We start from the raw sequence: 111,911 nt of genomic DNA, 5'->3' as shown, positions 1-111,911 counted from the left end.
GCCAGGCCGAGGCGCTGCTCGATTTCCTGCGCCACCACGAATCCGACTACCTCTACCTCGTGGGCGACATCATCGACTTCTGGGCGATGAGCCGCTCCATACACTGGACGCCGTCGCAGAACACCGTCGTGCAGAAGATCCTGCGTCGCGCGCGCAAGGGCACCCAGGTCGTCTTCATCCCGGGCAATCACGACGAAGCGCTGCGTGAATACACCGGCACCGTGTTCGGCGACATCGAACTGCAGCGCGAGTACATCCATCAGGCTGCCGACGGTCGCCGATACTGGTTGGTGCATGGCGACGACTTCGACCAGGTCACGCGCCACCATCGCTGGGTCGCCCTGCTCGGCGACGTCGCCTACAACCTGCTGGTCAGCATCAACTCGCGGCTGTCCTGGCTGCGCCGCACGCTGGGCATCGCCGGCTACTGGTCGCTGGCCGGCTACGCCAAGCGCAAGGTGAAGAGCGCGGTCAGCTTCATCTACGACTTCGAGGATTCGGTCATGCACGAGGCGCGCACGCGCGGCGTCGATGGCGTGATCTGCGGTCACATTCACGCGGTGTCGCTGCGCGAGGTGCAGGGCCTCACCTACATGAACTGCGGCGACTGGGTCGACAGCTGTACCGCCATCGTCGAACACGCCGACGGCCGCTTCGCCATCGTCGACTGGGGGCAGGAACTGCGCGTCGCGGGACCGCGCACGGCGCTGGCGGTGGAGGAAGAGACGGCCGAGGCCTGAGCGTGTCAGAGGGTCGGTAGCCGTTGCTGCCTGCTCGGCCTTTGACTCAACGCCGCGCCCTGCCGACCGCCGCAGTCGGGGTCACAAGACCCCTCCCACAGAAACCCCGCTCCAGCCGCGGATCGGGCACGCCCTGTGGGAGCGGCCCAAGCCGCGACGTGGCCGCAACCGGCCGCAGGCTTCGATCAGCCGTCGAGTGCAGCCGCCGGTCCGAAGAACTCGTAATGGGTCTGTGCAGCCGGCACGCCCAGTTCCGACAGCTGCTTCTTCACCCGCGCCATGAAAGGCTTGGGGCCGAGGAAGTAGGCGTCCAGCGCCGACGGTTGCGGCAGCCAGCGTTCGAGATGCAGGCGCTCGATGAAGCCTTCGGCATGCGCCTGGTCGCCCTCGCGCGGCTCGCTGTAGACATAGAAGCGCTTCAGCTTCGGGTGCCGCTGCGCCAGTGCTTCGACGTGATCGCGGAAGGCATGCGCGCCACCGTGACGCGCGCAGTGGATGAAGTGCACCTCTCGCCCTTCGGCCAGCGCCGCTTCCATCATCGGCAGCGCTGGCGTGATGCCGACGCCGGCGGTGATCAGCGCCACCGGACGGTCGGATGCACGCAACGTGAAATCGCCGGCCGGCGGAAACAGATCGAGCACGTCGCCCACGTTCACCGCGTCGTGCAGATGACCGGACACCCGGCCGCCCGCCTCGCGCTTGACGCTGATGCGGTAGTCGCGACCGTTGGCGGCGGCCGACAGCGAGTAGTTGCGGCGCATTTCCTGGCCGTCGATGCTCACCCGCAGGCCGATGTATTCGCCCGGCGCGTGGCGCAGCACTGGCTGGCCGTCCACCGGTTCGAGATGGAAAGAGGTGATTTCCTCGCTCTCGCGCACCTTGCGCGCGACACGGAAAGCGCGCGCACCGCGCCAGCCGCCGTCGGCCTGCGCGTGGTCGGCATAGACCGACTCCTCGGCGCCGATCAGCAGATCGGCCAGCTGACCGTAGGCCGCGGCCCAGGCTTCGATCACCGCGTCGGTCGCGATCTCGGCGCCCAGTACCTCACGTATGGCGCGCAGCAGGCAGCCGCCGACGATGGGGTAATGCTCGGGCAGCACCTGCAGCGACACGTGCTTCTGCACGATCTGACCGACCAGCGGGCCGAGCGCTTCCAGACGGTCGATGTTCTTCGCGTACATCAGCACGCCATTGGCGAGCGCGCGCGGCTGGTCGCCGCTGGCCTGATGCGCCTGATTGAACAGCGGGCGCACCTCCGGATGTTCGCTCAGCATGATGCGGTAGAAGTGCGTGGTCAGCGCTTCGCCGCCGCTTTCCAGCAGCGGCACGGTGGCCTTGATGACGGCTCGGTGTTCCGGGCTCAGCATGGTTTTCTCCTGACAGTGAATGAAACGCCGGCGCGAAAGTCCCGTAACGCGCGGGCACGCCTTCACTATCAAGTGCCGTGCCATGGAACGGTCTCATTCGGATCAGTCACTTGCAGCACCATCGAGTTGAAACGACTACACTGCATTCGAGTCACTTCGACAACACCGCGTCACAATGACCACACACCCGCTGCTGTCCGCACTGATTCCGCTGGTCGACGACCTGTCGCGCGACCTGCCGGCGCAGGAGCGCTATCGACGACTTCTGCAGGCGCTGCGCGAACTGCTGCCCTGCGACGCCACCGCGCTGCTGCGGCTGGATGGCGACCGTCTGGTACCGCTGGCGATAGACGGCCTCAGCCCGGACACGCTGGGTCGTCACTTCCTGATCGCCGAGCACCCGCGCCTGGCGGCGCTGCTCGAACGCAGCGAGCCGACCCGCTTCGCCGCCGACTGTCCGCTGCCCGACCCCTATGACGGACTGATACCGGGCCACGGCGCACATCTGGAAGTACACGACTGCCTGGGCTGCCCGCTCTATCTGGACGAACAGCCCTGGGGCGTGCTGACGCTCGACGCCCTCGACCCGGCCCGCTTCGCCGGCGCCGACCTCGAAATGCTGGCCGGCTTCGCCAGCCTGGCCGCGGCCACCGTCAAGGCCGCGCAGCGCATCGACACGCTGGCGCGCCGGGCCGAGAACGAGGAGCTGCGCGCCGAGGCCTACCGCGAGGCGGCCGGCGCCAGCCCGGCGGGCAGCGGCGACATGGTCGGCCACAGTGCGGCGCACCGGCGTCTGCTGAAGGAGATCGAACTGGTCGGCGGCAGCGAACTCACCGTGCTCATCCACGGCGAAACCGGCGTCGGCAAGGAACTGGTCGCGCGGGCACTGCACGCCGCATCGACGCGCGCCACGCGGCCGCTGGTCAGCCTGAACTGCGCCGCGCTGCCGGACAACCTGGTCGAAAGCGAACTGTTCGGCCATGTGCGCGGCGCCTTTTCCGGCGCGCTGACCGAGCGCCGCGGCAAGTTCGCGCTGGCCGACGGCGGCACGCTGTTCCTCGACGAGATCGGCGAACTGCCGCTGGCGGCTCAGGCCAAGCTGCTGCGCGTGCTGCAGGGCGGCCAGTTGCAGCGCATCGGTGCCGAGCAGGAAGTCCATGTAGACGTGCGCGTGATCGCCGCCACCAACCGCGATCTGGCCGAGGAAGTGCGCGCCGGCCGCTTCCGCGCGGACCTCTACCACCGCCTCGGCGTCTATCCGCTGCACGTGCCGCCGCTGCGCGAACGCGGCCGCGACGTGCTGCTGCTGGCCGGCCGCTTCCTCGAGCAGAACCGTGCGCGCCTCGGTCTGCGCGGCCTGCGCCTCGCCCCGGACGCACAAGCCGCCCTGCTCGCTCACGACTGGCCGGGCAATGTGCGCGAACTGGAACACCTGATCAGCCGCGCCGCGCTGAAGGCGCTGGCCGGCACCCACGAGCGCCCGCGCATCGTCACGCTGGACGCCGCCCACCTCGAACTGTCGCCGCCGGCACCGCCCGAGACACCGGCGCCGGTCAATGATCCGGCGGGCCCGGTCGGCGACCTGCGCAGCGCGGTCGACCGCCTGCAGCGCGAAGCGATCGCCGCCGCGCTGGAGCGCACCGGTCACAACTGGGCCGCCGCCGCGCGCGAACTGGGGCTGGACCGCGCCAACCTGCAGCGGCTGGCGAAACGGCTCGGCCTGCGCTGACGCGCCGCATCTTGACCCGTGCATCAAAAGAAACGAATATTCCCTGTGTGCAACACGCACACCGTCGGCGGGACGACCCGCGCGGCGTTTCATGCGACGGGGACGGCCCCGATATCCGGAGTTGAGCTCATGTCGTGGACCATCCTCGTGATCGCCGGCCTGTTCGAATGCGCCTGGGCGATCGGCCTCAAATACACTGACGGTTTCAGCCGTTTCTGGCCTTCGGCCTTCACCGTGGTGACGATGATCATCAGCGTCGTGCTGCTCGGCATCGCCATGCGCAACCTGCCGGTCGGCACCGCCTACGCCGTCTGGACCGGCATCGGCGCGGTCGGCACCGTCATCCTCGGCATCGTGCTGTTCAGCGAGCCGGCCAACGCGGCGCGACTGGTCTGTGTCGGCCTCATCGTCGCCGGCATTCTCGGCCTCAAGCTCACGTCCGCCTGATCGCGCGGGCCGGCGCGGCAGCCGCGCACTTGTGCCGGCTGCCCGCTATCGGCGAAAATCGCGGGCTTTCGCTTTTGCTGCGCACACTTGCGTGCGCGGTCCACCTTTCGAGCCCATCATGACCGACCACGCCGCACTGCCTGCCGACGACGACAACCACATCATCGCGGAGCGGCGCGAGAAACTGCGCCAGTGGCGTGAAGCCGGCGGCGCCTACCCGAACGACTTCCAGCGCACGCACTACGCCGGCGAAATCACCGCGCAGCACGCAACGGCCACCGCCGAAGCGCTGGAAGCGCATCCGGAGCGCGTGCAGCTGGCCGGCCGCGTCATGCTCAAGCGCGTGATGGGCAAGGCCAGCTTCGCCACCATCCAGGACATGTCGGGCCGCATCCAGCTCTACGTGACCAACGACGGCGTCGGCGAAGAGGTGCATGGCGCCTTCAAGCACTGGGACCTGGGCGACATCGTCGGCTGTTCCGGCACGCTGTTCCGCACCCGGACCGGCGAGCTGACCGTGAAGTGCGACGCCATCCGCCTGCTGTCCAAGGCGCTGCGCCCGCTGCCGGAAAAGTTCCACGGCCTGTCGGACCAGGAAGCGAAGTACCGCTACCGCTACCTCGACCTCATCACCAACGACGACTCGCGCGCCACCTTCGTCGCGCGCAGCCGCATGATGAGCGCCATCCGCGCCGAAATGACGCGCCAGGGCTTCCTCGAGGTCGAAACGCCGATGATGCACCCCATCCCCGGCGGCGCTGCGGCCAAGCCCTTCAAGACCCACCACAATGCGCTCGACATGGAACTGTTCCTGCGCATCGCGCCCGAGCTCTACCTGAAGCGACTGGTGGTTGGCGGTTTCGAGAAGGTGTTCGAGGTGAACCGCAACTTCCGCAACGAAGGCATCAGCCCGCGCCACAATCCCGAATTCACGATGATGGAGTTCTATCAGGCCTACGCCGACTACCGGCAGCTGATGGACTACACCGAATACCTGCTGCGCCACTGCGCCGAACAGGCGCTGGGCACGACGAAATTCATGTACCAGGGCCGTGAGCTGGACCTAGGTCAGCCCTTCCACCGGCTGACCATCGTCGAGGCCATTCGCAAGTACAACCCGCAGTACAGCGAAGAGCAGCTGGCCGACGAGGCCTTCGTGAAGCAGGCCATCGTGACCCACGGCGAAAAGGTGAAGCCGGGCGGCCTCGGCTCGCTGCAGCTGCAGCTGTTCGAAGCCTGCGCCGAGGCCCAGCTGTGGGAACCGACCTTCATCATCGATTACCCGGCCGAGGTGAGTCCGCTGGCGCGCCGTTCGGACACGCAGCCGGACATCACCGAGCGCTTCGAGCTGTTCATCGTCGGCCGCGAGATCGCGAATGGTTTCTCGGAGCTGAACGACCCGGAAGACCAGGCCGCCCGCTTCCTGGAACAGGCCAAGGCCAAGGACGCCGGCGACGAGGAAGCGATGTATTTCGACGCCGACTACATCCGCGCGCTCGAACACGGCCTGCCGCCGACCGGCGGCTGCGGCATCGGCATCGACCGCCTGGTCATGCTGCTGACCGATTCGGCCAACATCCGCGACGTCATCCTGTTCCCGCAGATGCGTCGCGAGTAAGCGCCCCGGCCCCGACGCGGCCCCGATGAACGCCGATCGAACCGATGCCCGCGGTGCCGGTCCAGATCGGCGTTCCGCGTTACAGTACCCGCGCACGCACTGATTGCCCCATGTCCCGCCCGCTCCTGCCTCTCGTTCCCGCGCCGCTCGAATTCGCCGACGACGGCACGCCGCGCTCGGCGGCCTACGGCGACGTCTATCACTCGTCGGACGGCGCACTGGCGCAGGCGCAGCACGTGTTCCTCGCCGGCAATGGCCTGCCCGGACGCTGGGCGGGTCGCGAACGCTTCGTCGTGCTGGAGACCGGCTTCGGCCTCGGCCTGAATTTCCTCGCCACCTGGCGTGCCTGGCGCGACAGCCCGGACCGCTGTACGCGACTGCACTTCGTGTCGGTCGAGAAGCACCCCTTCGCGCAGTACGACCTGGCCATCGCCTATCAGCGCCTGCTGCCGCCGGACATGGCCGACATGGCGCAGAAGCTGGTCGAGCGCTGGCCGCTGGCGGTGCGCGGACTGCATCGCATCGAGTTCGACGGCGGCCGCGTCATCCTGACGCTGGGCCTGGGCGACGCCGACGCGCTGCTGCCGCAACTGACGCTGCGCGCCAACGCGATCTTTCTCGACGGTTTCTCGCCGGCGAAGAATCCCGAACTGTGGTCGCCTCATATATGTAAACAGCTGTCGCGCCTCGCCGCTGCAGACGCCACGCTGGCCACCTGGAGTGTCGCCTCGGGCGTGCGCGACGCGCTGGCAGGCGCAGGTTTCGTCACGGAAAAGCAGGCCGGCTTCGGGCCGAAGCGCCACATGCTGACCGGCCACCTGCACCCGGGCGCGCAGGCCGCAGCACTGCGCCACCGGCCGGAGCCGCCAGCGCCGAAGCGGGTGGCGGTGATCGGCGCGGGCCTTGCCGGCTGCGCGGTCGCCGAGCGACTGGCCGCGCGTGACGTCGAAGTGGTGCTGATCGAGCGCCACGCAGCCCCCGCGCAGGAAGCGTCGGGCAATGCGGCGGGCGTGCTGCGACCGATGATCGCCCGCGACGACAGCGTGATCGCCCGCTTTTCCCGTGCCGCCTTCCTGCACGCGTCGGCCCACATGCGGCGGCTGGCCGGCGAAGGTCGGCCGCTGAAGTGGGGACCGACCGGCGTCATGCAGATCGCCCACGACGCGGAACACGAGCGCCTGCAGCGCGAGGTGTGCGAAACCGGCGCGCTGCCCCAGGCGCTGGTGCGCTACCTGTCGGACTGGGAGATGACGCGGCGCATCGGCTATCCGGTCGCCCTCGGCGGCTGGTGGTTCCCGCGCGGCGCCTGGGTGAATCCGGCTAGCTTGTGCGAAGCCAATCTGGAGCGCGCCGGCTCGGCCGTGAGCCGTCTGATGTCCACCGAAGCACTTTCCCTGACGAGGCGTGACGAGCGCTGGTCAGTCGCCACTGTGGCCGATACGCTGATCGAGGCCGACGCCGTGGTGCTGGCCAACGCGGCGGACGCCTGTGCGCTGCTGCCGCATCCACTGCCACTGACCCGCGTGCGCGGCCAGGTGACGCGGCTGCCGCGCAGCCTGCTGCCCAATCTGCATGTGACCGTGTGTCGCGAGGGCTACATCTGCCCGACACCGGACGGCGACCTCAATCTGGGTGCCAGTTTCGACATCGGTGACCGCGACACGTCGGTGCGCGAGGACAGTCACGCCAGCAATCTGGCCCGCCTCGAACGCCTGCTGCCGGAGGCCTGCACGCCGCCGCAGCCTGCAACACTGCCTGGCCGCACCTCGTTTCGGACTGCAACACCCGACCGTCTGCCGCTGATCGGTGAAACGGGCGGCCTGCAATTGCTGACAGGCCTCGGAGCACGTGGCCTGGTGTGGAACGCGCTCGGCGCCGAACTGCTCGCAGCAAGGCTTTGCGGCGATCCCTTGCCGCTCGAACGGGATCTGGCTCTGGCGCTGAGTCCGGCGCGCTTCTCGCCGGACAATTGACTGAAATCAACCCTTGCGGGAAAAATTTCACGGAACTGTGAAGCTTTCCGGATGGAAGCCGTTAATGGCTCATGCCTCCGGAATTGCGTGACCGTTCGTCTTGCTTGCATGAAGCCCGACAGTCCTTTCCCGGAGGGATCACGCCACCTGGAGAGTCGCCGTGAAAATAAATCTGCCCGTTACGCAGAAAGAAGTCTTCCTTGAGCCCGGGAAACCCATCGTCACCAAGACGGACCTGAAGGGCGCCATCACCTACGCCAACGAGTCCTTCGTCAATATCAGCGGCTTCAGCCGCGAGGAACTGGTTGGCCACAACCACAACGTCGTCCGCCACCCGGACATGCCGCCCGAAGCCTTCGAAGACCTGTGGCTCACCATCAAGGCCGGTCAGCCGTGGCGCGGCCTGGTCAAGAACCGCTCGAAGAACGGCGACCATTACTGGGTCGAAGCCTTCGTCACGCCGATCACGGTCGACGGCCGTACGGTGGGCTACCAGTCGGTGCGCAACGCGCCCAAGCGCGAAGAAGTCGCCGCCGCCGAAACGCTCTACCGCGCCGTGCGCGACAAGACCGCGAAATTCCCCCGCACGCCGATCAGCAAACCCAGGCTCGGCCTGGCCGGCCGCGTCTGGCTCGGTGCCGGCGTGACGTCGGCGCTGGCGCTGGCCGGCGGCGCAGTCGGCGGGGGGTGGGGCCTGGGCCTGTCCGGCGTCGCCGCCGCTGTGGCACTGGGTACCGCCGCCTGGCAGAACAGCACGGTCGCCGGCCGCCTGGACAGCCTGCACCGCACCATGCTGGAACTGGACGAAGGCAAGCTGGCCAAGCAGATCGAGGCGCCGCCGGGGCCGCTGCGCCCGCTGTTCGTCGCGATGGAAGTGATGCGCATCCACCTGCGCGCGATGTTCGCCGACGTACTGGTGAACGCGCGCGAAGTCGACGACCGTTCGAAGGAACTGAACGACGCGATGCGCGCACTGATCAAGGCAACCGGCGCACAGGGCGAGAATGTGATGCAGGTGGCCGCCGCGATGGAAGAAATGAGCGTGTCGATCAATGAGGTGTCGAGCAACACCGACCGCGGCCTGGAAGCAGTCAAGCGCACCGAGCACAGCGCGCAGGACGCGATGAAGACGATGGAAGCGGGCATCGCCAGCAGCCATCGCGTGGTCGGCGTCGTGACGCAGTCGCAGGAGCGGATCGCCGAGGTGAACGCGTCGGTCGAGAAGATCCGCGAGGTATCGCAGGTGATCAACGACATCGCCGAACAGACCAATCTGCTGGCGCTGAACGCGGCCATCGAAGCGGCACGCGCCGGTGAACAGGGTCGCGGCTTCGCCGTCGTGGCCGACGAGGTGCGCAAGCTGGCCGAGCGCACCCGCACCAGCACCAAGGATATCGGCTCGGCGGTGACCGACATCATCCAGTTGGCCGGCTCGGCGGTGGATACGATGAGCGCGACGGCAGGCGAGGTGGCCCGGTCGACGAGCGAAATCGAGGCCAGCAGTGCCGGCCTGCAGGGCATCTGGGATGCCAGCCGCGAAGCCGCCAACTACTCCGAGGAAATCACCCAGATGCTGCGCCAGCAGTCGCTTGCCTCGCACGAGGTGGCGTGCAGCATGGAGCGCATTTCGAGCACGGTTGAACAGACCAACTCGAGCGTGCAATCGGTCGGCGAGGCCGCCACCCGCCTGCATTCGACGTCGAGCGAACTGCGCGAACTGGTGAAACACCTGGAACAGGCGCTGCACTGATAAGGACCGCCGCCGCGCCGATCAGGCCCGGCGGCTTCCGCAATCGCGCGCACTTCCGATCCGCTTCCCCCTTGGCGACAGCGCCCGCCCACAGCGGAGCTGTCGCCTTTTCACGTCGACCGCACGCCCCTGTCAGGCGCGCACTGCATGGGTTGCGCCGGTCAGCCCCTTCAGCACGTCGGCCACGCCACGCGTGTGCCCGGCCACGCCGGCGGTTTCGCTGCTGTAGGTATCGATGGTTTCGAGCACCTGGGTCAGGCCTGAAACACCGGTCGACTGCGCTTCGATCATCTGCGCCACGCGCACGATCTCCGCCGCCAGCGCGGAAATGTCCTTGCCGATCACGCCTGCGCTGTTGCGCGACTTCTCGGCCAGCATGCGCACCTCGTCGGCCACCACGGCGAAACCGCGACCGGCTTCGCCGGCACGCGCCGCCTCGATCGCCGCGTTCAGCGCCAGCAGGTTCGTCTGGTCGGCGATCTGCTGGATCATTTCGACCACGCGCTGGATACGGTCGCTGGCGTGCGACAGATCGCGCGCACTGCTGCCCACTTCGTTCGCCTGGCCAGCCAGCGTATCGACGGTACGCACCGCGGTCTGGATCACATTCTGCTGGTCGCTCAAGCGCGTCGTCAGCTCACCCACCGAGCCATAGAGATCGTTGGCACAGGCTTCGAGCTGGCTCGCGGTCGCCTCGCGCGTGCGCTGGGCGTCAAGCATGATTTCGCCAAGGTGGTTCAGGTCGCGCACCACCGGCACCATGCTCGGATCGACGTTGCCCGGATCGAGCCGGCTGCCGAAGTTGCCGGCGCGGTAGTCGCTGATCTGCTGCACCATCACGCGCGACATGCCCGCCAGCTTGGCGTTCTGCCGGCGCAGGAAGAAGGCCTTGAACTCGCCGTAATGGGCGACGAAGTTGTCGACATACTCGTCGCGGAACACCTCGCCCTGCTGCAGCCGGAAGAAGAACACGGCGGTCAGTGTCTGGTTCAGGTTCAGGCCGAGGATCTCACCGAAGGTCGAGAAACCCGCGACGTCGATGCCGCTGAACACGCGGTCCAGCCCGCTCAGTTCCGCGCCGTTGTAGAGCCGGCGCAGCACGCAGTCATTGAACATGCCAGCCAGCGGCTGGCCCGGCTTGTTCGACATGAAGGCACGGAAGTCGCGTTCGGTGGTGGCGGCGAACGGCGTGCGTCGCACCAACACCAATTCCTCGCCCGGCGCCACGTCGCAGTAGAAGTCGACGCGATCATGGTCGAAGTCGAGCGTCGCGACCGAGCGCACGAACAGTTCGCCGTTGACGCGGATGGCGAAGGAGTGACTGTCGAGCTTGGCCGACAGCTGGCTGCGCTCGCAGCCGAAAGTCCTGCACAACGCGTCGATCAGGGACACCGCGCGGCCGTCCTCGTCGATCACCAGATTCACCTGGCGACGTTCGACCGAGGCGCTGAAGATCTGGAAGCGGGTCTGCGTGGCTTCGAAGTTCTGGCTCTTGAACACGCCGAAACGCACTTGCGGCGCCATCTTCAGGAAGGTCACCAGCACGTGGTTGTTGAGCCTGCGGTTGCCGTCGTGCAGCCACGTATCCTTGAAGTCGAGCTTGCCGCCGGCCGACCCGCCGACGAACAGACAGGGAAAGCGGCCGGCTTCGTACAGCGCTTCCATGAAGAAGGATTCCGAATTCGACAGGCCGTCGAACAGCACATAGGCAAAGGTGTCACGGTGATCGATGTCCATCGCCACCTGCGCACCCTGGATGCTGCGCACCAGACGCTCGATGCGCTCGCGGTAGTCCATCACGCGACCGTTCTGCCGCAGGTCCTCGCTGGCCAGCGGTATCGCCACCACCTGCGCCTGGCCGATCACGCTGCGGTCGAACAGTTGCAGCACGACGCGGTCGCGTCCGTCCGACGCGGCACAGTACAGCGATGAACCGGCGGCGCTGCACAGTTCGCCGGCGGTGGTGCTCAGGGTCAGCGCAACACCCGGAAAGCGGGCCTTGATGGCCTGTGCGACGCGGTCGATGTCGACGTCCGGTGCAACATATCCGCTGACGAACGAGGGCGTGCTGCGTACTGCGGCGAGGCGCGATTCCAGCTCGCCCAGTCGCGTCTGCAGCGTTTCGATGCCTGCGCGCCCGTTCTGCGACTGGCGTCCGAATAGTTTCATCTCTCTCTCCCTGAGTTCCCGACCGGCAACGCGGTGGCGCGTCGATCAGCGTTAACCAACGGGAGCGGCCCACTCGACTTTATGGCTGAGAAACGAAAATTTTCCTGACGTGTTCAATCTCTGGACACTTTTTCTTCAATGAACACATAGGTTTAACGAAGCCGGACATGGTGCGGGGCAACACGACGGCCGCCGCCGGCATTTCAGTCGACCAGACCCAGAACCCGGTCGGCCAGCGCGTTGGCGCTGTCGAAGGCATTCTCGATGCGCTCGCCCAGACAGCCGTCGGACGCATAGCCAAGCTTGCTGTCGGCGTCCCACAGACAGGGAAGGCCGAGTGGCCGGATCACACGGGCGTAGCGCCAGCGATGGGCGCAGCGATGAAGCGGCACCGCGGTACACCCCGTGGCCGCAGCGAAAGCCTCGAACAGCAGGGTTTCGATCTCCTCCGCTGAGCGCTCGAGATTGTCCTGCGACCACTGCGCGTCGGCGTGTACCACCCAGCACTCCTGCGCGGCGTCTCGCTGCGGCTTGCTGCTGTCACGCGCCGCCCAGTTCAGCGTGCCGCCAGCGTCGAAGCGCAGGCAGTCGTCAGCCTCGATGCGCTCGGCAAACGACAGCATCAGCGTCCAGCACGGCGCGTAGCGGATGTCCTGCATGGCGTCGATGAAGGGCTTGATGTCCATTCCGGCGCAGCGCTCGAACAGTCCTGCCGCCTGCGGCGCCGGCAAGGTCACCAGTACCGCATCGAAACAGTCGGCCAGCATGCCGGCCTCGCCGGCGAGCCACCAGCCGAGGCGGTCCGCCCCCATGCCGGTGATGGCGATCTGCGAACGGATCTCGGCGCCCCACAGCAGGCGCGGCGCCAGCGCATTCATGCCGGGCACGCCCACCCAGCGCGGATCGCCGTCGATCGTGGCTGAGGACCACTGCGCGATGACGCCTGCGCGCTGCCAGTCGGCGAGGCGCGCCTGCAGCGCCTCGCCGCGCACCGACATGAACTGCGCGCCGTGATCGAAGCGCAGTCGACCGGCCGCGCGCGTGGCCATGCGCCCACCGGCTGCACGGCCCTTGTCGAACACCTGGACCGAGCGCCCGGCGTCGACCAGCCGCCGCGCGAGCGTGCATCCCGCCATGCCCGCTCCGATTACCGCAATGTTGTGCATTGTTGCTGTTCCTCTATTTATCAGTGCATCACCTGCGTGTGCGGAGCGGATCATGCAAGGTCTGTGCTAGGGTCTGCTCTCACTTGATTCGCACGCCACGATCCGGAAGCGCGTGCGCGAATGGCCAAGCGCCGCGCACCACGACAGCAACACCGATGCCCCGCCAACTGCTCGAGCACTACCCGCAAACCGGACCGCGTTACGACGAACTGCTGTCCGCCCCGTGGACACTGCGCCCGCACTGGCGCGTGCTGTTCGACACTCTGGTGCGCGCCCGCCCGGAACAGATGCAGGAAAGGCTGGCGTCGGTGCGCCGGCAGATCCGCGAGAACGGCGTCACCTACAACGTCTATGCCGATCCGCGCGGCGTCGAGCGCCCATGGGAGCTGGACGTACTGCCGCTGGTCATCCCGCCCGACGAGTGGACGCAGATCTCTGCCGCAATCGCACAGCGTGCGAAGCTGCTCAACCTGATCCTGCAGGACGTGTACGGGCCGCAGCAGATGCTGGCCGAAGGCCTGCTGCCGCCCGCGCTGGTCTATGGTCATGCAGGTTTCCTCAGACCCTGTCACGGGCTGAAGGTGCCGGGCGACATCCACCTCCACCTGTACGCGGCCGATCTCGCGCGTTCGCCCGACGGCCGCTGGTGGGTGCTCGCCGACCGCACGCAGGCGCCGTCCGGCGCCGGCTACTCGCTGGAAAACCGGTTGGTCATCTCGCGTGTGTTTTCCGAACAGTTCCGCGACCTGCACGTCGAGCACCTGGCCAGCTTCTTCGCCACGCTGCGCGACACGCTGGCGCAGCACGCGCCGGAGGGGGACGGCCCACCGCTGACCGTGCTGCTGACGCCTGGCCCCTACAACGAAACCTATTTCGAGCACGCCTATCTGGCGCGCTACCTCGGCTTTCCGCTGGTCGAGGGTTCGGATCTGCTGGTGCGCGACGGCAAGGTGTGGCTCAAGCATCTGTCCGGTCTGCGCCGCGTCCACGCCGTGCTGCGCCGCCTCGACGACGACTTCTGCGACCCGCTCGAACTGCGTGCCGATTCCGCGCTCGGCGTGCCCGGTCTGGTCGACGCGGCGCGACGCGGCAATGTGCTGATCGCCAACGCGCTTGGCTCCAACCTGCTGGAGACCGGCGCCCTGCTCGGCTTCCTGCCGCGGCTGTGCGAACGTCTGCTCGGCGAGCCGCTGGCCATGCCTTCGCTCGCCACTTGGTGGTGCGGCGAAGAGGCGGCGCTGGAAGACGCCATCGCCCGCCTCGACACGCTGGTGATCAAGCCGGCCTTCCCGCAGCTGCGCATCGATTCGGTGTTCGGCGCCGACCTCGACCGCAAGTCGCGCGCCGCGCTGATCGCGAAGATGCGCGCGCGTCCGCACCACTACGTCGCCCAGGAACTGGTGCAGCTGTCGCAGGCGCCGGTGTGGGACACTCAGCACCCGCGCCGGTTGGCGGCGCGCGCGGTCGGCCTGCGCGTGTTCGCCTGTGCTTCGCCCGAAGGCTATGCAGTGATGCCGGGCGGACTCGCCCGTGTGGCGTCCGACCGCGACGCGCGGGTGATCGCGATGCAGCGCGGCGGTTCGAGCAAGGACACCTGGGTGCTGACGCACGGCACCGTCAACACCTTCAGCCTGCTGCGCCGTTCGGTGTCACCCGCCGAACTGGTGCGTGCCGGCAGCAATCTGTCCAGCCGCGTCGTGGAGAACCTGTTCTGGTTCGGCCGCTACTGCGAACGCTGTGACAACGGCGCGCGACTGCTGCGCGCAACCATCGGCCAGCACATCGAGCTGGACGACATTCGCGACCACGCGCTGACCGCGCTGTGCCAGCACAATGGCCTGCTGCCCGCCGAGCCGGGTGACGACATCGGCGCTGCGCTGCGCGCCGCCGCGCTCGACCCGGCGGCACCCGGGTCGCTGGCCGGCGGTCTGCACCAGCTGTCGACCGTTGCGTTCAACCTGCGCGAGCGGATGTCGCTCGACAACTGGCGGGTAATCAGCCGGCTGACCGACGAGCTGAGCGCCGCCCAGCCGAGCGAGCCGGGCGAGGTGCTGGAGCGGCTGGACCGCTGCGTGCAGGCGATGATGACGCTGTCCGGATTCGCGCTCGACGGCATGACGCGCGACCAGGGCTGGCGCTTCCTGTCGATGGGCCGCCGCATCGAGCGACTGCAGTTCATGTGTGGCGTGCTGCGCCACGCGCTGGCGGCGGCCGGCGACGCGCCGGACTGGCTGCTCGAACTGGCGGACAGCACCATCACCTACCGCTCGCGCTACATGACGCGGCCGCAATGGCTGCCGGTGCTGGACCTGCTGGTGTGCGACGAGACGAATCCGCGCTCGATCGCCTACCAGGCGCTCGGCCTGACCGACTATCTGGCGCGGCTCGCCGCCCAGTTCGGCGCGCTGGAGCCGGCCGCACTGTCCGACGCGGTGGCTGAATTGCTGTCGCTGCGGCCCGAGGCCGACCTGCACACCGGCTCGACCCGGCTCGACACCCTGCTCGAACGGCTGGGCAGCGCCGCCTACGCACTGTCGGAACAGCTCGGGCTGCGCTTCTTCAGTCACTCGGACGGCGTGTGGACGGGTACCGAGGAGCGCCGATGACGCAGGTCCGCTATCACGTGCTGCACGAAACGCATTACCGCTACGCCTGGCCGGTGTCGATGTCGCGCCAGCTTCTGCATCTGACGCCACGCGAGACGCCGCGCCAGACGACGCTCGCGCACCGGGTCGACATCACGCCGGTGCCGGCCGAGCGCGAGCGCCGGACGGACTACTTCGGCAATCGGGTCGAACACATTTCGGTCGGCGCCGCGCATGAGGAACTGGCGGTGCTGGCCACCTCGACGGTCGACGTGAAACGCATCGGCGACGCGCCGAGGCCGCAGTCGCCCGCCTGGGAACACGTGCGCGACCGCCTTCACCAGGTCGGGCCGGCGCCGCTGCTCGAACCCTGTCAGTACCTGTACGCCAGCCCGCACATCGAACCGCTGGCCGCACTGGCGCGTTACGCCCGACTCGACTTCCACCGCGACCGGCCGCTGTTCGAAGCCACCTGTGCGCTGATGCGGCGCATCCATCGCGATTTCGAATTCGACCCCGAAGCCACCACCGTGAGCACGCCGCTGGAAACACTGCTCAAGCAGCGACGCGGCGTCTGTCAGGATTTCGCCCACTTCATGATCGGTTGCCTGCGCTCGCTCGGTCTGCCGGCACGCTACGTCAGCGGCTATCTGCTGACACAGCCGCCGCCCGGCCAGCCGCGCCTGATCGGCGCCGACGCCTCGCACGCATGGGTGTCGGTGTTCTGTCCGGGTGCGGGTTGGCTCGATTTCGACCCGACCAACTGCGTGCAGCCCGATGACCAGCACATCACCGTCGCCTGGGGGCGCGACTTCAGCGACGTCACGCCGATGCGCGGCGTCATCCTCGGCGGCGGCGAGCACGTGGTCGAAGTGCGCGTCACCGTGATGCCGGAGGGCGATGCCCGACCGGCACGCACCTGCGCCGAGGCGACGCAGCCCCTTGAACCGGAATGAAAATCCGTCCATAATCCGCGTTTTTCCTCCGCGGGTACCGTCTGCACAGCCGTCAGGCTCAGCCGACCCGGGGTTCGATGATCCGCACGAGGCCGCCCGCCTTCGAGCGCTTGAGAAAGAAACCAGCATGAAAGAAGGCATTCACCCCAGCTACGAAGTCGTCGCAGTGACCTGCTCCTGCGGCAACAACTTCGAAACCCGTTCGACGATGGGCAAGCCGCTGCACATCGAAGTGTGTGCCTCGTGCCACCCGTTCTATACCGGCAAGCAGAAGATCGTCGACACCGCCGGTCGCGTCGAGCGCTTCCGTCAAAAGTACGCAAACGTGCCGCGCAGCTGATTCCAGCCCAGCGCCGCAGCAGAAAGGCAGCCTTTGGCTGCCTTTTTTGTTTCTGCACTTGCCGGATCAACCGTCGCCCGCCCCACGCGCTGCGGAGTCCCCATAAAATCCGGGCCACTGTTCACTGATCGTCGTCGATGTCACTTCCTTCGCAGTCCTACCTGGTCCGCCGTCCGCTGATCGGCGACCCACCCGAAACCGGATTCGTGATCGCGCTGTGCCTGGTCTATCTGCTGACCGGTCTGTTCGGCCGCGATCCATGGAAGGGCGATGACGCGCTGAACATCGGCGTGGCACTGGGCTTCGCCCGCGAGGGCGGATGGCTGATCCCGCAACTCGCCGGCCAGCTGTGGCTGGACAGCCCGCCGCTGTTTCACTGGCTGGCTTCGCTGACAGGTCAGGCGGCGGGATGGGTTGGCATCAGTTTCGCCGATGGCGCGCGCCTCGCCAGCGCTTTCTTTCTCGCACTGTGGCTGCTCGGCAGCGCCGGCGCCGCGCGCGAACTGTACGGCGCACCGGCGGCGCGCATCGCCCCGCTGATCGGCATCGCCAGCATCGGCGCCGTCACCCACCTGCATGACGCGCAATCGTCGACCACGCTGTTGGCCGCACTCGGGCTGGGCATGTGGTCGCTCGCGCTGATTGCGCGACGACCGCTCCAGGGCGCGCTCGTACTGATCGTCGCGCTGGCCATCTCCGGCCTCGGCACCGGCCTGTGGCTGACCGCCGTGCTGCTGCTGACCGCCGCCGCCATGCCGCTGCTGCCGGTGTGGCGCACGGTGGCGACCTCGGCACTGCGCATGAGCGCACTGCCGCTGGCGATGGCGGTCGGCACAGTGCTCGCGGCGAGCTGGCTGATCGCTCTGCAGCTGGAACGCCCCGAGCTGGCCGCCCGCGTCTGGGCCGACGACCTGCAGCGACTGCTGCCGGATGTCGAACACCTTGCTGGCGGCGCCGGCAGCTGGGTCAAGGTGCTCGCCTGGTACGCCTGGCCGGCGCTACCGGTCGCCGGCTGGGCCCTGTGGCAGCGCCGCGAACAGTGGCGCTCGCCGGTGCTGACGCTGCCGCTGATCGTGCTCGTGCTGCTGTTCATGCAACTCGCCGGTGAAGGTGCAGCCCGCAACCAGCGGGCACTTCCCTTGCTGGCACCGCTGGTCGTGCTGGGCAGCGCCGGCCTGCCCCGACTGCGCCGGGGAGCCGCGAACGCACTCGACTGGTTCGGTGTCATGACCTTTTCACTGCTGGGCCTCATCATATGGCTCGGCTGGATCGCCATGACGACAGGCTGGCCGGAAAGGCTGGCGCGCACCTTCGCTCGGCTGGAACCGGGCTTCGAGATGTCGATATCCTTGCTGGCACTGACACCAGCCGTCATCATGAGTGCCGCATGGATATGGCTGCTGTGGCGTTCGCCACGAACACCGACACGCGGGGCCGTCAGCTGGGGCTGCGGCATGGTATTGATATGGTTTCTCGTCAGCAGCCTGTGGCTGCCGTGGATAGATTACGGTCGCAGCTATCGCGACGTAGCGCGGATGATCGGCGAACACCTGCCGGCGCAGCATGGCTGCGTTGCCTTCACCGGCCTGCAGGACAGCCAGCGCGCGGCGTTCTACTACTTCCTCGATCTGAAACCGTTGAACATCGCGGGCCGATCGGGGCAGCAATGCGACCTGCTGCTGGCCTATCACGGCCGGGGCGGCAAGCCGCCGTCGCTGGACGGAAGCTGGACTCTGAAGTGGGAAGGCCGCCGGCCCGGCGACCGGCACGAGCGCTTCCTGCTGTACGCAAGACACTGAAACGAAGGGTGACACGAGGCGCCGGATGACATGAACCTGTTGATGCAGACCTCCGCCTGGCCCGCACTGCGATCAAAAGCGATCCAGCTGTCGCGCGTGCACCTGCGCAACTTCTTCGAGCAGGACCCCGACCGTTTCGCGCGCTTCTCGCTGCGTTACGACGGCTGGCTGCTCGACTACTCGAAGCAGCGCGTCGACGGCGAAACGATGGCGATGCTGATGGATCTGGTCAGTGCGCTCGACCTGCCGCGCGGCATCCGCGCATTGGCGGCCGGCGACCAGATCAATTTCACCGAGCGCCGCGCCGCACTGCACATGGCGCTGCGCGCCCGCGACGGCGCCCACGCCGACGTCGTACGTGATTGCCGCGCTTCGCTCGAACACTGGGTGCGGCTGATCCGGAACCGCGAACTGCTCGGCGCAACCGGCCAGACCATTACCCATATCATCAACCTGGGCATCGGCGGATCCGACCTCGGGCCGCGCCTGGCGATGGAGGCGCTGGAGCCGCAGATCAACGGTCCGGTAGTCAAGTTCGTCGCCAATCTCGATCCGGCCGCCCTCGACCTCGCACTGCGCGACTGCAAACCGGCGCACACCGCCTTCGTCATTTCGTCGAAAAGCTTCACCACGCAGGAAACGCTGGCCAACGCGCAGGTCGCGATGAAATGGCTGGCCGACGGTCTGGGCACGGCCGGCGTCGGCCAGCACCTGTTCGCCGTCACCAACCGCCCGGCGGCTGCCCAGGAACTGGGCGTGCCGGCCCAGCGCTGCCTCTTCCTGCCGGAATGGGTCGGCGGGCGCTATTCCGTCTGGTCCTCGATCTCGCTGCCGCTGGCCTGCGCCATCGGTATGCAGGCCTTCGGCGAAATGCTCGACGGCGCACGCGACATGGACGAGCACTTCACGCGCGCGCCGATGAACGCGAACCTGCCGGTGCTGTTCGGCCTGATCGACTTCTGGAACGCCAGCGGCATGGGTCTGGAAACGCTCGCGGTGCTGCCTTACAGCCACCTGCTGCGCAGTCTGCCGTCCTACCTGCAGCAGCTCGAAATGGAGAGCAATGGCAAGCGCTGCACCTCGACCGGCGAACTGAGCCGGGCGCCCACCTCACCGGTGGTGTGGGGCGGCTCCGGCATCGTCGGCCAGCACGCCTACCACCAGCAGCTCTACCAGGGCACGCGGATGATGCCGATGCATTTCATCGTGCCGCGCGTGGCGCGCGACGAGCGCAGCCGCATGGTGCAACTCAATGCGCTGGCGCAGAGCGCCGCGCTGATGCGCGGCAAGACGCGCGACGAGGCGATGGACGAACTGAAACGCAGCGGTCTGTCCGAGCAGGAGGCCACCCGGCTCGCGCCGCACGTCGCCTGCCCCGGCAACCAGCCGAGCACCACGCTGCTGATGCCGGAGCTGACGCCACGCACGCTGGGCCAGCTGATCGCGCTGTACGAGCACAAGGTGTTCGTGCAGGGCTGGCTGCTCGGCATCAACAGCTTCGATCAGTACGGTGTCGAGTACGGAAAGCAGATGGCGCGCGCGCTGGCGTCGGGCCGACTGCCGCCGGATGCCGACGCGTCGACCCGCGGCCTGTTCGAGGCGCTCGATCACCCGGACGCATGAGCGCAGCGCTGGGGCCGGCGATCAATCATGCCGCCGGTCAGCTGTGGGCCCTCCTGCGGCAGAACGAACGGGCCGTTGCCGCCTTTCGCCGCTGCACCGCGGTCGATCCAGCGCATGTATCCGCCTGGCGCATGATCGGTTTCCTCTGCCAGCAGGATGAGCGACGGTACGACGAGGCCCTGCTCGCCTTCGAACGGTCGGTGGAACTCGCACCGGACGACGCCATCAGCCGCTACAACTTCGGCTTCCTGCTGCATCGCCGCGGCGAACGCGAACAGGCGCTGGCGCAGATGACCATCGCAGTGCGCCTGCACCCCGCGCTCGATCAGGCCTGGTATGGCTGCGGACTGCTGCTGAGCGAACTGGGCAGACCGCAGGAGGCGCTGGTCGCGTTGAGACGGGCGGTCGAACTGCAACCCTTCAACGGCAGCGCGAGCTACGCGCTGTGCCAGGCCTGCCGGGCCGTCGGCGACGAAGAAGGCCTGATCACCGAATATCGCCGCATCGGCCAGTACGACCCACGCACCGCCCGCAGACTGGGGAAGGAAATGGGTTTGCCCGACTGAGGCGTCGGTTCAGGGCGCCAGTCGTACACGCGTCCAGTCGGCTCCCTGGCGGCGATAGAGCAGACGGTCGTGCAGGCGGTCGCTGCGCCCCTGCCAGAATTCGATCGCATCCGGATGCAGCCGATAGCCACCCCAGTTTTCCGGGCGCGGCGGCGTCGAGCCGAAGCGCTCTTCGAATTCGCGCACACGCCTGACCAGCGATTCGCGACTGGGGATTTCCCGGCTCTGCGGCGATGCCCATGCTCCCAGCCGGTTGCCCACCGGGCGCAGCGAGTAGTAGGCATCGGATTCTTCCGCACTGACCTTGCTCACCGTGCCCTCGATCCGGATCTGCCGCTCCAGCGCGGCCCAGAACAGCAGCAGGCTTGCGTGCGGGTTGGTCTCGAGCTCGGCGCCCTTGCGGCTGTCGTAATTGGTGAAGAACACGAAGCCGTCCTCGCCATAGCCGCGCAGCAGCACGATGCGCGCGCTCGGGCGCCCGTCGGCGCCGACCGTGGCCAGCGTCATCGCGTTCGGGTCGCGCTCGACCACACGGCCCGCTTCGGCGAACCAGAAACGGAACTGGTCGAGCGGGTTGTCGGCCGCTTCAGTCTCGTCGAGCGAACCGCTGGTGTAGTCGATGCGGTGATGTATCGGGTCCATGGTGTCTCCTTTCCTCATTCCGGCGCGGGCGCGCGTTCGATTCCGGCGATGCGGGTGCCGGCCTGGAGCTTGCGCGCGGCAAACCAGCCGATATTGGTTTCCAGCGCATAGCGCGCCGGACGCTCGGCGCAATGCGATGTTTCGGTCTGCGGCTGCATGTCCGCAATGTTGATGATGTGGCCCTTGTCATCGATGAAGGCCACGCTGAGCGGAATCAAGGTGTTGCGCATCCACATGCAGTGCTTGGCGGCCCGGGTGAACACGAAGAGCATGCCGGCATCGGACGGCATCTCGGTCCGGTGCATCAGGCCGGTCATGCGCGCGGCGTTGGTGTGCGCGACTTCGGCCTTGATGCGATACATGCCCACACCGAGTTCGAGCGTGGGCATGTCGGCGCAGGCACTCAGTGCGCTCAGCGCGAGCAGGCTGCAGAGTAGCGATTTCTTCATGACAGGCAGAACATCCCGATGGTGAATGATGAATGATGCGCGCCAACGACCTCTTGATCGATGTCAGTCTGCAGCAGATGCCCTGAACGGGCCTCATGTGCGCGCGTGTCTCCCGGCGAGAAGCCCGGCCTCGGCGTCCCGCCATTGACCGGGCTGCAGCGAACCGAGCTGCCACGGACCGATGGCGACGCGTATCAGGCGCAGGGTCGGGTGACCGATGGCTGCCGTCATCCGTCGCACCTGGCGGTTGCGCCCCTCGCTGATGGCGATCTCCAACCAGCAGGTCGGCACCGACAGCCGATGGCGCACCGGCGGATTGCGTGGCCACAGATCGTCCGGCTCGGCGATGCGCTCGACCGAGCAGGGCCGGGTCGGTCCGTCCTTCAACTGTAGCCCGCCGCGCATCCGTTCCAGTGCAGCCTCGTCCGGCTCGCGCTCGACCTGCACCCGGTAATGCTTGACCAGCTTGTGCTTCGGATCGGTGATGCGGTGCTGCAGCGCGCCGTCGTCGGTCAGCAGCAGCAGGCCTTCGCTGTCGGTGTCGAGGCGGCCCGCCGGATAGACTCCGGGCATGTCGACGTGATCAGCCAGCGTCGGATGGATGCCATCCGGCGAAAACTGGCAGATCACGCCATAGGGTTTGTTCAGCAGGATCAGACGGCTCACGCACTGGCCACCGGCTGCCCCTGCAGGTGGCCGAAGCGGCGCGCGAAACGCAGTTCCTCCGGGTAGGGGAAGAAGTCCTGGATGTGGCCTTCGCGGATGCGCTGCTGCGTTTCCTGCCAGAATTTCACGTCCAGCAGATCGCGGTGATACTTCAGGAAGGCTGCACGCACCTTGGGCGTGGACAGCAGGAAGGTCGCGAATTCCTCGGGGAAGATGTCGTTGCGCTGCACCGAGTACCACACCTCGCCGGACATTTCGTACTCCGGGCTGGGCGCCGGCGGTATGCGACGGAAGTTGCAGTCGGTTAGGAACTCGATCTCGTCGTAGTCGTAAAACACGACGCGACCGTAGCGGGTGACGCCGAAGTTCTTCCACAGCAGATCGCCGGGGAAGATGTTGGCGACCGCCAGTTCGCGGATCGCGTTGCCGTACTCGTACACCGCGTGGTCGATCTGCTCCTCGTTCGCCGTTTCCAGAAAGATGTTGAGCGGAATCATCCGTCGTTCGATGTAGCAGTGGCGGATAACCAGCGTGTCGCCATCGCGCTCTATCATCGACGGGGCCAGCTGGTCCAGCTGGTCCAGCAGTTCGGGCGAGAAGCGGTGGGCCGGCAGCGCGATGTCCGAGTACTCGATGGTGTCGGCCATGCGGCCGACACGGTCCACCTGCTTCACCATCAGGAACTTCTTCTTCACCGTCGCCCGGTCAGTGTCCTTCGAACTGCCGAACTTGTCCTTGATGATCTTGAATACATACGGATAGGACGGAAGCATGAACACCAGCATGACCAGACCGCGGATGCCCGGCGCCTCGACGAAGTTGTCGTTCGAGTGACGCAGATGGTTGATCAGGTCGCGGAAGAACATCGTCTTCCCCTGCTTGCCCAGCCCGAGCATCGTGTAGAGCTCCGAGCGCGGCTTCTTCGGCATCAGTGTGCGCAGGAAATGCACGTTCGCCGAAGGCACCTGCATGTCGGCCATGAAGTAGGCGCGCGACAGCGAGAACATCACGCTGACGCGCCAGGGCTCCAGCAGGATGGTGTCGAGGAAGAGCCCGCCTTTGCGGTCATGCAGCACGGTGACCATGAACGGATACTCGAGGTGACCGTTGATCGCCTTGCCGATCACGTAGGCGGCCTTGTTACGGTAGTAGGCGGAATTCAGTACCTGGATCTGCAGATTGGCCTCGCGCGCCGGCCAGTCGCCGCCAACGTGCTCGAGTGCCGCGCGCATGATGTAGTCGACGTCGCGGTCCAGGTCGGTGAAATGACGCTGCCAGTCGAAGTCGATGAAGATCTGCTTCACCGCGGCGCGCAGACCGGTCTGGTTCGGGTAGTAGCTGCGCCAGGTCGGCGGAGAGCTCTCGATCAGTTCGGTCGAGATGGCCGGACGCACGAAGATGAAGTCGTTGTGAAAGTATTTGCGATGCAGGATCTTCGTCGTGACCGAATTGAAGAAGGTTTCGGCCAGCTCCGGTTGCCGGTGGTTCACCAGCAGGCCGATGTAGAGCAGCTTCACCTGCTGCCAGGTGTTGTCGTCCAGCGAGTCGGCGTGGAACTCGTTGTGGAGCCGGTCCACACACTCGCGCACACGGTCGTCGTAATACTGAATGCGCTCGCGGATGCAGCGCTGCTGCCCCGGCCAGTCCGCCTGTTCGAACCGTTGTTTGGCCGTACCGCTGACGGCACGGAACAGCGTGTAGTGCTTGTCGAAGCCGTCAATCAGCGCCTGTGCGATGGCCAGCGCAACCTGATTCTGCCCGGCAGGAAGATTCATGGCAAGTCCGCTCGTATCGTCAAGCGCGGGATTCTAATGGGCGCGCGCACGCCGCGGTGCGGAACACGCGGCCGACAGGAATGTCGCATCATTTCTTGATTGGGGGATAATCGCGGGAGCCCGCCGGCGGCAACACCGTCACAGGGCCAATAACCAGACAACACACCAAGGAGCTGGATGGCATGAGTACCACTCACATCAAGATTCCCGCCGAGGGGACAAAAATCGTTGCCGGCCAGCCGATGCCGGACAATCCCATCATTCCGTTCATCGAAGGTGATGGCATCGGCGTGGACATCACGCCGGTGATGAAGGACGTCGTCGATGCCGCCGTGGCCAAGGCCTACGGTGGCAAGCGCAAGATCACCTGGATGGAGGTCTACGCCGGTGAGAAGGCCACCCGCATGTACGGCCCGGACGTCTGGCTTCCGGAAGACACGCTGGCCGCGCTGAAGGAATACGTCGTTTCGATCAAGGGTCCGATGACGACGCCGGTCGGCGGCGGCATCCGTTCGCTGAACGTGGCGCTGCGCCAGGAACTTGACCTCTACGTCTGCCTGCGCCCGGTGCGCTACTTCAAGGGCGTGCCCAGCCCGGTCAAGCAGCCGGACCTGATCGACATGGTCATCTTCCGCGAGAACACCGAAGACATCTACGCCGGCATCGAATGGCAGGCGGAATCGGACAATGCGCGCAAGGTGATCAAGTTCCTGCGCGACGAAATGGGCGTCAAGAAGATCCGCTTCCCGGAGACCTCCGCCATCGGCATCAAGCCGGTGTCGCGCGAAGGCTCGGAGCGCCTGATTCGCAAGGCCCTGCAGTACGCCGTCGACAATGACCGCAAGTCGGTCACGCTGGTGCACAAGGGCAACATCATGAAGTTCACCGAAGGCGGCTTCCGCGACTTCGGCTACGCGCTCGCGCAGAACGAGTTCGGCGCCGAGCCGATCGACGGCGGACCGTGGTGCAAGTTCAAGAACCCGAACACCGGCCGCGACATCATCGTCAAGGACGCCATCGCCGACGCTTTCCTGCAGCAGATCCTGCTGCGACCGGCCGACTACGACGTGATCGCGACGCTGAACCTGAACGGCGACTACATCTCCGACGCGCTGGCGGCGCAGGTCGGTGGCATCGGCATCGCCCCGGGCGCCAACATTTCGGACGCCTATGCAGTGTTCGAAGCCACCCACGGCACGGCACCGAAGTACGCCGGCCTGGACAAGGTGAATCCGGGATCGCTCATCCTGTCGGCCGAAATGATGCTGCGTCACATGGGCTGGCTGGAAGCGGCCGACCTCATCATCGCGTCGATGGAACGCGCCATCGGCGACAAGCAGGTCACCTACGACTTTGCCCGCCTGATGGACGGTGCGAACGAAGTGTCGTGCTCGGAATTCGGGCGCGCCATGATCGCCCGCATGTAACGGTGACAGCGGGCGTCGCAGGACGCCCAGCTGCAGAAAAAAAAAACCCGGCTTGCGCCGGGTTTTTTTTTCCGAATCCTCAGGACCGGATCAAGCAGCCTGGATGTTCGCGGCCTGCTTGCCCTTGGGTCCCTGGGTCACGTCGAACGTCACCTTCTGGCCTTCCTTCAGGGTCTTGAAACCACCCATCTGGATCGCCGAGAAATGAGCGAACAGATCTTCGCTGCCATCATCCGGCGTGATGAAGCCGTAACCCTTGGAATCGTTGAACCACTTAACAGTACCAGTTGCCATTGATCTTATCCTCTCAACCTCTCAAATGAGCCGAAGCTCCCGTACATGTTTGTACTTCAAGTTCTGATGTTCTGACCCCGGGAACTACCGACCGCGCCGGAACTCGACAACGGTCTAGGACTGCGACCACTCGAGAGCTTGAACCAAACACAGAACGGCTTTTAGCCCAGATGAAGCAGGCGGTCAACACGTTTCCATGCTGCACCACGGCAGACTTTTGCGACGATTTTCCGGCCATCTTGGACAGCGTTCATCGAAGCGTCGAAAGCTGTCGGCGCACGCTTGCCGGAACGCGTTGTCCAAAGACGTGAACAGGCGGTGCGCGATGTCGCGAAACAGCGGAAAAGCGACACAGCTTCTCGTGTTGCACACCCGATGTTTGTGATTAGAATGGGACCATGGTTACACGCAGGCAGGACGATTCACTCCTCGAGCTTGAAAAGACACGGGTCAAGCCCCCACCTCTGTTCAAGGTCATGGTGCTGAATGACGATTACACCCCGATGGACTTCGTGGTTGGAGTCCTTCAGAAGTTTTTCGGCATGAACCGGGAACAGGCCACGCGCGTCATGCTCAAGGTACATACGGAGGGGGCCGGCGTATGCGGCATCTACCCCAAGGACGTTGCAGCATCGAAAGTGGAACAGGTGTGTACCTTTGCGCGCCAGCATCAGCATCCGCTGGCGTGCGTGATGGAGGAAAATTGAAATGATCGCGCAGGAGTTGGAAGTCAGCCTTCACATGGCCTTTGTCGAAGCGAGACAGAAGCGCCATGAATTCATCACGGTCGAGCACCTGCTGCTCGCCCTGCTCGACAATCCTTCGGCAGCGGAAGTGCTCCGTGCCTGCGCAGTGAACATCGATGAGCTGCGCAAGGAACTGTCGGCCTTCATCAACGAGCACACGCCGGTCGTCGATGGCAGCGAAGAGATCGACACCCAGCCGACACTCGGCTTCCAGCGCGTGATCCAGCGCGCCATCCTGCACGTGCAGTCCTCGGGCAAGAAGGAAGTGACCGGTGCCAACGTGCTGGTCGCCATCTTCGGCGAGAAGGATTCGCACGCCGTGTATTTCCTGCAACGTCAGGGCGTGACCCGCCTCGACATCGTGAACTTCATTTCGCACGGCATCACCAAGGCGGCCCAGCCGGCCGCTGCGGCGAAGCCCGAGTCGGAACAGGGCGAGCAGGAACAGGAAGGCGGCCAGGCGGGCGGCGCGCTCGACAGCTTCACGCAGAACCTGAACGCACAGGCGCTGATGGGCAAGATCGATCCGCTGATCGGTCGCGACCACGAACTCGAGCGCGTGATCCAGACGCTGTGCCGTCGGCGCAAGAACAATCCACTGCTGGTGGGCGAAGCCGGCGTCGGCAAGACCGCCATTGCCGAAGGGCTCGCACGCCGCATCATCGAAGGCCGCGTGCCGGACATCCTGGCCGACGCGACCATCTACGCGCTGGACATGGGCGCCCTGCTCGCCGGCACCAAGTACCGCGGCGATTTCGAACAGCGTCTGAAGTCGGTGCTGAAGCAGTTGCTCGACAACCCGAACGCGATCCTGTTCATCGACGAAATCCACACGCTGATCGGTGCGGGCGCCGCCTCGGGCGGAACGCTCGACGCGTCCAACCTGCTGAAGCCGGCGCTGTCGTCGGGCCAGCTGAAGTGCATCGGCGCGACCACCTACACCGAATATCGCGGTGTGTTTGAGAAGGACCACGCCCTGTCACGCCGCTTCCAGAAGATCGACGTGACCGAGCCCAGCGTCGAGGAGACCGTGTCCATCCTCAAGGGGCTGAAGTCGCGTTTCGAACAGCATCACGGCGTCAAGTACTCGTCGACAGCGTTGTCGTCAGCGGCCGAACTGTCGGCGCGCTACATCAACGACCGTCACCTGCCGGACAAGGCGATCGACGTGATCGACGAAGCCGGGGCTGCGCAACGCGTACTGCCAAAATCGAAGCAGAAGAAGGTGATCGGCAAGACCGAGATCGAGGAAATCGTTGCCAAGATCGCACGCGTGCCGTCGCAGCATGTGTCGAACGACGACCGCTCGGCGCTGCGCAACCTCGACCGCGACCTGAAGAACATGGTGTTCGGTCAGGACAACGCGATCGATGCGCTGGCCACCGCCATCAAGATGTCGCGCTCCGGCCTGGGCAATCCGAACAAGCCGATCGGCTCCTTCCTGTTCAGCGGCCCGACCGGCGTCGGCAAGACCGAAGTCGCTCGCCAGCTTGCCTACTGCATGGGCATCGAACTGATCCGCTTCGACATGTCCGAGTACATGGAGCGTCACGCGGTCAGTCGGTTGATCGGCGCACCTCCGGGCTATGTCGGCTTCGACCAGGGCGGCCTGCTGACCGAGGCAGTGACCAAGAAGCCGCACTCTGTGCTGCTGCTCGACGAAATCGAGAAAGCTCACCCGGACATCTTCAACATCCTGCTGCAGGTGATGGACCACGGCACGCTGACCGACAACAATGGTCGTCAGGCCGATTTCCGTAACGTGGTCATCATCATGACGACCAACGCCGGCCAGGAGACGCTGCAGAAATCCGTCATCGGCTTCACGACGGAACGCCAGCCGGGCGACGAGATGGCCGACATCAAGCGCCTGTTCACGCCGGAGTTCCGCAACCGCCTGGACGCCATCATTTCGTTCAAGCCGCTGGACCGCGAGATCATCCTGCGCGTGGTCGACAAGTTCCTGATGCAGCTGGAAGGTCAGTTGCAGGAGAAGAAGGTCGACGTGCAGTTCTCGGAAGAGCTGCGCAGCTGGCTGGCCGAAGCGGGCTTCGATCCGTTGATGGGCGCGCGTCCGATGGCACGCCTGATCCAGGACACCATCCGCTCCGCGCTGGCAGACGAACTGCTGTTCGGTCGCCTGACCAGCGGCGGTAAGGTGACCATCGACCTCGACGACGACAAGAAGGTGAAACTGGTGTTCGACGAGGAAGAACTCGCGACGCCCGCCTGATAGGCGCACACACCTGCAACCGAGGCGGCCATAATGGCCGCCTCTTTTTTTGCCTGTCACGCCTCCCGAACAGAAAGGACGACTCATGGACATCCACACCGCCGACCTGTGCGACCAATTCGAAAGCGAACTGCGCATCTGCGCACCGATGTTCCGCAGCTACGGCGGCCATGCCGCCTTCGGTGGCCAGATCACGACACTGAAGCTGTTCGAGGACAACGGTCTGGTTCGCAAGGCGCTGGAAGCGCCGGGCAACGGCCGCGTGCTGGTGGTCGATGGGGGCGGTTCGATGCGCCGCGCGCTGGTCGGCGACCAGATCGCCGCCCTGGCGGTGAAGAACGGCTGGGCCGGCATCGTCGTCTACGGCTGCATCCGCGACTCGGCGGCGATCGGCGAGATGGATATCGGTGTCTGCGCGCTCGGCACTCATCCGCTGAAGACGGTCAAGCGCAATGAAGGTCAGGCCGACCTCACCGTGAGCTTCGGCGGCATCGACTTCGTACCCGGCCAGTACCTTTATGCCGACGCCGATGGCGTCATCGTCTGCCCGCGGCCGCTGATCTGAGTGTGCGTTCGGCCGGCACTCGCGACCCGGTGTCGGCGGCGCCTTTCGCAGCGCACAAGTTTCTGCAGATTTTTCTGCACTTTTTCACACATGCAACAGAGCAGACAAGACAAGTCTTTGTTTTATTTAAAAACACGACTTCTTATGTCTTATACAAGACCTCTTGTTGCTTTGCCAAAGCCTCTTTATACTTGAGCCCGTCACGATAGCCGCCCGGTTCCATTCATCGGTCGGCTTCCCGGGCGCCCGGTCTGCTTGCTGCCAACCGCTGCGACAGGCCCTCGCGGGTTTCGTGGATCGGCCCGCATCGGTTCATCGGCCGAAGGATGCCCGGACCGCACGGTCCGGCATGGGTGTCAGCACCGTTTCAGGAAGCATTTCAAAGTCAGGGCTTACGGGTGGCGCAGGCTGCCTGTTCGGGTTGTTTTTTTCTTCGAGGACATGCAATGAGCACGAAAGAACAGGAAATCGCCAAGATTCAGAAGGATTGGGACGAGAACCCCCGCTGGAAGGGCATCAAGCGCGGTTACACCGCCGAGGATGTCTATCGCCTGCGCGGCTCCTTCCCGGTCGAGTACACGCTGGCCCGCCGCGGTGCGGAAAAGCTGTGGGATCTGGTCAACAACGAGCCGTTCATCAACTGCCTGGGCGCGCTGACCGGTGGTCAGGCCATGCAGCAGGTGAAGGCCGGCGTCAAGGCGATCTACCTGTCGGGCTGGCAAGTCGCTGCCGACAACAACTCGTACGAAGCGATGTACCCGGACCAGTCGCTGTACCCGGTTGACTCGGTGCCGACCGTGGTGAGCCGCATCAACAACAGCTTCAAGCGCGCTGACGAAATCCAGCACGCCAAGGGCGTGTACGCTGGCGACAAGGGCTACATCGACTACTTCGCCCCGATCGTGGCGGACGCCGAAGCGGGTTTCGGCGGCGTGCTGAACGCCCACGAACTGATGAAGGCGATGATCCGCGCTGGCGCTGCCGGCGTGCACTTCGAAGACCAGCTGGCCTCCGTGAAGAAGTGCGGTCACATGGGTGGCAAGGTGCTCGTGCCGACCCAGGAAGCCGTGCAGAAGCTGATCGCCGCCCGTCTGGCTGCCGACGTCTACGGCGTCCCGACCCTGATCCTGGCCCGCACCGACGCGGAAGCCGCCGATCTGCTGACCAGCGACTGCGATCCGATCGACAAGCCCTTCGTCACCGGTGAGCGCACCGCCGAAGGCTTCTACAAGACCAAGAAGGGTCTGGAACAAGCCATCTCGCGCGGTCTGGCCTATGCCCCGTACGCCGACCTGATCTGGTGCGAGACCGGCACGCCTGACCTGGCTTTCGCCAAGGCTTTCGCCGACGCGATCCACGCCAAGTTCCCGGGCAAGATGCTGGCCTACAACTGCTCGCCGTCGTTCAACTGGAAGAAGAACCTCGACGACGCGACCATCGCCAAGTTCCAGCGCGAGCTGGGCGCGATGGGCTACAAGTACCAGTTCATCACCCTCGCCGGCATCCACAACATGTGGTACCACATGTTCGATCTGGCCCAGGACTACGTGGCCCGCGGCATGTCCGCCTACGTGGAAAAGGTTCAGGAGCCGGAATTCGCTGCTCGCGACCGCGGCTACACCTTCGTGTCGCACCAGCAGGAAGTCGGCACCGGCTACTTCGACGACGTGACCACCACCATCCAGGGTGGCACTTCGTCGGTGACCGCGCTGACCGGTTCGACCGAAGAAGAGCAGTTCCACTGAGATGGACCGGACCCGCGACAGCGGGTCTGCTGAAGTGAAAAAGCCGCCCGGCTCTCGCCGGGCGGCTTTTTTGTGTCCTCTTCTTTAATCCTCGACCGGCTGCGGCAGATCGGGAATGAACGTGCCGCCGGATTCCCAGTAAGCCAGATCGCCGTAGGTGATCTTCAGCAGATCGACGAAGAGCCGCACCCGCAAGGGCAGATGGCGACGCTGCGGAAACAGCGCGTAGATGCCCATGGGCGGCGCTGCGAAATCGCCAAGCACTTCGACCAGCGCCCCGTTCGCCAGGTCCTCGCGCACTTCCCAGTACGAGCGCCAGGCCAGGCCCAACCCGCTCAGTGCCCAGTCGCGCAGCACCGCACCATCATTGCATTCGACCAGATGGGTGATGCGCAGCGTGATCGGCTCGCCGTGCGCCATGAAACTCCAGCCACGCGCCTGCGAGCGGTTCGGCCCGAGGCCGAGGCAGCGATGCTGCAGGAGGTCATACGGGTGCCCGGGTTTGCCGAAACGCGCGAGGTAATCCGGGCTGGCGACGACGACGCGTCGGGTCTCGCCCAATTTGATACTGATCATGCTGGAATCGGGCAGGCTGCCGATACGCACCGCACAGTCCACGTTTTCGTTCACCAGATCGACCATGCGGTCGGTCAGATCGAGCGAAATCTTGACCTCGGGATTCAGCGCCATGAAGCGCTTCACCAGCGGCGCGACGTGGCGCCGGCCGAAGCCAGCCGGCGCGCTGACGCGTAACAGACCCGTGGCCCTCGCACCGCCGGCGGTCACTGCCGCATCCGCACTCGCCAGCTCGTTGAGGATGCGCTGGCAATCCTCCAGATAGGCACTGCCTTCGTGCGTCAGCGTGAGCTTGCGCGTAGTGCGCAGCATCAATTTGACGCCCAGCCTCTCTTCCAGCGCATCCATGCGCCGCCCGATGACGGCCGGCTGCACGCCTTCGAGCTTCGCAACCGCCGAAAGACTGCCATGCGCTGCAACCGAAACGAAGGACTCTATCTCCTTGAAGCGATCCATTTTGTACTAAAAGTAAAAGATAAATGTACTTAAGGAAAGCTTAACGGATGCATAAGGAAAGTCTAGTATTTGTGCAGATGCAGCAATTCATGCCGGGCACAACCTGGTCTGATGCATCGGACGTTAGACCCCGGTCCTCCCGTCCGCACCGTGCGCAACCCGCCCGCTGCGGCACACCCGCCCGACGACGGCACCACCGCCGCCGATCGGGTGTGAGGGACGGCCAACCTGTCCGGAGCACGGAGCAAGAACGCTCACGTCATACCGGCTCTCGAACCGTTATCGGAGCGCACGCACATGACTATCGCTGAATCTGCAGACAAGCTGAACCGGGCCATGGATCTGCCCGCCGGTGTGAGCATCGCCGCTCCGGTCAGCGCCGAATACCAGACCATCCTGACCTTCGAAGCGCTGTCGCTGCTTGCCCAGCTGCACCGCCAGTTCGAACCGCGTCGCCGCGAACTGCTCGCCGCACGCGTGACCCGCGCTGCGGAGATCGACGCCGGCAAGCCGGTCGATTTCCTGGCTGATACGCTGCACGTGCGCGAAGGCGACTGGAAGATCGCGCCGCTGCCGAAGGCATTGGAATGCCGCCGCATCGAAATCACCGGCCCGACCGAGCGCAAGATGATCATCAATGCGCTGAACGCCGGTGCAGACAGCTACATGAGCGACTTCGAGGATTCGAATTCGCCGACCTGGGACAACCAGGTGCAAGGCCAGATCAACCTGCGTGACGCGGTGCGCGGCACGATCAGCGTCGAGTACAAGGGCAAGACCTACAAGCTGAACGACAAGGTTGCCGTGCTGCAGGTGCGCCCGCGCGGCTGGCACCTCGACGAAAAGCACGTGACCGTCGACGGTCAGCGCGTGTCCGGTGGTCTGTTCGACTTCTGGCTGTACTTCTATCACAACGCCAAGGAACTGCTCGCCCGCGGCGCCGGCCCCTACTTCTATCTGCCCAAGCTGCAGAGCCACCGCGAAGCCCGCCTGTGGAACGACGTGTTCGTCGCCGCCCAGGAGATGCTCGGCATCCCGCGCGGCACGATCAAGGCGACCGTGCTGGTGGAAACGCTGCACGCCGCTTTCGAGATGGAAGAAATCCTGTACGAACTGCGCGATCACAGCGCGGGCCTGAACGCAGGTCGCTGGGATTACATCTTCTCCTGCATCAAGGTGTTCCGTAACGATCGCGATTTCTGCCTGGCGGACCGCAGCAAGATCACGATGACCGTGCCCTTCATGCGCGCCTACGCACTGTCGCTGATCAAGACCTGCCACAAGCGCGGCGCACCGGCGATCGGCGGCATGAGCGCGCTGATTCCGAACAAGAACGACCCGGACGCCAACGAGAAGGCGATGGCCGGTATCCGTTCGGACAAGCGCCGCGACGCCAATGACGGCTACGACGGCGGCTGGGTCGCTCACCCGGGCCTGGTGCAGGCAGCGATGGAAGAGTTCGTGTCGGTACTCGGCGACAAGCCGAACCAGATCGAGAAGCAACTCGACGTGAACTATGGCGCCGCCGATCTGCTCGACTTCCGTCCGGAAGGCCCGATCAGCGAAACCGGTCTGCGCACCAACATCAACGTCGGCATCCAGTATCTGGGTGCATGGATGGACGGCAACGGCTGCGTGCCCATCCACGGTCTGATGGAAGATGCAGCGACCGCCGAGATCAGCCGTGCCCAGGTGTGGTCGTGGATCCGCAGCCCGAAGGGCATCCTCGACGATGGCCGCAAGGTGACCGCCGACATGGTGCGCGGCCTGATCCCGCAGGAACTGGACAAGATCCGCGCCCTGCTCGGCGATGCCTATACCGAAACCTACGCCAGTGCCGCCAAGCTGTTCGGCGACATGTGCGTAGCCACCGAACTGGAAGACTTCCTGACGCTGCCGGCTTACGAACGCATGGAGTAAGCCTACCCCTTGCAGCATCACGGACGGCGCCCCAAAAGGGCGCCGTTTTTCGTTGTGGAAGACCGTCGTCGCATCGCCTCGTCCGTCGCGGCCGACACGACGGACGAAAAAAAGCCCGCTCTGCGGCGGGCTCTCATCGGGCAGGACGATCGGCGATCGTCCGGACCGGGATTACTCCATCGGGGTGACCTTGCCCGGGGCGATCTTGCCGTCCGAGCGCCCCTTCAGGTAGGCGTACAGGCTGTCGATCTTCTCGCCCTTCAGGAAGGGGTGCGGAGGCATGCCGCGGTCTGCGTGAGTGCCATCGACGACGATGCCGACGAACTCTTCCTTCGTGTATTTCTTCAGACCTTCGATCAGCGAAGGACCAACCATGCCTTCCTGGTTCGCGCCATGGCAACGCTCACAGGCGGCCGAACGCCACGTCTTCCAGCCCATCAGGGTCTTGGCGTCCACCTTGTTGCCCTCGGCAACCTTGTACGGTGCTTCCTGCGCCATCGCGGTCGAAGCCAGCGCGGCCAGCACGACGGTTGCCAGATGTTTGCGAATCACAATCAGCTCTCCTCAATTGATTGGTGGGTGTTGCAGTGGAAAAAAACGATCTTCCGGTCAAAAGGATTACATGACCTGCGTTGGACCGGGAATAAGTGTCGGCTTATGGCTGGCGCTTTCCTGAACTCGTAAGCTTACCGCGGCACTTCCATTAAAAAAAGGGTTGGCGCCCCTGAACTTGTCAGCGTCCGCCCGTCGATCCGAAACCGCCGTCGCCTCGTTGCGATGCAGCAAAATCAAGCACTTCGCGCAAAGCCACTTGTACAACGGGCACTACGACGAGTTGAGCGATTCGCTCCAGTGGTTGGAGGACAAATTCGCTCGTGCCACGGTTCCACAGCGATACAAAAATTTGCCCCTGGTAGTCGGAGTCGATCAGCCCGACCAGATTGCCCAGCACGATGCCGTGCTTGTGGCCGAGACCGGAGCGCGGCAGCACCATCGCGGCCAGACCGGGATCTTCCAGATGAATTGCGATACCGCTGGGCACCAGCAGCGTCTCGCCCGGACGCAACACGGTGGGCGTGTCTATGCAGGCGCGCAGGTCCAGACCAGCCGAACCGGGGGTTGCATAGGACGGCGGCAATTCGCGCAGTCGCTCGTCGAGAATCTTGTAGTCGAGAGTGGACATCTTCAGTCTTTCAGCAATCGGGAAATGTGTTCGAGGATGGCGCGCGCAATGACCGGCTTGGGTGCTCGTGCAAGCGGATGGCGACCGTCGGCGTCGTAGAGCACGACCGCGTTGTCCTCGCCACCCAGGCCGTCGGCCACCAGATTGCCGACGACCAGCGGCAGCTTCTTGGCCGTCCGCTTGCCTTGTGCATAGGTGTCGAGGTCATGGCTTTCGGCCGCGAAGCCAACGCAGAACGGCGCATCGGCGCGCGCTGCCACATCAGCCAGGATGTCCGGATTGCGCACCATGTCGATCGACAGCGTGTCGGCGCTTTTCTTGATCTTGCGCTCGCTGGGCGCCGCCGGCCGGTAGTCCGCCACCGCGGCAACCGAAATGAAGACATCGCAGGCGGCGTAGCGAGACAGCACTGCCTCGTGCATGGACCGCGCACTGCTCACATCGACACGCTCGACACCGAAGGGCTTCGCCAAGCCGGTCGGTCCGGTGATCAGCGTCACCTCAGCGCCGGCTCTCGCCGCTGCGCACGCCAGCGCGTAGCCCATGCGCCCCGAGCTCAGGTTGGTGACAACGCGCACCGGATCGATGGCCTCGGCCGTCGGTCCGGCCGTGATCAGCACGCGCCTGCCGGCCATCGTCTTCGGCGTGAAATGCGCAAGCACCGCCTCCAGCAGTTCGGCCGGCTCGACCATGCGGCCGAGGCCGACCTCACCGCAGGCCTGCTCGCCCGCCGCCGGCCCGACGACCATGGCGCCATCGCCACGCAGCGTATTCATATTGCGGACGGTCGCCGGGTGCTCCCACATCTGCCGGTTCATCGCGGGTGCGACCATCAGCGCGCACGCTGCGTCACGCGCCAGGCACAGCGTGCTGAGCAGGTCGTCCGCACGCCCCTGCACGAGCTTCGCCATGCAATCGGCCGTGGCGGGTGCGATCAGCAGCAACTGCGCGTCACGGGTGAGATCGATGTGCGCCATGCCATTGGGCATGCGCGCGTCCCACAGGTCCGACCACACGGGCTCGCCGGTGATCGCCTGGAAGGTAGCCGCGCCAATGAAGTGACTCGCCGCCTCCGTCATCACGACCCGCACGCGCGCGCCTTCCTTGATCAGCAAGCGCGCCAGTTCGGCCGACTTGTAGGCTGCTACGCCGCCGGTGACGGCCAGCACGATGGTGCGCCCGGACAGTTCCGCCTTTGCGTTCATGACAATGTAGTATCCTGCGCCGAGTCGACGACGGATTGTAACGCGATGGCGATCAAGGACTGGAGCGCGGAACAGCGGCCGCGCGAGCGACTGCTGCTGCAGGGCGCCGAGGCGCTGTCGTCGGCCGAACTGCTGGCCATCTTCCTGCGCGTCGGCGTCAGCGGGAAATCGGCGGTCGATCTTGCGCGTGACCTGCTGGCGCATTTCGACGACAGCGTGACCTGCATGGCCAACGCCAGCATCGGCGAACTGTGCCGGGTCAAGGGGATGGGGACAGCCAAGGCGGTACAGCTGAAGGCCTCCTTCGAACTGGCACGGCGCGCACTGGGCGAGCAATTGAAGGAGCGCGACGCACTGACCTCACCTCAGGCGGTGCGCGACTGGCTCAAGCTGCGACTGAGCGGACTGGCGCACGAGGTGTTCATGGTGCTGCTGCTCGATGCGCAGAACCGGCTGCTGCAGGCGGTCGAACTGTTCCGCGGCACGCTGACGCAGACCAGCGTCTATCCGCGCGAAGTCGTAAAACTGGCACTGGCGCACAATGCGGCGGCCGTCATCCTCGCCCACAACCATCCGTCCGGCGTTGCGGAGCCGTCCCGCGCGGACGACTTCCTGACGCAGTCGCTGAAGCAGTCCCTGGCGCTGGTCGACGTGCGCGTACTCGACCATGTCATCATCGGCAGCGGCGCGACCTGCTCGTTTGCCGAGCGCGGAATTCTTTGAAGAACTTGAACAAAACCGGATCCGTACTCTATAATCGCGAGCTTTTCCGATTCTGGAGCTCGAAACATGTCCCGCGTTTGCCAAGTTACCGGGAAGTCGCCGATGGTGGGTAACAACGTTTCCCACGCCAACAATAAAACCAAGCGCCGCTTCCTGCCCAATCTCCAGCAACGCCGTTTCTGGCTGGAGTCCGAAGGCCGTTTTGTCAGCCTGCGCGTCAGCACCAAGGGCCTGCGCACGATCGACAAGAAGGGCATCGAAACCGTGCTCGCCGAAATTCGCGCACGCGGCGAAAAGATCTGAGATTTCCGGCCACGCCGGAACAATGCAATCCGGCTCAGCCGGCATAGACAGGAAGGAAAGACGTCATGGCCAAGGGCGGACGCGACAAGATCAAGCTGGAATCCACTGCCGGCACCGGTCATTTCTACACGACCACGAAGAACAAGCGCACCAAGCCTGAGAAGATGGAGATCATGAAGTTCGATCCCAAGGCTCGCAAGCACGTGATGTACAAGGAAACCAAGCTCAAGTAAGGCTTCCTCGCCGCCTGGCGTAATAACCGGGCCGCAATAAAAAACCCGCCGATGGCGGGTTTTTTATTGCCCGCTCGGAACGCAGGCAGCTTACGGAGCGCCGTCTGGCGCTCCGACTTCCGGATCAGCGGACGACCGTCTGCGCCTCACCCTCACCGCAGCGCTCGATGCGGCCGATGCGATAGACGGTCTCGCCGGCCGCGCTCAGCGACTGCGTCGCACGATCGGCATCGGCGGCCGAGACGATCACCACCATGCCGATGCCGCAATTGAACACGCGGTACATTTCCTGCGCCGCCACGTTTCCGGCCTCGCGCAGCCAGGCGAACAGCGGCGGCAGCGTCCACGACGACGCGTCGATGTGCGCCGACAGCCCCGTCGGCAGCACGCGCGGCACGTTGTCGAGCAGGCCGCCGCCGGTAATGTGGGCCATGCCCTTCACCAGCCCGGGCGCTTCCTTCATCAGTGCCAGCAGCGGCTTCACGTAGATGCGGGTCGGTTCGAGCACGGTTTCGCGCAGCGTGCGGCCATGGAAATCGGCATTCAGGTCTGGCGCGTCGCGTTCGAGGATCTTGCGCAGCAGCGAGTAGCCGTTCGAATGCGCGCCGCTGGAGGCCAGTCCGAGCACCACGTCGCCCTCGGCGATGGTTTCGCCGCTGATGAGCTGACTCTTCTCGGCAATACCGACCGCAAAGCCGGCCAGATCGTATTCGCCGGCCGGGTACATGCCGGGCATTTCGGCCGTTTCGCCGCCTATCAACGCACAGCCCGCCAGTTCGCAGCCGCGGGCGATGCCGCCGACCACGCGTGCCGCCGTATCGACGTCGAGCTTGCCGCAGGCGAAGTAGTCAAGGAAGAACACCGGTTCGGCGCCCTGTACCAGAATGTCATTGACGCTCATCGCCACCAGATCCTGGCCTACCGTGTCGTGACCGTCGAGCTGGAAAGCGAGTTTCAGCTTGGTGCCCACACCGTCGGTGCCGGACACCAGCACCGGCTCGCGGTAGTTCTTCGACACCTCGAACAGCGCGCCGAACCCGCCGATGCCGCCGATCACCTCCGGGCGCATCGTGCGCTTGGCCAGCGGCTTGATGCGCTCCACCAGCGCATCGCCGGCATCGATATCCACACCGGCAGCGGCGTAACTGAGGGGAGCGCGGGAATCCTTGGATGAAGTCATGACGTATGAGGCGCCGGGCGCCGGGAAAACAGGATGAATGAACGGGAGTGCAGCGGAATCTTGCTAAACTGCGGGGCGTTTTTGCACCGCATTCGCGCATTCCGCCCCAAGGGTGCGCATTCTACCCCGGCCCGCACCCCGCCATGACCCCTCCCGGCATCAACCGCAAACAAACCCTGCTGTGGGCAGGCGTCGGCGCGGCCATCGTCGGGCTGCTGTGGCTGCTCGGGCCGACGCTGTCGCCCTTCATGCTCGGCCTGGTGCTGGCCTACATCTTCGAACCGCTGGTCGAGCGCCTGTCCCGCAGGCGGGTGCCGCGCACGCTGGCCGTCGTACTGGTCATCCTGCTGGTGATCAGTCTGGTGGTTGGCCTCATCCTCATTCTCGTACCGGTCATCCAGCAGGAGGTGCGCACGCTGATCGAACGCCTGCCCGCCTACCTGACCGCAGCGCACGAAAAGCTGGTGCCCTGGCTGCAGCAGCATTTCGGCATCACGCTGCAGCTCGACGTGGATAGCCTGAAGCGCTTCATCGCGAAGAACTGGAGCAGCGCGCAGGACTACCTGATGGTGGCGCTGGAATACGTCAGCAGCCAGGGCGCGGTCATCGTCGGCGTCGTTGCCAACGTGCTGCTGACGCCGGTCGTCATGTTCTACCTGATGCGCGACTGGCGCGACCTGCGCCATCGCGTGGCCAAGCTGGTGCCGCGCCCGTGGCTGAACCGGACGCTGTCGCTGGTCGACGAGATCGACGCGGTGCTGGCCGAATTCCTGCGCGGACAACTTTCGGTGATGGCGGCACTGGCGCTGTTCTACAGCGTCGGGCTGTGGATAGCCGGCGTCGATTACGCGTTGCCGCTGGGCCTGCTGTCCGGCCTGCTCGGCTTCATTCCCTATGTCGGTTTCTCGACCGGCTTGCTGCTGTCGCTGCTGGTGGCCTCCCTTCAGTTCCAGGGCTGGCCGCCGGTGATCGGCGTGGCCATCGTCTACAGCCTGGGCCAGTTGCTGGAAAGCTTCCTGCTCACGCCCTGGCTGGTGGGCGAACGCATCGGCCTGCACCCGCTGGCGGTCATTTTCGCGCTGATGGCTTTCGGCCAGCTGTTCGGTTTCGTCGGCGTACTGATCGCGCTGCCCGCTTCGGCTGCCTTGCTGGTCGGCCTGCGTGAAGTAAGGCGGCACTATCTGGCCAGTCATTTCTACCAGGGCGACGCGCCCAAGATCATCGAATGATGCGTCAGCTCCTGCTCGACATTCGCCCGATCGCCGCCCCCAGCCTCAGCAATTTCGTGGCTGGCGCCAATCGCGACCTGCTCGCCCACCTGCGCACCATGACCGGCGACGAGCCCGGTGCGTCGGTCTATCTGTGGGGCGACAGCGGCAGCGGTCGCACCCACCTCTTGCGCGCACTGGCCGCCGAATCTAAGGCGCGCGGGCTTTACCTCGAAGTCGACCAGATCAACTTCACGCTGCCGGACACGCTGATCGGCGCGCTCGAAGCGACGCACGCGAAACTCTGGCTGTTCGACGACATCCATCTGCTGGAGCCGGAGGCACAGGGCGCACTGTTCCGCGCGATCAATCTGGCCCAGGCACGCGGCATCACGGTCGTCGCCGCCGGCAACGGCGCGCCGCGCACGCTGCCGCTGCGCGAGGATCTGCGCACCCGCATCGGCCAGATGTTGCCCTTCTGCATCCAGCCGCTGCACGACGACGAGCGCATCGAGCTGCTGCAGGCACACGCGGCCGCGCGCGGCATGAAGGTCGAACAGGAGGTGTTCGATTACCTGCTGCGCCACGGCCGACGCGACATCCGCTCGCTGCTCGGCATACTCGACCTGCTCGACGAACATTCGCTGACCCGCCAGCGCCCGGTGACGCTGCCGCTGCTGCGCGAGGTCATGCAGACCAGACTGATCTGATACGGACACTGCCATGGAACTGGTACTTTTCGACCTCGACAACACCCTGCTCGCTGGCGACTCGGACTTCGAGTGGGCGCAATTCCTGATCTCGAAAGGCGTGCTCGACCGCGAGCTGTACGAAGCGCGCAACGCGACCTTCTACGCGCAGTACAAGGCCGGCACCCTCGACATCCACGAATTCCTTGACTTCCAGCTGGCGCCGCTATCGCGCCACAAGCGTGCCGAGCTGGACGCATGGCATGCCGAATTCATGGTGCAGCAGATCCGCCCGCGCCTCACCGACGGTGCGCGTGGCCTGGTGAACGGTCACCTGGAAAGCGGCGCGCTGTGCGCCATCGTCACCGCCACCAACAGCTTCATCACCGGCCCGATCGCGCGCGAGCTCGACGTACCGCATCTGGTCGCAACCATCCCCGCACAGCAGGACGGCGAGTTCACCGGCAAGCCGCGCGGAACGCCGGCCTTCCGCGAGGGCAAGATCGAACGCGTCGAACGCTGGCTGGAAGAACTGGGGCTGTATTTCGGCAGCTTCCGCCGCACCACCTTCTACAGCGACTCGCTGAACGATCTGCCGCTGCTCACCCGGGTGACCAATCCGGTGGCGGTCGATCCGGACCCGACGCTGGACGCGCACGCGCGTGCACACGGCTGGCAGATCATGCATCTGCACACCGGCACCGCCGTGCCGGACGAGGTCTGAGCGCGCACATGGAGCGCAATACGCGTCAGCGCACCGCGATACTCGGCGCCATCGAAGCGGCCGGCCGGCCCCTGTCGCCGGCCGAACTGCACGCGCTGGCACGCAGCGAAGCGCCGGCGCTCGGGCTCGCGACCGTGTATCGCAACATCAAGCTGCTGCTCGAAGAAGGCCGCATCCGCGAAGTGAGCCTGCCGGGCGAGGCACCGCGCTACGAGGTGGCCCACCTCGGTCACCACCATCACTTCAAGTGCCTGCAGTGCGACCGCGTGTTCGACATCGCCGAATGCCAGACCGACTGGAACGCACTGGCGCCCGCCGGTTTTTCGGTCGAGGCGCACGACGTGACACTGTTCGGCCGCTGCAGCGCGTGCAGCGGAAAAGGAGACGCGGACGGAGCGCCCTCAGCCGGGCACACGCATCCGCACGACCACGATCACACGCACTGACGGCGACGGCCGAGCGCGCCCACCAGACCGACGCCGGCGATCAGCATCGCCCACGTTGCCGGTTCCGGCACCGGCGCCATCAGCGCGCCGACCGCGCCTTCAAAAGTCGCTTCATCGAGCCCGTTGTTGAAGGCGATGTAGAACGGCGACGACGCCAGCACGCCGTTCGCTTCGAGCTGCAGCGTGATCAGGTAGGCACCGGCCAGCGCGCGGTCCGCGCCGCCGATCGAGAAATCCAGGTGCGAGTGGATGTCGCCGGCACCGGACACTTGGGCGATCGCGCCGGCAGGATCGGTGACCGCGCCGTAGCCGAATGAAGTGATCGTGCCCAGCACGTCCTCGATCGACACGAAGACCGAAGGACCGCTGCTCGTCCACATCGAACCGTTCCACGACTGCAGCACGCCAAGGCCGCGGTAACCGACGACCAGCCCGACATCGAGCGCGCCCTCTTCCGCGACGAAGCCCGGGTCGTCGGTCTTGAACAGGCCACCGCTGAAGTCTCGGAAATCCGCTTCGAACAGGCGGTAACCATTGGCGGCAATCTGCGCCAGCCCCTCGGGATCGACCACCAGCGCGCCCGCCGCCATGCCGACCTCGATATCGCCCGCGTGATCGGCCGCCTGCGCCGCCACGAAGAGCTGTGTTGAAAGAAATGCGGTCATGCCGAGCGCACGCAGTAAAGAACCGGGTCCGGAATATTTCATCGCTTGCTCCTTGGTGAGGACGGAAAGGAAGTGAACATCGGCGTTAACGATAACGCTATATTATTAGCAATAGCAATCACCGTCCGCCCTGCCGCTGCATGTCGTCTCGATTCGTCCGTCCCCACCCCGGGGCGATCCGGCGCCCTGGTATCGCCGGAAGCCTGTCTCTCCTCCTGCTCACCGCCTGCTGCCGCAGCGCGATCGCGCAGGATGTCGCCGACGCCATCGAACTACCCGCCATCCGCGTCGAGGACAGCCGACCGCCCGACGCAGCGAACGAAGCGGGCGCATCCAGACTGCGCGGCGAAGCGCTGCGCGACCGCAAGGGCGCGACGCTGGGCGAAACGGTGGGCGACGAAGCGGGCGTGCACAACGCCTCCTTCGGCACCGGCGTCGGCCTGCCGGTCATCCGCGGCCTCAGCGGTGCGCGGGTGAAAGTACTGAGCAATGGCGGCGGCACGCACGACGCCACCACTTTCAGCCCCGATCACGCATCGACTGCCGATACGGCGGTGGCGGATTCGGTGCGCATCCTGCGCGGCCCGGCCACCATCCGCTACGGCGGCGGCGCCATCGGCGGCGTGGTCGACGTGGCCGACGAACGCATTCCGACACGCCTGCCGCAGAAGGCACTCAGCGGCGCGGTCGACCTCGGCTACAACACCAACGCGTCGGAACGGATCAGTTCACTGCGGCTCGACGGCGGCCGCGGCCCGTTCGCGCTGCACGCCTCGGCCAGCAGCCGCGATCGCGGTGACGCCCGCATCGCCGGCTGCGCCGTCGACGACGACGCCGTGCAGCAACAGTTCGGCCTGATCAACACGCGCAACAGCTGCGGGCGCCTGTACAACAGCGATGCACGCGCCGCCGCCGGCACGCTGGGCGGCAGCCTGTTCATCGGCAACGCGCTGCTGGGCGCCGCCGTGAACAACGCGTCGAACGACTACGGCATTCCGCCCGCCCCCGGCCACTCGCATGGCGGCGACGACCGGGTGCGCATCGTGATGGACAACCGCCGCGTCGACACCCGCGCCGAATGGCTGGGCGAAGGCTGGCTGCAGTCGCTGCGCTATACCGGGGCGCACGTCGATTACCGGCACGACGAAGTCGATCAGGGCGCCGTCGCCACCACCTTCCGCAACAAGGCGATCGAACAGCGGATCGAACTGGAGCACACCTTCGGCGAACACCTCGGTGGCACGGTCGGTGTGCACCACACACGGCGCGACTTCTCGGCGCTCGGCGTCGAAGCTTTCATTCCGCAGACCTCGATGCGCAGTTCCGCCCTCTACGCAACGCAGCATGTCGACATCTCCAGCCTGCGCTTCGAACTGGGCTGGCGCGGCGAAATGACGCGCATGGAAGCCGGCGATCGCGAACTTGCCGGCGGATTCGCGGTGAGCTTTCCGCGGCGCCGTATCAACGCACAAAGTACCTCTGCGTCGCTGCGCTGGCAGGCGGCCGATGCGCTGAGTTTCACGGTCAGCGCCGCCCACGCGGAGCGCGCACCGGAAATCCACGAGCTCTATTCGCTGGGCGCCCATCTGGCGACCCGCACCTACGACCTGGGCGACCCCGGCCTGAATAAGGAAGGCGCGCGCTCGATCGATCTGTCGGCGCTGTACGAGGACGCACGACTGCGCGCTGCGGTCAGCGTGTACGCCAACGACGTCAGCAACTACATCTTCCAGCGCAGCGAAGCCTTCTTCTACGACACCGCCGAAGAGCAGTTCCGCTTCGCCTGCGTCCGCCTGGAGGAATGTCTGCAGGTGGTTCAGTACGCGCAAAGCCGCGCCAAGCTACGGGGTTTCGAGGCGGAACTGGCATTGAAATGGGCGACCAGCCGTTTCGGCGACGTCGAGTGGTCGGTCTTCGCCGACGCCGTGCGCGCCCGGCTGCCGGTCCTCGACGAAGACGTGCCGCGCATGCCGCCGCTGCGCCTCGGCACACAGCTGGCGGCACGCAAGGGGGCGTGGTCCGGGCGGGTGCGCATCACGCGACACGCGGCGCAGGACAGGCCGGGCGCCAACGAAACCGCCAGCGACGGCTACACCCTGGTTGGCGCCAACCTGAACCACGTGCGTCCGCTCGATGGCGGCCGCACGCTGACGCTGTACCTGAAGGCCCGTAATCTGCTCAATGCCGAAGCGCGCAACCCGGTGTCCTTCCTGCGCAGCTTCTCGCCGGAGCCTGGGCGCAGCGTCGAAGCCGGCCTCAGCCTCAGCTTCTGACCCGACGCGCCAGCGAAATCGTCAGCACGAGACCGGCCATCATCAATGCCCAGCTCGATGGCTCCGGCACCGGCAGGCTGACGCGCGACATGAAGGCGGTTTCGTACTGTTCGGCACTGAGGCCGTAGTTGAACACCACATGGAAGGGATCGGAGTCGACATAGCGTCCGCGCCCCCCTATCGACGTCGCGTCGGTCAGCTGCAGCGTCACCATGTAGGCGCTGGACGGTGCCGCGCCTTCGATGAACCAGTCCAGGTGCGCATGGAAGCCGCCGTTGGCGTTCGCGTCGTCTATCGTCGCCGCGACCGGGCCTTCGATGCCGGCGCCGGTAAACAACGTTCCCTGCGAATAGAACTCGAAATTCGCCGCTGCACCGGGCGGTGCCAGGCGCGGATTGATCAGCGACTGGATGTAGGCATTGGCCACCGCCGGCGGCACCGCGCCGTACAGGCGGATGCCGACGCCGTCATCGGCGGCCGACCATGTGCCGCTGGCGGCATCCCACTGCAACAGCGTGCCGACCGCCTTGAAACCGATGAAATCTCGGGCACCGCTGGCGCCGGACAGGCTGCCCGGGAAAGCCTGGAAACCCGGATCGTCGGTGCTTTTCGGCCCGCCCTCGAAGTCGCCGAAGTCGCCCGGGAACACCATGTATCCGGTGTGGACGTCGATCGGCAACTGCTCGAACGGCAGGTCGCCGTAGGCACCGACCGTGATCCTGCTGCCGGCCGCCGGCCCCTGGTCGAGCCCGATGGCGACGTCGAAGTGGAGGGCGTGTGCCGCGCCGACGTGGAAGGACAGCAATGCTGCAGCAAGGTGCATGAAGCGGATGGGCGCGCGCATGAGAGGTCTCCGGATGATGGCCTCTAATGATAATGCAATCTCCTTTACAAAAAAGACTACACCCCGTATCTTTTGATATTCGATTATCAACAAAGGAGAGCATCTTGAAAGTCCGCGCCCTGCTCGTCATTGCCGGCCTCATGTCCGGCTTCGCACACGCCAGCGAGCCGCTGCGCGCCGATGAAGGCATCGGCTTCTACATCGGGATCGACAGCCTGGCGACGATTGCCAGCGGCACCTATGCCGGCCTGGCCAATCCGAACTACGGCCGCCTCACCTATCTGATGGAGCACGGCAACCACTTCCACGGCATCGGCGCCTACAGCTATACCGGCAGCGCCGCAGCGCCGGTCATCAACGGCAGCAACGCGAACAACCGCATTCCGGAACTGTCGGCACGCATTTCACCGCTGCCCGGCACGCTCGCGCTGAGCGCAGGCAGCGGAGCATTCGCCGGCAAGCTGGTCAGCGGCGTGCTCGATGACAGCGTCGCTCATCACGATTACAGCTACCTCGGTGCGTCGTCCATCCAGTCGCTGGCCGACGGCGCCGCCGGCAGCGCCGAGGCGGTGCTGTACGCAAGCAGCGCCAACCGCTGGAACGCACAGCTCGACGGCGTGCAGGTCGCGCTGAAGCTGGAGTACATCACGCCGGGTCTGAAGGTCGCCGCCAATGGCGACATGGACCTGTTCGACAGCGGCAACCTCTATCTGCTGGGCGACGGCAATGGCTTCGACTTCGTGCCGACCTTCTACACCGACGCGGCCGCCGCGGTCGGCACCTACACCGCGCAGTTCTCGCTGGTGAACCTGGGCAGCAATACCGCCGTGCGCGACGGTGGCACTTTCTACATCGACTTCGCGGTCGCACCGCCGGTGCCTGAACCGGCGAGCTGGGCCATGCTGCTCGGCGGTCTGCTGATGCTGGGCACGGTGGCTGCACGACGCGCGCGCTGAGGGCGAGGCAGGCGGGCACGCCCCGCCTGCAAGCACCATGAACATTCGATTTCAACCTCCCGCCCCCGCGACGTCCTGTCCCCGCGCCGTCGACGCCGTCACGCTGACCGATCTGGCGCAGGTCTTCGATCCGTCCGTCAATCTGGTGCGGCTGCACCGCCCTCTGCCGCCCGGCCTGGCCGACTGTCTGCACGCCGCCCACGCCAGCGGCGCACTGGGCAGTGGACGGCGCGCGGTGATCGACGCCGGCAGCCCGCTGCCCACCGGCACCCTGCCCGAACTGCTGGGGCGCGACGCCGTCGATGCCGACGTGCGGCAGCTGTCCGAACTGCTGGCCGACCTCACCGGCTGCACGCGCGTCGGCGTGCGCATCGAAGTGCTGGACCGCGCCATGTGTCCGCGCTGGCACGTCGACCGCGTCGCCCTGCGCCTGCTCTGTACCTGGATCGGTCCGGCCACCGAGTGGCTGGACGAGCGCTGCGCCGACCGCAGCCGCCTCGGCAGCGACGACGTGATGACCGACGCCAGCGGCATCGGCCGCGCTGCAGCGGGCGACATCGTGCTGCTCAAGGGTGAGCTGTGGCCGGACAACGCCGGCCGCGGCGTCATCCATCGCTCACCCCACCTCGACGCAGCGCACCGGCTGCGCATCGTCGCCGCCTTCGACGCGGTGTACTGAATACGGAAACCACACCACCATGAACGAACGACTTCCGGTCACCGTGCTGTCGGGCTTTCTCGGCGCCGGCAAGACCACCCTGCTGAACCACGTGCTGTCCAACAGCGAAGGCCGCCGCGTCGCGGTCATCGTGAATGACATGTCGGAAGTGAACATCGACGCCCAGCTGGTGGCGCACGGTGCGCAGCTGTCGCGCACCGACGCCCGCATGGTCGAAATGTCCAACGGCTGCATCTGCTGCACCTTGCGCGAAGACCTGCTGATCGAAGTATCGCGGCTGGCGCGCGAAGGCCGCTTCGACTATCTGCTGATCGAATCGACCGGCATTTCCGAACCGCTGCCGGTAGCCGAAACCTTCACTTTCGAAGACGAGGATGGCAGCAGCCTGTCATCGGTGTCGCGGCTGGACACCATGGTGACCGTGGTCGATGCGTACAACTTCCTGCGCGACTACTCGAGCCAGGACATGATCGCCGAGCGCGGCGAATCGCTCGGCGACGAGGACGCGCGCACGGTGGTCGACCTGCTGGTCGACCAGATCGAGTTCGCCGACGTGATCGTGCTGAACAAGTGCGACCTGGTCAGCGCCGACGAACGCAGCCGCCTGCACGCGATACTGCGCGCACTGAACCCGCGCGCCGACGTGGTCGAATCGACCGAAGGGCGCGTGCCGCTGGACCGCATCCTCGACACCGGTCGCTTCGACTTCGACGCCGCCGCCGAAGCGCCGGGCTGGCTGCAGGAAATGCGCGGCACCCACGTGCCGGAATCCGACACCTATGGCATCCGCAGCTTTTCATGGAGCGCGCGCCGCCCCTTCCATCCGCAGCGCTTCTGGAACCTGATCCACGACGAATGGCCGGGCGTCATCCGCAGCAAGGGCTTCTTCTGGCTGGCCAGCCGCATGGATTTCGCCGGCGAATGGGCGCAGGCCGGCGGCATCTGTCGCAACCGCCCGGCCGGCCTGTGGTGGGCGGCGGTGGACCGCGCCGACTGGCCGGCCGACCACGACTACCTGAAGCAGATCGAGGCGCGCTGGCTGGCGCCCTTCGGCGACCGTCGCCAGGAACTTGTGTTCATCGGCATGGACATGGACGAGACGTGGATACGCCAGCAACTCGACGCCTGTCTGCTGACCGATGCCGAAATGGCCGCCGGCTCGGCCGTCTGGCGCACGCTGCCGGATCCCTTCGACCCGTGGGCGCTTGCCGCCGACGAAGAGCCGGAGCACGGCACCTAGGGTCTGTTGCTATTGAATCGCGGGCCGCGCGCGAATCAGTGGCAACAGACCCTAGCGCGACGTCGGCGGCGCGTCGGTCAGGCCCAGCCGGCGCTCGGTCACCCAGGGCACCAGACCAACCTCGGAGGCGAGCTTCACCAGCTCGATGTCGGAACTGACGTCGAGCTTGCGCCGCGCGGTGCTGAGCTTGTTGGCCACCGTCTTCGGGCTCAGGTTGAGCTGTTCGGCGATGGCGTCGATCGAATGGCCGGACACCAGAAGGCGGCACATTTCGAATTCACGCGGCGTCAGGTAACCGAACAGCTTGGATTCCGGCAGGTAGTGCGAGAAGGCCACGCTTTCCGCCACCTGCCGGCTCAGCACGCGCTTGCCGCGCGCCACCGACTGCACCGCGTCGACCAGCTGCTCGGCGGGACTGTCCTTGGTCAGCACGCCGAGCGCGCCGGCGTCGAGCGCCTGCTGCACCACGGTCGGGTGCGAACACATCGTGAACATGAGCACCTTGGCCTGTTCGTCGAAGGCAACGATGCGCCGCGTGGCTTCGATGCCGCTGGAGCCGGGCAGCATGATGTCCATCACCACCACGTCCGGCGCGTGCTTGCGGTAGGCCGCGTAGGCCTCGTCGGCGGTACCGGCTTCGGCCGCCACCAGCAGCGCCTCGTTCATCTCCAGCAGCGCGCGGTAACCGGTGCGCACGACCGCGTGGTCGTCGACCAGAAGGATGCGGGTCTGTCGGTTGTTCATGCGGTGATCTCCTGTTCATTGCGTGCGAAGGGCAGACGCACGGTGACGCGCCAGCCGCCGCCGGTAGCCGGGCCGGCGCTGCAGACGCCGCCCAGCGCGAGCGCGCGTTCGCGCATGCCCAGCATGCCCAGCCCGGCGACGCCGGTCGGTATGCCGTGCGCACTGCCGTTGTCCCAGATGTCGAGCTTGAGCACGCGACCGTCACTGCCCTGCTCGGTGCTCACGCCGATCAGCAGGCGCGAGCAGTCGGAGTGCTTGAAGGCATTGGTGACCGCCTCCTGCACGATGCGATAGGCACTGGCCTCGACCGTCGGTCCGGCGTCGGCCGATTCGCCTTCGAGGTTGAGTACCAGTTCGAGCGGCCGCGGCGCCTGTGCGCTGCGCTGCTCGACCAGCTGGCGCAGCGCGTTGTAGAGGCCCAGCGCGTCGATCTCGACCGGGTGCAGCGATTCCAGCTGCACGCGCACGCGGCCCAACAGTTGCGCCAGGTGGCCGCCCAGCGCCTCGGCGCTGCCGCTGTAGCGGGCCAGCGCCGGCTCGCGCCGGCAGGCGGCCGACAGCACCGCGACGTGCGGCTGCATCGCCACCATATAGGTGCTCATTTCGTCGTGCAGGTCGCGCGCGATGGCGCGCCGCGTCTGCTCCTCCATCACCATGATCTTGCGCAGCAGCGCCGAGCGCTCGCGGCTCACCTCGGCCAGCGAATTGGCCATCCGGTTGAACGAGGCCGACAGTTCCGCCAGATCGGGCAGGCGGAAGGCCGGCAGGCGCGCGTCGAGACGGCCCGACTCGATGTCGCGCAGCGCGGTGCGCAGCGCATGCACCGGCTCCAGCGCGCGACAGATGGCCCAGTACAGCAGCAGGCCGAGCAGCACGCTGTAGGCGACGGTCAGATAGCTCAGTCGCTTGAAGCCTTCCCACTTTTCGCGCATCTCGTCGGACGGCATCGGCGACACGCGATAGAAGCCGGCGATCTCGCCATTGAGCCGCCACGGCTTCATGCGCACCGTGCCGTCGGCCTGCACCGGCGCCTCGTCCGGCGCCGGCCAGCCGCTTGCGCCGCGCGTATCGGACGAGGCGAGCACGCGGCCGGCGAGATCGAGCACGTCGATGCGCACATGACGGATGTCCTTCATGCGCTGCACGCGTTCGAGCAGCGAATCGAGCATGGGCGAGCGGCCGTCGCCGGCGTTCAGCGGCATGTCGTCGGGCAGCAGCAGGAGCACCAGCCGTGTGCCCGATTCGATCTCCTCGACCGAGTCGCTGCGCCACGCCTTGTAGTGCAGGAAGCCGTGCGTGAGCAGCAACAGGCACATGAGCACGAGCACGATCAGCAGCAGGCGGTTCTTCAGTGTCATTCGGCAGGGATGGAAGTGCGGCGGGACGTCCGGCTTCAGGGGTGCCGGAGCCGACGATGGTAGCGCCGGAGCCGAGGGACAAAATCCCCTCGTTGCAATGCGCCGCGCACCGCAATCGCTGCACTGCACATTCCTATAGTTCGCTCGACCGCAGCGCTGGCCGACTGTCGACGGCAGCGTCCGCGGTTGCGATCTCCGGGCCCACAGGTCTGTTCAGGTCCGGCTCCCGGATCGCATGAAAGCGAATGCGCGTATCCCCACGCGCCCCACCCAAGGAGGAGAAAACCGCTATGTCACTGAAAAGAGCAACCGGCCGGACCGGTCTGCAAAAGAAACGTCTGAGCCGCGCCGTCGCCACCGCGATCGCCGGTTTCGCGCTGGCGTCCGCATCGGGTGCCGCGCTCGCCAACGCCGAGCTGATCAAGCTTTCGCAGGACGATCGCCAGTGGGTCATGCAGGGCAAGGACTACGACCACAGCCACTACAGCGGGCTGAAGCAGATCAACCGCAGCAACGTGAAGAACCTGAAGGCTGCGTGGACCTTCTCGACCGGCGTGCTGCACGGCCACGAAGGCGGTCCGCTGGTGGTGAACGGCATCATGTACATCCACACGCCCTTCCCGAACATCACCTACGCCATCGACCTGGACAACCCGAACAAGATCCTGTGGGAACACAAGCCCAAGCAGGACGCCTCGGTGCGCGCGGTCGCCTGCTGCGACGTCGTGAACCGCGGTCTGGCCTACGGTGACGGCAAGATCTTCAAGACCCAGCTCGACGGCCACATCGTCGCGCTGGACGCCAAGACCGGCAAGGAACTGTGGAAGATGGAGAACTCCGACCCGAAGGTCGGCTCCACGCTGACGCAGGCGCCGATGGTGGTCGAGGACATGGTCATCGTCGGTTCGTCGGGTGCGGAACTGGGTGTGCGCGGCTACGTCACCGCCTACCGCATCAAGGACGGCAAGCAGGTCTGGCGCGCCTACGCCACCGGCCCGGACGAGGACATCCTGCTGGCCGACGACTTCAACATGGCCAACCCGCACTACGGTCAGAAGGGCCTCGGCACCTCGACCTGGGAAGGCGACGCATGGAAGATCGGCGGCGGCACCAACTGGGGCTGGTACGCCTACGATCCGGAGCTGAAGCTGATGTACTACGGCTCGGGCAACCCCGCACCGTGGAACGAAACCATGCGCCCGGGCGACAACAAGTGGACGATGGCCATCTGGGGTCGCGACGTGAAGACCGGCAAGGCCAAGTTCGCCTTCCAGAAGACGCCGCATGACGAGTGGGACTACGCCGGCGTGAACTGGATCGGCCTGTCCGACCAGGTGGTCGACGGCAAGAAGCAGAAGCTGCTGACCCACCCGGACCGCAACGGCATCGTCTACACCCTGAACCGCGAAAACGGCAACCTCGTTCGCGCCGACAAGATCGACCCGTCGGTGAACGTGTTCAAGGGCTACGACATGAAGAAGGGCGTGCCCATCCGCGATCCCGAGTACTCGACCCGCATGGACCACCTGGCCAAGGGCATCTGCCCGTCCGCCATGGGCTATCACAACCAGGGCCACGACTCGATCGACAAGAAGCGCGAACTGGTCATGCTCGGCACCAACATGATCTGCATGGACTGGGAGCCGTTCATGCTGCCCTACCGCGCAGGTCAGTTCTTCGTCGGTGCCACGCTGAACATGTACGCCACCCCGGGCAACAACGGCAACATGGGTCAGGTCAAGGCCTACGACGTCAAGACGTCGAAGTTCAAGTGGGTCAAGGACGAGAAGTTCTCGGTCTGGGGCGGCACGACCAGCACCGCGGGTGACCTCGTCTTCTACGGCACGCTGGACGGTCTGATCAAGGCGGTCGACGCCGACAACGGCAAGACGCTGTGGGAATTCAAGCTCCCGTCCGGCGTCATCGGCCACCCGGTCACCTACGAGCACAAGGGCAAGCAGTACGTCGCCATCTACTACGGCGTCGGCGGCTGGCCCGGTGTCGGCCTCGTGTTCGACCTGACCGACCCGACCGCAGGTCTCGGTGCAGTGGGCGCCTTCAAGGAGCTCCAGCAGTACACCAAGATGGGCGGCGGCGTGATGGTGTTCTCGCTGTAAGACGTACCGGGCATGGCGCGTGGCGCCATGCCCGTTTCAGGCAGGAGATCCACGATGAAACAGACCCTCATTGCAGCGCTGCTGTGCGCATTCGGCAGCGTCGCGCACGCCGCCGGCACGCTCAAGGTGTGCGCGGCCGATAACGAGATGCCCTACGCCAACGAGCGGGGCGAAGGATTCGAGGACCGCATCGCCGAAAAGCTGGCGGCGGCCATGGACATGAAACTGGAGCGCGTCGGCTTCAGCGACCCGCGCTACGTGGTGCGCGACCTGCTCGACAAGGGCAAGTGCGAAGTCATGCTCGGCGTCGATGCGGGCGATCCCCGCGTCGCCACGACCCGCGCCTACTACCGTTCGAGCTATGTGTTCGTCACCCGCGCCGATTTCGGCCAGGAGGTGACCGGCTGGGACAGCCCCGCGCTGCAGACCGCGCACATCGGCGTCATACCCGGCACACCGGCCGAAGTGATGCTGGTTCAGCTCGGCCGTTATGCCGACAGCTTCCGCTACATGATGTCGCTCGGCGGCAACAAGGCGCCGCGCAACCGCTACGTGCGCTATGACAGCGAGAAGCTGATCCGCGACCTGGCCGCCGGCGAGATCGACGTCGCCGTGGCCTGGGCACCGTCGGTCGCCCGCTACATCAAGAGCGCAGCGACGCCGCTGAAGGTCACGCAGGTACCGGCCCAGGCCAGCAAGTCGAACGGCGAGCCGGTGCATTTCCACTTCGATACCGCCATCGCCGTGCGCAAGGACGACCACGCACTGCTCGCCCGCATCGAAGCCGCGCTCGCGCGCAGTCGCGACGACATCGAGGGCGTATTGCGCGCCGAAGGCATACAGATTCTGCCGCCGCACCCGGTGGCCGAAGGAAACAAGGACAGCAAGGGATGAAGTTTCAAGTCAGCAAACTGGTCGCGGCAACCCTGATGGGTGGCGCCATCGCCACGGCGATCGCCGCCGGCAGCCCGCCGCGCTTCTACAACATCATCGAAGGTTCGCCGCTCGATTTCTCCGGCAAGGAGGAAAGCCCGGCGGTGAAGTCCTTCAAACAGACGGGCATCAACCCCTACAACACCGACGCCGCCAAGATCGCCGAAGGCGAGTCGCTGTACTCGACCGCCTGCTCGGGCTGTCACGGTCACCACGCCGAGGGCAAGCTCGGCCCCGGCCTGGCCGACGACTACTGGACCTACCCGGCGAATGCCACCGATCCGGGGCTGTTCTCCAGCATCTACGGCGGTCTGCAGGGAATGATGGGACCGCAGAGCGGGCACCTGTCGCAGGACGAAATCCTGGTGATCATGAGCTGGATCCGCTCGGTCTACAAGGGCGATCCGGCCAAGGCGCTGTGGAAGCAGGCGAACTGAGGAAGGCGAAGTTTTCGGCCCGGCCCCGTCCGGGTCGTCACGTGCAGCACCCACATCACAACCACGGAGGAATGACAATGAAGATCCGCACCGCAGCCCGTCTTGCAGCCACTTCCGCACTCCTGCTGCTGGCCGGCGGCGCCCATGCCTACGACGGCACCAAGTGCAAGGCGGCCGGCGACTGCTGGGAGCCGAAGCCGGGCTATCCGGCCAAGGTCGCCGGCTCCAAGTACGACCCGAAGCACGACGCCAAGGAACTGTCCAAGCAGGGCGACTCCATCAAGCAGATGGAAGCGCGCAACGCCAAGCGCGTCGAGCAGCTTAACGCCACCGGCACTTTCAAGTACGACGTGAACTGATCGTCGTGTCTTCCCGGCCGGGCGAGCGCCCCGCTCGTCCGGCCGGGTTCCCGAAGGCCTCGCGGAACGCGGCACTGCGCGCCGTCCGTCACGCCTTCCCAGCCGCGCCCTCGCGGCCAACCCGATCTGGAATCCCGGATGCACTCCGAACCTGTTGACCTGTCGGCATGGCGGGTCCGTGCGCTCGACTTCGAGCGCCAGCTCAACGCGGTGCTGGTCGGCATGCCGCGCACCGTGCGACTGATGACCATCGCCGTGTTCGCCCGCGGCCACGTGCTGCTCGAAGGCGATGTCGGCGTCGGCAAGACCACGCTGCTGAAGGCGGTGGCGCGCGGCATCGGCGGTGCCTACCAGCGCATCGAAGGCACCGTGGACCTGATGCCCGGCGACCTCGTCTATCACACCTATGTCGGCGACGACGGCCGCCCGCGTGTCGAGCCCGGCCCGCTGATCGCACAAGGCAGCGAGCTGGCGGTGTTCTTCTTCAACGAGATCAACCGCGCCCGCCCGCAGGTGCATGCGCTGCTGCTGCGCCTGATGGCCGAGCGCACGGTCAGTGCGTTCAACCGCGAGTACACGCTGCCATGGATGCAGGTGTTCGCCGACCGCAACCGGGTCGAGCGCGAAGAAACTTTCGAACTGCCCTCCGCCGCCCGCGACCGCTTCCTGCTCGAAGTGTCGGTCGAAGCGCCGGACGCGCGCGACCAGCTGCGCGGCCTGATGTTCGACACCCGCTTCCACGATGCCGACGCGCTGATCTCCAGCGTCGAACCCGGCATGCTGGACCACACGCGACTGAACGACGTCGCACAGTCCATCCAGGACACCGTGCAGTCCAGCCCGGCGCTCGACGACTACGGCGTCGACCTCTGGCTGGCAACGCGCCAGCCCGCGCTTTACGGCGTGCAGCTGTCCGACGTCGACATCGACCAGTTCATCCTGTCCGGCGCCAGCCCGCGTGGCGTCGCCATGCTGGCGCGCGCGGCGCGCGTGCAGGCCTGGCTCGAAGGCCGCGACCGCCTGGTACCGGAAGACCTGCACGCGGTGTTCTTCGAGGCGATCGCGCACCGCCTGTGCCTGAACCCGGTGTACGAGACGCAGCGCCCGCTCTACGCCCGTCCCTTCGTCGCCGAGGTGCTGCGCCAGGTCGCCTCGCCATGACAGCGTCCGCGCTCGCCTACGCGCTGCGCTGGCGCAGTCGCGCGGTCACGCCGGGCGCGCACCGCGGCACGCTGTCCGGCCCGGGGCACGACTTCGAACGCAGCGTGCCGCTGACCGGCAACCGCGACGCGCGCCGGCTCGACCTGCGGGCGACGCTGCGCGATCCGTCGGAGCGCGTATGGGTGCGGCTGTTCCGGCAGCAGGCCGTGGTGCCGGTCGTGGTGCTGGTCGACGTATCGCGCTCGATGGACTACCACGGCGCCACACACCGGCATGCGCTGGCCGCCGAACTCGCGGAGGCGATCGCGCACGCCGCCTGGCGCATCGGCGATCCGTTCGCACTGATCGCCTGCGACCACCGCATCCGTGCGGAACTGACACTGCCGCCCTGCCGCAGCGCCGCCGGGGCGCGCGCCGCGCTCGCCCGGCTGCGCGCCCACGAGCCGGATGGCGACGACAACAGCGCACTGCTCAAAGCCGCCCCGCTGCTGCCGCGCCGGCGTTCGCTGGTATTCCTGCTCACCGACGGCCATATGCCGGACGAGCGCCTGAACCGCGTGCTCGGCAGTCTCGCCCGGCACGACGTGGTCACCGTGCTACTCGGCGACAGCCGGGAGCAGCACGCCTCTTCGCGCTGGGGCATCGCCCGCCTGCGCGACCTGGAGAGCGGCGCCGAGCGTCTGCTGCTGCAGCGCCCGGCGCTCGCCCGCGCCTTCGACGAGGCACGGACGGCCCGCCGCGAACGGCTGCGCCACATCGCGCTGCGCCACGGACGCCCGCCACTGTTCATCGACGATCGCATCGATCCGGTGCAGTTCAACCGCTACTTCCTGCAGACATGAAACGGTCCTCCGTCCCTGCACTTCTTTCCTTGCTGCTGTGCCTGTTCACCGTGCCGGCGATGGCGACCGTCACGCTGAAGCAGATCGAGTGGCCGCGCAACTTCGGCTACCGCATCGGCGACACGCTGCCGGTCGCACTGACGCTGAGCGTGCCGCCCGGCTGGGCGCCGGACCGCGACGGCCTGCCGGAACCCGGCCAGGGCGATCGCCAGTTCGAACTGCGCAGCCTCACCGTCGGCGACGCGTCCGGGCGCTGCGCAGACTGCCGTCTCTACACGCTGGAGTGGCAGCTGATGAAAAGCGTGCGCGCGCCGCAGACGCTGCGCCTGTCGGCTGCCGTGCTGCGCTTCCGCAAGGACAACGCGGTGGCGGAAATCAAGGTGCCGGCCTTCGACCTGAGCACGGCGCCGCTGCTGCACTGGGCGTCGAAGAAGGACATCGTCAGCAGCGTGCATCCGGGCTACCGCGCCACCGCCTTCGACAGCAGCGCGCCGCTCGCGCGTGCGCTGGGCTGGGCCGGTGTCGCGGCGGCACTGCTGCTGGCTGCGCTGTGGGTGGCCGGCCGGCTGGGCGCGCAGCGCGCGCGTCCGTTCGCCCGCGCCTGGCGCAGCGTGCGCGCGCTGCGCGGCCGCGACGACGCGGAAGCGCTCGAACAGGCGTTCCGCGCGCTGCACCATGCGTGCAATGAAACTGCCGGGCAGACCCTCTTCGCTTCCACGCTGCCGGACTTCATCGCCGCCCACCCGGCCTTTGCCGATCAGGCTGCGGCGCTGGAAGCGGCCTTCGCCGCCTCGCGTGCCTGCTTCTACGGGCTGCCGCCCGACCCGCGCTACACGCAGCCCGACGCGCTGCTGCCGCTGCTGGCGGCACTGCGCGACCGCGAACGGCTCGGCGCGCGGCGGCGTCCGGTCACCCCGTCCGCCGTCGTCGAAGCGGCGTGAGCGCGACATGATGTCCTTCGATCATCCGCACTGGCTGTGGGCTGCACTGCTCGCGCTGCTGCCGCTGCTGTGGCACGGCCAGCGCACGCTGCCGCACGGCTGGCTGCCCGGCGTGCCGGCCGATCCGGCATCGCGCGCGCTGGCCGTCGCGCTGCGCCTGCTCGGTGCGCTGGCGGTGCTCGGCAGCGTCGTCGCGCTGGCCGGTCCGCACCGCCAGGGCGAGGACGTCGAACGGATCGGCACCGGCGCCCACGTCGTCATCACGCTGGACCGCAGCGCCAGCATGAGCGACGGCTTCGCCGGCCGTGACGCGCAGCAGGGCGACGAAGCCAAGGGCCGCGCCGCCGCCCGCCTGCTCGAAGACTTCGTGCGCGAGCGCCCGCGCGATCTGTTCGGCGTGGTGTCCTTCAGCACGGCGCCGGTGCATGGTCTCGAACTGACCGCCGACCACGACGCGGTGCGCGCCGCGATACGCGCGTCGGCCGCACCCGGCGTCGGGCTGACCAATATCGCCGCCGGCCTGACGATGTCGCTGGAACAGTTCCGCGACAAGCCGGTGACCGGCTCGCGTGTGGTGCTGCTGGTGTCCGACGGCGCCGCGCAGATCGATGTGCGCAAGCAGAACCAGATCCGCCGCCTGTTCGCCGAGAACCGCAGCGCGCTGTACTGGATCTTCCTGCGCACCGCCGGCGGCCGCGGCCCGTCCGACCCGCCGGACCCGGAAGCCGGCTTCGACCCGGCACCGGAGTACTTCCTGAACGAGTACTTCCGCGACCTCGGCGTGCCCTACCGGCTGTACGAAGCCGACACGCCGGACGCGCTCGCCCGCGCCATCGCCGACGTCGCCCGCCTGCAGAACCAGCCGCTGCGCTACCGCGAAACACCGCCGCGGCAGGACCTCGGCGGGCTGTTCATCGGCATCGCCTTCGCCTGCAGCCTGCTGCTGCTGGCCGCCCGCACTTTCGAGGTTCCCGCATGGTCACGCTGATGTCGCCGTCCGCCCTCCTTCACCTGCTGCGCCGCCGCTCGGCCACACTGCTCTACCTGCTGGCCGCACTCGCCGCGGCCGCCAGCCTGCATGCGCTGTGGCAGGGCTGGCGGGCGCACGACGCCAACCGGCAGATGCGCGACGGCGTGGCCGACGCCGGCGCACCACCGATGGTGCTGTTCGCCCGTGCGGTATCACTCGACCGCAAGCGCGACAACGACGCGGCGCTGGCCGCCTACAGCGAAGCCGAGACGCAGGCCGAACTGCGTGGCGACCCGGTGCTGGCACGGGCCGCCCGGGTCAATGCCGCCAACATCTACCTGCGGCGGGCGATCGAGGTCGCCACCGGCGAAGGTGCGGCGGCGCGCGCCATCACCCTGGTCGAACTGGCCAAGACCGGCTACCGCCGCGCACTGCGCGAACAGCCTGAGGACTGGGGCACGCGCTACAACTTCGAACTGGCGCAGGTGCTGGTGCCCGACTACGAAGTGCGCAACTGGCGCAAGGACGGCAAGGAAACCAAGGTCGATGACGACGCGCTGCCCGACAAGGCGGCGTGGACAGAAATGGTCGGCGCGCCGCGGGGCATGCATTGAAGTTCACCGACACCCTGCGCGGGCGCGGTGCGCGCTTCTGGCTGCTCGCCGCGGCCAGTGCCTGTCTTGGCGTGGCGCTGTTCGACCCGGCGGTGCAGATCGAACGGCGCGTCGGCACCTACATGATGGTGTTCGACATCACGCAGAGCATGAACACCCGCGACGTCGGCCCGGCCGACGCCCGCATCGGCCGGCTCGACCACGCGAAACAGCTGGCCATCGCGGCACTCGACCGTCTGCCCTGCGGCACGCAGGTGGGCGTGTCCATCTTCGTCGAACGGCGCACGCAGCCACTGCTGATGCCGGTCGACGTCTGCCTCAATCGAGCAGCGCTGAGCGACGCCATCGGCCACATCGACTGGCGCATGGCCTGGGCCGCCGACAGCCATCTGTACTACGGCACCTACTCCGCACTGGACGACATCCGCCGGATGACGCCGGGTGCGGCCCTCGCCTTCTTCACCGACGGCCATCAGGCGCCGGCGCTGCACCCGGGCCGCATCCCGGCCTGGGACGGCGAAGCGGGCGAAGTACCGGGTCTGCTGTTCGGGGTCGGTGGCGAACAGCCGGAGCCGGTGCCCAAGCTGGGCGACAAGGGCCGCATCGACGGCTACTGGACCGCCGAGGACACCGCCGGCTTCGCCAGCGCCGGCGCGCCCACGCTGTCGGTGCTCGACATGGAGAAGCTGGGCGGCGACATCCGCAATGCACCGCAGCGCGCGCCCGGCTCGGACAACGACCACCTGTCGCTGCGCCGCGACGACGTGCTCGAAGACCTCGCCCAGCGCACCGGTCTCGGCGTCGCGGTCGCACGCTCGCCGGAGCAGATCGCCGCGCAGTTGCGTGCACTGCCGGGCGGCCGCGTCGCCGACACCCGGTTCGCGCTGCGCCCGCTGTTCGCGCTGGCCGGCCTCGCGGCATTGCTCGCCAGCCTCGCACCGGCGCCGTCGGCGGTCCGCCGCCGCGCCCAACGATTGTTCACCTTCAGGAGTGCCTGACCCATGAAAGCCCCGCTGTCCGTCCTCGCCTTCGCACTGTTCGCACCGCTCGCCGTGGCGCACGGACCGACACCGCAGAAGATAGACGAGTCGGTCGTCATCGCCGCGCCGCCGGCCGCCGTATGGGCGGTGGTCGGCGACTTCGCCGGCATGGCGAAGTGGAATCCGTCGATCAAGGCCTCGTCGGCCGACCGCGGCAACGAAGCCGGTTCGACCCGCACGCTGACGCTGCCGACCGGCACCGTGACCGAACAGCTCGACGACTACGACGCGGCCGCGATGAGCATGAACTACCGCTCCGGCAACGCCGACCCGGCCGTGCTGCCGGTCAGTTCCTACTCCGGCCGGCTCACCGTCAAGGCCGAAGGCAGCGGCAGCAAGCTGGTGTGGCAGGCGCGCGGCTACCGCGCCGACACCGGCAACGATCCGGCCGCCGGCATGGACGACGAGAGCGCGGTGAAGGCGCTGCGCGCGCTGATGCGCCCCGGACTCGACGCGGTGCGCACGCAGATCGAAGCATCCGCCAAACCCTGATGAACGCGCTGCCCACACTGCGGGCGGCGACCTCGCCGGCGCGCTGGCTGCTGGCGGTGTCGCTGTTCGTCGGCGCGCTGCCGCCGGCGTCGGCCGATGCGGCCTGGCCGAAAGTGCGCAGCGCGCTGTTCGGCGAGCGCCGCTTGCACACCGACAGCGCCGTGCTGGCGCTCGAAGCGCCGGACCGCGCCGAAGACGCTTCGATGGTGCCGGTCGCACTGCACGTGGGCCCGGCGGGCGGCGCACTGCGCACGCTGTGGCTGCTGGTCGACGAGAACCCGTCGCCGCTCGCCGCGCGCTTCACGCTGCACGACGCGGTAGTCGGCAGCATCGAGACGCGACTGCGCGTCGAGCGCTACACCATGGTGCGCGCGATCGGCGAAACCGACGACGGCCGGCTCTATATGGCCGGGCACTTCGTGCGCGCCGCCGGCGGCTGTTCTGCACCGATGGGTCCGGCAGACGACGGCGAGGCGGCGATCGGCCGCATGTCGATGCGCCGCTTCGACGTCGCCGGCGGGCGCAGCGAGGTGGAACTGCGCATCCGCCACCCGAACCACTCCGGCCTCGAAGTCGATCTGGACACGCGCGGCTACGTCGCCGCCGACTACGTGCGCGCACTGCGCCTTCTGCAGGACGGTCGCCCGCTGCTCGACGCCGAACTCGACATTTCGATCAGCCGCAATCCCTATCTGCGTTTCGGCATCGCCGCCGATGCGCGCCGCCTCGACGTGCAGGTCGGCGACAGTCGAGAACGCCACTTCGAAGCACGTTTCCCACCGGACGCCGCCACGCCGTGAAGCGCCGGCTGCTGATCGCCGCGACCTGTATCGGCGCCTCCGCCGCGACCCGCGCCGCACCGTCGGTCGAAGCCATGATGAAGATGTCGCGCGCCGTGCTGAAGGTGTCGGCGCTGGGCGACGACGACAATCTGTCAGTCGGCTCGGCCGTCGTGATCGGACCGGACAGCGCGCTGACCAACTGCCACGTCACGCGCCATGCCCGCATCATCGTGCTGTCGCGCGGGCTGGCGCGGCACGCGGTGGTCGGCCAGCGTGCCGACGTGTCGCGCGACCTCTGCCTGCTGCGCACCGCCGAGCCGCTGCCCTACCCGGCGGTCGAGCTGCGCCCGACCCCCAGCCTGACGCTGGGCGAACGCGTGCTCGCCCACGGCTACTCGGGCGGCATGGAAGCACACTTCGCGCGCGGCCTCGTCGTCGATCTGCACGCGGCGGGCGGCAGTCACGTCATCCAGACCTCGGCCGGCTTCCTGCAGGGCGCCAGCGGCGGCGGCCTGTTCGACGAGGAAGGCCGGCTGATCGGCATCACCACCTTCCTGACCAGCGCCGGCCGCACCGAGTATTTCGCGATGCCGGCCGACTGGACCGATCGCCTGCGCGAACGCACCGAAAAGGCACCGAAGCCGCTGCCCGGCTCGGCGCTGTGGGCGCAGTTGCCGGCACATCAGCCCTGGTTCATGCGCCTGCTCGAGCCGCTGTCGCGCAAGGACTGGCCGACGGTGGCGCAGATGGCCGACGAGTGGATGGAGGCCGAGCCGCACGCGCCGGCCGCCGCTCTGATGTGCGCCCGCGCTGCGCACGCGCTGGCGCGGCCGGCGCGTATGACGCAGTGCCTGCAGCAGGCCCTCGACGGTGCGCGCGACAGCGAGATCGAACTGACGCGCATCGCCGCCTGGGCGCGCAGCGAAGGACTGGACGAAGCCGTCGCCGCCAGCACGACGGCGCTGGCACGGCTGCGTCCGCTGCCGCGCGGCGAGTGAGGCCGCCGGGCGGCGCGTTGACTCGCCTGGGCAGGCTCAGCCCGCCGGGACGCCGGTCCGGTTGACCTGGCTGTAGAAGATTTTCTGGTTGTGCAGGCTGCCGAGCAGCTCGTTCAGTTCGTGAATCAGCGCGTCGTTGCTGGCGCTCGCGGCCACGTCGCCGCTGGCGACCGCGACCTGGGCCAGACAGCCGATCTTGTCGCGCAGGGCGTCCTCGATCAGGTCGATGTGGCGGATCGTGAGTTCGAAGGTTTTCTGGTGCTTGGACATAAGGGTTCTCCCTGTACCGCCGCCTCGTGAGCAGCGGGTGTTTACGAGAACCGACAGCGTAATCCTTTCGTGCGCCGCAACAAGCCCCCGCAGCGAAAGACGGCCGGGGGCCATCGGGACATCCTCACCGGAATCCGGGGCAGACACCGCCTGCAACGGCGTCCGGAGTCGCGGATAGTGCTTTCCTTTTCCGTCACACGTCCGCACATCGAAGCCATGCATCGCAGCCGTCTGCTCGCTACCGCCCTCGCCACCGCCCTTGCCACACTCGTCGCCCTGCCGGCCGCCGCCGCCACCGACACCGTTGCCACGGTCAATGGCCGGCCAGTACCGCGCGCCCAGCTCGACTTCATCATCAAGGAACAGATTCGCCAGGGCCGCCCGGCCTCACCCGACCTGTCGCGCCAGGCGCGCGAGGAACTGATCGGACGCGAGGTGCTGGCGCAGGAGGCGGAGCGCAAGCTCGGCCGCAGCGAAGCGCTGAAGACGCGCATCGAATTCATGCGCCAGCAGGCGCTGCTGAACGCGCTGCGCGAGGACTTCTTCCTGAACACGCAGCCGGCCGACGCCGAAGTGCGCAAGGTCTACGACACGCTGTCGAGTCGCGCCGGCGAGCGCGAATACCGGGTGCGCCACATCCTGGTCGCCGACGAAGCACAGGCGAAATCGCTGCAGGCCCAGCTGGGCAAGGGCGCGCGCTTCGAGGATCTGGCGAAGGCCCACTCGAAGGACAGCGACAGCGCGCCGGCCGGCGGTCTGCTCGAATGGACGCCGGAGGGGCAGTTCTCACCCGAATTCGCCGCCGCGCTGCCGCAGATGACGCGCGGCAAGGTGGGCGACGCCCCGGTGCGCAGCGGCGCCGGCTGGCACCTGATCCGGCTGGAGGACGTGCGCCCGGCGCAGCCGCCGCGCTTCGAGGACGTGAAGCCGCGCATCGTCGAGTCGCTGATCGAACAGAAATGGCGCAGCTATGTGAAGGAACTGCAGGCGCGTGCGGTGGTGAAGTGAGGACCGTCTGGTCACTGCTGGCGCTGTGTTCGGCCACGGCCGCGGCCAGCGACGTCGATCACGCGGCACGCGCCGCGCTCGAATGGGTGGCCGAGCCCGAAGCTCAGTGCGTGCAGCTGGGCGGCACGATGACCGGCCTGCGCAATCGCGACCGCAGCCGCACGCTGCGGGTGTGGGTCGAGCGCTGGTACCTCGACGTACTGACCGCCGACCGCAGCCGCCACGACCTGCCTCCGGACGGCAGCGTCAGGCAGCTCGGCTGTTCCGAAACCCGTTCCGGCGCACAGCGCTGGACAGTGGTCGACGCCCGCTTCCTGCCGACCGGCGAAACACAATGAATCGATGAAACAGTCACTTGCACTCATTCTGCTGGTCGCGGCGACGACCGGCGCACAGGCGGACGAGCCGCCCGAGCGCGCCTACGTGCGCGCCGGCACCGACCGGCTGATCCGCGCCTGCACACAGGACGGCCACACGCTGAGCCTGCTCGCCCGACCCGGCGTCGAGGTGGCCCGGGGCGAAGCCGCCCCGGCCGGACTGCCGGTCGACGCCTTCATGCAGGGCATTGCCGAACAGGTGATGCGGCTGACCCGCGCGGTGCCGCACGCCGACTTCCTGCGCCCGGACAGCCCGGGCGCCCGGTCGCTGAGCGACGCCGTCGAGACCTGGATGGACGCCTTCAACCGCACCCACGGCACGCGGCTCGCCTGGGCGATCGGTGACTTCGGCGTCAGCGACGCGCCGCAGGCCGCCTGCCGCGCGTCCGGGGACTGAAGGCCCGCCGACTCAAGTTGTCGTCCCCCGCCGTCGATATGACTGGTCTGTACGCCGTGCGCCGCAGCATCCCGCGCGGTACGGCGGCAGCCACACGCCATGGTGGAGCGAGGAGACAACTAGATGACCCAACGCATACTCTATTTCCTGGTGCCGGGCAGCAATATCAGCCCCTTCGACGTGACCATCGCCGCCGATGCGGGCTTCGATCAGGTGATACCGCTCACCGGCATCCGCCCGGAGAACGTGACCGCGCTGGTACAGGACGCCATCTTCTGTCGCCCGCCCAATCGCTTCAACGACACCGGCATCTTCATCGGTGGCCGTGACGTACATATGGCGACCGACATGTTCCAGTCCGCCAAGAGCGCCATGGTCGGCGACTTCCAGGTCGGCGTGTTCGCCGACCCGAACGGCGCCTACACCACCTCGGCCGCCGTGGTCGCGCTGGTCGAGAAGGCGGTCAATGCGAGCACCGGCTCCGGTCTGGCCGGGCGCACGGTATCCGTTTTCGGCACCGGCCCGGTCGGCCTGTGCACCGCCATCCTCGCCGCCCGCCAGGGCGCGAAGGCGCGCCTCTGCCAGCTCACCGCGGACGACGATTCCAAGGCGGCGCTGCGCTTCTGCGAGCGCTACAACGCAAAAGTCGAATGGGTGTCCGCCGAAACCCACCGCGACAAGGTCAATGTGGTCGCTGACAGCGAGATTGCCGTCAGCGCCGCCAAGGCCGGCATCCGCATTCTCGACGCCGAAGTGCTGGAGGCCGGCGGCAAGCTGATCGCCTGTGCCGACACCAACGCCGTGCCGCCGTCCGGCATCGAAGGCATCGGTGTGAACGACCGTGCGATTCCGGTCGAAGTCGGTCCGGCCCGCTTCCTCAGCATCGGCCCGCTGGCCATCGGCAGCCTGAAGTACAAGACGCAGTTCGGTCTGTATCGCTCGATACAGACCGGCGCGTCGCCGGCCCTGATCGACTTCCCCGAAGCGTATGCGTATGCGCTGCAGGAACTGGCGCAGAGCAAGCCTGCCTGAGCGAAACCGACCGCTTGTCATGGCGCGCGTGACAAGCGCACCATAGGCGGCCGGCGGGTCGGCGCCCGGAGGCGCCGCATGCTGCGGATGGAGGTGCGGACGGCGTGGACAGCAATCCGGGGCTGAACATTACGGGCACGGAAACCGTCATCGGTCAGGGTACCGGTGCCGACGGTGCGGTATTCCGCACCCTGCTCGACCGTATGTCGGACGGCGTGTTCATCGCCCGCGACTACCGTTTCATCTTCGCCAACGCCGCGCTGCCACGCATGCTCGGTTACGAGCACGACGACTTCGTCGGACTGGGGTTTGACGCAGTGGTGGCGCCGGATTTCCTCGAACTGTGGGTGCAGCGCTTCCGGCAACGGATCGGCGAAGGCGAGGAACCGCCCGGGCGCTACGAACTGCGCTTCCGCATGAAGGGCGGCCGGCGCGAACTGCCGATCGAACTGAACGCCAGCCGCGTCGTGTTCGATGGCCAGCGCTGCGTGCTCGGCATCGTGCGCGACATGTCGGGCCGCAAGCTCGCCGAACACGCATTGCGCGAAAGCGAGCAGCGCTTCCGCGGCACTTTCGACCAGGCCGCCGTCGGCATCGCGCTGATGGACCTCGAAGGCCGCTTCCTGCGCGTCAACCCGAAGCTGTGCGACATCCTCGGCTTTCGCGCCAGCGAACTGCGCGCGCTGACGATGGAGACCATCACCCATCCGGAAGACGTTTCGCTGGACATTCACCCGCTGCGCTGCGTGCGCAACGGCGAACAGACCACGTACTCGATCGAGAAGCGCCTGCTGCACAAGAGCGGTACCGCCACCTGGGCGCGTCTGACGATTTCTCTGCTGCTCGATGAGATGGGCGCCCCCTCGCACTTCATCGCGGTGATCGAGGACGTCCACGACCGCCACCTGGCGCAGACCGCGCTGGCCGACAGCGAACTGCGTCACCGCCTGCTGATGCACAACCTGCACGCCGCCGTGCTCGTGTGCGCACCCGACGCCCGCATCCTGTACGGCAATCCTGAAGCCTGCCGCATCCTGCGCATGGATTCGGCGCTGCTCGCCGGTCGCACGATCGCCCAGCTGGGCTGCCAGTTCATCGACCCGAGCGGCGAGGCGCTGGCACCGGAACGCGATCTGGTGCGCCGTGTGCTCGCCTCGGGCAAGGAAATGAACGACGTCGTGGTCGGCGTCCGTCACGACGACGCGGATACGCTCTGGGCGCTGGTCCACGCCTATCCCGAGTTCGACACCCAGCACCGTCTGCGCCAGATCGTCGTCATGTTCGTCGACATCACCGACCGCAGCCGGCTCGAAGCCGAGCGCGATGCCGACCGCCAGCTCAAGACGGCAGCGCTGAACGCCATCACCGCCCACGTCGCCGTGCTCGACAAGCGCGGCGTCATCGTCGAGACGAATTCCAGCTGGCGCGCCTTTGCCGAGCGCGGCGGCTACACCGGCAACATGACCTTCGTCGGCGTGAACTACCTCGACGCCCTCGCCCGCTGCGACCGCGACGAGGCGCCCCACGCAGAGGCCGCCTGCGAAGGCATCCTGTCGGTCATGCTCGGCCGGTCGGCGCTGTTCCAGATGGAGTACGCCTGCCACGCGCCGCACGAGCGGCAGTGGTTCAGCCTGAAGGTGACGCCGATGGACCCGGCGCGCGAACGCGTGCTGCTCAGCCACGAGAACATCACGCGCATCAAGCTGGCCGAAGAGGCGGTGCGCATCCTGGCCAATACCGACGCACTGACCGGCCTCGCCAACCGCCGCCATTTCTTCGAAGTCGCCGAGGAGGAATTCGTGCGCGCCCAGCGCTACGAAACACCGCTCACCGTGCTGATGGCGGACCTCGACCACTTCAAGCGCATCAACGACCATTTCGGGCACGCCGGCGGCGACGCCGTGCTGTGCGGCTTCGCCATCATTCTGTCCAGCCTGCTGCGCGACTCGGACAGCGCAGGTCGCCTCGGCGGCGAGGAATTCGCCGTACTGCTGCCGCACACCGCACTGGACGGTGCGCGCGCCTTCGCCGAGCGCCTGATGGAGCGCGTCGCCGAGAACCCGCCCGAATTCGACGGTCAGCCGGCGCACTACACGTTGAGCATAGGCATCGGCGAACTGATGCCCGACTGCCTCGATTTCTCGGCTCTGCTGCGCAAGGCCGACGAAGCGCTCTATCGCGCCAAGAGCGGCGGCCGCAACCGGGTCGAATACGCCGCCAGGCCGTGCAACGACGCGACCTAGGCGCGCACGACCGGCCCCGCAGCCCGATCAAGAGGATGTGAGCCATCCGCGGCGCGCAAGGCACCCGCTTTGCTAGCGAATGCCGGCGGGCGCCGCCGAGGCTCCTCGCACACATCCCATCTACTGACCGGAGATTCCCGACATGAAGGCCGATTCGTCAAACTCATCCCCGCGCAAATCGCAGGAGGCGCTGACCCTTCTTCGCGCCGACCACAAGCACGTCAGCGAACTGTTCGAGCAGTACGAGGCCGCCCGCACAAGCGCTCAGAAGAAGAAACTCGTGCATGAAATCTGTACGGAGCTCGACGTGCACGCGCAGATCGAAGAGGAAATCTTCTATCCGGCTGTAAAAGCTGCACTCAAAGACAAGGAGCTGGTGCCCGAGGCGACCGTGGAGCACGCGTCATTGAAAGACCTGATCGCGCAGATCAAGGACGTCGAACCGGACGGCGAAATGTTCGACGCGAAGGTGAAAGTGCTCTCCGAGTACGTGAAGCATCACGTGAAGGAGGAGCAGAACGAGATGTTCCCCAAGGTAAAGGATACCGACCTCGACCTCTCGGAACTGGGCGAGCAGATGAAGCAGCGCAAGGAAGAACTGCTTTCGGCCGTCGCGCACTGAGTGACGCGCCCCCCAGGGCTGCGCCTGCGAGACAGACGGCAGGTGAGGGTCTGAGAGGGCAACAAAAAAGCGCCCCGAGAGGCGCTTTTTTGTGTGGTGTCTGGCGGAGAGGGTGGGAGTCTCCGCCTCACCACGTGGATCGCCTTAACTGGCTTGGAAAAAGGAGACTATGCACATGGTCGTGTGGTGAAAACGTGTGGTAAATACGTTAGAGTGGAATTCTCCTTGGCGACTCCCGGCACGTACCCATGGCAAACCACATCGAACGGCGGCGCAACCTCTGGTATGCAACCCTACACATCCCCGCGAAGCTTCGCCCCCGCCTGGGGCGGATGAAGTTCATTCAGTCCCTTGGTACGGCCGACAAGAGAAAGGCGGAGTACCTCGCAGCGCCGATCATTGCGGGTTGGAAGGCCCAGCTAAGGCAGACAGCGGGGGAACCTGACGGGCTGCACCAAGAGGCGATGCGCTGGCGCCACGCACTAGGGAGCATGCCCGAAGGCAGCGAAGAACGCGAAACGCTGGAGGCGGTCCTGATTGGACGCGCCGAGCAGTTGGAGGAAGGCGGTACATCGGAAGCGGAAGCGGTTCGATTCGCTCGCGTCGCGCTTGGGACAGAACTCCCTACGCAGCCCCTTTACGCGGAGTGGTCGGAGGCCTTGGATGGCTCCGGGCTGGGACAGAAGAACATTGACCGGATGCGCAAGGACGTCGATCTCATGGTCCGGAAGTTCGATACGCTCCAACAGATCACCACCAAGGCTGTAAAGGCGTGGGTCAAGGAACTGGCGGACGCGGGGGTTACCGGCAGTAGCCGGAAGCGCATCCTCTATGGGTGCCGGAGATTCTGGAAACATGTGCAGCACGAGGAGCACATAAGCGAAGACCTCGAACCCTTCAAGGTGCCGCACGACCCCTATGGGAATACCTCGAAGACCTCCAAGAAGGGAACTCCCGACCGGGAGCCCTTCGCGCCTGCCGAGGTGTGCGCCCTCTGGCAGCAGGCACGGGACAAGGCAGATCAGCCACTTGCCGACCTGATCGCTCTCGCGGCCTACACGGGGGCACGCATTGAAGAGATTTGTTCCCTGAAGGTGGCGGATGTATCCCTGAACGCATTCCGCATAGAGGATGCGAAGACCAGCGCGGGAAACCGGCAAGTCCCCATCCACGCCGCTATCCATGGTCTCGTCGGGCGCCTTATAGAGTCATCGACGGACGGCTACCTCCTGTCCGGGCTCACCTTCAACAAGTACGACGATAGGTCTAACGCCATCGGAAAGCGCTTCGGGCGCCTCAAGACCGCAGCAGGGTATGGAGAGGCGAAGGTCTTTCACTCCATCCGCAAGACCGTTACGACCCTCCTAGAAAATGCTTCCGTGCCCGAGAACATTACCGCGGACATTGTGGGACATGAGAAGAAGACCATTACCTACGGCCTCTATTCGGGTGGCGCATCGCTGAAGGTGAAGGCCAAGGCAGTTGGGAAGCTGGCGTACCCCTTCCCAGCCATGATTACTTAAGGAAGCACTGATTTACCCCTCCCCTGGAATGCCCTCGTCATTCCGATACGGGCAACCGACCAGATGAAACAGCAAAGCAGCTTTGCCAAGCTTGAGAACTCAGCGCGCCTTCGCCTCTTACTTCCGAAAATCAGCCAACTTCCACGCAGTCTTTAGAACGGTAGGTCGTCTTCCGGAATCGGCGCCTCTCGACGCAACCAATCATCTTCCGTGCGCTTGTATATATCGCTATTAAAATGGCCACAAAGCATGCACACCTGTGACGGCATACTTACGGCTCCTTCAACTTTGCAGCTACGGCACGTAAGATTTTCAACTGCAACTGCCGAAGCTTCATTCCAATGCTCTTCATCCTCCTTGAATGCCCGGGCAAACTCCGGATTCTCTTGTCTCAATATTGAAAGAGTCCCTCCCTTTGGTTCGTCGAATGACATGTAAGGAAAGCCTAGGTGGGAGTCGGCGAAGCGAATCGCAAAACCAAGACCCGCCCCCACGATCTGGGCCGCCTCTTTTGCAGACACCGCCCAACCAAAATGCTCGATAGCATTTCTCATCGCACGTAGTCGCCGCAAGGTCTTGAGATGCGACTCGGAAAACGTAACCTTCCCGATTGTTTTCAGTCGCTCAAGCGCAAGTTCTGCCCCAACAGTTCGAGCAGAGAGAGAAGGGTATTTGTCGATATTCTCCCACACAAAAGCGGGATGTATTTTACGCAAACGCTCCTTGAGCAACATTTCAATTCCGTGCGCAGTAAGAATTATTGCCAACTTGTAGCGCTGGTGTTTGTTAGGCGAGTCGTCTTCATACGCGAGCAAAGCGAGCGCACGCTCGATGGAATCTGCGCCGTTATCTAAGAGTGCGAAGCCTATCTCCTCACCGTTGGGTGTCTCAGCCATTCCTAGCTCCTCTTGGCCTCAGATCAGGCCGACACTCGTGCTTCCTGCTCGCACAAAGATTTCCCAGAAAATTACGTGAGGGTATTCACCTCCCCGTCCCTCTGTCACTTCCCCCGGAGGGGGTGACCCTCCCCCACCCCCTTGGCCGCTCCCCGGCTGGGTTGCCTTCGCAGACATCAATGGATTCCGCAGCAATGATGAGGTTGTGGTGAGGATGTCATTCTCGGGCAAAATCACGCCGTCGTCATTACAGGTGCGCTCAATGGCCTCCTATCTCGAAGCCGCAGGGGCTATCGCCCTCCCCCTCTGGAACGCAGCCTTCGCCTGGATCACCGGCCCGGAAGTTGTAATCAGCCTCTGCGCCCTCTCATTCACGGCTTATCAGGCCCACCTTCAGCGGGCACATAACCGGTTATCTGTCAGCCCGTCACTTGCTGTCTTCTCGGAGGAATCTGCGGACCCCGAGTACCCTGGTGCTGTTCGCGTCCGGCTGCTACTGCAAAACAATGGCCTGGGTCCTGCGGTATTGGATTCGCTAGCGCTAATCATCGGGGCGAAGAAAATTCGCCTTCGGGACCACAATCATTTCCGGCGAGTGGTTAAAGAGGCGCTCGGGCGTCTTTACTGTACGGACCGCTGGCTTGCTACCTACGGAGGAGGACACGCGATCAAGGCGGGGGACGCGGTCTTGCTTGCGGATTTCACTCTCTCCCTCGACCCCCCTGTATCGGGTGGCGAAGTTCAAGCCCTGTTCGACTGGATGGGATTGGAGGTTCATTACCGTTGCATGTACGGGAAACGCGGCCGTTATAACACTCACGAGCATCGAAGCCGGGTAACGGGTGTCCAAGTACCGTCCGGTTTGGCTACACCCTAAGGCCACGTCAGGAGACACCCCGCGGAGTGTCGGCTTAGGGTGGATGTTGAATTACTTGACATCCAGTGAACGAAGGTCTTAGAGTTAAACCTGACACTTTCACCCGTCAGGACACCCAGCCATGACCACCGCAAAGACACCCGCAGGGCACCGCATCGGCTACCGCCGTGTGTCCACTCTTGACCAAGCCACGGACCGCCAGCTAGACGGCGTGGCGCTGGATATCGAGTTCGAGGACAAGGCTAGCGGGAAGGACGCACAGCGCCCGCAGCTACAGGCAGCGCTCAAGCACGCACGGGCGGGAGACACCTTCATCTGCCACAGCATGGACAGACTGGCGCGTAACCTGGATGACCTCCGGCGCATCGTGGATGACCTCACCGGGCGGGGCGTGGCAGTGCAGTTCATCAAGGAAGGGATGACCTTCACGGGCAAGGATGACCCGATGGCGCGCCTCATGTTGTCTGTCATGGGAGCCTTTGCCGAGTTTGAACGGTCACTGATCCGGGAGAGGCAGCGGGAAGGGATCGAGATAGCGAAGTCGAAGGGGGTCTATAAGGGCCGGAAGCCCAGCCTCACGGGGGAACGCTTGGAGGCCCTGCGCGCGCGCCTGAAGGAGCCGGGAAAGGTGAACATGACGCAGCTTGCAAAGGACTTCGGGATCAGTAGGGAGACCCTTTACCAGTACAAGCGGGAACTATGCACCCGGAGTTAGCTTGGTCCAGGGAGAGTCTGGCGCGATCAGTCCAGCCAAGCCCCAACCTCTCTCAATGAAAACGGAACGATGCCGCCACTTGATAGCAAGCTTCCGTTTTCGGGAAGCCCAAATCCCTGCTTTAAGTGGAGCGCGTTTTGAAGAAACGGCAAAGACGGTAAGTGCTCAACAGGATTGACAACAGCAACCTTCGCGGTTCCCGGTATCGTCATCGAGAGGATGTTATTAATGTATTCATCCCTAAAAGCAAAACCGATGAAAAGAATATGAGTAACTCTTCTTGCAGTTCTTCTAAAGTAATCATGGAAAACACCGAAGGGTTCCGAATCTGGTGCCCCTTTAAACCCCGGATATAGAATCAATCTCTTTCCATGATCCCCGTCAAACTCGGGATGGCCCACCCGTATAACCGGCCGGAGGGCGGAACCGCCGTTTCCAAGTTTCCAATCCACGGAACCATGCAGTTTTGTGAGCAGGCCCGCGCATTCGGCGCCGCGCCATGCATCCACATCAAGGGACGAAAATCTACCGCTGGTCGCGGGTAGCTTGAACGGGGCATCTGGCAACCCATCCATGACGGACTCTAGAACAACATCGTAATTGGTGGTTACGATATCAACACTCTCAAACCCTAACGATGAAATTAGATTAAGCAATGGAAACCAGCTCCCCATTAGCTCTTCCATTGTGGGCTCAAGGGAATAGAAATCATATACACATGAGTTGATTTGGTCCTTTAGTGCACCAACCTGCCTATTAAAGTTCGAATGCTGCGTTATTGAATCGCCCCCGCTCTGGCCTGACCCGCTCAGCTTTTGCAAAAGGTTCTGCTGAAGGACGAAATGACCAAAGCCTCCGACGCGCGTAAGGTATTCCGAAGCTTGAGCTAAGATTGCCAGCTCCCAAAGGACATGCTCGATATCGGCTCCATCGCTATTGTGTTGCGCAAGGAACTTATCAAGAGCGACATAGAGAGGATTCTTTAGCACTCCTTCCGGCAGTCTCTTCTTGAAATCCACCGCCATGGGGTACTTTTTCGCGGAAACCCCGCGAGATGCGCCTGCACCTGCAAAAATCACTATGGATTTCATTGCCCACCCGTTCCGGAAGTTATCATCTGCGCCTTGAGACCGCTGTGCGCCGCTAATGCGTATTGTATAGAAGACAATACCAAGGCCACACCTTCACGTTCCGCGAAGACGGCTACTTCAACATGACCAAGGCGGCCCAGTACTTCGGCAAGGAGCTGAAGGAATTCTGGAAGCTGAACGAGACCAAGGAGTACATGTGCGCCCTCGTGGAGGTGCTGTTTCCAAATGGGTGGAAAGACACCGATTTGAATGCGGACGAGAAGCACAGCGTCGTGCTCGCCATCAACGAGTTCGAGAAGGGACAGCACTCCTTCATCACCCACAAGGAGACCCGCGCCCTCAAGGCGCTCCTTGCCGAGGCCACGAAGGGGCACGGAGGAGGAACCTGGGCGCACCCCAAGTTGGCCGTCTTCTTCGCCCGCTGGCTGGATGTCCGGTTTGCTGTCTGGTGTGACCTCATGGTGGATGAAATCCTCCGGGGGCGCGTCGAGGTGCAGCCCGTAGCCGCCCCGCTGACACCGGACAGGACCGTGGAGGACATCGTGAAGGCGCTTCTTCCGGAGGTTCGGCGCGGCGTGTCCTTTATCCCCTGAGAGGCGCCACAGGGGCGCGCCTTGCCCAATCGCGGGGGGTAAACCCTCACCCTAGCTAAAGAGCAGTTCACGCCCCGCAGCCACTGAAAGGAGGGAATCTGCGCTGCACGCTTTCGTTTACCTGTCCCGTTTGCCGCCCTCGCCGCTCCCTTAGCGGCCCCTCACTGACCACCTAAGGACTACCCCCTCATGACCCAAACCATCCCCCCGCTGGGAGGACTTCGCACGTCCCTACTTGGGGAACTGCTCGCCAAGAAGATCGAACCACGGGAGCCGCTCCTTTCGCCTTGGCTGCGCACCTCTGACAGTGCTCTGATCTACGCACCCGCAGGGGCCGGCAAGAGCATCTTTGCGCAGGCCATTGCACTTGCCATCGCAGGAGGCGGAAGCCTGCTTGGCTGGACCGCACCGAAGCCCCGAAGGGTTCTCCTGATCGACGGGGAGATGCCCGAGGAAGACATCATCGGCCGCGCCCGGATGCTGCTCCCGAGTATCCAAGGATGCGACCCCGAAGCAGCCTCCCGGAACCTGTGCGCACTGATCCAGCAGGCCCAGCACATGAACGCCCCGTTCCCCGACATCGGGACACCCGAGGGGCAGGACACCGTGATTCAGATGGCACGGGAGCAAGGCTTTGATGTCGTCATCCTCGACAACTTCAGCACCCTTGCGGAGTGTGCGGACGAGAACAGCGCAGCCTCTTTCAACGGCATTGTCCGGTTCCTGAAGCGCATGAAGCAGGCCGGTATCGCCTGCATCCTCATCCACCACACGGGCAAGAACAACGGCACCTTCCGGGGCTCCTCGAAGCTTGCCACCACGTTTGAAGTCCTCATCAGCCTGAAAGCATCTGCGCGGGCCGTCCCTCCCGGTGCCCTTGGGATAGACCTCGAATGGGAGAAGTACCGACGGCGCCGTGATGCGTCCATCCGCAATCAAACAATCTGGCTCACCGACACCGAAGCAGACACCCAGCCCGTGTGGTGCTCGGAAGAGACCGGAGACGAAGAACTCATCAAGACGGTTACGGAGGCGCGGACATGTGAGCACCGCACGCAGGCAGACCTAGCCAAGGCCCTCGGCGTGACACCCGGAGCGGTCACGAAGAGGAGGAAGCGGGCCATTGCCGAGGGTCTGATTACCGCCGATGAATGGGACGCATGCTTCAACACTGCCGGAGGAGAGGAATCCGAGGCGCAAGCACAGACCAGAGAGGAGGACACCCCAATGGATACCTAGAAGATGACCCAAGGAGCACGCCCGGAGTCTGGGACAGGAGACACCCATACCCGTCACCACTCAGGACTGCACTTCCTCATTGACCTCCTTCGGACCGCATGCGAAGCATGGACACCGAAGGCCACTCTGAGAGTCCCTCCCTTCATTGCCCATACCTAAGACAACCTCATACAAGGATGTCTATGTATGTGTGGTCTCCGAGGTGCGAAGCACCGCCATAGGCACATCCTCAGGGATGCCCCTGCGAAGCAGGAGAGCCTGAGGGAACACCTATAGGAGTCCCCCGAGAGACTCTAGTCTCGGGGTTTCCTGGTTTCCTCTTCCTATAGGGCAGGAAACTGGAAACTCCCCCGCCACATCCCCCGCGCCGTACCCCTCGAATCCACCCAGCCAGCCGCACCGGCTGAACGACCGTGGAGGACATCGCGCGGAAATCACCAAGGACATACGCATGAGAGCTAAGCAAGCCATGAGGCCGGGGACCGATCCGTTCCCGGTCATCATCTACACAGATGGTTCCTGCAAAGGGAACCCCGGTCCGGGAGGCTGGGCCGCCGTCCTCACCAAAGGCCCCAAGAAGCGCGCAATAAGCGGTAGCTCAGAAGGGCGCACCACAAACAACGCAATGGAGCTGATGGCCTGCATTCAGGCGCTGGCAAGCCTGAAGGCCCCGTCAGTCGTGGTCCTCTTCACCGACTCTAACTACGTCCGGAAGGGCATCACCGAATGGCTGCCGCAGTGGAAGGCCAAGGCATGGAAGACCGCACAAGGCCCAGTGAAGAACCGCGACCTATGGGAGCGCCTGGAGGAGGAAACGGCGCGCCATGACGTGACATGGAAGTACGTGCCGGGCCACGCGGGACACATCTTCAACGAGGAAGCGGACAAGCTCGCCAAGGCGGCGGCCGATGGGGTGGCATTGATTCCGGGCGGAGCATGCTGGGATGCCCTGATGTACGGCTTCAAGGCGGAAGAGAACTAGCCCCGAAAAAGGAAGGGTTCCGAAAGTGGAACTATTAGGACATCCGACTAATGGGACTGTAGCACATAGGGGCTTGCGCAAGGCATCCCCTCCCCGTCGATGCTGGGCACTCCTCAACCACCAAGGAGCACCCGAAATGACCGCCCTGTGCACTCTCACCTCTGTCCTTATCCGCACCCAGAAGGCTCACGCTCGCAGCACGGCAAAGGACTTGCGCCTCTTCCGGGACACCACACAGGACCCCGAAGTGCGGCGCCTTGCTTCCGCCCGCTTGCTCAAGGCCATGCACGACATGGGCATCACGGGGGTCTCCTTCGACAGCATTACAGGCGTCATCGCCATTGGAGGCCGTGAGGGCGCGCAGGAGCCCCGCTAGCCCTCTGTGAACCCTACCCCGCAGACCACCAGTAAGACGCCCCTCCTTGCGCCTGTGATGAGGCCGGAGAGGCATCCCTAGATCAAAGAAAGGCAACCTATATGCATACCGTAAGCCTCACAACTCGCGCAGCCGAAGATCATGACATTGGCGTTTTCCTGAGCATCCATGCAGACGCCGAAGGTGACCAAGAACGCACACGCCCGGAACACCTCCGCGCCCACCTATCGGAAGCCCTGCGCCGCTCCTCTTCTTCACTGTGCGTGCTCGACGGCACTTCGCAGCCTGTCGCGCTGTTTGGCTGCATGCCGCTGGCTGAGGGGCAAGGAGCCGTATGGGTCTATCTGCCCAAGCGCGCGCATGCGGTGCCGCTCCCTGCCCTGCAAGAGACCTTCACGGCCTGGACCAAGACGGAAGCCCTTGAGCGCTTTCCGCTACTTCTTGCCGGTGCGGCGTTCTCCGCGACTCATATGGCCTTGCTGCATGCCGCGGACTTCATCTTGCTGGAAGCCGGAGCGGATGCCCCGTTCCGCGTCACGGCCTACCGTCGTGCATCCCGCGACCCCAGCCCCCTGCGCGTCTCCGAAGTGCAGAGCATGACCGCCCCCGCACAGACCGCCTGAACAACACCGAAAGGCAACCGATATGGATAACCGAATCCCCATCAACCAAAGACCCCAAACGGTCCCCGGAGGACGCACCCGGAACAACTACGTCACGCAAGTCGTAGCGAACCCCGCCGATCCTGGCTCCCTCCCGGCCCCCTCAATGTCCGAGCTGGCTGGTCTCCTTGATGGCCTCGCCACGTTCGATAAGGCCCTTGGGTCGCACATCGACCAAGGCATCCGCGAAGAGCAGGCCGCGGGCCGCCGCGCCAGAGCCACCGGGCAGGCACAGCCGGACGATGCCTCCGAAGACTTCGCACGGGGCTACATGGCGATGGACATGTCCGTCAAGGGTGACCAGGACGGGGCCGCCATGGTGCAGTCCTACGAGTCCTCCTTCGACCCCGACAAGGACAACTTCGACGACTGGCTGGCGAAGCAGTACGGGGAGCGGGCCTATGGCCTCGATGGTCCCTTCCGGGAGCACTACGACACCACCTTCATCAAGCACGTCGAGAAGGTCCGCACGGCACACGCCCAGGCAGAAGGAGCACGGGTAAGGGAGAAGGTCGAGTCAAACGCCCTGTACGTCCTCGATAGCTTCGTGCGGAACATGGCGGAGTCCGGAGAGGCCCTCAATGGTCCCCTCCTCGCCGACCTCCAGAACAGCATGAAGAAGCTGGGCGTGTCCGGTGAGCGCTTCCAGGAGCTGCTCTTCGCGGCAGTCAAGAAGTACGGCGACGAAGGCCGTCCGAGTGTCTATCAGGCACTCAAGGAGAACCGCCCGGACGGCTCCCCCGGTATGTACTTCAGCCCCGAATGGAAGGCCAAGATTGACGCAGCCGAAGAGGCCGCGACAAGGACCTACGTGAGCGGCCGGAAGGCTGTCGAAGAGGGGATGCGGAAGGAGCGCGACCAGAGGCAGGAAGAGGAGGTTGCCCGAATCATGCTCATGGATGACCCGAGGGAGGCGCGCTCTTCGTTCGATACCTTACTGCGGACGGGGCTGATTACGCGGGCCTCCGACATCGACAAGTTTCAACGGCTCCTAGAGGGGCGCATCAAGCGCGACGCCACGCCCGAGCAGGAGGCGGCGGAGTCAGGCCTACTCGTGCGCATCTACCGGGGAGAAGTCGGACCCATGGACATCCTCAGGGCAGCCGGTGACGGGGGCATATCTCCCGCAGGGCGAAAGAGCCTCCTGTCCGAGTGGTACCGGGTCAAGAACGACCAGAGACAGGCGGCGGCGCGGGAGGGGGCCGCCGACTCAAAACAGTGGAATAGTCCCATGGCCCGCCTTGCTCTTCAAAGTATTCGTGGTGTTCGGTCACTCGCTTTGGTTGAGCTTCCGGAGGATCAGACAAACGCCCGCAAGGTGCGCCTTGCGCTCGAAGCTGAGATGTTGCGCGCCCTCCAGGCGGGAGAGATTGCCGCGGGGCAAGAGGTAAAGTATGCAAACGAACTTGTGAAGCAGGCGGGTCCGCTGCTGCAACCAACCTATGGCCCTGACCACAAGGACCGGATGGAGCAGGTACGGAAGGCAGGACCGGACCGCCTCCGCAAGGACTATCCGGATTGGGTCGTGGAGCAGTTGCAGCGGCAACTGTCGGAAGCCGAGGAACGGAACGCATCGCCCGGCGGCGCAGAAGCGCGCGAAGAGGAAGCAACCGGGAAGGCCGCAGCCGAGGCCGCGAAAGGACCGGGCTTCCTTCAAAGGGCATACAACGGGGTAAGCGGCATCGCGGCGGACGTTTCGGACCTCATACGGCGCCCCTCTCGTGCGCCTTGGGTCCCCTTCGAGGAGCGCAGCAGCGGCGAAGCAAACGCGGCTGTGTCGGCGGCCTCCTCCGTCGCGCGGCGCACCTCACGGGGGCGCATCGGCGGACAAGACCAGATGCCCACAGCGGCGGAACTTCGCCAGATGTTTGAAGGAAAGCCAGCGGGCGAACTTCAGGAATGGCTGCGGCAACGTGGATTCACGCCGGAGCAACTCGGAGAGACAGCACTGCGCGACCTAAACAGCGTGCTCAAGCCCTAAACGGCCACGGCGGGGGCTCAATCCGCCGCCAGTAGGACGCCCTTTCTTGCGCTCATTGATGAGCAGCAGGACATCCCTAGATCAACGAAAGGAATCATCCATGTGCGACGTAATGACCGGCCTCACCATCTTGAGTGGGGCATACAGCTACATGCAGCAGTCATCCGCAGCGCAGGCCCAGCAGGACGCCATCGAAGCAGCCTATAGCGCCCAGACACAGCAGCTTGCGGACCGCTATGAGCAGATCAACCAGAACGCCACCGATCAGGTCTCCGAGCGCTCCCGAGAGGCCCGCGCAGAACTCGCCCGTATCCGCGTAGCCGGTGCCGAGTCGGGCTTGGGCGGTGTCTCCCAGCAGCGCATCGAAGGGGAATCCGAGATGCTCCGGGGGATGGACATCGCGTCCATTGAGGGCAACCGGAAGAACGCCCTCAAGGCGGCCCAGTACGGGGGCCAGACAGCGCAACTTGAGGGGAACGCGAGGATGGCAGCCGTACGGAGGCCCAGCCTTGTGGGCACCGGGTTGCAGATTGCCAGCAGTGTGATGGAGAAGCAGAAGCCGAAAGAGGGGATCGTGAAATGAGCGGCGCACTCACCCAGAACGACACCGATCAATCCCAAGGAGCACACCCGATGAATGACACCCTGAATAGCCTTCTGGTCTATGAGGCAACGGAGGAGGACGCGGCCCAATTTACCCCGCTGAGTGTGACGCCGTTGCATGGCCTGAGCGCGGACAACCATGTGATGGCGGAGGCTGTACGGCAGTCGATCATGTCTCTGCTGGTAACGGACACCGAAGGCGTGCCGCTCATGCTGCTGGGCTGCATCAAGCACCCGGACGGGAACGGCTTCCCGTGGTTTGAGCTAAGCCACGCGGCGGTCCCCTATGAGCAGGAGGTAACCCACATCCTCCGGGGCGTCGTGAAGCACACCCTGCTACACCATCACCCCGTCCTGTTCGGCGCAGTGCCGGCGGAAGACAAGCGCAAGCGCGCGATGGTGGAGTCCATCGGATTCACTGCCATGGAGCCCACACAGGACGCCGCGGGGCGGCCCGCGTTTGTCCCGTACTTCATGCGCAGCACTGAGCGGATGCACGCGGAGGCCTAAAAGGGCATCAGAGGGGGACCCCTTCGGGGGGGTCTCCTTCCGGTGTTCTGCGTGTGGTGAAAGCGTGTGGTGAAGCCCACAAAGAGAAAACCCGCAAGCCCTTGATTTAGAAGGAGCTTACGGGTCTCTGGAATGCTGGCGGAGAGGGTGGGATTCGAACCCACGGTAGACTTGCGCCTACGCCTGATTTCGAGTCAGGTACATTCGACCACTCTGCCACCTCTCCGGGGTACTGCGAACTTCGTGGTCGCGAAGCGGCGCGCAGTGTAGCACAGGGGTCGCGCCGGCGGAAAGCGTCGGCGCGATTTTTGCGTGTCAGGCGCCGAGGCACTCGACGCCGCCCATCCACGGGCGCAGCGCTTCCGGCACGACGACCGAACCGTCGGCCTGCTGGTAGTTCTCCAGGATCGCCACCAGCGTGCGACCGACCGCGAGGCCGGAGCCGTTCAGCGTGTGCAGGAGTTCGTTCTTGCCCTGCTCGTTCTTGAAGCGCGCCTGCATGCGGCGAGCCTGGAAACTCTCGAAGTTCGAGCAGGACGAGATTTCGCGGTAGGTGTTCTGCGCCGGCAGCCACACTTCGAGGTCGTAGGTCTTGGCGGCGCCGAAACCCATGTCGCCAGTGCACAGCGCCACCTTGCGGTAAGGCAGTTCGAGCCGGCGCAGGATGGTTTCGGCGTGACCGGTCAGTTCTTCCAGCGCGTCCCACGAGCGGTCCGGCGTCACGATCTGCACCAGCTCCACCTTGTCGAACTGGTGCTGGCGGATCATGCCGCGCGTGTCGCGGCCGTAGGACCCCGCTTCCGAACGGAAGCACGGCGTGTGGCAGACGAATTTGAGCGGCAGGCCGGCGGCCGGCTGCACGGTGTCGCGCACGATATTGGTGACCGGCACTTCGGCGGTCGGGATCAGGTAGAACTTGCCGCCGTCGCCGCGCGGCACGGCGAACAGGTCTTCCTCGAACTTCGGCAGCTGACCGGTCCCGAACATGCTGTCGGCGTTGACCATATAGGGCGCGTACAGCTCGGTGTAGCCGTGTTCAGTGGTGTGCGTGTCGAGCATGAACTGGGCGAGCGCGCGGTGCATGCGGGCGATGCCGGCGCGCAGCAGCGTGAAGCGCGCGCCGCTGATCTTGGTCGCCGTTTCAAAGTCGAGGCCGCCGAGCGCGGTGCCGACGTCCACGTGGTCCTTCACCTCGAAATCGAAGCTGCGCGGCGTGCCCCAGCGCAGCACCTCGACGTTGTCCGCCTCGGACTTTCCGACCGGCACCGACTCGTGCGGCAGATTGGGCAGCGAGGCGACGAAGGCCTGGATGTCCGCCAGCAGTGCGGCGAGGCGTTCCTCGCCCGCTTTCAGCGCGTCGCCCAGCCCCGCCACCTCGGCCATCACCGCCGACGTGTCCTCGCCCTTGGCCTTGAGCTGGCCGATCTGCTTCGACGCGGCGTTGCGCTTTGCCTGCAGGTCCTGGGTGTCGGTCTGGATGCGCTTGCGCTCCTCCTCCAGGGCCTGGAAGCGGGCGACGTCGAGCGTGTAGCCACGCAGGGCGACTCGTTCCTGAACGTAAGCGAGCTGGCTGCGCAGCAGTTGGGCGTCTAGCATGAAATGAAACCTGTGGCTGATGGAACGGATGTGAGCGGCCTCCGCATCCGGCAGCCGTCGTCACATTGCAACGCAAAATTCTAACAGCGACCGCCGTCCGGGGCGGTATAGTGCCTGGGCCCCACTCCTTTCACGCGAATGTCATGTTGTCACTGCGCGACTGTCTCGATCACAGCAATCTGAGCGAACTGGAGGTCGGTGTACTCGCCGACTACACCGGTCTGCCGACCATGCTCGCCGCCACGCTGGCCGGCGCCATGCTGCAGAGCGACGGCGGCGCCGACCTGATGCTGCGCATCCTGCAGGACGCGGAAAAGCAGGCCGCGCAGCGCCTCGACATGGAGCAGCGGGCACGCACCAGGGCAGCGGTCGAGCGCTTCTGCGCGGTGCACCGGCCCGAACTGCACTGAGCGCACGGCGCGGCCCCTACCGGTAGCGGTCGTCTCTCGGCCGGGCGGGAGGTGGTGCCCTAGCCGTCTCAGCGCCTGACGGCGATTGCCAGCGCCAGCCAGCCGGCGATGAAGGCAAGGCCGCCCAGCGGCGTCACCATCCCAAGTGCGCGCACACCGCTCAAGGCCATCGCGTAAAGACTGCCGCTGAACACGACGACGCCCAGCAGCATCAACCAGCCGGCAACGCGCAGCGCCCTTGAATCACGCAGGTGAATGGCCAGCAGGCCGACCAGCCCGAGCGCCAGCGCGTGCCAGAAGTGGTACTGCACCGCGGTCTGCCACACGGCGAGCATGTTCTCGTCCAGCCGCGCTTTCAGCGCATGGGCGCCGAAGGCGCCGAGCATCACGGCCAGTGCGCCGGTCAGGGCGGCGAAGAAAAGAAAACGGCGGGCATCGGCAGACATCGGAAAGATCCAGGAAGCGGAAAGGGGCGCGCGACGGCGGCTACTCAGACGCCGGCGGCGCGATCGAGTTCGGGGATCAGTCGTTCGTCCACCTCGCGGCGGAAGCGCGCCAGCCGCCGGCTGCGCACCGCGTAGATCCACATGAAGAGCGAACTGACCACCAGCAGCGCCGGCATGCCGAACCACAGGAGCAGATGGCCGATCACGTCCCAGCCATCGCTGACGACACGCAGTGTGTCGGCTCGCACGCCGATCCAGATGCAGGTGCCGACGAACAGTGCGGCCAGCGCCCACACCGGCCAGCTGCGCAGCCCGTAGGGCTTCTTCGCATTGTTGCCGAACCACATCGTGGTGCGCATCGTGTGGTTGCGCATGAACAGCCACGGTCCGCCGGTCTTACCCGGCTTCTGTATCCACGCGGCGGTCATCCGGTGGCCGTCGCGTGCGCCGGAGTCGGCGTCGGTCAGTTTCACTTCCACCTCACCGCCGACCGGGCCGACCAGGAAAAAGCGTTCGTGCAGCACGCTGCGCGACGAACTGGTGACCGGCGTGTTGTTCTGTCCGCCACTGACCGTAGTGATGGTTTCGATGCCGCGGCTGTAACCGTGGATGTCGCCGGCGAACATATCCAGTTCGTAAGGCACCGACGACACCAGCTTGCGCGCATTGCCGCGGTCCAGCGACACGTCGCGCAAGGTCTGGCGCAGCGCCAGCACGATGAGCATCACCGCAGCGCCAGCGGCCAGCAGCAGCCCGGGCATCACATCGTCGAACAGCTCGCGCGGCTTGCGATAGGTGCGCACGTCACCGACCAGCAGACTGGCAAAGAGATCTAGGCCGATGTCGGCACCGGCCGTGGCGTAATCGAGTATGCCGGGTTCGCTGTAGTCGGCGCCGGCCACCCGACCGGAGCATGGCGGGCCATCACCGAAGCCGGCGGGCAAGGTGGTGCCGGCCGGCAGCTTCAGCGCGCGCTGCCACAAGGTGCCATGCACTTTCGGCACCCAGCTGCGCTGCCACTCGGGCGCGAAGTGGCGATCCATGACCACGCGGTAGAACTCAGGCGAGAAGACGTATTTCTGCTGGCAGCGCGGATAGAGGTATTTCTCGCAATGATCGCCCTCGCAGCTGCTGCCGGAGAACTTCGCCATCTCGCGCGCGTCGATGCGCTCGCGTGCGGCGCGGTACTCGCCGAGGCGGCGCTTCACGTCCGGCGCCAGCCGGTCCGCATCGAAAGGCTTGGGCGACAGGCTCTGCACCACGCCGTCCATGATCTGCAGCACCGCGCTCGTCTGCGCCGCGGTGTCGCGCTCGCTGCGCCCCTGCACTGCCGACTCCACCTGCTTCGCCGTCGGCATGCCCGACAGCCAATCGGTCTGAGCCTGCGCCGCGCCACTCAGCGCGCCACAGAGCGCCATCAACACGAACATGCCACGCATTCCGCTCTCCCCCGGAGCATCGCCAACCGCGCGTTGGCCACGCGCGGAGCATACGCAAGGGCGTTCGCCCCGTACAGCCGCGGCGGCGCATCGCCTGCGAACCGGATGGCATCGCGATCGCGCAGCACGCGGCGATGCCGTGGCAAGAGGCGGGGCTAGAATGGACGCCTTGGTCGATGTCGGCCGACAGCCTCGCGGCGCTTCCGGTGCGCCGGGCGCTCACCGCGCGCGACCGCGAACGGCTCGCGGCACTGATCGATGCGAGGTTGCCGCCGGTGCTGGACAGCCTCGCGCACTGGATGCTGGAGCATGACGAGAAGGGCGAGCAGGCGGCCATGCTCTGACGCATTGAAGCCCTACCGGGGACGCACTGCGCTAAGCTTGCCGCCCCATGCCGAACACCCTCGCCAGCGCGGTCCACAGCGACCTCACGATCAAGAAAAGCCGCTTCATCGGCTGCGTGGAGCCGATGCGCGACCGCGCTTCGGCGCAGGCGCGCGTGCTCGAACTGTGGCGCCAGCACCCGGGTGCGACCCACGTGTGCTGGGCGCTGCTGGCCGGCGGCCAGTCGGCGGCGGTCGATGATGGCGAGCCCAGCGGTACGGCCGGCCGGCCGATGCTGGAAGTGCTGCGCCATCAGGATCTGGAGGGCGTGCTGGCCACCGTCGTGCGCTACTACGGCGGCATCAACCTCGGCGCCGGCGGTCTGGTGCGTGCCTACACCGACGCGGTCGCGTCGGCGCTGACCGGTGCGGTCAAGGTGCCACTGACCAAGCTGCGCGTGCTCCGCTGCACCCTGCCCTATGCGCTCGAAGGCACGGTCCGGCGCGAGATCGACGCCGCCCGCGCCACGCTGGTCGACGTCACCCACGACTCCGTGGTCGCGATGACGATCAGCCTGCCGGAGCCCGACGCGGCGCCGTTCATCGCCCGGCTCAACGACGCAGGACAGGGGCGCATAGGCTGGGTAGATTGATCTGAGGGGGCCGTGCCTCTGATCGGACACCGCGCTGGGTCAAGCACCCGCAATCGATGCATGCCCCGCGTGCGCAGAGGCGCTTGCGCGGATGGCAGCGCCGTCAGGCCAGCACGCGCAGCAGCCAGCGGTTGATGTCGCGGATTTCCTCGATGCTCACTTCGTGGTCGATGTCGTAGGCGTGCCACTCGTACGGCACGGCCAGCGCATCGAGCACCTCGCGCGTGGCCAGTGCGCGGTCGATCGTGACCACGCCGTCCTGCGAGCCGTGCGCCAGAAAGACCGGCACGTCGGCGTTCGCTTCGCTGCGCTCATCGGCGGTCGATGCCGCCAGCGGCAGATAGCCTGAGAGCCCGACGATGCCGGCCAGCCGCTCCGCGTGCCGCAGCCCGGCGAACAGCGCCATCGCGCAGCCCTGCGAGAACCCCATCAGCACGATGCGCGACGCCGGCACGCCGCGTTCGACCTCGCGTGCGATCAGCGCATCGACCAGCCCCTGCGACGCGCGCACGTCGGCTTCGGCTTCCTGCCCGGCGCCCGGCGCGTAGAGGTCGAACCAGGCGCGCATGATGTAACCGCCGTTGCGCGTGACCGGGCGTTCCGGCGCGTCGGGCAACACGAAACGCACCGGACCGACGGCGTCGAGATCCAGCCGCCGGCACACCGGCACGAAGTCGTTGCCGTCGGCGCCCAGGCCGTGCAGCACAATGACGGTGGCGACCGGCGAATCGCCGCTTTCGAGTTCGATCAGATTGACGGACATGAGGGAGTGCGGTTTCGGACAATCGCGCATGCTAGCCGACGCCGGGCCGAGGCGTGTCAGCGCAAGGAATCGCCCCACTGTCGCCCATGCGCGCTAAAGTGCCGCCTCATCAACCGGAGATTCACATGAAGACACTGACCGTACGCGTGACCGCCGAGCTGCAGGTGCCGGACGACTGGACCCTGGCCGACCACGCTTCCGGCATGACGGTGCTGAAGATCGGCGACCAGTTCGTCGATTTCGACATCGCACCGCTGTCCACCCGCGACGACGAGCCCGATTCGATGTGGACCGACGACGACGAGACGCTCACCAGCCGCGTGCTCGACTGCGTGATCGAACTCGACACCGACCTCGAACTGGCCTATCAACAATGAAGACCGGGCGTGACGCCGGTCACGCCCCGCCTGTCTCCAGTCCGCAGCGGAGCACGTAGATACGCCTGTGTCCAACCACCACAGGAGTGAAACGATGTCCCTGAACAACCCCGCCGGCCTCGCGGTCACCGGTGCCACCGCCCGCAGCATCGAACTGCTGGAACAGGCCGAGCACGAACTGCGCTGTTTCATCGGCGACCCGGTCGCCACCATCGACCGCGCGCTCACCGAGGCGCCGGACATGGTGATGGGCCACGTGCTGCGTGCCTATCTGCACCTGCTCGGCACCGAGCCGGCCGGCATTCCGGTTGCAGCTGCCGCCCACGCCACGGCGGCGAAGCTGCCTGCAAACGAACGCGAAAGCCGCCACCTGCGTGCGGTCGCGCTGATGACCGAGGGCCGCTGGCGCGCCGCCGCGCGCGTGCTCGAAGACGTCGCAATCGATCATCCTCTCGACGTGCTGGCGCTGCAGGCCGGCCAGCAATGCGACTTCCTGCTCGGCGACTCGCGCATGCTGCGCGACCGCATCGCCCGCGCGCTTCCGGCCTGGAGCATGGACATGCCTGCCTGGCACGCGGTGGCCGGTATGCTGGCTTTCGGACTGGAAGAGACCGGCGACTACCTGCGCGCCGAGCGCTACGGTCGGCAGGCGGTCGAGATCCAGCCGCGCGACGGCTGGGCGCAGCACGCCGTCGCCCACGTGATGGAAATGCAGGGCCGTCGCCGCGACGGCATCGCCTGGATGCGCGCCGCACCGCAGGCCTGGGCGCAGGACAGCTTCCTCGCCGTGCACAACCACTGGCATCTGGCGCTGTTCCACCTCGGCCTCGACGAAATAGACGACGTGCTCGCGCTGTTCGACGACGCCGTATTCGGCCGCGCACCGGGTCTGGTGTTCGACTTCATCGACATGTCGGCGCTGCTGTGGCGCCTGCACATGCGCGGCATCGATGTCGGCGAACGCTGGCAGGCGGTGGCCGAACGCTGGGCACCGATGGCCGGGCGAAGTCTTTACGCCTTCAGCGACATGCACGCGATGATGGCTTTCGCCGCCACCGGCCGCACCGCGCAGATGCGCAGCCTGATCGACGCGCAGGAATTGGCGCTGGCAGGCGAAGGCGACAACGCCGGCTTCATCGCCGAAGTCGGCCGTGCCGCAACGCGCGCCATCGCCGCCTTCGGCGAGGGCGACTACGCCAGCACCGTGCGCCTGCTGCGGCCGATCCGCCACGTGTCGCACCGCTTCGGTGGCAGTCACGCGCAGCGCGACATCATCGACCTGACGCTGATCGAGGCGGCGCAACGCGACGGTCAGCGGGCGCTGGCCGAAGCCCTGCGCGCCGAGCGTGCGTTCGCGAAACCTGAGCCGGACGCGCCGCGTGTGCGCAGCGCCTGAGCGCGCTCAGGAAGAAGACGGCGGCGGGGGCGGCGACCCGAGGTAGCGCTGGTCCGACCAGGTGGCCAGCCACTCCGGCACGAAGGCGACGAACACCGCCACCAGCATGCCGGTCAGGAAGGCGTCGCCCCAGGCCATCAGCCAGCGCGCGACCAGTGCGTGCTCAACGGCGACGCCGCCAAGCAGGTGGTGGATGAACTCGTACGCCGCACCGGCCGCAAAAATGCTCATCGCGGTACCGATGAAGCCGCGCCCCAGCACGTAGATGAAGGGGTGTGCCGGCAAGCCGCGGCGCAAGGCCTCGCCCAGCGCCAGTGCGAGTGTGGCCGGCACCAGACCTATCCACACCAGCTGCGACAGCACCGCAGCGAAACCGAGGTCGCCGAGCGTCCACACCGCCAGCGCGACCAGCACCAGCTCGATCACCGCCAGCGGCCAGCCGAACATGAGCAAGAGAAGGCAGGCGCCCGAAAGCTGGATCGATATGCCGTTCGGCAGCATCTGCGGCAGCACCCACAGCAACGACAGCACCACCAGCGAAGCCGCCCACGGTGCACCGAGCGGCCCGACCAGCATGCGCCAGGGCCGCATGAGCGCGCTGACGCCGAGCGCAAGCAGCAGCAGACAGATTTCGATTGCGAACACACCGCCTCCCGATCACACGCCGCGCAGTGTGGCACGCCAAGGCGCCTGCGTTCATGACGTGAAGCAAGCGCCCGGTATCGCCGGAGCGGTACCGGCAGTAAGCAGCAGCCGCGGGCTTCGGTTCAGGCCGCTGTCGGGGTCAGAAGACCCCTCCCACAGAGCCCCGAGCTCCAGCCGCCGTTCAGGCGCCGACCCCATGGGAGCGGCCTTGGCCGCGACACGGCCGCTGCGGGCCGCCGGCTTCGACGCAAGCTGCCGTCGGGGTCAGAAGACCCCTCCCACAGAGCCCCGACCCCGAGCTCCGGCCGCTGCTCGGGCGCCTCACCCCGTGGGAGCGGCCTTGGCCGCGACGCGGCCGCTGCGGGCCGCCGGATCCGATCCCCGCCAGCTGTCAGCCGGCGAGACTTTCGAGAAACTGCACCGCGACGTCGGCACTGCGGGTCCGGCGCATCGGCGGCAGGCTGCGCCAGATCACCTTGCCATAGTGCTTTTCGACCAGCCGCGGGTCGCACACCATCAGCACGCCGTGATCGCTTTCGTCGCGGATGAGGCGGCCGGCGCCCTGCTTCATGCTGATCACCGCGTGCGGCAGCTGGTATTCGGAAAAGGCGTTGCGCCCCTGCCGCTTCAGGTGTTCGATGCGGGCCGACAGCACCGGGTCGTCCGGCGGCGCGAAGGGCAGCTTGTCGATGATGACCAGTTGCAGCGCATCGCCGCGCACGTCCACGCCTTCCCAGAAGCTCTGGCTGGCGACCAGCACGGCATTGCCGGCGGCGCGGTGGCGGTCCAGCAGTTCGCTGCGGGTGGCCTGGCCCTGCATCAGCAGCGGCCGCTCCGGGTCCCAGGCCGACAGCTTGTCCTCGATCAGTTCGTGGATGCGCTTCATCGCGCGCAGCGAGGTGCACAGCACGAACACGCCGCCGCGGCAGGCCTTGATCAGCGGCCAGGCAGCGCGCGCCACGGCTTCGGCATAGGTCGGCGCCGATGGCTCGGGCATGTTTTCCGGGGCGTACAGCAGCGCCTGCTGTTCGTAGGCGAAGGGGCTGCCCCACTGCGCGGTTTCGGCGTTGTGCAGGCCCAGTTCGCCGCAGTAGTGGCCGAAGTCGTTGCCGACCGACAGCGTGGCCGAGGTGAATATCCAGGCACGCGGGTTGTCTTCCATCTGCCGGCGGAAGATGTCGGCCACCGACAGCGGTGTGGCATTGAGCGCCAGCGCCTGCGTATAGACCTCGGCCCAGCGCACGCGGTCCGACTGCTCGCCCGCTTTCTCGCCGGCCTGCCAGCGCTCGACGCGGGCGATCAGGTCGAGCGCGCGCTGCCAGCATTTCTCCAGCCCTTCGCTGCGCGCCGCCTGCGTTTCCAGCAGACCGGCCAGTTCGTTCAGGGCGTCCAGCACGGTGGCCAGCGCCGGTGCGAACGCCGGGCGCTCGTCGATCTGTGCCGCCGACAGCCGCACGTTCTCCTCGCGGAATACCAGCCGCAGGTCGCGCACCGCCTTCACCAGGCGCTCGGCCGATTCCGGCAGCTGCTTGAAGTCCTTGGCGCCGACCAGCGCCTCGGCCCGCGTGTCGCGCGCCAGCTCGAGCATCTGCGAGGTCGATACCGATTCGCCGAAAAACAGGCTGGCGGTCTCGGCGAGCTGGTGCGCTTCGTCGAACACGACGGCGTTGCAGGCCGGCAGCAGTTCGGCCACGCCCTCGTCGCGCAGCATCAGGTCGGCGAAGAACAGATGATGGTTCACCACCACCACGTCAGCCTCCATCGCCTCGCGGCGCGCGGCGGTGACGAAGCATTCCTTGGCGTTCGGACAGTCCTGGCCGAGGCAGTTGTCGCGCGTAGAGGTCGCATGCGACCAGGCACCCGACTCTTCCGGCACCTCGCTGCACTGCGCCTTGTCGCCGGTGCTGGTCACCTTGGCCCAGCGCGCGATGGCCTGCAGGTGAGAGGCATCCTCACGCGAGCCGAAACGACCCTCCTGCAGCGAACGTTCGAGGTGGTAGTGGCACAGGTAGTTGGCGCGCCCCTTCAGCAGCGCGATGCTGACCGGCACGCCGAGCGCGCCGCGCACGGTGGGGAGGTCGCGGCCGTAGAGCTGGTCCTGCAGCGTCTTGGTGCCGGTGGACACGATCACCTTGGCGCCGGACAGCAGCGCCGGCACCAGATAGGCGTAGGTTTTGCCGGTGCCGGTGCCCGCCTCGACCACCAGCACGCTGCGGTCGGCGATGGCCTGCGCCACGCGCTCGGCCATTTCGGTCTGCTGCGTGCGCGGCGTAAAACCGGCGATGGCGCGGGCCAGCGGGCCGTCGGGAGCGAAAGTGGCGGGAATGTCGGACACGGAGAGGAATGAGGTGCGGAAGACGGCTGAAACCGGCCCGGAGTGTACCGCAGCGCCGTCGTCCCCACATCCGCCGGTCGGACCGTGGCGCCGTCATGTCCTATCCTGAAAACTGGCTTCGACAAGAGACCGCCATGGATACCGCCACGCAGCCGCCCGTCGTCACCCGCACCGAACACGATTCCTTCGGCCCGATCGAGGTGCCGGCGGACCGCCTGTGGGGCGCGCAGACGCAGCGCTCGCTGCAGCACTTCGCGATCTCGACCGAGCGCATGCCGCGCGAACTGATACACGCGCTGGCAGCGGTCAAGCGCGCGGCGGCGCTGGCCAATGGCCGGCTGGGCAAGCTGCCGGCCGAGCGCATGACCGCCATCGTCGCTGCCGCTGACGAGGTGCTCGCTGGCCAGCATGACGAAGAGTTTCCGCTGTCGCTGTGGCAGACCGGCTCCGGCACGCAGACCAATATGAACATGAACGAGGTGCTGGCCAACCGCGGCTCGCAGCTGATGGGCGGCGACTGCGGCGAGGCGCGCACGCTGCACCCGAACGACGATGTGAACATGGGTCAGTCGTCGAACGACGTGTTCCCGACGGCGATGCACGTGGCCGCCGCCTACGCCGTCCGGCGCGCACTGATGCCGGCACTCGACGCGCTGCACGCGCAGCTGGCCGACAAGGCTGTCGCCCTCGCCGACATCGTCAAGATCGGCCGCACCCATCTGCAGGACGCCACGCCGCTGACGCTGGGGCAGGAATTCTCCGGCTACGCGGCCCAGCTCGCGCTGGCCCGCTCGGCCATCGTCGCGGCACTGCCGGCCGTACATGCGCTGGCGATAGGCGGTACCGCGGTCGGCACCGGCCTGAACACCCATCCGGAATTCGGCACGCGGGTGGCGAACAAGCTGGCCGATGGCACCGGCCTGCCCTTCGTGCGTGCCGACAACCCGTTCGCCGCGCTGGCCGGGCACGAGCCACTGGTGGCGCTGCACGGCGCGCTGAAGACACTGGCCGTCGCGCTGAGCAAGATCGCCAACGACATCCGCTGGCTCGCATCCGGCCCGCGCTGCGGCCTCGGCGAACTGGCGCTACCGGAGAACGAGCCCGGCAGTTCCATCATGCCGGGCAAGGTGAACCCCACCCAGTGCGAAGCGCTGACCATGCTGTGCGCCCAGGTCATGGGCAACGACGTCGCGGTCACGCTGGGCGCCGCCTCGGGCAACTTCGAACTGAACGTCTACAAGCCGCTGATTGCCGGCGCCGTGCTGCAGAGCATCCGCCTGCTGGCCGACGGCATGCGCAGCTTCGACACCCACTGCGTCGCCGGCATCGAAGCGCGGCGCGAACGCATCGAAGCGCTGATGCAGCAGTCGCTGATGCTGGTGACCGCGCTGGTGCCGCACATCGGCTACGACCGCGCGGCGAAGATCGCCGCCCGCGCCCACCGCGAAGGCCTGACCTTGCGCGAGGCGGCGCTCGCCTCGGGCGACGTGAGCGGCGAACAGTTCGACCAGTGGGTACAGCCCGGCGCGATGGTGGGCGAGCGCGCACAATGAGAACGGAACCATCTGCCCACCGGACATTCCGATCAGGAGCAGCATCTACTCACCGACAGGAGATCGTCATGGACATCACGCCGCATTCAATGGAAGACCTGTTCGACCAGCTCGGCCTGCCGAGCGACCCGCAATCGATCGAGGGCTTCATCGCGCTGTTCGGCCCGATTGACAACGGTACCAAGCTGCACGAAGCCACCTTCTGGAGTCCCGCGCAGGCCGCCTTCCTGCGCGACGCGCTGAACCAGGACGCCGACTGGTCAGACACCGTAGACTCGCTGAACGCCGAAATGCACGCCCCGCAGGGCAAGGGCTGGCGGCGCCACTGCGTCTGACGCCGTCCGCCCCACCCGCCGCACGAGCAACCTCTACGCGGCTGGCGTAGCCTTGCGTCTTCACTCAACGAAGGAGACGGACATGGGGCTTTTCGACTCGATCGCAGGACAGGTGGCCGGCGCGCTCGGCGGACAATCCGGCGCTGGCGGCAATGCCGCACTGATCCAGGCCGCGATGAGCCTGATCAACAGCCCGCAGATCGGCGGCATCCAGGGCCTGATCGCCAAGTTCCAGCAGGGCGGCCTGGGCGAAGTGATCGCCTCGTGGCTGGGTTCCGGCCCCAACCTGCCGATCTCCGGCGACCAGATCAAGGCCGTGTTCGGCGCCGAACAGATCGGCGGCGTCGCCCAGCAGGTGGGTATGTCGTCGCAGGAAGTCTCCTCCGGCCTCGCCAGCCTGCTGCCGCAACTGATCGACAAGCTGTCGCCCGACGGCAAGGCACCCGAAGGCGACGCGCTGCAGGCGGCGATGGGGATGCTGGGTGGGTTGCTGAAGTCGTAGCATCCTTGTCGCGGTGGAGGCCACCAGCAAGTTCCGCCGCGGCAGCCCGGACCAGGCCGAACACCCGCAGGCGATCGGCAACCGATGACGCCCACCGATCTCACCATGACATCCAAGAGCCGGCCACGATCACGACGGATTCTGTCCCCCGGGGTCGTTCTGCCGCTCGCGGCGTCGCTGCCGTTCTTCTGGCTCTGGTACTCGCGTTACCTCAGGATCGACTTCAATGAACTCGGCCGCCACTACGACGCGGCGACGCAGACCGTGCACACCGATGCGGCCTTCGTGTGGTGCCTGCCGGCGCTGGGTTGCCTGCTGATTGCCTTAGTCAATCTGGTGCGTACAGCGAGACGCAGGGCCTCACCCTGACAGTGCGCCGTAGAGACGAGTGAGGCGCCGCATCCGCCATCCCCCGCAACGCCGTCGGCTCATCGCCTGGCGAGACTGAAATACCCGCAAAGCCCCACCGGCACCGCCAGCAGCGCCCACGACAAGGCGTCCCAGACGTCGTCGCCGACCAGGGCCGAGAGCAGGCCGGCGGCGGTAAGTACGGCGATCAGCAGCGGCCAGCGGAAGATGGCGGCATTCGATTTCGCGCCCTTCATGCGCCACCTCGCGCGGTGGTCGCGGCCTGCGCGGTGCTGGCGGGCACCGCAGCGGCATGCCTGTGCTTGCGCCACCACAGCACGAGCCCGCTCCACAGCACGACGACGGTGACGAGGTCGAGCAGCGCCCACAGTATCTTCAGCGGCAGGCCGCCGTAATCGCCGAAGTGCAGCGGCTGCGACACCAGCAGCGCGGTGGCGTACCAGGGGCGCGGTTTCGTTTCGATCACCGCCGCACTGACCGGGTCGACCAGCGTGGCCTTCAACAGTTTGGCGGTGAGCGGCGTGTCGCCGTGCAGGAAGACCGCGTAGTGCGAGGGCGTAGATAGCAGCGTGCCAGGAAACGCGACGGTGGCGACGGCCATGCCCGGCTCAGCGGCCAGTGCGGCGTCGACCAGCGACTGCAGCGGCGCGGCGCGGCCGCCGGGCGCAGCGCCGGCCCCGGCGGTCTTCAGCGCGGCCACCTGTTCCGCCTGCCAGGCCTTCAGGATCAGGTCGGCCCAGGTGTTGATGACGCCGGTGCCCCCCACCACCAGCGCCCAGGTGACGGTGACGATGCCGAGCATGTTGTGCATGTCCAGCCACCACAGCTTTGTCGAACGGCCGTGGCGCACCTCGCCGAAATCCAGCCTGCGCATGAAAGGGGCGTACAGCACGACGCCACTGACCAGCGCGACCACCAGCAGCAGACCCATGAAGCCGAGGAACAGCCGCCCGGCCAGACCGGCGAACAGGTCGACGTGCAGCCGGTACATCAGGTGCATGAAACCTTCGTCGAAACGGGGCTCGCCGAGGACTTCGCCGGTGCGCGCATCGACCACCGAGAACTTCGCCTGCGTCTCGTCGGTGTCGGGCCGGGTGTCCATCTTGACCACCCACATGTCCGGCTCGTCCTCCTCCTTGAAAAGGTAGAGCGGCACCAGATCCGGGTGGTGGCGGCGCGCCGCGTCGACGATGCGATCCACCGGCAGATGCGCGGTGCCGGCGGGCATTTCCGGCGCCTCGATGTGCTTGCCGAGGGCGTGGTCGATCTCGTGATAGAAGACCAGCGGCAGGCCGGTCAGACACAGCAGCAGCATGAACAGCGTGCACACCAGACTGGACCATTTGTGCACCCACACCCATCGCTGCAGCGAGGTGGCGCCGGAGCGTGCGGCGGGCGCACAGGAAGCCATGGCGGGATCGGGCGTAACGGATTTCATCGATGGGCGGGGCCGGACTCGGGGTAGCAGGGATACAACAGCACGCCGCAACGGTGTGCAAAATGTCGCAAACGACACGCAAACAAGAACGATTCGTAATACGATTCGTCGCTTCCGATTCTACCTCAGCACACCGTGCCCTCCGCTGCAATGAAAAACGCCCCAGCCTTCCCGCGCCCTCCCCTCGCGCTCGCCATCATGGCGGCGCTCGCCAGCACCGTCGCTCACGCCCAGCAGAACGAAGATCCGTCGGCGCCGATCACGCTGGCGCCGGTGGTGGTCGAAGCGAGCGCCGACGCATCGGCCGCCGGCCTGCCGCCCGCCTTCGCCGGCGGACAGGTGGCGACGGGTGCGCGTATCGGCATACTCGGCAACAAGGAGCAGCTCGAAACGCCGTTTTCGGTCATCAGCTACACCAGCCAGCTGATCGAAGACCAGCAGGCACGCGGTGTCGGCGACGTGCTGGCGAACGACCCGACCGTGCGTCTGTCGCAGGGCTTCGGCAATTTCCAGGAGCTGTACATCATTCGCGGCTTCCCGCTGTACTCCGACGACATGGCCTACAACGGCCTGTATGGCGTGCTGCCGCGGCAGTTCGTCGCCAGCGAATTGCTGGAGCGCGTCGAGGTGATCCACGGTGCCAGCGCTTTCCTGAATGGTGCGGCGCCCGGCGGCAGTGGCATAGGTGGTGCGATCAACCTGTTGCCGAAAAGAGCACCGAGCGAGGACATCAACCGGCTTACCGCGGGTATCGAGAGCGGCGGTCAGGCGTACACGGCAGCCGACGTGTCGCGCCGTTTCGGCACCGAGGAGCGTGTCGGCATCCGCATCAATGCGGCTCGCCGCGACGGCGACACCGGCATCGACCGCGAGAATCGTGAAATGAACGTGGTCGCCGTGGGCATCGATTACCGCGGCACGAACTTCCGGCTTTCCGCCGACGCGGGTCACCAGAGCAACCGGCTCGAAGGTGGGCGCCAGCAGGTTTCGCCCGGTGCGATCAGCGACATTCCGCACGCACCGGACGCGCGCCGCAACTACTCTCAACCATGGGCGTATTCCGACGAGAAGACGGAGTTCGGCACGCTGCGAGGCGAATTCGACATCAGCCCGGACACCGTTGCCTGGGCAGCGGTGGGGGCTCGCCACAGCGACGAGAAGAACTCACTGGTGTCGACCACATTGAGCTCCAGCAACGGCAGCGCCACCGCATCGCGTTTTGACAACGTCCGCGAAGACAAGGTGGTCACCGGGGAAGCAGGCGTACGTACGAAGATTCGCACCGGTGCGGTCGAGCATGGCATTTCACTGTCCTACTCTGCACACCGGCAGGACTCGCGCAACGCGTGGGGCGTATCCAGCCCATTCAACACCAGCATCTACGACACCGCCGAGGTTACGGAACCGGCGCTTGCCTTCTTCGGCGGCGACCTTGCTTCGCCCAACCTCACGCAACGCACGACATTCAGCGGCTACGCACTGTCGGACACGCTGAGCTTCGCCGATGGCCGTTTCCAGGTCACGCTGGGCGGGCGGCTGCAGAAGATCGAGGACGAACAGTTCGCCTACGGCACCGGTCTCCGGACCGAAACCTACCGCAAATCCAATCTCTCTCCTGTCGCGGGTGCGATCTTCCGGATCACGCCGGAAGTCTCGGCCTACGCGAACTATATCGAGGGCCTGATCCGTGGCCCCATCGCACCCAATACATCGGTCAACCGCGGTCAGGTGTTCTCGCCCATGGTGTCCCACCAGCGCGAAGTCGGCGTGAAGTACGAAGCAAACGGGCTGGGCGCGAACATCGCGCTGTTCTCTCTGACGCGCCCGAATACTGAAACCATCAACAACTTCACCAGCCCGTCGGGCGAGCAGCGCAGCCGTGGCATCGAAGTGTCCGCCTACGGTCAGATCACGCGCGGCCTGCGCGTACTGGGCGGCGCAACCTGGCTGGACGCCGAACAACAAGGCACCGTCGGAGGGCTGAACGACGGGAACGACCCGATCAGCGTACCGAACGCGCAATACAACATCGGCACCGAGTGGGACGTGCCGGGGATGAGCGGGCTGACGCTGACCGCCCGCGCGATCCATACCAGCTCGCAGTATGCGGACAACGCGAACACGCTCAAACTGGATTCCTGGTCCCGTTTCGATGTGGGAGCCCGTTATCTGACCACTGTCGCCGACAAACTCGTCACTTTCCGGGCACGCGTGGATAACGTGACCAACCGCGCCCACTGGGCATCGGCCGGTGGCTTCCCCGGTTTCGGTTACCTGGTTCAGGGGGCTCCTCGCACGGTGGTGCTCAGCGCCACGGTCGATTTCTGACGGGACACATCCCGCTTGGACGCCACCCCGCCAGCATGACCTGCCGGGGTGGTCGGGCAGCTTGACCGGCTGCAACAGAAGCAATAGCGTGCGATCCGAGGTCAAGGCCCTGCTTCGTTGGGCCGATTACCCTGGACGTACGCGAAGCCGGCCCGGTCACCGCCATGCCCCTGACAAGACAAGAATCCGCCCACGGAGCGTCCAGCCTGCGCTCGCCGGCTGCCATCTGCCTGACCGCCCTGCTGCTGCTGATCGGGGCAGCGATGCTGCCGCCGATACCGCTGTTCGAGGGCCGGCACGGGGCAATGCTGGCTTTTCACCTGCTGCTGGAAACCTTCTCGGTCGTGGTATCGGCGCTGGTCGTCATCATGGCCTGGCACCGCTTCGACAGGTCAGGCGATCACGCTTCTAACGTGCTCATCTTCGGTTTCTCGGTGGTTGCCGGCACCGACCTGATCCACGCGCTGACCTACGCCGGCATGCCGGCCCTGCTGACCGAGAGCAGCACCGCGAAGGCCATCTTCTTCTGGTTGGCCGGCCGCTCGTTCGAACTGCTGACCGTTGCACTGGTGGCGGCGCGCATCGCGCTGCCCGGGTCGCGTGGTGGCTGGCTGGGGTTCGGCCTGCTCGCCACCGGTGCGCTGTTCGTCGCCGGCACCTGGTTTCTCGACTTCTTTCCGGTGACTTTCGTGCCCGGCGTCGGCGTGACGGCGTTCAAGGCCGGCTTCGAGTACGTGCTGTGCATCGGCAATCTGGCGGTGGCCGGATGGCTGTTCTGGCAGAACCGTGTCGCACCCGATCCGCGCACGCACTACCTCGCCTGCGCCTGCTTCGTGATGGGCATTGGCGAACTGGCGTTCACCAATTACACGACGGCGTCGGATTTCATGAACATGTTCGGCCATCTGTACAAGATTGCCGCCTACACCTTCGTCTATCGCGCCACCTTCGTCATCGGCCTGCGCGAGCCCTACGAACTGCTGCAGCGCTCGGAACAGTCGCTGCGCGAGCGCGAGCGCGAGCTGGACACGATACTGTCCAACGTGCCGGCCGACATCGCGCGCATCGACCGCGACCTGCGTTTCCGCTATGTGAACCCGATGCACGCGCTGCACCTGGGCCAAGCTGCCAGCGACATCGTCGGCCGCACGGTGGACGCGGTGATGCCGCCGCAGCTGGCCGGACAGATGCGACCGCGACTGGCCGAGGCCCTGCAGGGACAGCGCGTGGAGTTCGACTGCAATTTCACCGGACACGACGGCAACGCCGTCCATCTGTCATCGACCTTGGTGCCGGAACGCAGCGCCAACGGCGGCATCGACAGCGTGGTGCTGATCCTCAACGACACCACCGAGCGCGAGCGCGCGCAGCGCCGCGTGCTCGACTCGCTGCGAGAGGTGGGCGAGCTGAAGGCGGCGCTGGACGCGCATGCCATCGTCGCGGAAACCGATGCACGCGGCGTCATCACCCGGGTGAACGACAAGTTCTGCGAGATTTCGCAGTACGCACGCGAAGAACTGGTCGGCCGCAGTCACCGCGTCATCAACTCGGGCACGCACGCGCCCGGGTTCTTCGCCGACATGTGGAAGACCATTTCAAGCGGGCTGGTCTGGCACGGCGACATTTGCAACCGGGCCAAGGACGGCTCGCTGTACTGGGTACACACCACCATCGTGCCGCTGGTCGACGCCGACGGCGTGCCGCAGCGCTACATCGCGATACGCGCGGACATCACGACGCGCAAGAAGGCCGAGCACGAGGCGCAACGGCTGGCCTTCCACGACGAACTGACCGGCCTGCCCAACCGCCGTCTGATGAACAGCCGGCTCGACCAGGCCATCGCCGGTTCCGTGCGCGACGGGCAGCACGGCGCGCTGCTGCTGATGGATCTCGACAATTTCAAGGAAATCAACGACACGCTGGGCCACGCCCAGGGTGACGCGCTGCTGCAGCAGATGTCGGCGCGACTGCGCAGCTGCGTGCGCGACACGGACACCGTGGCGAGACTGGGCGGCGACGAGTTCGTCGTCATCCTGGGCAATCTCGGCATCGATCTGCAGGCTGCTTCGCTGCGCGTCGGCGAGATCGGCGACAAGCTGCGCGACGCACTGGCGGGCGAATGCGACCTCGGTGGACAGATGGTCAGTTCCACCGCCAGCATCGGCGCCGTGCTGTTCAACTGCGCCGAAGACCGTGCCGACGAACTGCTGAAGCAGGCCGACATGGCGCTGTACAAGGCGAAGGAAAGCGGCCGCAACCGGCTGAGCTTCTTCGACCCCACGCTGCAGGAGAACACCACCGCCCGCGCCCAGTTGCTGCGCGACCTGCGCGGCGCGCTCGAGCGCGGCGAACTGCGGCTGCACTACCAGCCGGTGACCGACGCCGAGCGGCGCATCACCGGTGTCGAGGCGCTGGTGCGCTGGCAGCACCCGGTGCGCGGCATGGTGTCGCCGGCGGCCTTCATTCCGCTGGCCGAACAGAGCAACCACATCCTGCCGATCGGCCAGTGGGTGCTCGATACCGCCTGTACTCAGTTGCGCGCCTGGGCTGACGACCCGCTGCGGGTGCACTGGACGATAGCCGTGAACGTGAGCGAGCGGCAGTTCCACGAATCCGGCTTCGTCGCACGGGTCGAGCAGGCACTGGCCGACAGCGGCGCCGATCCGCGCCGGCTGCGCCTCGAACTGACCGAAAGCATGCTGCACCGCGACCTCGACATGACGCTGGCGACGATGCGCACGCTGCAGCAGCGCGGCGTGCGCTTCGCGCTGGACGACTTCGGCACCGGCTACTCCTCGCTCGCCTACCTGAAGAAGCTGCCGCTGGACCAGCTCAAGATCGACAAGAGCTTCGTCGACGAGGTGCTGAGCGACCCGCACTCGGCCGCCATCGTGCGCACCATCCTGTCGCTGGCCGGCAATCTCGGGCTGAACGTGGTGGCCGAGGGCGTCGAAACCGAGGCCCAGATGGCTTTCCTGTCCGCGCACGGCTGCGACGCCTTCCAGGGCTATCTGCTGAGCAGACCGCTTCCGGTGGAACAACTGCCGCACTGCATCGCCGCCGCCCCGGCGCTGGTCTGAACGCGGCCGGACGGCCGCCACGGCTGCGGTTCTGTCCACATAACCGGCCGCCGACGCCTGCGGCAGCTTGAGTGCTGCGCTGCAGTGCCGGATAATCCGCCGGTTACGCGGCGCATCCTGCGCCGCGGCCTGCGGAAAACATCCGGCGAATCCTCGCCCCGTCATGACGAGTTACCTGTTCATCCTGCTTGGCACCGCGCTGGTCAATAACGTGGTGTTCGTGCGCATCCTCGGCCTGTGCCCGTTCATGGGCGTGTCGAAAAAGCTCGAAACCGCGATCGGCATGGGTCTGGCGACCATGTTCGTGCTGACGCTGGCCTGCGGGTCCAGCTACCTGATCGACACCTTCCTGCTCAAGCCCTACGGCCTGGGCTATCTGTCGACGCTGAGCTTCATCGTGGTCATCGCCGCCATCGTGCAGCTGACGGAACTGGTGATCCAGAAGACCAGTCCGCTGCTGCATCAGGTGCTGGGCATCTACCTGCCGCTGATCACCACCAACTGCGCCGTGCTCGGCGTACCGCTGCTGAACCAGGCGGCGCGCCACAACCTGCTGCAGTCGCTGCTGTTCGGCTTCGGCTCGGCCGCCGGCTTCGTGCTGGCGCTGGTGCTGTTCGCCAGCATCCGCGAGCGGCTGGACGGCGCCGACATCCCGGTGCCCTTCCGCGGCAACGCCATCGCCATGATCACCGCCGGGCTGATGAGCCTGGCCTTCATGGGCTTCGCCGGGCTCGACTCATGATTTCCGCACTGCTCGTGATGACCGGTCTTGCACTGGCGCTCGGTGCCGCGCTCGGCGCCGCGTCGGTGCTGTTCAAGACCCAGGGTGACCCGCTGGTCGACAAGATCGACGCCATCCTGCCGCAGACGCAGTGTGGCCAGTGCGGCTACCCCGGCTGCAAACCGTACGCCACGGCGATCGCCGGCGGCGAGGCGGACATCAACCAGTGCCCGCCCGGCGGCGACGAGGGCGTGCGCAAGCTGGCCGACCTGCTGGGCCGCGAATACAAGCCGCTTAACGCCGAGCACGGCGTCGAGAAGCCGAAGTCGGTGGCGGTGATCGACGAAGCGACCTGCATCGGCTGCACGCTGTGCATACAGGCCTGTCCGGTGGACGCCATCGTCGGCGCTGCCAAGCAGATGCACACCATCGTCACCGACCTCTGTACCGGCTGCGAACTGTGCGTACCGCCCTGCCCGGCCGACTGCATCGACATGGTGCCGGTGGCCGAAACGGTGGAAACCTGGAAATGGCGCTACCCGGTGTTCGACCTGAAGCCGGTATCGACCGAAACCGCAGCAAAGGAAGCCGCCTGATGCTGCGCAAGCTGTTTTCGTTCAACGGCGGCGTCAAGCCGGACCCGAACAAGGGCGCATCGACGCGCGAACCGATCGCCCGACTGCCGCTGCCGCCGCAGCTGATCATTCCGCTGCACCAGCACATCGGCGGCACGCCGCGGCCGCTGGTCAAGGTGGGCGACCGGGTGCTGCACGGCCAGCGCATCGGTGCCGCCGACGGCAATGTGTCGAGTGCGGTGCACGCGCCGACCTCGGGCACGGTGGTGGCGATCGAGCCGCGGCTGATGCCGCACGCCTCGGGCCTGTCTTCGATGGCCGTGGTGATCGAACCGGACGGGCAGGACCAGCGTATCGAGCGCGAGCCCTTCGACTGGCACGCGGCCACACCAGGCGAGGTGCGCGACTACCTGCGCGACGCCGGCGTGGTCGGGCTCGGTGGCGCGGTGTTCCCCAGCCATCTGAAACTGTCTCCGGGCAAGGCCGGCGGCACCGACACGCTGGTGCTGAACGGCGCCGAGTGCGAGCCCTTCATCACCTGCGACGACATGCTGATGCGCAGCGAGGCCGAGGACATCCTGCGCGGCGCGCTGGTGATGCAGAAGATGCTGGCGGCGAAGCAGGTGTTGGTCGGCGTCGAGGACAACAAGCCTGAGGCCGCCGCCGCACTGAAGGCCGCCGCCGCGGCGCTCGGTCACGCCTCGCTCGACGTCGTCGTCGTGCCGACGCGCTACCCGGCCGGCGGCGCCAAGCAGCTGATCCGCGTGCTGACCGGCATCGAAGTGCCGCACGGCAGCCGCTCGACCGACTTCGGCGTGCAGTGCTTCAACGTGGCGACCGCCCTCGCCGTCTGGAACGCCCTCGAACACGGCGAGCCGCTGACCCGCCGCATCGTCACCGTTGCCGGCAATGTGGACCGTCCACGCAATTTCGACGTCGCCATCGGCACACCGATCGGCTTCGTGTTCGAGCACGCCGGCCTGAAGCAGGACACCGACAAGCTCATCATGGGCGGCCCGATGATGGGCATCCCGCTGCCCGGCGTCGAAGCGCCGGTGGTGAAGGCCACCAACTGTCTGCTCGCCTCGTCGCCGGCGCTGTTCCCGCCGCCCGAGCCGGAACTGCCCTGCATCCGCTGCGGCGAATGCGCGCGCGCCTGCCCGGCCGATCTGCAGCCGTTCGAGCTGTACTGGCATTCGCGCGCGCGCAACTTCGGCCGCGCCCAGGAATACCACCTGTTCGACTGCATCGAGTGCGGCTGCTGCGCCTACGTCTGCCCGTCGCACATTCCGCTGGTCGATTACTACCGTTACGCGAAGAGCGAGATCTGGGCGCGCGAGCGCGACAAGGACGCCGCCGATTCGGCGCGCGAACGCTTCGAGTTCCGCAACTGGCGCGCCGAACGCGAGAAGGAAGAGAAGGCGGCCAAGCTGGCGGCACGCAGCGCAGCCAAGCCGGCGGCGAAGCCCGCCGCCACCGACAAGTCGCCGGCAGAGGGTGAAGCAGCCGCCACGCCCGCCGAGGACCCGAAGAAGGCCCTGATCGAAGCGGCGATGGCGCGCGCCAAGGCGCAGAAGGAGGCCGTTGCGGCGAAGAACACCGACACGCTGACGCCGGCCCAGCAGGCACAGGTCGAGGCCGCAGAGGCGCGGCGCAAGCTGGCCGCCGACATTGTGGCCACCGGCAGCGGCGAAACGACGAGCGAAACCGCGACGGCCGACAAGCCGACGGAATGACACCGGGGCGCGCCTGTCGCGCGCTCCATCACGACGGAACACGATGTACAACTCACCCTACCTCCGCCAGAACACCAGCGTGCGCCGCGTGATGACCACGGTGCTGGTCGCCATGCTGCCGGCGATCGCCGTGCAGAGCTGGCTGTTCGGCGCCGCGCTGCTGGTGCAGATCGCGCTGGCCAGCGCCACCGCGCTCGCCTGCGAAGCCCTGATGCTGGCGCTGCGCGGCCGCCCGGTGGCGCCGGCACTGACCGACATGAGCGCACTGGTCACCGCCTGGCTGATCGCCGTCTGCCTGCCGCCGCTGCTGCCCTGGTGGACCACCGTGCTCGGTACCGCCTTCGCGCTCATCATCGGCAAACACCTGTACGGCGGCCTCGGGCAGAACCCGTTCAACCCGGCCATGCTGGCCTACGCGCTGCTGATCGTCAGTTTCCCGGCGCTGATGTCGCAGTGGCCCGGCCTCAATGTCGGCGACTTCGCGACGCAGATGGACTGGGTGTTCGGCGGCGCCCGCGCGCTCGACGGCGTCACCGGCGCGACGCCGATGGACGCACTGCGCACCGGTCTGATGACCGGCAGCGACACCGCCGCCGTGATGCGCTCGACCGCCTTCGGTCACGTCGCCGGCGCCGGCTGGGAGTGGGTCGCGCTGGCCTGGGGCGCTGGCGGCCTGCTGCTGCTGGCGCTGCGCATCATCACCTGGCACGTACCGGTCGCCTTTCTGGCGGTGATGTCGCTGGTATCTGGCATCGCCTCGCTGATCGATGCGGCGCACTACGCCGGCCCGGCCCTCCATCTGCTGGCGGGCGGCACGATGATGGGCGCCTTCTTCATCGCCACCGACCCGGTGTCGGGCGCGACCACGCCGCGCGGCAAGCTCATCTTCGCCGCCGGCATCGCGCTGATCGCCTGGCTCATCCGCGCTTTCGGCGCCTACCCGGACGGCATCGCCTTCGCCGTGCTGCTGATGAACATCTGCGTGCCGCTGATCGACATGAAGACGCAGCCGCCGGTGTTCGGCCACAAGAACGGAGGCGCGCCATGAGCAACGAGGTGCAGACGCCGGTGGTCGACGAAGCACTGGCTGCCGCCGAACTGGCGCCGGAACCGCCGGCGCCGACCGCAGCCGGCAGCGCGATGCGCTCGGCCGCACTGCTGGCCGTGTTTACGCTTGCCTTCACCGCACTGATGGCGCTCACCCACGACGCCACCGAGGCGCCGATACAGGCTTCGGTCGAGGCGCGCCGGCTGGAGCTGATCGCCCAGGTGCTGCCGCGTGCCGACTACGACAACGCGCTGCTCGACGACACCGTGCAGCTGCCCGCGCTGCCCGCGCTCGGCATCGACGGCCCGGTGACGCTGCATCGCGCACGCCGCGGCAACGAACCGGTCGCACTGGTGTTCGAGGCGCAGGCGCCGGACGGCTACAGCGGCGCCATCCGGCTGCTGATGGCGGTGCGCGCCGACGGTACGCTGGGCGGCGTACGCGTGGTCGCGCACAAGGAAACGCCGGGGTTGGGCGACTACATCGATCCGGCCAAGGACCGCGCGTCGCCGAAGTGGATCAGTCAGTTCGGGGGCCGGGACACCGCGCAGGCGGCCAGCTGGACAGTCCGCAAGGACGGCGGCGATTTCACCTATATGACCGGCGCCACCATTTCGCCGCGTGCCGTCGTCCGCGCCGCCGGCCGCGCCGCCACCGCCATCGCGCCGGTGCGCGAAGCGCTGTTCGCGCTGCCGGCCGGCGCCTCGGCGGACAAGGTGTTCGAATGATCGAGCGCCGCATCGCGACCGCAGGTCGCTCCCACACCTTCGGCGCCTGCCCGTCCTCGTGGGAACGAGCTTGCTCGCGATGCCGGCCTGCATCGAAGCCGCACGCGACCGGACATCGCCGCCACCGTCACGGCGCGGCCAACACATCGGGGATACCGGCATGAACGCTGAAGAACGCGCCATCTACGGCGACATCGGCCGCAAGGGCCTGTGGGAGAACAACACCGCGCTGGTGCAGCTGCTCGGCCTCTGTCCGCTGCTGGCTGTGAGCACCAGCTTCGTCAACGCGGTGAGCCTGTCGCTCGCCACCGTGCTGGTGATGGCGATGTCGAGCGGCGCGGTCGCCGCATTGCGCACGCTGATTCCGCATGAGATCCGCATCCCGGTATTCGTGCTCATCATCGCTGCGCTGGTCACCTGCCTCGACCTCGCCTTCAACGCCTGGCTGCACGACCTCTATCTCGTGCTCGGCATCTTCATCCCGTTGATCGTCACCAACTGCATCGTACTGGCGCGGGTCGAAGCCTTCGCCGCCAAGAACTCGCCGCTGGCCGCCGCCTGGGACGGCGCGGCGATGGGTGTCGGCCTGCTGTGGGTGCTGGCGCTGCTGGGCAGCGCGCGCGAACTGATCGGTGCCGGCACGCTGTTCTCCGGCATCGACATGATCGTGCCGGGCGCGCATGCGATACAGGTGTTCGGTGACGAGTACCGCGGTCTGCTGATCGCCATCCTGCCGCCCGGCGCCTTCATCTTCCTCGGTCTGCTGATCGCCGCACGCAACGCCTGGGTGGCGCGGGTGCAGGCGCGCGCTGCCGCACCGCACACGCCGGTGGAAGCTGCGTCGGCCTGATGGCGGGCCGCGCAAGCCGGCTCACGCGGGCCGAAATACAGACCCTGTTCGAGCGCTGGCGCGCAGCCAACCCGCAGCCGAAGAGCGATCTCGAATACGGCTCGCCGTTCCAGCTGCTGGTCGCCGTCGTGCTGTCGGCACAGGCGACCGACAAGGGCGTGAACGTTGCGACGCGCAAGCTGTTCCCGGTCGCGCCGACACCCGAAGCCATGGTCAGTCTCGGTGTCGAGGGCGTGGAGAACTACATCAAGACCATCGGCCTGTTCCGCGCCAAGGCGAAGAACGTGGTGGCGCTGTCGCACCAGTTGCTGGAGAAGCACGGCGGCGAGGTGCCGAACGACCGCGCCGCACTCGAAGCGCTGCCCGGCGTCGGCCGCAAGACGGCCAACGTGGTGCTGAACATCGTGTTCGGCGAGCCGACCATGGCGGTCGACACCCACATTTTCCGCATCTCGAACCGCATCGGCCTGGCGCCCGGCAAGGACGTACTGGCGGTCGAACACGCACTGCTCAAGGTGGTGCCGGCGGAATTCATGCAGCACGCCCACCATTGGCTCATCCTGCATGGCCGCTACACCTGCACCGCACGCAAACCGCTGTGCGGCCAGTGCGGCATCGTCGATATCTGCCGCTTCAAGGACAAGACGGTCGCCACCTGAGCGGGAAACCGAGGCGGCACCCTCAGAGGTGCCGCCGGATGCGGATCAGATCTTCCCGTCCAGCCCCATCTGGTAGTACTTGTGGGTGATCTTGTCCTGGTTCTCGAGCAGCCAGTCGATGTCCGGCTGATTGTTCATCGCCTTCTTGATCGCCTTGGCCATGGCCTGACGATGGATGTCGAACAGGATCTTGTGGTCGAGATCCTTGGCGGTCGACACCATGGGGTTCAGCCACACCGACACGATGATGCCGAGGTCGTTCGCCTTTTCCTTCGGAATGTCGCCGGCGCGCACGGCGTCGAGTACGCCGTTGGCGATGGCTGCCTGCACGGTGCCCATCAGGATGTTGGTGTAGCGCTCGTCCTTGACCGTCACCTTGCTCACCATCAGCGTCAGCGGGCGCACCTGGATGTCGGTGTTCAGGATGGCGAACACGCGGGTGTGGCCCTTCACCTGGTCACCCGTCAGCGTGGCCAGCGCGGTGCCGACCGGGCCGTCCAGTTCGCCGATGATGACTTCGGGTTCGGCTGCAGTGCCCGGGGGGCCGCCGGCGACCAGTGCTTCACCGCTGCGAAAGACGATGCGTTCCGACATGTTGTGTCTCCTTGGTTGTCCTGTGAAAGCGCCCGGCGCGGCAGGCACGCGGGCACAAGTTTCACATGATACAACTTTGATTCACATAAAGAGACGCATCGCGGAAACGTCGTCTGTTCAGTAGATCGGCGCCGGCTGCGGCAGAGCCGGCAGCACCTCGGGCAGCGCCTCGTCGCCACAGATGAAATGCGTGACCGCAGCCACGGTGGCGGCGTCTTTCAGCACCCGGTTGTGGCCCAGCCCCCAGGTACGCAGCAGCCGCGCCTGCGGCATCGCGGCCGACAGGCGCAGCGCGTGCTCGAACGGCACCTGCGCGTCATCGACGTCGTGCACGAACAGCGCCGGCACGCTCACCTCGCCCAGCGCGTCGATGCGGTCGATGTCGTCAAAGCGGACGTTGTAGCGGTGCTCGATGCGGCGGCGCATCGCCTCACGCACGCGCGGCGAAATGCCGATCAGCGCCGAAAAGCGCAGCGTGTGCTCGCGCATCGACGCCGGCGCGCCGATGAACACCGCGCGCCCGAAATCGGCCCGCTCGCGCAGCGCCAGACCGATCGCCGCGCCGCCCAGCGAGTGGCCGACCGCCGTATCGAAAGGTCCGTGCGTAGCCACCAGCGCGTGCAGCGCCTGCACGAAATCTGGCAGTCCGACGCGGCCATGGCCGCTGTCGCCATGGCCCGGCTGATCGAACCACACGACACGCCGGCCGGCCGCAAGCAGCGAGGTCGCCAGCGTTCCCATCTGCGCCCCGCGCCCACCCCAGCCATGCGCCAGCAGCACCGCCGGTGCGCCGGCCGGACCGGCGCTCCATACCGCGAGGTCGTGACGGCCGGCGCTCACCGTTTCGCGCCGGGCGGGTGATGCGGCAGGCGCCACGCTGCGCGGCCGCGGCGGCGTCGTGAACAGGCGCTCGGCCTGCCGGCGTGCCAGTTCGGGTGCTACGCGGCTGGCGAAGCGGAAGTAGTGGCGCAGCACCGGCGCCAAAGATGGACCGGCTGCGCGGCGCACGCGCAGCGGCGGATGGAGGGCGATCGAACTCATGGCAGTGCTCCCGGAACGGCGAAATCGGCGAGCAGGCGGCCAAAGGCGGCGCGCGCGCGCTCGCCGGCGCGTGCGTCGTCCATCAGTCGGGCGGCGTGGTAGTAGCCGAGCACGATGGCGAACATGTCGAAGGCAAACTGCTCGATGTCGAGATCGGCGCGCAGGTGACCGGCGTCGATGGCGATGCGCACCGCCTTGTCCAGCGCCTGCTGCAGCGCGCGGTAGTGGCCGACCAGCCGATCACGCATCGGCCCCGGCCGGTCGTCGTACTCGACCGACGCCGCGTGGATCGGGCAGCCGTGCGCCAGACCGCCGCGCTGCGTCCAGCCCAGCCAGCCCTCAAACATCGCCCACAACCGCGGCACCCCGCGCGGGGCAGCGAAGGCCGGCTTCATCACCGTGTCGGCAAACAGCTGCGCCGCCGCATCGATGGCCGCGCACTGCAGGTCCTCGCGTGAGCCGAAATGCGCGAACAGCCCGCTTTTCGACAACCCGGTGCGTTCGGCCAGCGAACCGATGGTCAGCGATTCGAAGCCGCTCTCGCTGGCCTGCGCCAGCGCCGCTTCGAGAATGACCGTGCGTGTGTGTTCTCCCTTGCCCATACGACAATAATACGAACGGTCGTGCTTTTTTCAAGGAAAATATCGAAACACCGGCGTCGATCGCCCGGAAACCCTTGGCCGCTCAGGAAAAGCTGGTCTTGCCGAAGGTGTTGCGCAGGAATTCGGTGAACACCTTGACCGTGCGCGACTGCTGGCGGTGCTGCGGGTACACCGCGTAGATGGTCAGCGGTGCCGGCGCGTATTCGTCGAGCACGCTGATCAGGCTGCCGGCGCGCAGCGCCTCGCCGACGATGAAGGTGGGCAGCAGCACGACGCCCAGACCCGCGATGGCCGCGTCGCATGCCAGTTCGCCGTTGTTCGCACGCAGCCGGCCGCTGACCGGCAGTGCGAACGGTCGGCCCTTGTCGAGAAAAGGCCATTCGACATTGCGCGAATGGCCGTACAGCAGGCACTGGTGATCCTTCAGGTCGGCCGGCGTCTGCGGCCGACCGTGCTGTTCGATGTAGGCGGGGCTGGCACAGACGACCAGCTGGGTCGGAGCGATGGCGCGCGCGATCAGCGACGAATCGCCGAGCTGGCCGATGCGCACCGCCATGTCGTAGCCCTCGCCCACGACATCGACGAAGCGGTCGCTCAGATCGAGTTCCATCGTCACTTCCGGCCAGGTCGCCATGAAGCGCGCGATCGCCGGACCCAGGTGCAGCGTGCCGAAGGACATCGGCGCGGTCAGCCGCAGCGTGCCGCGCGGCGCCGCGTTCTGATTGGCGACGAGCTGCTCGGCCTCATCGACGTCCTGCAGGATTTTCACCGCGCGCTCGTAGAAACCGCGCCCGGTGTCGGTGATGCTGAGCCGGCGTGTGGTGCGCACGAGCAGACGGGCACCCAGCCGCTCTTCGAGCGCCATGATGCGGCGGCTGATCAGCTGCTTCGACAGCCCGAGCCGGTCAGCCGCGGCCGTGAAGCTCTGCGCATCCACGGTGCTGACGAAAATCTGCATGTCCTCAAGCTGGCTCATCCGGCGCTCCACGACCTTACTGTCCACTCCATTGTGACAGTCTTTCAACACACGGCCGATTTATCAACAATTACCGCGACAGTACAGTTCAGCCATCGGTTGCGGCATCAGTACAGCGCACCGGCAGACAACCCCAGACACCCTCGAAAGGACAGACCATGAACACCTCGACGATCCAGGCCTCCTCCGCTCAGCAGGCCGCCCGCAGCACCGACGCCCAACAGATCGCCGCCGCTGCCGGCCGCGTGCTGCTCGCCGCCCTCTTCCTGCTCGCCGGCTTCAGCAAGCTCACCCAGGCGGAAGGCACCATCGGCTACATCGCCTCGGTCGGCCTGCCCTTCCCGGAACTGGCCTACGCCGGCGCGCTGTTCGTCGAGATCGGTCTGGCTGCAGCCCTCGTCGTCGGCTACCGCACCCGCTGGGTCGCCGCCGCGATCGCCGCCTTCAGCCTGGTCACCGCCTTCGGCTTCCACTTCAACCTGGCCGACCAGAACCAGTTCATCCACTTCTTCAAGAACGTCGCCATCGCCGGCGGCCTGCTGCAGATCGTCGCCTTCGGCGGCGGCGCCCTGTCGCTCGACGCCCGCCGTACCGCCTGAACCCGAGCCCCACATGAACGCAGGGGTGCCGCCGCGCGGCACCCCGCAACGAAGGAGATCGCCATGAATACCCCCATCCTCAACACCCGCCCGGCCATCGAAACCCGCCCCGCCGACCAACGCGGCGTCGCCGAACACGGCTGGCTCAGTTCGCGCCACACCTTCTCGTTCGCCCACTACGACGACCCGACGCAGCGCGGCTTTTCCGACCTGCTGGTGATCAACGACGACACCGTCGCCCCCGGCGCCGGCTTCGGCATGCACCCGCACCGCGACATGGAAATCTTTTCCTACGTGCTCGACGGCGTGCTGGAACACAAGGACACCATGGGCAACGGCTCGCAGATCCGCCCGGGCGACGTGCAGATGATCAGCGCCGGCCGCGGCATCGCGCACAGCGAATTCAATGGTTCGCAGACCGAGCAGGTGAAGTTCCTGCAGATCTGGATCCTGCCGGACGAGCACGGCACGCCGCCGGGCTACCAGCAGATCCATTTCGCCGCAGAGGAAAAGCGCGGCCGTCTGCGCCCCATCGTCACGCCGGACGGTGCCGAGGGCAGCATCCGCATCCGTCAGGACGCGCGGGTCTATGCCGGCCTGTTCGATGGCGACGAGGCGGTCACGCTGCCGCTGCGCGGAGATCGACACGCCTATGTGCATGTCGCCCGCGGCGAGATCGTGGTCAATGGCCTGACACTCGGCGCCGGTGACGGCCTCAAGCTGCGCCACGCCGAGGCGGTCACGCTCGCTGCGGGCAAGGACGCCGAAGTGCTGGTGTTCGACCTGCGGGCGGTCGAGACCGCGTACTGAAAGCGTGTCCCGCTGGCGTTCCGCAACGGACGCCAGCGCTGAGCACCGGCCGCGTCGCGACCAAGGCCGTTCCTACAAGGGGCACGCCCGATCCGAGGCCGGAGCGGGGATTCTGTGAGAGGGGTCTTGTGACCCCGACAGCGGCAGTGGGCAGTGCGCGCCGCCGGGTCAGAGCCCAGTCGGCACCATCGGCTGCCGTCCACAGTAGCCGCGCTCAGGCCTCGAACGAAGCCTGTGGGAGCGCAAGGATCGAGGCCGGCGGCGAGCAATTGCCCTGTCGCGGCCAAGGCCGCTCCTTGTATTGTCTTTATCTCCCGAGGTGCACC

Annotated in this window: 110 protein-coding genes, 1 tRNA gene and 1 pseudogene (1 of these 112 running past the window's edge); 78 read left to right on the top strand and 34 right to left on the bottom strand. The window is 66.2% G+C overall.

What is annotated here, in order from left to right:
- A protein-coding gene (locus IV112_RS02850) for a UDP-2,3-diacylglucosamine diphosphatase (protein WP_304000958.1) crosses the window boundary here: on the top strand, positions 1 to 740 show its 3' portion. 76 nt of this gene lie to the left of the window's left edge; the window shows 740 of its 816 coding nt (coding positions 77-816); the start codon falls outside the window, past its left edge; it ends in the stop codon at positions 738 to 740.
- Positions 741 to 925: 185 nt separating this feature from the next.
- On the opposite strand, the gene hmpA is transcribed toward IV112_RS02850, so the two are convergent.
- On the bottom strand, positions 926 to 2,107 hold the full coding sequence (gene hmpA, locus IV112_RS02845) for an NO-inducible flavohemoprotein (protein ID WP_304000957.1): 1,182 nt from the start codon (positions 2,105 to 2,107) through the stop codon (positions 926 to 928).
- A gap of 175 nt (positions 2,108 to 2,282) precedes the next feature.
- Here hmpA and norR point away from each other — a divergent pair, with 175 nt between their 5' ends.
- The 5 genes from norR (at position 2,283) to IV112_RS02820 (ending at position 9,624) form a co-directional block, all read left to right on the top strand.
- The gene (gene norR / locus IV112_RS02840; protein WP_304000956.1) at positions 2,283 to 3,836 is read left to right on the top strand and encodes a nitric oxide reductase transcriptional regulator NorR; all 1,554 of its coding nucleotides are present in this window, start codon (positions 2,283 to 2,285) and stop codon (positions 3,834 to 3,836) included.
- A 129-nt stretch (positions 3,837 to 3,965) separates the two neighbouring features.
- A complete protein-coding gene (gene sugE, locus IV112_RS02835; RefSeq protein WP_019918882.1) occupies positions 3,966 to 4,283 on the top strand; it encodes a quaternary ammonium compound efflux SMR transporter SugE in 318 nt (105 codons plus the stop codon).
- 118 nt (positions 4,284 to 4,401) lie between these two features.
- Positions 4,402 to 5,901, top strand: a complete 1,500-nt coding sequence (gene lysS, locus IV112_RS02830; protein ID WP_304000955.1) for a lysine--tRNA ligase — start codon at positions 4,402 to 4,404, stop codon at positions 5,899 to 5,901.
- Positions 5,902 to 6,011: 110 nt separating this feature from the next.
- A complete protein-coding gene (mnmC, locus tag IV112_RS02825; protein ID WP_304000954.1) occupies positions 6,012 to 7,874 on the top strand; it encodes a bifunctional tRNA (5-methylaminomethyl-2-thiouridine)(34)-methyltransferase MnmD/FAD-dependent 5-carboxymethylaminomethyl-2-thiouridine(34) oxidoreductase MnmC in 1,863 nt (620 codons plus the stop codon).
- Between the two features lie 160 nt (positions 7,875 to 8,034).
- The gene (locus IV112_RS02820; protein ID WP_304000953.1) at positions 8,035 to 9,624 is read left to right on the top strand and encodes a methyl-accepting chemotaxis protein; all 1,590 of its coding nucleotides are present in this window, start codon (positions 8,035 to 8,037) and stop codon (positions 9,622 to 9,624) included.
- Between the two features lie 132 nt (positions 9,625 to 9,756).
- Here IV112_RS02820 and IV112_RS21545 read toward each other — a convergent pair whose 3' ends face one another.
- From IV112_RS21545 to IV112_RS02810, 3 genes and pseudogenes are all read right to left on the bottom strand, one after another.
- Positions 9,757 to 10,344 carry a methyl-accepting chemotaxis protein gene (locus IV112_RS21545; RefSeq protein ID WP_438362226.1) on the bottom strand — a complete coding sequence of 196 codons (588 nt, stop codon included), beginning with the start codon at positions 10,342 to 10,344 and terminating at the stop codon, positions 9,757 to 9,759.
- 297 nt (positions 10,345 to 10,641) lie between these two features.
- Positions 10,642 to 11,793, bottom strand: a pseudogene (locus IV112_RS21540) (FIST signal transduction protein); the annotation flags it as partial.
- A 203-nt stretch (positions 11,794 to 11,996) separates the two neighbouring features.
- Positions 11,997 to 12,959 carry an NAD(P)/FAD-dependent oxidoreductase gene (locus tag IV112_RS02810; RefSeq protein ID WP_304000951.1) on the bottom strand — a complete coding sequence of 321 codons (963 nt, stop codon included), beginning with the start codon at positions 12,957 to 12,959 and terminating at the stop codon, positions 11,997 to 11,999.
- 155 nt (positions 12,960 to 13,114) lie between these two features.
- Here IV112_RS02810 and IV112_RS02805 point away from each other — a divergent pair, with 155 nt between their 5' ends.
- From IV112_RS02805 to IV112_RS02780, 6 genes are all read left to right on the top strand, one after another.
- Positions 13,115 to 15,565, top strand: coding sequence for a circularly permuted type 2 ATP-grasp protein (locus tag IV112_RS02805; protein ID WP_304000950.1), 2,451 nt, complete (start codon positions 13,115 to 13,117; stop codon positions 15,563 to 15,565).
- Positions 15,562 to 16,500: a transglutaminase family protein gene (locus tag IV112_RS02800; protein WP_304000949.1), complete on the top strand. Its 939-nt coding sequence runs from the start codon at positions 15,562 to 15,564 to the stop codon at positions 16,498 to 16,500. Before IV112_RS02805 ends, IV112_RS02800 begins: the two co-directional genes overlap by 4 nt.
- Positions 16,501 to 16,627: 127 nt before the next feature.
- Complete coding sequence (gene rpmE, locus IV112_RS02795) at positions 16,628 to 16,840, top strand: 50S ribosomal protein L31 (protein WP_304000948.1); 213 nt, start codon at positions 16,628 to 16,630, stop codon at positions 16,838 to 16,840.
- Positions 16,841 to 16,977: 137 nt separating this feature from the next.
- Positions 16,978 to 18,639, top strand: a complete 1,662-nt coding sequence (locus IV112_RS02790; RefSeq protein ID WP_304000947.1) for an ArnT family glycosyltransferase — start codon at positions 16,978 to 16,980, stop codon at positions 18,637 to 18,639.
- A 30-nt stretch (positions 18,640 to 18,669) separates the two neighbouring features.
- Positions 18,670 to 20,262: a glucose-6-phosphate isomerase gene (gene pgi, locus IV112_RS02785; RefSeq protein WP_019918892.1), complete on the top strand. Its 1,593-nt coding sequence runs from the start codon at positions 18,670 to 18,672 to the stop codon at positions 20,260 to 20,262.
- Positions 20,259 to 20,828: a tetratricopeptide repeat protein gene (locus tag IV112_RS02780; protein WP_304000946.1), complete on the top strand. Its 570-nt coding sequence runs from the start codon at positions 20,259 to 20,261 to the stop codon at positions 20,826 to 20,828. The genes pgi and IV112_RS02780 overlap by 4 nt, the downstream gene beginning before the upstream one ends.
- A 9-nt stretch (positions 20,829 to 20,837) precedes the next feature.
- Here the strand turns inward: IV112_RS02780 and pdxH are convergent, their stop codons facing one another.
- The 4 genes from pdxH to aceK all read right to left on the bottom strand — a co-directional run bounded on the left by pdxH (position 20,838) and on the right by aceK (position 24,360).
- Positions 20,838 to 21,470, bottom strand: a complete 633-nt coding sequence (pdxH, locus tag IV112_RS02775; protein WP_304000945.1) for a pyridoxamine 5'-phosphate oxidase — start codon at positions 21,468 to 21,470, stop codon at positions 20,838 to 20,840.
- Positions 21,471 to 21,484: 14 nt separating this feature from the next.
- Positions 21,485 to 21,919 carry a DUF192 domain-containing protein gene (locus IV112_RS02770; protein ID WP_020164073.1) on the bottom strand — a complete coding sequence of 145 codons (435 nt, stop codon included), beginning with the start codon at positions 21,917 to 21,919 and terminating at the stop codon, positions 21,485 to 21,487.
- A 93-nt stretch (positions 21,920 to 22,012) separates the two neighbouring features.
- Positions 22,013 to 22,585: a pseudouridine synthase gene (locus IV112_RS02765; protein WP_304000944.1), complete on the bottom strand. Its 573-nt coding sequence runs from the start codon at positions 22,583 to 22,585 to the stop codon at positions 22,013 to 22,015.
- A complete protein-coding gene (gene aceK, locus IV112_RS02760; protein ID WP_304000943.1) occupies positions 22,582 to 24,360 on the bottom strand; it encodes a bifunctional isocitrate dehydrogenase kinase/phosphatase in 1,779 nt (592 codons plus the stop codon). The genes IV112_RS02765 and aceK overlap by 4 nt, the downstream gene beginning before the upstream one ends.
- 182 nt (positions 24,361 to 24,542) lie before the next feature.
- Here aceK and icd point away from each other — a divergent pair, with 182 nt between their 5' ends.
- A complete protein-coding gene (icd, locus tag IV112_RS02755; RefSeq protein WP_024300538.1) occupies positions 24,543 to 25,787 on the top strand; it encodes an NADP-dependent isocitrate dehydrogenase in 1,245 nt (414 codons plus the stop codon).
- A gap of 90 nt (positions 25,788 to 25,877) precedes the next feature.
- Here the strand turns inward: icd and IV112_RS02750 are convergent, their stop codons facing one another.
- Positions 25,878 to 26,081, bottom strand: coding sequence for a cold-shock protein (locus IV112_RS02750; protein ID WP_019918899.1), 204 nt, complete (start codon positions 26,079 to 26,081; stop codon positions 25,878 to 25,880).
- 398 nt (positions 26,082 to 26,479) lie between these two features.
- Here IV112_RS02750 and clpS point away from each other — a divergent pair, with 398 nt between their 5' ends.
- The 4 genes from clpS (at position 26,480) to aceA (ending at position 31,370) form a co-directional block, all read left to right on the top strand.
- Positions 26,480 to 26,788 carry an ATP-dependent Clp protease adapter ClpS gene (gene clpS, locus IV112_RS02745; RefSeq protein ID WP_008061043.1) on the top strand — a complete coding sequence of 103 codons (309 nt, stop codon included), beginning with the start codon at positions 26,480 to 26,482 and terminating at the stop codon, positions 26,786 to 26,788.
- Between the two features lies 1 nt (position 26,789).
- On the top strand, positions 26,790 to 29,060 hold the full coding sequence (clpA, locus tag IV112_RS02740) for an ATP-dependent Clp protease ATP-binding subunit ClpA (RefSeq protein ID WP_304000942.1): 2,271 nt from the start codon (positions 26,790 to 26,792) through the stop codon (positions 29,058 to 29,060).
- 85 nt (positions 29,061 to 29,145) lie between these two features.
- A complete protein-coding gene (gene rraA, locus IV112_RS02735; RefSeq protein WP_304000941.1) occupies positions 29,146 to 29,625 on the top strand; it encodes a ribonuclease E activity regulator RraA in 480 nt (159 codons plus the stop codon).
- A 446-nt stretch (positions 29,626 to 30,071) separates the two neighbouring features.
- Complete coding sequence (gene aceA, locus IV112_RS02730) at positions 30,072 to 31,370, top strand: isocitrate lyase (RefSeq protein ID WP_019918902.1); 1,299 nt, start codon at positions 30,072 to 30,074, stop codon at positions 31,368 to 31,370.
- An 84-nt stretch (positions 31,371 to 31,454) separates the two neighbouring features.
- Here the strand turns inward: aceA and IV112_RS02725 are convergent, their stop codons facing one another.
- Positions 31,455 to 32,402, bottom strand: a complete 948-nt coding sequence (locus IV112_RS02725) for a LysR family transcriptional regulator (protein ID WP_304000940.1) — start codon at positions 32,400 to 32,402, stop codon at positions 31,455 to 31,457.
- A 297-nt stretch (positions 32,403 to 32,699) separates the two neighbouring features.
- Between IV112_RS02725 and aceB the strand changes: the two genes are divergently transcribed.
- Positions 32,700 to 34,322 (top strand): malate synthase A, encoded by a 1,623-nt coding sequence (aceB, locus tag IV112_RS02720; protein ID WP_304000939.1) that lies wholly within the window; start codon positions 32,700 to 32,702, stop codon positions 34,320 to 34,322.
- A 171-nt stretch (positions 34,323 to 34,493) separates the two neighbouring features.
- Here the strand turns inward: aceB and IV112_RS02715 are convergent, their stop codons facing one another.
- The 3 genes from IV112_RS02715 to coaBC all read right to left on the bottom strand — a co-directional run bounded on the left by IV112_RS02715 (position 34,494) and on the right by coaBC (position 36,710).
- Positions 34,494 to 34,874: a c-type cytochrome gene (locus IV112_RS02715; RefSeq protein WP_304000938.1), complete on the bottom strand. Its 381-nt coding sequence runs from the start codon at positions 34,872 to 34,874 to the stop codon at positions 34,494 to 34,496.
- A 181-nt stretch (positions 34,875 to 35,055) separates the two neighbouring features.
- The gene (gene dut / locus IV112_RS02710) at positions 35,056 to 35,505 is read right to left on the bottom strand and encodes a dUTP diphosphatase (RefSeq protein WP_304000937.1); all 450 of its coding nucleotides are present in this window, start codon (positions 35,503 to 35,505) and stop codon (positions 35,056 to 35,058) included.
- A 2-nt stretch (positions 35,506 to 35,507) separates the two neighbouring features.
- Positions 35,508 to 36,710 (bottom strand): bifunctional phosphopantothenoylcysteine decarboxylase/phosphopantothenate--cysteine ligase CoaBC, encoded by a 1,203-nt coding sequence (gene coaBC / locus IV112_RS02705; RefSeq protein WP_304000936.1) that lies wholly within the window; start codon positions 36,708 to 36,710, stop codon positions 35,508 to 35,510.
- Between the two features lie 45 nt (positions 36,711 to 36,755).
- Between coaBC and radC the strand changes: the two genes are divergently transcribed.
- From radC to rpmG, 3 genes are all read left to right on the top strand, one after another.
- Positions 36,756 to 37,433 carry a RadC family protein gene (gene radC / locus IV112_RS02700; RefSeq protein WP_304000935.1) on the top strand — a complete coding sequence of 226 codons (678 nt, stop codon included), beginning with the start codon at positions 36,756 to 36,758 and terminating at the stop codon, positions 37,431 to 37,433.
- A 66-nt stretch (positions 37,434 to 37,499) separates the two neighbouring features.
- On the top strand, positions 37,500 to 37,736 hold the full coding sequence (gene rpmB, locus IV112_RS02695; RefSeq protein WP_024300540.1) for a 50S ribosomal protein L28: 237 nt from the start codon (positions 37,500 to 37,502) through the stop codon (positions 37,734 to 37,736).
- Positions 37,737 to 37,801: 65 nt separating this feature from the next.
- Complete coding sequence (gene rpmG, locus IV112_RS02690) at positions 37,802 to 37,969, top strand: 50S ribosomal protein L33 (RefSeq protein WP_019918910.1); 168 nt, start codon at positions 37,802 to 37,804, stop codon at positions 37,967 to 37,969.
- A gap of 124 nt (positions 37,970 to 38,093) precedes the next feature.
- Here the strand turns inward: rpmG and purM are convergent, their stop codons facing one another.
- On the bottom strand, positions 38,094 to 39,149 hold the full coding sequence (gene purM, locus IV112_RS02685) for a phosphoribosylformylglycinamidine cyclo-ligase (RefSeq protein ID WP_304000934.1): 1,056 nt from the start codon (positions 39,147 to 39,149) through the stop codon (positions 38,094 to 38,096).
- A 143-nt stretch (positions 39,150 to 39,292) separates the two neighbouring features.
- Between purM and IV112_RS02680 the strand changes: the two genes are divergently transcribed.
- From IV112_RS02680 to IV112_RS02665, 4 genes are read left to right on the top strand one after another with little or no spacing between them, the layout of a single operon-like run.
- The gene (locus IV112_RS02680; protein WP_304000933.1) at positions 39,293 to 40,378 is read left to right on the top strand and encodes an AI-2E family transporter; all 1,086 of its coding nucleotides are present in this window, start codon (positions 39,293 to 39,295) and stop codon (positions 40,376 to 40,378) included.
- A complete protein-coding gene (hda, locus tag IV112_RS02675) occupies positions 40,375 to 41,067 on the top strand; it encodes a DnaA regulatory inactivator Hda (RefSeq protein ID WP_304000932.1) in 693 nt (230 codons plus the stop codon). The genes IV112_RS02680 and hda overlap by 4 nt, the downstream gene beginning before the upstream one ends.
- 13 nt (positions 41,068 to 41,080) lie before the next feature.
- Complete coding sequence (locus IV112_RS02670; protein ID WP_020164059.1) at positions 41,081 to 41,770, top strand: HAD family hydrolase; 690 nt, start codon at positions 41,081 to 41,083, stop codon at positions 41,768 to 41,770.
- Between the two features lie 8 nt (positions 41,771 to 41,778).
- Positions 41,779 to 42,216 (top strand): Fur family transcriptional regulator, encoded by a 438-nt coding sequence (locus tag IV112_RS02665; protein WP_020164058.1) that lies wholly within the window; start codon positions 41,779 to 41,781, stop codon positions 42,214 to 42,216.
- On the opposite strand, the gene IV112_RS02660 is transcribed toward IV112_RS02665, so the two are convergent.
- Positions 42,204 to 42,923 (bottom strand): PEPxxWA-CTERM sorting domain-containing protein, encoded by a 720-nt coding sequence (locus IV112_RS02660; protein WP_304000931.1) that lies wholly within the window; start codon positions 42,921 to 42,923, stop codon positions 42,204 to 42,206. The genes IV112_RS02665 and IV112_RS02660 overlap by 13 nt on opposite strands.
- A 98-nt stretch (positions 42,924 to 43,021) precedes the next feature.
- Between IV112_RS02660 and IV112_RS02655 the strand changes: the two genes are divergently transcribed.
- The gene (locus tag IV112_RS02655) at positions 43,022 to 45,154 is read left to right on the top strand and encodes a TonB-dependent receptor (RefSeq protein WP_304000930.1); all 2,133 of its coding nucleotides are present in this window, start codon (positions 43,022 to 43,024) and stop codon (positions 45,152 to 45,154) included.
- Here the strand turns inward: IV112_RS02655 and IV112_RS02650 are convergent.
- Complete coding sequence (locus tag IV112_RS02650) at positions 45,144 to 45,998, bottom strand: PEP-CTERM sorting domain-containing protein (RefSeq protein WP_304000929.1); 855 nt, start codon at positions 45,996 to 45,998, stop codon at positions 45,144 to 45,146. The genes IV112_RS02655 and IV112_RS02650 overlap by 11 nt on opposite strands.
- A gap of 104 nt (positions 45,999 to 46,102) precedes the next feature.
- Between IV112_RS02650 and IV112_RS02645 the strand changes: the two genes are divergently transcribed.
- Genes IV112_RS02645 through zigA form a run of 3 tightly spaced genes read left to right on the top strand, consistent with a single transcriptional unit; the run spans position 46,103 to position 48,873 of the window.
- On the top strand, positions 46,103 to 46,954 hold the full coding sequence (locus IV112_RS02645) for an all3515 family Zur-repressed PEP-CTERM protein (RefSeq protein WP_304000928.1): 852 nt from the start codon (positions 46,103 to 46,105) through the stop codon (positions 46,952 to 46,954).
- Between the two features lie 37 nt (positions 46,955 to 46,991).
- Positions 46,992 to 47,633 (top strand): DUF1826 domain-containing protein, encoded by a 642-nt coding sequence (locus IV112_RS02640; protein WP_304000927.1) that lies wholly within the window; start codon positions 46,992 to 46,994, stop codon positions 47,631 to 47,633.
- A gap of 19 nt (positions 47,634 to 47,652) precedes the next feature.
- Positions 47,653 to 48,873: a zinc metallochaperone GTPase ZigA gene (gene zigA / locus IV112_RS02635; RefSeq protein ID WP_304000926.1), complete on the top strand. Its 1,221-nt coding sequence runs from the start codon at positions 47,653 to 47,655 to the stop codon at positions 48,871 to 48,873.
- A gap of 51 nt (positions 48,874 to 48,924) precedes the next feature.
- Here zigA and IV112_RS02630 read toward each other — a convergent pair whose 3' ends face one another.
- Entirely contained in the window at positions 48,925 to 49,617 is a 693-nt protein-coding gene (locus IV112_RS02630) for a response regulator (RefSeq protein WP_304000925.1), read from the bottom strand.
- Positions 49,614 to 50,975 carry an ATP-binding protein gene (locus IV112_RS02625; RefSeq protein ID WP_304000924.1) on the bottom strand — a complete coding sequence of 454 codons (1,362 nt, stop codon included), beginning with the start codon at positions 50,973 to 50,975 and terminating at the stop codon, positions 49,614 to 49,616. Before IV112_RS02625 ends, IV112_RS02630 begins: the two co-directional genes overlap by 4 nt.
- A 290-nt stretch (positions 50,976 to 51,265) precedes the next feature.
- Between IV112_RS02625 and IV112_RS02620 the strand changes: the two genes are divergently transcribed.
- The 13 genes from IV112_RS02620 to IV112_RS02560 all read left to right on the top strand — a co-directional run bounded on the left by IV112_RS02620 (position 51,266) and on the right by IV112_RS02560 (position 62,661).
- Complete coding sequence (locus IV112_RS02620; protein WP_304000923.1) at positions 51,266 to 53,092, top strand: methanol/ethanol family PQQ-dependent dehydrogenase; 1,827 nt, start codon at positions 51,266 to 51,268, stop codon at positions 53,090 to 53,092.
- Positions 53,093 to 53,146: 54 nt separating this feature from the next.
- On the top strand, positions 53,147 to 53,986 hold the full coding sequence (gene moxJ / locus IV112_RS02615; RefSeq protein ID WP_304000922.1) for a methanol oxidation system protein MoxJ: 840 nt from the start codon (positions 53,147 to 53,149) through the stop codon (positions 53,984 to 53,986).
- Positions 53,983 to 54,462: a cytochrome c(L), periplasmic gene (moxG, locus tag IV112_RS02610; protein ID WP_020164047.1), complete on the top strand. Its 480-nt coding sequence runs from the start codon at positions 53,983 to 53,985 to the stop codon at positions 54,460 to 54,462. The genes moxJ and moxG overlap by 4 nt, the downstream gene beginning before the upstream one ends.
- 77 nt (positions 54,463 to 54,539) lie before the next feature.
- On the top strand, positions 54,540 to 54,821 hold the full coding sequence (locus IV112_RS02605) for a methanol dehydrogenase (protein WP_304000921.1): 282 nt from the start codon (positions 54,540 to 54,542) through the stop codon (positions 54,819 to 54,821).
- A gap of 138 nt (positions 54,822 to 54,959) precedes the next feature.
- Positions 54,960 to 55,982: an AAA family ATPase gene (locus tag IV112_RS02600; RefSeq protein WP_020164045.1), complete on the top strand. Its 1,023-nt coding sequence runs from the start codon at positions 54,960 to 54,962 to the stop codon at positions 55,980 to 55,982.
- The gene (locus IV112_RS02595) at positions 55,979 to 56,824 is read left to right on the top strand and encodes a DUF58 domain-containing protein (protein WP_304000920.1); all 846 of its coding nucleotides are present in this window, start codon (positions 55,979 to 55,981) and stop codon (positions 56,822 to 56,824) included. Before IV112_RS02600 ends, IV112_RS02595 begins: the two co-directional genes overlap by 4 nt.
- A 29-nt stretch (positions 56,825 to 56,853) precedes the next feature.
- Positions 56,854 to 57,765: a hypothetical protein gene (locus IV112_RS02590; protein WP_304000919.1), complete on the top strand. Its 912-nt coding sequence runs from the start codon at positions 56,854 to 56,856 to the stop codon at positions 57,763 to 57,765.
- Positions 57,766 to 57,772: 7 nt separating this feature from the next.
- A complete protein-coding gene (locus tag IV112_RS02585; protein ID WP_296810186.1) occupies positions 57,773 to 58,753 on the top strand; it encodes a vWA domain-containing protein in 981 nt (326 codons plus the stop codon).
- Positions 58,741 to 59,349, top strand: a complete 609-nt coding sequence (locus IV112_RS02580) for a hypothetical protein (RefSeq protein WP_304000918.1) — start codon at positions 58,741 to 58,743, stop codon at positions 59,347 to 59,349. Before IV112_RS02585 ends, IV112_RS02580 begins: the two co-directional genes overlap by 13 nt.
- The gene (locus IV112_RS02575; protein ID WP_304000917.1) at positions 59,346 to 60,347 is read left to right on the top strand and encodes a hypothetical protein; all 1,002 of its coding nucleotides are present in this window, start codon (positions 59,346 to 59,348) and stop codon (positions 60,345 to 60,347) included. The genes IV112_RS02580 and IV112_RS02575 overlap by 4 nt, the downstream gene beginning before the upstream one ends.
- Positions 60,348 to 60,350: 3 nt before the next feature.
- Positions 60,351 to 60,881, top strand: coding sequence for an SRPBCC family protein (locus IV112_RS02570; RefSeq protein ID WP_304000916.1), 531 nt, complete (start codon positions 60,351 to 60,353; stop codon positions 60,879 to 60,881).
- Positions 60,881 to 61,681, top strand: a complete 801-nt coding sequence (locus IV112_RS02565; protein WP_304000915.1) for a quinoprotein dehydrogenase-associated SoxYZ-like carrier — start codon at positions 60,881 to 60,883, stop codon at positions 61,679 to 61,681. The genes IV112_RS02570 and IV112_RS02565 overlap by 1 nt, the downstream gene beginning before the upstream one ends.
- A complete protein-coding gene (locus tag IV112_RS02560) occupies positions 61,678 to 62,661 on the top strand; it encodes a S1 family peptidase (protein WP_304000914.1) in 984 nt (327 codons plus the stop codon). The genes IV112_RS02565 and IV112_RS02560 overlap by 4 nt, the downstream gene beginning before the upstream one ends.
- A gap of 36 nt (positions 62,662 to 62,697) precedes the next feature.
- On the opposite strand, the gene IV112_RS02555 is transcribed toward IV112_RS02560, so the two are convergent.
- Positions 62,698 to 62,931, bottom strand: coding sequence for a hypothetical protein (locus tag IV112_RS02555; protein WP_304000913.1), 234 nt, complete (start codon positions 62,929 to 62,931; stop codon positions 62,698 to 62,700).
- A 216-nt stretch (positions 62,932 to 63,147) separates the two neighbouring features.
- Here IV112_RS02555 and IV112_RS02550 point away from each other — a divergent pair, with 216 nt between their 5' ends.
- The 7 genes from IV112_RS02550 to IV112_RS02520 all read left to right on the top strand — a co-directional run bounded on the left by IV112_RS02550 (position 63,148) and on the right by IV112_RS02520 (position 70,133).
- Positions 63,148 to 63,939 (top strand): peptidyl-prolyl cis-trans isomerase, encoded by a 792-nt coding sequence (locus IV112_RS02550; RefSeq protein WP_304000912.1) that lies wholly within the window; start codon positions 63,148 to 63,150, stop codon positions 63,937 to 63,939.
- Positions 63,936 to 64,277, top strand: a complete 342-nt coding sequence (locus IV112_RS02545; RefSeq protein ID WP_304000911.1) for a hypothetical protein — start codon at positions 63,936 to 63,938, stop codon at positions 64,275 to 64,277. The genes IV112_RS02550 and IV112_RS02545 overlap by 4 nt, the downstream gene beginning before the upstream one ends.
- A gap of 4 nt (positions 64,278 to 64,281) precedes the next feature.
- Positions 64,282 to 64,713 carry a hypothetical protein gene (locus IV112_RS02540; RefSeq protein ID WP_304000910.1) on the top strand — a complete coding sequence of 144 codons (432 nt, stop codon included), beginning with the start codon at positions 64,282 to 64,284 and terminating at the stop codon, positions 64,711 to 64,713.
- A 123-nt stretch (positions 64,714 to 64,836) separates the two neighbouring features.
- Entirely contained in the window at positions 64,837 to 65,745 is a 909-nt protein-coding gene (locus IV112_RS02535; RefSeq protein ID WP_304000909.1) for an NAD(P)-dependent methylenetetrahydromethanopterin dehydrogenase, read from the top strand.
- Positions 65,746 to 65,849: 104 nt separating this feature from the next.
- Complete coding sequence (locus tag IV112_RS02530) at positions 65,850 to 67,988, top strand: PAS domain S-box protein (protein WP_304000908.1); 2,139 nt, start codon at positions 65,850 to 65,852, stop codon at positions 67,986 to 67,988.
- 142 nt (positions 67,989 to 68,130) lie between these two features.
- Positions 68,131 to 68,610 (top strand): hemerythrin domain-containing protein, encoded by a 480-nt coding sequence (locus IV112_RS02525; protein WP_304000907.1) that lies wholly within the window; start codon positions 68,131 to 68,133, stop codon positions 68,608 to 68,610.
- A gap of 248 nt (positions 68,611 to 68,858) precedes the next feature.
- Positions 68,859 to 70,133: a tyrosine-type recombinase/integrase gene (locus tag IV112_RS02520; protein WP_304000906.1), complete on the top strand. Its 1,275-nt coding sequence runs from the start codon at positions 68,859 to 68,861 to the stop codon at positions 70,131 to 70,133.
- A gap of 152 nt (positions 70,134 to 70,285) precedes the next feature.
- On the opposite strand, the gene IV112_RS02515 is transcribed toward IV112_RS02520, so the two are convergent.
- A complete protein-coding gene (locus IV112_RS02515) occupies positions 70,286 to 71,029 on the bottom strand; it encodes a hypothetical protein (RefSeq protein ID WP_304000905.1) in 744 nt (247 codons plus the stop codon).
- Positions 71,030 to 71,291: 262 nt separating this feature from the next.
- Between IV112_RS02515 and IV112_RS02510 the strand changes: the two genes are divergently transcribed.
- A complete protein-coding gene (locus IV112_RS02510; protein WP_304000904.1) occupies positions 71,292 to 71,906 on the top strand; it encodes a hypothetical protein in 615 nt (204 codons plus the stop codon).
- 121 nt (positions 71,907 to 72,027) lie between these two features.
- Positions 72,028 to 72,621, top strand: coding sequence for a recombinase family protein (locus tag IV112_RS02505; RefSeq protein ID WP_304000903.1), 594 nt, complete (start codon positions 72,028 to 72,030; stop codon positions 72,619 to 72,621).
- 26 nt (positions 72,622 to 72,647) lie between these two features.
- Here the strand turns inward: IV112_RS02505 and IV112_RS02500 are convergent, their stop codons facing one another.
- On the bottom strand, positions 72,648 to 73,712 hold the full coding sequence (locus tag IV112_RS02500) for an SIR2 family protein (RefSeq protein WP_304000902.1): 1,065 nt from the start codon (positions 73,710 to 73,712) through the stop codon (positions 72,648 to 72,650).
- 62 nt (positions 73,713 to 73,774) lie between these two features.
- Here IV112_RS02500 and IV112_RS02495 point away from each other — a divergent pair, with 62 nt between their 5' ends.
- The 7 genes from IV112_RS02495 to IV112_RS02465 all read left to right on the top strand — a co-directional run bounded on the left by IV112_RS02495 (position 73,775) and on the right by IV112_RS02465 (position 80,658).
- The gene (locus IV112_RS02495) at positions 73,775 to 74,305 is read left to right on the top strand and encodes a KilA-N domain-containing protein (protein WP_304000901.1); all 531 of its coding nucleotides are present in this window, start codon (positions 73,775 to 73,777) and stop codon (positions 74,303 to 74,305) included.
- A gap of 189 nt (positions 74,306 to 74,494) precedes the next feature.
- Complete coding sequence (locus IV112_RS02490) at positions 74,495 to 75,544, top strand: AAA family ATPase (protein WP_304000899.1); 1,050 nt, start codon at positions 74,495 to 74,497, stop codon at positions 75,542 to 75,544.
- 451 nt (positions 75,545 to 75,995) lie between these two features.
- Positions 75,996 to 76,526 carry a ribonuclease HI gene (gene rnhA / locus IV112_RS02485; protein WP_304000898.1) on the top strand — a complete coding sequence of 177 codons (531 nt, stop codon included), beginning with the start codon at positions 75,996 to 75,998 and terminating at the stop codon, positions 76,524 to 76,526.
- 477 nt (positions 76,527 to 77,003) lie between these two features.
- A complete protein-coding gene (locus tag IV112_RS02480) occupies positions 77,004 to 77,525 on the top strand; it encodes a hypothetical protein (protein ID WP_304000896.1) in 522 nt (173 codons plus the stop codon).
- Positions 77,526 to 77,670: 145 nt separating this feature from the next.
- Positions 77,671 to 79,545 carry a hypothetical protein gene (locus IV112_RS02475; RefSeq protein WP_304000894.1) on the top strand — a complete coding sequence of 625 codons (1,875 nt, stop codon included), beginning with the start codon at positions 77,671 to 77,673 and terminating at the stop codon, positions 79,543 to 79,545.
- Between the two features lie 100 nt (positions 79,546 to 79,645).
- Positions 79,646 to 80,128, top strand: a complete 483-nt coding sequence (locus tag IV112_RS02470) for a virion core protein, T7 gp14 family (protein WP_304000892.1) — start codon at positions 79,646 to 79,648, stop codon at positions 80,126 to 80,128.
- A gap of 50 nt (positions 80,129 to 80,178) precedes the next feature.
- A complete protein-coding gene (locus IV112_RS02465; protein WP_304000891.1) occupies positions 80,179 to 80,658 on the top strand; it encodes a hypothetical protein in 480 nt (159 codons plus the stop codon).
- Between the two features lie 136 nt (positions 80,659 to 80,794).
- Here IV112_RS02465 and IV112_RS02460 read toward each other — a convergent pair.
- Positions 80,795 to 80,884 (bottom strand) — tRNA-Ser (locus tag IV112_RS02460).
- An 89-nt stretch (positions 80,885 to 80,973) separates the two neighbouring features.
- Positions 80,974 to 82,254 carry a serine--tRNA ligase gene (gene serS, locus IV112_RS02455; protein ID WP_304000889.1) on the bottom strand — a complete coding sequence of 427 codons (1,281 nt, stop codon included), beginning with the start codon at positions 82,252 to 82,254 and terminating at the stop codon, positions 80,974 to 80,976.
- A 143-nt stretch (positions 82,255 to 82,397) separates the two neighbouring features.
- Here serS and IV112_RS02450 point away from each other — a divergent pair, with 143 nt between their 5' ends.
- Positions 82,398 to 82,664: a hypothetical protein gene (locus tag IV112_RS02450; RefSeq protein WP_304000887.1), complete on the top strand. Its 267-nt coding sequence runs from the start codon at positions 82,398 to 82,400 to the stop codon at positions 82,662 to 82,664.
- Between the two features lie 68 nt (positions 82,665 to 82,732).
- Here IV112_RS02450 and IV112_RS02445 read toward each other — a convergent pair whose 3' ends face one another.
- Both IV112_RS02445 and IV112_RS02440 read right to left on the bottom strand, forming a co-directional pair.
- Complete coding sequence (locus tag IV112_RS02445; RefSeq protein ID WP_304000886.1) at positions 82,733 to 83,110, bottom strand: DUF423 domain-containing protein; 378 nt, start codon at positions 83,108 to 83,110, stop codon at positions 82,733 to 82,735.
- Positions 83,111 to 83,154: 44 nt separating this feature from the next.
- Complete coding sequence (locus IV112_RS02440; protein WP_304000884.1) at positions 83,155 to 84,549, bottom strand: hypothetical protein; 1,395 nt, start codon at positions 84,547 to 84,549, stop codon at positions 83,155 to 83,157.
- A gap of 176 nt (positions 84,550 to 84,725) precedes the next feature.
- Here IV112_RS02440 and IV112_RS02435 point away from each other — a divergent pair, with 176 nt between their 5' ends.
- Positions 84,726 to 84,893: a hypothetical protein gene (locus IV112_RS02435; RefSeq protein ID WP_304000883.1), complete on the top strand. Its 168-nt coding sequence runs from the start codon at positions 84,726 to 84,728 to the stop codon at positions 84,891 to 84,893.
- Between the two features lie 47 nt (positions 84,894 to 84,940).
- Positions 84,941 to 85,525, top strand: coding sequence for an IMPACT family protein (locus tag IV112_RS02430; protein ID WP_304000881.1), 585 nt, complete (start codon positions 84,941 to 84,943; stop codon positions 85,523 to 85,525).
- A 103-nt stretch (positions 85,526 to 85,628) separates the two neighbouring features.
- Here the strand turns inward: IV112_RS02430 and IV112_RS02425 are convergent, their stop codons facing one another.
- Entirely contained in the window at positions 85,629 to 86,288 is a 660-nt protein-coding gene (locus IV112_RS02425) for an alpha/beta hydrolase (protein WP_304000879.1), read from the bottom strand.
- 125 nt (positions 86,289 to 86,413) lie between these two features.
- Here IV112_RS02425 and IV112_RS02420 point away from each other — a divergent pair, with 125 nt between their 5' ends.
- Positions 86,414 to 86,665 carry a hypothetical protein gene (locus tag IV112_RS02420; RefSeq protein WP_020164020.1) on the top strand — a complete coding sequence of 84 codons (252 nt, stop codon included), beginning with the start codon at positions 86,414 to 86,416 and terminating at the stop codon, positions 86,663 to 86,665.
- A gap of 94 nt (positions 86,666 to 86,759) precedes the next feature.
- Positions 86,760 to 88,061: a tetratricopeptide repeat protein gene (locus IV112_RS02415; RefSeq protein WP_304000878.1), complete on the top strand. Its 1,302-nt coding sequence runs from the start codon at positions 86,760 to 86,762 to the stop codon at positions 88,059 to 88,061.
- A 6-nt stretch (positions 88,062 to 88,067) separates the two neighbouring features.
- On the opposite strand, the gene IV112_RS02410 is transcribed toward IV112_RS02415, so the two are convergent.
- Together IV112_RS02410 and IV112_RS02405 are read right to left on the bottom strand one after the other, a co-directional pair.
- Positions 88,068 to 88,706 carry a hypothetical protein gene (locus IV112_RS02410; protein WP_304000877.1) on the bottom strand — a complete coding sequence of 213 codons (639 nt, stop codon included), beginning with the start codon at positions 88,704 to 88,706 and terminating at the stop codon, positions 88,068 to 88,070.
- A gap of 391 nt (positions 88,707 to 89,097) precedes the next feature.
- Positions 89,098 to 91,041: an ATP-dependent DNA helicase gene (locus IV112_RS02405; RefSeq protein WP_304000876.1), complete on the bottom strand. Its 1,944-nt coding sequence runs from the start codon at positions 91,039 to 91,041 to the stop codon at positions 89,098 to 89,100.
- A 134-nt stretch (positions 91,042 to 91,175) separates the two neighbouring features.
- Between IV112_RS02405 and fumC the strand changes: the two genes are divergently transcribed.
- The 4 genes from fumC (at position 91,176) to IV112_RS02385 (ending at position 93,800) form a co-directional block, all read left to right on the top strand.
- On the top strand, positions 91,176 to 92,594 hold the full coding sequence (fumC, locus tag IV112_RS02400) for a class II fumarate hydratase (protein WP_304000874.1): 1,419 nt from the start codon (positions 91,176 to 91,178) through the stop codon (positions 92,592 to 92,594).
- A gap of 68 nt (positions 92,595 to 92,662) precedes the next feature.
- Positions 92,663 to 92,929: a DUF2789 domain-containing protein gene (locus IV112_RS02395; protein ID WP_304000872.1), complete on the top strand. Its 267-nt coding sequence runs from the start codon at positions 92,663 to 92,665 to the stop codon at positions 92,927 to 92,929.
- An 82-nt stretch (positions 92,930 to 93,011) separates the two neighbouring features.
- Positions 93,012 to 93,431: a YidB family protein gene (locus IV112_RS02390; protein WP_304000871.1), complete on the top strand. Its 420-nt coding sequence runs from the start codon at positions 93,012 to 93,014 to the stop codon at positions 93,429 to 93,431.
- Positions 93,432 to 93,515: 84 nt separating this feature from the next.
- Complete coding sequence (locus IV112_RS02385; RefSeq protein WP_304000870.1) at positions 93,516 to 93,800, top strand: hypothetical protein; 285 nt, start codon at positions 93,516 to 93,518, stop codon at positions 93,798 to 93,800.
- A gap of 59 nt (positions 93,801 to 93,859) precedes the next feature.
- Here IV112_RS02385 and IV112_RS02380 read toward each other — a convergent pair whose 3' ends face one another.
- Together IV112_RS02380 and IV112_RS02375 are read right to left on the bottom strand one after the other, a co-directional pair.
- Positions 93,860 to 94,036, bottom strand: a complete 177-nt coding sequence (locus tag IV112_RS02380) for a hypothetical protein (protein WP_304000869.1) — start codon at positions 94,034 to 94,036, stop codon at positions 93,860 to 93,862.
- Positions 94,033 to 95,211, bottom strand: coding sequence for a PepSY-associated TM helix domain-containing protein (locus tag IV112_RS02375; protein WP_304000868.1), 1,179 nt, complete (start codon positions 95,209 to 95,211; stop codon positions 94,033 to 94,035). Before IV112_RS02375 ends, IV112_RS02380 begins: the two co-directional genes overlap by 4 nt.
- Before the next feature lie 177 nt (positions 95,212 to 95,388).
- On the opposite strand from IV112_RS02375, the gene IV112_RS02370 reads away from it, so the two are divergent.
- The 9 genes from IV112_RS02370 to nth all read left to right on the top strand — a co-directional run bounded on the left by IV112_RS02370 (position 95,389) and on the right by nth (position 106,963).
- On the top strand, positions 95,389 to 97,566 hold the full coding sequence (locus IV112_RS02370; protein ID WP_304000866.1) for a TonB-dependent receptor: 2,178 nt from the start codon (positions 95,389 to 95,391) through the stop codon (positions 97,564 to 97,566).
- A gap of 164 nt (positions 97,567 to 97,730) precedes the next feature.
- The gene (locus IV112_RS02365; RefSeq protein WP_304000865.1) at positions 97,731 to 100,646 is read left to right on the top strand and encodes a bifunctional diguanylate cyclase/phosphodiesterase; all 2,916 of its coding nucleotides are present in this window, start codon (positions 97,731 to 97,733) and stop codon (positions 100,644 to 100,646) included.
- 163 nt (positions 100,647 to 100,809) lie between these two features.
- Positions 100,810 to 101,388 (top strand): electron transport complex subunit RsxA, encoded by a 579-nt coding sequence (gene rsxA / locus IV112_RS02360; RefSeq protein ID WP_304000864.1) that lies wholly within the window; start codon positions 100,810 to 100,812, stop codon positions 101,386 to 101,388.
- Positions 101,385 to 101,963 carry an electron transport complex subunit RsxB gene (gene rsxB, locus IV112_RS02355; protein ID WP_020164006.1) on the top strand — a complete coding sequence of 193 codons (579 nt, stop codon included), beginning with the start codon at positions 101,385 to 101,387 and terminating at the stop codon, positions 101,961 to 101,963. The genes rsxA and rsxB overlap by 4 nt, the downstream gene beginning before the upstream one ends.
- Positions 101,963 to 103,678 carry an electron transport complex subunit RsxC gene (gene rsxC, locus IV112_RS02350; protein WP_304000863.1) on the top strand — a complete coding sequence of 572 codons (1,716 nt, stop codon included), beginning with the start codon at positions 101,963 to 101,965 and terminating at the stop codon, positions 103,676 to 103,678. Before rsxB ends, rsxC begins: the two co-directional genes overlap by 1 nt.
- Positions 103,679 to 103,721: 43 nt before the next feature.
- A complete protein-coding gene (locus IV112_RS02345) occupies positions 103,722 to 104,726 on the top strand; it encodes an RnfABCDGE type electron transport complex subunit D (RefSeq protein ID WP_304000862.1) in 1,005 nt (334 codons plus the stop codon).
- On the top strand, positions 104,723 to 105,454 hold the full coding sequence (rsxG, locus tag IV112_RS02340; RefSeq protein ID WP_304000861.1) for an electron transport complex subunit RsxG: 732 nt from the start codon (positions 104,723 to 104,725) through the stop codon (positions 105,452 to 105,454). Before IV112_RS02345 ends, rsxG begins: the two co-directional genes overlap by 4 nt.
- Positions 105,455 to 105,614: 160 nt before the next feature.
- Positions 105,615 to 106,304, top strand: coding sequence for an electron transport complex subunit RsxE (gene rsxE, locus IV112_RS02335; protein ID WP_304000859.1), 690 nt, complete (start codon positions 105,615 to 105,617; stop codon positions 106,302 to 106,304).
- The gene (gene nth, locus IV112_RS02330) at positions 106,304 to 106,963 is read left to right on the top strand and encodes an endonuclease III (protein ID WP_304000858.1); all 660 of its coding nucleotides are present in this window, start codon (positions 106,304 to 106,306) and stop codon (positions 106,961 to 106,963) included. Before rsxE ends, nth begins: the two co-directional genes overlap by 1 nt.
- 45 nt (positions 106,964 to 107,008) lie before the next feature.
- On the opposite strand, the gene fae is transcribed toward nth, so the two are convergent.
- From fae to IV112_RS02310, 4 genes are all read right to left on the bottom strand, one after another.
- Complete coding sequence (fae, locus tag IV112_RS02325; protein WP_018229895.1) at positions 107,009 to 107,557, bottom strand: formaldehyde-activating enzyme; 549 nt, start codon at positions 107,555 to 107,557, stop codon at positions 107,009 to 107,011.
- Positions 107,558 to 107,674: 117 nt separating this feature from the next.
- Positions 107,675 to 108,598, bottom strand: coding sequence for an alpha/beta fold hydrolase (locus IV112_RS02320; protein ID WP_304000855.1), 924 nt, complete (start codon positions 108,596 to 108,598; stop codon positions 107,675 to 107,677).
- On the bottom strand, positions 108,595 to 109,200 hold the full coding sequence (locus tag IV112_RS02315; RefSeq protein WP_304000854.1) for a TetR/AcrR family transcriptional regulator: 606 nt from the start codon (positions 109,198 to 109,200) through the stop codon (positions 108,595 to 108,597). Before IV112_RS02315 ends, IV112_RS02320 begins: the two co-directional genes overlap by 4 nt.
- A gap of 82 nt (positions 109,201 to 109,282) precedes the next feature.
- Positions 109,283 to 110,176, bottom strand: a complete 894-nt coding sequence (locus tag IV112_RS02310) for a LysR family transcriptional regulator (protein WP_304000852.1) — start codon at positions 110,174 to 110,176, stop codon at positions 109,283 to 109,285.
- Between the two features lie 158 nt (positions 110,177 to 110,334).
- Between IV112_RS02310 and IV112_RS02305 the strand changes: the two genes are divergently transcribed.
- Both IV112_RS02305 and IV112_RS02300 read left to right on the top strand, forming a co-directional pair.
- Complete coding sequence (locus tag IV112_RS02305) at positions 110,335 to 110,775, top strand: DoxX family protein (protein WP_304000851.1); 441 nt, start codon at positions 110,335 to 110,337, stop codon at positions 110,773 to 110,775.
- Between the two features lie 63 nt (positions 110,776 to 110,838).
- On the top strand, positions 110,839 to 111,585 hold the full coding sequence (locus IV112_RS02300; protein WP_304000850.1) for a pirin family protein: 747 nt from the start codon (positions 110,839 to 110,841) through the stop codon (positions 111,583 to 111,585).
- The last annotated feature ends 326 nt before the right edge of the window (positions 111,586 to 111,911 follow it).

It is taken from the genome of Methyloversatilis discipulorum (genome assembly GCF_018780585.1).
Taxonomy (GTDB): domain Bacteria; phylum Pseudomonadota; class Gammaproteobacteria; order Burkholderiales; family Rhodocyclaceae; genus Methyloversatilis; species Methyloversatilis discipulorum_B.
This window is presented reverse-complemented; position numbering and strand designations above follow the sequence as displayed.

Excerpts from the sequence above, each read along its gene's own strand:
- IV112_RS02515 (WP_304000905.1), bottom strand. The coding sequence starts at position 71,029 with ATGGCTGAGACACCCAACGGTGAGGAGATAGGCTTCGCACTCTTAGAT.
- rpmG (WP_019918910.1), top strand. The coding sequence starts at position 37,802 with ATGGCCAAGGGCGGACGCGACAAGATCAAGCTGGAATCCACTGCCGGC.
- IV112_RS02535 (WP_304000909.1), top strand. The coding sequence starts at position 64,837 with ATGACCCAACGCATACTCTATTTCCTGGTGCCGGGCAGCAATATCAGC.
- IV112_RS02750 (WP_019918899.1), bottom strand. The coding sequence starts at position 26,081 with ATGGCAACTGGTACTGTTAAGTGGTTCAACGATTCCAAGGGTTACGGC.
- IV112_RS02650 (WP_304000929.1), bottom strand. The coding sequence starts at position 45,998 with ATGCGCGCGCCCATCCGCTTCATGCACCTTGCTGCAGCATTGCTGTCC.
- rsxG (WP_304000861.1), top strand. The coding sequence starts at position 104,723 with ATGAGCAACGAGGTGCAGACGCCGGTGGTCGACGAAGCACTGGCTGCC.
- IV112_RS02625 (WP_304000924.1), bottom strand. The coding sequence starts at position 50,975 with ATGACACTGAAGAACCGCCTGCTGCTGATCGTGCTCGTGCTCATGTGC.
- IV112_RS02420 (WP_020164020.1), top strand. The coding sequence starts at position 86,414 with ATGAAGACACTGACCGTACGCGTGACCGCCGAGCTGCAGGTGCCGGAC.
- rsxA (WP_304000864.1), top strand. The coding sequence starts at position 100,810 with ATGACGAGTTACCTGTTCATCCTGCTTGGCACCGCGCTGGTCAATAAC.
- fae (WP_018229895.1), bottom strand. The coding sequence starts at position 107,557 with ATGTCGGAACGCATCGTCTTTCGCAGCGGTGAAGCACTGGTCGCCGGC.
- IV112_RS02500 (WP_304000902.1), bottom strand. The coding sequence starts at position 73,712 with ATGAAATCCATAGTGATTTTTGCAGGTGCAGGCGCATCTCGCGGGGTT.
- IV112_RS02640 (WP_304000927.1), top strand. The coding sequence starts at position 46,992 with ATGAACATTCGATTTCAACCTCCCGCCCCCGCGACGTCCTGTCCCCGC.
- IV112_RS02320 (WP_304000855.1), bottom strand. The coding sequence starts at position 108,598 with ATGAGTTCGATCGCCCTCCATCCGCCGCTGCGCGTGCGCCGCGCAGCC.
- IV112_RS02305 (WP_304000851.1), top strand. The coding sequence starts at position 110,335 with ATGAACACCTCGACGATCCAGGCCTCCTCCGCTCAGCAGGCCGCCCGC.
- rsxB (WP_020164006.1), top strand. The coding sequence starts at position 101,385 with ATGATTTCCGCACTGCTCGTGATGACCGGTCTTGCACTGGCGCTCGGT.
- IV112_RS02390 (WP_304000871.1), top strand. The coding sequence starts at position 93,012 with ATGGGGCTTTTCGACTCGATCGCAGGACAGGTGGCCGGCGCGCTCGGC.
- purM (WP_304000934.1), bottom strand. The coding sequence starts at position 39,149 with ATGACTTCATCCAAGGATTCCCGCGCTCCCCTCAGTTACGCCGCTGCC.
- IV112_RS02595 (WP_304000920.1), top strand. The coding sequence starts at position 55,979 with ATGACAGCGTCCGCGCTCGCCTACGCGCTGCGCTGGCGCAGTCGCGCG.
- IV112_RS02465 (WP_304000891.1), top strand. The coding sequence starts at position 80,179 with ATGAATGACACCCTGAATAGCCTTCTGGTCTATGAGGCAACGGAGGAG.
- radC (WP_304000935.1), top strand. The coding sequence starts at position 36,756 with ATGGCGATCAAGGACTGGAGCGCGGAACAGCGGCCGCGCGAGCGACTG.
- IV112_RS02345 (WP_304000862.1), top strand. The coding sequence starts at position 103,722 with ATGTACAACTCACCCTACCTCCGCCAGAACACCAGCGTGCGCCGCGTG.
- rsxE (WP_304000859.1), top strand. The coding sequence starts at position 105,615 with ATGAACGCTGAAGAACGCGCCATCTACGGCGACATCGGCCGCAAGGGC.
- IV112_RS02415 (WP_304000878.1), top strand. The coding sequence starts at position 86,760 with ATGTCCCTGAACAACCCCGCCGGCCTCGCGGTCACCGGTGCCACCGCC.
- mnmC (WP_304000954.1), top strand. The coding sequence starts at position 6,012 with ATGTCCCGCCCGCTCCTGCCTCTCGTTCCCGCGCCGCTCGAATTCGCC.
- icd (WP_024300538.1), top strand. The coding sequence starts at position 24,543 with ATGAGTACCACTCACATCAAGATTCCCGCCGAGGGGACAAAAATCGTT.
- IV112_RS02810 (WP_304000951.1), bottom strand. The coding sequence starts at position 12,959 with ATGCACAACATTGCGGTAATCGGAGCGGGCATGGCGGGATGCACGCTC.
- IV112_RS02395 (WP_304000872.1), top strand. The coding sequence starts at position 92,663 with ATGGACATCACGCCGCATTCAATGGAAGACCTGTTCGACCAGCTCGGC.
- IV112_RS02630 (WP_304000925.1), bottom strand. The coding sequence starts at position 49,617 with ATGAACAACCGACAGACCCGCATCCTTCTGGTCGACGACCACGCGGTC.
- IV112_RS02470 (WP_304000892.1), top strand. The coding sequence starts at position 79,646 with ATGTGCGACGTAATGACCGGCCTCACCATCTTGAGTGGGGCATACAGC.
- IV112_RS02780 (WP_304000946.1), top strand. The coding sequence starts at position 20,259 with ATGAGCGCAGCGCTGGGGCCGGCGATCAATCATGCCGCCGGTCAGCTG.
- IV112_RS02370 (WP_304000866.1), top strand. The coding sequence starts at position 95,389 with ATGAAAAACGCCCCAGCCTTCCCGCGCCCTCCCCTCGCGCTCGCCATC.
- IV112_RS02770 (WP_020164073.1), bottom strand. The coding sequence starts at position 21,919 with ATGAAGAAATCGCTACTCTGCAGCCTGCTCGCGCTGAGCGCACTGAGT.
- IV112_RS02540 (WP_304000910.1), top strand. The coding sequence starts at position 64,282 with ATGAAACAGTCACTTGCACTCATTCTGCTGGTCGCGGCGACGACCGGC.
- dut (WP_304000937.1), bottom strand. The coding sequence starts at position 35,505 with ATGTCCACTCTCGACTACAAGATTCTCGACGAGCGACTGCGCGAATTG.
- IV112_RS02300 (WP_304000850.1), top strand. The coding sequence starts at position 110,839 with ATGAATACCCCCATCCTCAACACCCGCCCGGCCATCGAAACCCGCCCC.
- IV112_RS02725 (WP_304000940.1), bottom strand. The coding sequence starts at position 32,402 with ATGGATCGCTTCAAGGAGATAGAGTCCTTCGTTTCGGTTGCAGCGCAT.
- serS (WP_304000889.1), bottom strand. The coding sequence starts at position 82,254 with ATGCTAGACGCCCAACTGCTGCGCAGCCAGCTCGCTTACGTTCAGGAA.
- IV112_RS21545 (WP_438362226.1), bottom strand. The coding sequence starts at position 10,344 with ATGCTTGACGCCCAGCGCACGCGCGAGGCGACCGCGAGCCAGCTCGAA.
- rpmE (WP_304000948.1), top strand. The coding sequence starts at position 16,628 with ATGAAAGAAGGCATTCACCCCAGCTACGAAGTCGTCGCAGTGACCTGC.
- pgi (WP_019918892.1), top strand. The coding sequence starts at position 18,670 with ATGAACCTGTTGATGCAGACCTCCGCCTGGCCCGCACTGCGATCAAAA.
- pdxH (WP_304000945.1), bottom strand. The coding sequence starts at position 21,470 with ATGGACCCGATACATCACCGCATCGACTACACCAGCGGTTCGCTCGAC.
- IV112_RS02375 (WP_304000868.1), bottom strand. The coding sequence starts at position 95,211 with ATGGCTTCCTGTGCGCCCGCCGCACGCTCCGGCGCCACCTCGCTGCAG.
- IV112_RS02585 (WP_296810186.1), top strand. The coding sequence starts at position 57,773 with ATGATGTCCTTCGATCATCCGCACTGGCTGTGGGCTGCACTGCTCGCG.
- IV112_RS02435 (WP_304000883.1), top strand. The coding sequence starts at position 84,726 with ATGTCGGCCGACAGCCTCGCGGCGCTTCCGGTGCGCCGGGCGCTCACC.
- rnhA (WP_304000898.1), top strand. The coding sequence starts at position 75,996 with ATGAGAGCTAAGCAAGCCATGAGGCCGGGGACCGATCCGTTCCCGGTC.
- hda (WP_304000932.1), top strand. The coding sequence starts at position 40,375 with ATGATGCGTCAGCTCCTGCTCGACATTCGCCCGATCGCCGCCCCCAGC.
- IV112_RS02505 (WP_304000903.1), top strand. The coding sequence starts at position 72,028 with ATGACCACCGCAAAGACACCCGCAGGGCACCGCATCGGCTACCGCCGT.
- IV112_RS02670 (WP_020164059.1), top strand. The coding sequence starts at position 41,081 with ATGGAACTGGTACTTTTCGACCTCGACAACACCCTGCTCGCTGGCGAC.
- moxJ (WP_304000922.1), top strand. The coding sequence starts at position 53,147 with ATGAAACAGACCCTCATTGCAGCGCTGCTGTGCGCATTCGGCAGCGTC.
- IV112_RS02570 (WP_304000916.1), top strand. The coding sequence starts at position 60,351 with ATGAAAGCCCCGCTGTCCGTCCTCGCCTTCGCACTGTTCGCACCGCTC.
- IV112_RS02385 (WP_304000870.1), top strand. The coding sequence starts at position 93,516 with ATGACGCCCACCGATCTCACCATGACATCCAAGAGCCGGCCACGATCA.
- rsxC (WP_304000863.1), top strand. The coding sequence starts at position 101,963 with ATGCTGCGCAAGCTGTTTTCGTTCAACGGCGGCGTCAAGCCGGACCCG.
- sugE (WP_019918882.1), top strand. The coding sequence starts at position 3,966 with ATGTCGTGGACCATCCTCGTGATCGCCGGCCTGTTCGAATGCGCCTGG.
- IV112_RS02425 (WP_304000879.1), bottom strand. The coding sequence starts at position 86,288 with ATGTCCGTCAATCTGATCGAACTCGAAAGCGGCGATTCGCCGGTCGCC.
- IV112_RS02480 (WP_304000896.1), top strand. The coding sequence starts at position 77,004 with ATGCATACCGTAAGCCTCACAACTCGCGCAGCCGAAGATCATGACATT.
- IV112_RS02800 (WP_304000949.1), top strand. The coding sequence starts at position 15,562 with ATGACGCAGGTCCGCTATCACGTGCTGCACGAAACGCATTACCGCTAC.
- lysS (WP_304000955.1), top strand. The coding sequence starts at position 4,402 with ATGACCGACCACGCCGCACTGCCTGCCGACGACGACAACCACATCATC.
- IV112_RS02655 (WP_304000930.1), top strand. The coding sequence starts at position 43,022 with ATGTCGTCTCGATTCGTCCGTCCCCACCCCGGGGCGATCCGGCGCCCT.
- rpmB (WP_024300540.1), top strand. The coding sequence starts at position 37,500 with ATGTCCCGCGTTTGCCAAGTTACCGGGAAGTCGCCGATGGTGGGTAAC.
- IV112_RS02620 (WP_304000923.1), top strand. The coding sequence starts at position 51,266 with ATGTCACTGAAAAGAGCAACCGGCCGGACCGGTCTGCAAAAGAAACGT.
- hmpA (WP_304000957.1), bottom strand. The coding sequence starts at position 2,107 with ATGCTGAGCCCGGAACACCGAGCCGTCATCAAGGCCACCGTGCCGCTG.
- fumC (WP_304000874.1), top strand. The coding sequence starts at position 91,176 with ATGGATACCGCCACGCAGCCGCCCGTCGTCACCCGCACCGAACACGAT.
- moxG (WP_020164047.1), top strand. The coding sequence starts at position 53,983 with ATGAAGTTTCAAGTCAGCAAACTGGTCGCGGCAACCCTGATGGGTGGC.
- aceB (WP_304000939.1), top strand. The coding sequence starts at position 32,700 with ATGACTATCGCTGAATCTGCAGACAAGCTGAACCGGGCCATGGATCTG.
- IV112_RS02450 (WP_304000887.1), top strand. The coding sequence starts at position 82,398 with ATGTTGTCACTGCGCGACTGTCTCGATCACAGCAATCTGAGCGAACTG.
- norR (WP_304000956.1), top strand. The coding sequence starts at position 2,283 with ATGACCACACACCCGCTGCTGTCCGCACTGATTCCGCTGGTCGACGAC.
- IV112_RS02510 (WP_304000904.1), top strand. The coding sequence starts at position 71,292 with ATGGCCTCCTATCTCGAAGCCGCAGGGGCTATCGCCCTCCCCCTCTGG.
- IV112_RS02660 (WP_304000931.1), bottom strand. The coding sequence starts at position 42,923 with ATGAAATATTCCGGACCCGGTTCTTTACTGCGTGCGCTCGGCATGACC.
- IV112_RS02315 (WP_304000854.1), bottom strand. The coding sequence starts at position 109,200 with ATGGGCAAGGGAGAACACACACGCACGGTCATTCTCGAAGCGGCGCTG.
- IV112_RS02580 (WP_304000918.1), top strand. The coding sequence starts at position 58,741 with ATGGTCACGCTGATGTCGCCGTCCGCCCTCCTTCACCTGCTGCGCCGC.
- zigA (WP_304000926.1), top strand. The coding sequence starts at position 47,653 with ATGAACGAACGACTTCCGGTCACCGTGCTGTCGGGCTTTCTCGGCGCC.
- IV112_RS02600 (WP_020164045.1), top strand. The coding sequence starts at position 54,960 with ATGCACTCCGAACCTGTTGACCTGTCGGCATGGCGGGTCCGTGCGCTC.
- IV112_RS02365 (WP_304000865.1), top strand. The coding sequence starts at position 97,731 with ATGCCCCTGACAAGACAAGAATCCGCCCACGGAGCGTCCAGCCTGCGC.
- IV112_RS02475 (WP_304000894.1), top strand. The coding sequence starts at position 77,671 with ATGTCCGAGCTGGCTGGTCTCCTTGATGGCCTCGCCACGTTCGATAAG.
- IV112_RS02310 (WP_304000852.1), bottom strand. The coding sequence starts at position 110,176 with ATGAGCCAGCTTGAGGACATGCAGATTTTCGTCAGCACCGTGGATGCG.
- clpA (WP_304000942.1), top strand. The coding sequence starts at position 26,790 with ATGATCGCGCAGGAGTTGGAAGTCAGCCTTCACATGGCCTTTGTCGAA.
- aceK (WP_304000943.1), bottom strand. The coding sequence starts at position 24,360 with ATGAATCTTCCTGCCGGGCAGAATCAGGTTGCGCTGGCCATCGCACAG.
- IV112_RS02550 (WP_304000912.1), top strand. The coding sequence starts at position 63,148 with ATGCATCGCAGCCGTCTGCTCGCTACCGCCCTCGCCACCGCCCTTGCC.
- rraA (WP_304000941.1), top strand. The coding sequence starts at position 29,146 with ATGGACATCCACACCGCCGACCTGTGCGACCAATTCGAAAGCGAACTG.
- IV112_RS02490 (WP_304000899.1), top strand. The coding sequence starts at position 74,495 with ATGACCCAAACCATCCCCCCGCTGGGAGGACTTCGCACGTCCCTACTT.
- coaBC (WP_304000936.1), bottom strand. The coding sequence starts at position 36,710 with ATGAACGCAAAGGCGGAACTGTCCGGGCGCACCATCGTGCTGGCCGTC.
- IV112_RS02605 (WP_304000921.1), top strand. The coding sequence starts at position 54,540 with ATGAAGATCCGCACCGCAGCCCGTCTTGCAGCCACTTCCGCACTCCTG.
- aceA (WP_019918902.1), top strand. The coding sequence starts at position 30,072 with ATGAGCACGAAAGAACAGGAAATCGCCAAGATTCAGAAGGATTGGGAC.
- IV112_RS02380 (WP_304000869.1), bottom strand. The coding sequence starts at position 94,036 with ATGAAGGGCGCGAAATCGAATGCCGCCATCTTCCGCTGGCCGCTGCTG.
- nth (WP_304000858.1), top strand. The coding sequence starts at position 106,304 with ATGGCGGGCCGCGCAAGCCGGCTCACGCGGGCCGAAATACAGACCCTG.
- IV112_RS02790 (WP_304000947.1), top strand. The coding sequence starts at position 16,978 with ATGTCACTTCCTTCGCAGTCCTACCTGGTCCGCCGTCCGCTGATCGGC.
- IV112_RS02525 (WP_304000907.1), top strand. The coding sequence starts at position 68,131 with ATGAAGGCCGATTCGTCAAACTCATCCCCGCGCAAATCGCAGGAGGCG.
- IV112_RS02445 (WP_304000886.1), bottom strand. The coding sequence starts at position 83,110 with ATGTCTGCCGATGCCCGCCGTTTTCTTTTCTTCGCCGCCCTGACCGGC.
- IV112_RS02805 (WP_304000950.1), top strand. The coding sequence starts at position 13,115 with ATGCCCCGCCAACTGCTCGAGCACTACCCGCAAACCGGACCGCGTTAC.
- IV112_RS02665 (WP_020164058.1), top strand. The coding sequence starts at position 41,779 with ATGGAGCGCAATACGCGTCAGCGCACCGCGATACTCGGCGCCATCGAA.
- IV112_RS02680 (WP_304000933.1), top strand. The coding sequence starts at position 39,293 with ATGACCCCTCCCGGCATCAACCGCAAACAAACCCTGCTGTGGGCAGGC.
- IV112_RS02520 (WP_304000906.1), top strand. The coding sequence starts at position 68,859 with ATGGCAAACCACATCGAACGGCGGCGCAACCTCTGGTATGCAACCCTA.
- IV112_RS02430 (WP_304000881.1), top strand. The coding sequence starts at position 84,941 with ATGCCGAACACCCTCGCCAGCGCGGTCCACAGCGACCTCACGATCAAG.
- clpS (WP_008061043.1), top strand. The coding sequence starts at position 26,480 with ATGGTTACACGCAGGCAGGACGATTCACTCCTCGAGCTTGAAAAGACA.
- IV112_RS02565 (WP_304000915.1), top strand. The coding sequence starts at position 60,881 with ATGAACGCGCTGCCCACACTGCGGGCGGCGACCTCGCCGGCGCGCTGG.
- IV112_RS02555 (WP_304000913.1), bottom strand. The coding sequence starts at position 62,931 with ATGTCCAAGCACCAGAAAACCTTCGAACTCACGATCCGCCACATCGAC.
- IV112_RS02440 (WP_304000884.1), bottom strand. The coding sequence starts at position 84,549 with ATGCGTGGCATGTTCGTGTTGATGGCGCTCTGTGGCGCGCTGAGTGGC.